This is a genomic window from Pseudomonas sp. DW-iso3, assembly GCF_058725305.1.
Genome location: NZ_JBZXDZ010000001.1, coordinates 501675 through 612513 on the forward strand (window position 1 = coordinate 501675; position 110839 = coordinate 612513).

A 110839-nucleotide genomic window follows, 5' to 3' on the forward strand; every position below is an offset into this window, starting at 1 on the left:
TCATCACAGATGCCTTGGGTCAGCTACCGCTCACCCCTTCCTGTAGGAGCGAGCTTGCTCGCGAAAAAACCAAGGGCATCGCGTTCATCCAGGATGTGCGCGTCATCGTTGCCTTTTTCGCGAGCAAGCTCGCTCCTACAGGAGGAGCAAGCTGTGGCTTTTTTAGTGCTGCAGGATTTTCTCAAGGAAGTGCTGCGCGCGTTCGGAGCGGGCGCTGATGTCGCCGAAAAACTCTTCTTTCGGGCAGTCTTCGATGATCTTGCCGGCGTCCATGAAGATCACGCGGTCGGCCACTTTGCGGGCGAAGCCCATTTCGTGGGTCACGCACATCATGGTCATGCCTTCTTGGGCCAGCTGCACCATTACGTCGAGTACTTCGTTGACCATTTCCGGATCGAGGGCCGAGGTCGGTTCGTCGAACAGCATGACGATCGGGTCCATGGCCAGGGCGCGGGCAATCGCCACACGTTGTTGCTGGCCGCCGGAAAGCTGACCCGGGTGCTTGTGGGCGTGTGCCGACAGGCCCACACGCTCAAGCAGTTGCAGGCCTTTCTTGGTCGCTTCTTCCTTGCTGCGACCAAGTACCTTGATTTGCGCGATGGTCAGGTTCTCGGTGATGGTCAGGTGCGGGAACAGCTCGAAGTGCTGGAACACCATGCCCACGCGCGAACGCAGCTGCGGCAGGTTGGTCTTCGGGTCGGCGATGGAGGTGCCGTCGACCACGATGTCGCCCTTCTGGAACGGTTCCAGCGCGTTGACGCACTTGATCAGGGTGGACTTACCCGAGCCCGACGGCCCGCACACCACGATCACTTCGCCTTTTTTGACATCGGTGCTGCAATCGGTCAGCACCTGGAAGTCGCCATACCACTTGTTGATATTCTTGATAGAGATCATACGGCAAACCTTTTTTGCAGACGCTTGACCAGCAGCGAGGCGGAAAAGCTGATGATGAAGTAGACGACACCGGCGAAGATCAAGAACTCATTGGAGCGGCCGATGATGTCGCCGTTGGAGCGGGCGGAGTTGAGGAAGTCCACCAGGCCCACGGTGTAGACCAGCGAGGTGTCCTGGAACAGGATGATCGACTGTTGCAGCAGCAACGGGGTCATCTTGCGGAACGCCTGGGGCAGGATGATCAGGCGCATGGTCTGGCCGTAGGTCATGCCCATGGCCTGTGCTGCTGCCATCTGGCCTTTGGGGATCGACTGCACGCCGGCCCGTACGATCTCGCAGAAGTACGCGGCTTCGAACATCATGAAGGCCACGACGCAGGAGGTGAACGCACCGATCGGGGTGTCTTCGCCGGTGATCCAGCGCAATACGAACGGCACCGCCAGGTAAAACCAGGTGATCACCAGCAGCAGCGGGATCGAGCGGAAGTAGTTCACATAAGCGCCGGCCACGCGGGACAGCAGTTTGCTGGACGACAGGCGCATCAGCGCCAGGACCGTACCCAGCGCAATGCCGCCGACTACCCCCATGACCATCAACTGCAAGGTCATGACCATGCCGTTCCACAGGCCTGGGATAGCGGGGATGATGCCGCTGAAATCGAAGTCCATTATTTACCCCCCACGGAGATCAGGCCGGGCACTGCGACTTTCTTCTCGACCAGGCGCATGAGCAGCATCAGGCTCATGTTCAGGGTGAAATAGATCAGCGTGGCCAGGGTGAAGGCTTCAAACAGGTTGGCCGAGAACTCGGCGGTCTGTTTGGTTTGCGCCAGCAGTTCCATCAGGCCGATCAAGGACGCCACGGAGGAGTTCTTGAAGACGTTGAGGAATTCCGAGGTGAGCGGTGGAATGATGATTCGGTAGGCCTGCGGCAGCAGCACGTTCCAATAGATCTGCGGCAGCTTGAAGCCCATGGCGCGCGCGGCGGATTCCTGGCCGCGTGGCAGCGCCTGGATACCGGTACGCACCTGCTCACACACACGGGCGGCGGTGAACAGGCCCAGGCACACGACAACGCTCAGGTAGGCCGAGGTGGTCGGGTTGAGGTCTTGTTTGTACCAGTCCTGCAGGTTCTGCGGCAGCATGTCGGGTACCAGGAAGTACCAGATGAACAGCTGCACCAGCAACGGCACGTTACGAAACAGTTCCACGTAGCAGGTCGCGATGCCCGATACGATGCGGTTTGGCACGGTGCGCATGACGCCCAGAATGGACCCCAGCAGCAAGGCGATAATCCATGCCACGACAGCGATGGCGATGGTCCAGCCCAAGCCGGCGATGTACCAGTCGAGATAAGTCTCGCTGCCCACGCCAGTGGACTTGAAGAACACGCCCCAGTCCCAGTTGTAATTCATTAGGGTCTCCCCTCGAAATCGATCGATGTACAAGCACCCGCTTGGGGAAGATCCTTTCCCGCCTGACGGTGAACGCCAGGCACACACGATCGGCTCGAAAACCGCCAGGTCGAGTGTTCCAATTAAAGCCAGCAGGTAGTAACAGACGCCTGAGGGAGGGTTGGCTCCCTCAGGAGATAAGCTTAGTCAGGTATCAGATTTTTACGTCAGGCGCTGGCTTGTCGCTTGGGTTGGCGATCAGCTCCTTCACCTTGTCGCTCATCGGGAAGTTCAGGTTCAGGCCTTTTGGTGGGATCGGGCTCTCGAACCACTTGCTGTAGATCTTGTTGATTTCGCCGGATTTGTACAGGGCAACGATGGCGTCATCGACCGCTTTCTTGAAGGCCGGGTCGTCTTTACGCACCATGCATGCGTAGGCTTCGAAGGACTGCGGAGTACCGGTGATGACCCAGTCGTCCGGCTTCTTGGCCTTGGCTTCTTCACCGGCCAGCAGGGCGTCGTCCATCATGAAGGCAACGGCGCGGCCGCTTTCCAGCATCTGGAAGGATTCGCCATGGTCTTTGGCGGAGATGACGTTCATGCCCATTTGCTTGTCGGCGTTCATCGCTTTGATGATGCGCTCGGACGTGGTGCCGGCGGTGGTCACGACGTTCTTGCCTTTCAGGTCGGCAAAGTCAGCGTAGGACGGCTTGCCATCCTTGTCTTTCTTGACCAGCAGACGGGTGCCGATTTCGAAGATGTTGACGGTGAAATCAACTTGCTGGGCGCGTTCGGCGTTGTTGGTGGTGGAGCCGCACTCGAGGTCCGCGGTGCCGTTCTGGATCAGCGGAATACGGGTTTGCGAAGTGACCAGGTTGTACTTGGCTTTCAAGTCGGGTTTGTTCAGGTCTTTTTTCAGTTGCTCGACGACGGCCAACTGAATGTCGTGGGAGTAGCCCACGGGTTTGCCCGAACCATCCGCGATGTAGGAAAACGGAATGGAGCTGTCGCGGTGAGCGAGAGTGATGGTGCCGGAGTCGTTGATCTTTTTCAGCGTGCCGGTGAGTTCGGCGGCGAAAACTGGAGTGCTGATCAGAGCAGCAGCGATAGCTGCGCCCAGAATATGGGGAACGATGCGCATCAATACTTCCTCGACATTTGTTTTTTTTATGAAGCCGGCTAAACGGCTCTCTTGTACAGCGAATGCCCGTGACGGCTCCTGAAGCGTTCCAGGCAATCGTCCAAGAGTGTAGAGCATGAGTCGTGCCAGGCCCGAGATAAAAGGTTAACTCTATGATTTATAGGGTGATTAAGTTTGTGTGACGATGTTTTTTCAGGACTGAGGTCCGGCAAACCGAATAGATGGCACTGTGACGTTCGGAAAACCGAATGCGAAAAAAAGCCCCTGAGCCTTTCAGCGCAGGGGCTTTTTATAGTAGCGATCCGTCAGGCGGCTTCGATCTTGCTGCGATTCTGCTCAACGGTCGACAAGTAGCGCTGCACGTTGGCCTGTTCTGCCGGCGTGGTGAACAGACCCAGCTTGGTGCGGCGCCACAGCACGTCCTGAGGCTGGGTCGCCCATTCCTCAGCGCACAGGTAATCAACCTCACGGGTATAGAGGCCACCGCCCAGGTGTTCGCCCAGGTCCGCCAACGACTGCACGCCTTCCAGCAAGCGCCAGGTGCGGCTGCCGTAGGTGGTGGACCAGCGGCGCGCGATCTCACTTGGCACCCAGTCGAATTTGCTGCGAATGGCCTCGGCCAGGGCCTCTGGCGTGGTCATGTCTTCGCCGCCAGGCAGGCTGGCCTTGGCGGTCCAGCTTGGGCGCATCTGAGTGAAATACGGTGCCAACTGCGCCATCGCCGATTCGGCAAGCTTGCGATACGTGGTCAACTTGCCGCCAAACACCGACAGGATCGGCGCTTCGCCTGTGCCGCCGGACAGTGCCAGGGTGTAGTCGCGGGTAATGGCCGACGGGTTGTCCGATTCGTCGTTGCACAGGGGGCGCACGCCGGAGTAAGTGTGGACAATGTCGTCGCGGCTCAGTTGTTTCTTGAAGTGCGCGTTGACCACCTTGAGCATATAGTCCGTTTCACCTTCGGTGATCGCCACTTTTGCTGGGTCACCGGTGTATTCGCGGTCGGTGGTGCCGATGATGGTCAAGTGGTTCAGGTACGGAATGGTGAAGACGATGCGTTGGTCTTCGTTCTGCAGGATGTGCGCGTGGGCGCCTTCGTACAGTTTCGGGACGATCAGGTGGCTGCCCTGGATCAGGCGGATGCCGTAAGGCGAATCCAGCTTCAGATCGTCCTTGATGAACTTGGCGACCCATGGGCCGGCGGCGTTCACCAGTGCGCGGGCACGGATTGAGAACAGGCTGCCATCGGCGCGTTCCATGTTCATTTCCCACATGCCGTTGCTGCGGTGTGCGCTGATGCAGCGGGTCTGGGTGTGGATGTGCGCCCCTTTTTCACGGGCGGCCATGGCGTTCAGCACGACGAGGCGGGCGTCATCGACCCAGCAGTCGGAGTATTCGAAGCCCTTGGTGATTTCGCTTTTCAGCGGGCTGTCGGGGCCGAACTTCAGGCTTTTGGAACCCTCAAGTTTTTCGCGCTTGCCGAGGTTGTCGTAGAGGAACAGGCCGGCGCGGATCATCCATGCCGGACGCAGGTGTGGGCGATGCGGCAACACGAAGCGCATCTGCTTGACGATGTGCGGGGCCTTGGCCAGCAGCACTTCACGTTCGGCCAGCGCTTCGCGCACCAGGCGGAATTCATAATGTTCGAGGTAGCGCAGGCCGCCGTGGATCAGCTTGCTGCTGGCGGATGAGGTGTGGCTGGCCAGGTCGTCCTTTTCGCAAAGGAATACCGACAAACCGCGACCGGCTGCGTCCGCTGCAATGCCGACGCCATTGATCCCGCCGCCGATAACGGCAACGTCATAGACTTCGGCAAGCGGTGGAGCAGGCAAGGTGGAAGGGTTCATCGGCTGGCCTCGCGATTTTTTCGTCTTGGAATTCGAACATTAATGTTCATTTGCGAAAATGGTAGCTGATAAACGCGCGCGCAGCCAGCCGACTTCGATTGAAAAAACTCATCGAAGGGCGGGAAAAGGAAAATTTGTGAACATGAGCCGGGGACAGGCTTGAGGAAATGGGGGGTGGATAGATAGCCTTCGCGAGCAAGCCCGCTCCCACATTGACCGAGTTCCAGCATGAGAATCCGGTCAAATGTGGGAGCGGGCTTGCTCGCGAAGGCGGCGGTACAGGCGCCAGAGATATCCAGTGTTTAAACCACTTCCAGCCGAACCTTGTGCTGATTCAATAACTGCACCAACGCCGGCACCGGCTGTTGATCGGTCACCAGGCAATCCACCAGGCTGATCGGGCCCAGTCGAATCATGGCATTGCGCCCGAATTTGCTGGAGTCTGCCGCCAGGATCACCTGACGCGCATTGGCGATGATCGCCTGGGAAACCCGCACTTCCTGGTAGTCGAAATCCAGCAGGCTGCCGTCTTCATCGATACCACTGATGCCCACCAGAGCAAAGTCGACCTTGAACTGGTTGATGAAGTCGACACTCGCCTGGCCCACCACGCCGCCGTCACGGCGCACGTTACCGCCGGTCAGCAGCACGTCGAAGTCGTCCTTGGCGCTGAGCATGGTGGCGACGTTGAGGTTGTTGGTGATGATTTTCAGGTGATTGTGGTTGAGCAACGCACGGGCGATGGATTCGGTGGTGGTACCGATATTGATGAACAGCGAGGCGTGATCGGGGATCTGCGCGGCAATCGCTTCGCCAATACGCTGTTTCTCGTCGCGCATCTGGTCAGCACGCATGGCGTACGCAGTGTTCTCGACACTGGAGTCATAGGCCGCGCCACCGTGGTAGCGGCGCAGCAGATTGGCATCCGCCAGCTGGTTGATATCGCGGCGGATGGTTTGCGGGGTGACAACGAACAGCTGCGCCATTTCCTCGATGCTGACGTAGCCGCGTTCGCGGACCAACTCGAGGATTTGTTGTTGGCGGGGAGGCAGATTCATGGGGCGTCCTTTGGGCTGCCATACAAAAGTGGCCCATGATGACGCAGGAATCCGCTCCCTGCCAGTTACAACCGGATGTTGGCTTATTCAGCCCCTTCGTGGGGCTCCCAGTCACGGGTGCGGCTGACTGCTTTTTGCCAGCCGGCATAGAGCTTCTCTTTGGCCGCTTCGTCCAACTGCGGTTCGAATTCGCGCTCGATAACGGCCTTGCCGCGCAACTCTTCCAGGCTGCCCCAGAAGCCGCACGCCAGGCCTGCCAGGTAGGCCGCGCCCAGTGCGGTGGTCTCGCGCATTTGCGGGCGCTCGACCTGGGTGCCGAGGATGTCGGCCTGGAATTGCATCAGGAAGTTGTTGGCCACTGCGCCGCCGTCCACGCGCAGGGCTTTGAGGCGTTCGCCCGAATCCTGTTGCATGGCGTCGAGTACATCGCGGGTCTGGTAGGCAATCGACTCCAGGGCTGCACGAATAATGTGGTCCACGCGTACGCCACGGGTCAGACCGAACAGTGCGCCACGGGCGTAGGGGTCCCAGTACGGGGCGCCCAGGCCGGTGAAGGCGGGCACCAGGTACACGCCGTTGCTGTCCTTGACCTTGCCCGCGAAATATTCGGTGTCGTGGGCGTCGTTGATGATTTTCAACTCATCACGCAGCCACTGCACGGTGGAACCACCATTGAACACGGCGCCTTCCAGAGCGTAGGCCACTTCGCCACGCGGGCCGCAAGCAATGGTAGTGAGCATGCCGTGCTTGGATTTAACCGCTTTGTCGCCGGTGTTCATCAACAGGAAGCAGCCGGTGCCGTAGGTGTTCTTGGCTTGGCCGGCTTCGACGCACATCTGGCCGAACAGCGCGGCCTGCTGGTCACCGGCGATACCGCCGATGGCAATGCCGCTTTTGGTGCGGCCGTAGATTTCGGAGGAAGACTTCACTTCCGGCAACATCTCGCGCGGGATGTCGAGGATTTCCAGCATCTTCGCATCCCACTCCAGGGTGTGGATGTTGAAGAGCATGGTGCGCGAGGCGTTGGTGTAGTCGGTGACGTGGGTCTTGCCGCCGGTAAATTTCCAGATCAGCCAGCTGTCGACGGTGCCGAACAGCAGTTCGCCGTTGCGCGCACGCTCGCGGCTGCCTTCGACGTTGTCGAGGATCCACTTGAGCTTGGTGCCGGAGAAGTAAGGGTCGGTAACCAGACCGGTGGTGTCGCTGATGTACTGCTCGTGGCCATCGCGCTTGAGCTGCTGGCAGATCTCGGTGCTGCGGCGGCACTGCCAGACGATCGCGTTGTAGATCGGGCGACCGGTGACCTTATCCCACACCACGGTGGTTTCACGCTGGTTGGTGATGCCGATGGCCGCGACCTGATCATGGTGCAGGCCGGCCTGGGCCAGGGCTTCGACCATCACGGCGCTCTGGGTGGCGAAGATTTCCATCGGGTCATGTTCGACCCAGCCTGCTTGTGGGTAATGCTGGGCGAATTCACGCTGGGCAGTGCAGACCACGTTGGCGTCACGATCAAAGATGATCGCCCGGGAACTGGTGGTGCCTTGGTCAAGGGCGATGATGTAGTTCTTATTCTGAATATCGGTCATGTCGAATGCCTTGGAAAATAAGAAAATCGGTAATCAGCCTGGGCCGCAAAAAGGGCAGGTGCGTCCAGGCTGGCGCTATCAGGAAATACGGGTCTTGCCGTTGACAGCCGTGTCAGGTGTTTCTTCATCTATAGCAGGTGCGGCGCTCGGCAGATGACGGGCAATCAGCCCGCGATAGGCTGCAGCACCGAGGCATGCGCCAACGATCGGCGCGAAAATCGGCACCAGGAAGTAAGGAATATCGCGGCCACCGGTAAAGGCCATTTCACCCCAGCCCGCGAAAAAGGTCATCAGCTTGGGCCCGAAATCCCGCGCGGGGTTCATCGCAAAGCCTGTCAACGGGCCCATGGCGCTGCCGATCACCGCGATCAGCAGGCCGATCAGCAGCGGGGCCAGCGGGCCGCGGGGCAGGCCGTTGTTGTCGTCGGTCAGGGCCATGATCACGCCCATCAGGATGGCAGTGATGACCATTTCCACCAGGAACGCCTGGGCGGTGCTCAGCAGTGCATGGGGGTAAGTAGAGAACACCGACGCCAACTCCAGGCTGGCCTGGGAGCCGCGGACCATGTGGTGGGTTTGTTCGTAATCGAAAAACAGGTTGCTGTAGAGCGTGTACACCAAGGCCGCCGAGCAGAAGGCGCCGGCAATCTGGGCAAGGATATAGAAGGGCAGTTTGCGCTTGTCGAAGTCAGCGAAAATACACAGGGCAATACTGACGGCGGGGTTAAGGTGGGCCCCGGAAATCCCGGCGCTCAGGTAGATCGCCATGCTGACGCCGACCCCCCAGATGATACTGATCTCCCACAAGCCAAAGCTGGCACCCGCGACCTTGAGCGCAGCGACACATCCTGTACCGAAGAAGATCAGAAGCGCAGTCCCCAGAAATTCGGCCATGCATTGGCTCGAAAGTGAAGGTTGTTGAAGAGCAGTTGTCATGGAAAACCTCAGTTGTTGTTCTTGTCTGGCGCACAACCTCAACGGATTGTTGCGCGATTTTCACCGTGGCAAGAATCCCCATCCCGGTCACGGCTTACTGCTTCGGTGCTGCAGGTGTATTCCTACAGTATTCGGAAACGAAAAAATATAGACAAGAATGACGGCTGTCAAAGGTCGAAAGTGAACTGCCAGTCACTTTCAAACTATTGGTCTGGTGAATGATCACGCTTGCCACAAGGTGCCTGCACCTTAAGAGTGGGCGGACTAGAGCGTTTTGCGTGGGCTTGGCCTAGAATTGGCCATCTGTTTGCCACGCCCGGAGACGTCATGACCCCCGCATTGGACCTGTTGAAAAAAGTTCGCGCCGAACATCGTATCCACAGTTATGAACACGACCCGAAGGCGGCTTCCTATGGGCTGGAGGCCGCGGAAAAGTTGGGGCTCGACCCGGCGCAGGTGTTCAAGACCTTGTTGGCGAGCAGCGAGAAGGGCGAATTGTTGGTGGCGGTGGTGCCGGTCGTCGGAAGTCTGGATCTGAAGGCCCTGGCTCACGCTGCGGGCGTCAAGAAAGTCGAAATGGCCGACCCGGCGGCAGCGCAGCGTTCAACCGGTTACCTGTTGGGCGGCATCAGTCCGTTGGGGCAGAAGAAGCGATTGCGCACGTTTATCGATGTGACGGCTGAGCCGTTTGCGACGATTTTTGTCAGTGCGGGGAGGCGAGGGTTGGAAGTGGAGTTGCCGGCGGCGGTGTTGGCTGAACATACCCAGGCCAAATTCGCGCCGATTGGCCGGGCCTGAATCTCGTTTGAAACGCATGAAATGAAAATGTGGGAGCGGGCTTGCTCGCGAATGCGGTGTATCAGTCAAAGATGTGCTGACTGAATTTCCGCATTCGCGAGCAAGCCCGCTCCCACATGGTTAAGCCGGTTTCGTCAGCTATTCAGTGGGCGGGGCTGTGGCGCCGCACGCCGGACTCGCTCTGAGGAATCTGCGCGGCGGTGCTGCCTGAGGCCTGGAACAGCACCAAGTGTTCGGCCGCCACACGGATCCCCACATCCGCGCCGACCTGATGATCGGCATGGCTGGGGAAAATCGACTCCAATAGCGCGCCGGTCGGCAGTTGCAGGCGGTACAAGGTCGACGCGCCAAGAAAGGTCTTGCCGATGATCCGCGCTTTCAACGCGCTGTCAGGCGCGTAGACGATATCGTCCGGGCGCAGCAGCACATCCACTGCGCCGCCGATAGGCCAGGTGTAGGCGCGGTTGCCGCGCAACTCGCCCAGTTCGGTGCTGACCGATTCCGGCGAACTCAATTGGCCACGGATGAAGTAACCCTGGCCGATAAAGCTGGCAACGTAAGGCGTCTGCGGTTCGTGATAGAGGTTGTAGGGCGTGTCCCACTGCTCAAGACGGCCCTCCTTGAAAACCCCGACCTGGTCGCTGACGGCAAAGGCCTCCTCCTGGTCGTGGGTCACCAGGATCGCACTGGTGCCGCGTGCCTTGAGGATGTCGCGCACCTCATGACTGAGCTTGCGGCGCAGTTCGCCGTCCAGGTTGGAAAACGGCTCATCCAGCAGCAACAGGGCCGGTTCCGGCGCCAGGGCGCGGGCGAGGGCGACGCGTTGTTGCTGGCCGCCGGAAAGCTCATGGGGGAAACGCTTGCCCAGGTTCTTCAGGTTGACCAGCTCCAGCAACTCGGCCACCACGCGGTCTTTCTGCGGGTGTTTGCGAATACCAAACGCGATGTTGTCGGCCACGCTCAGGTGAGGAAACAGCGCGTAATCCTGGAACACCATGCCGATACGGCGTTTTTCCGGTGCCAGGGTGAAACCGGCACTGGAAATCACTTCGCCCGCGAGGCTGATCTCGCCATCGTGTACCGGCTCAAACCCGGCAATCGCGCGTAATGTGGTGGTCTTGCCGCAACCCGAAGAGCCCAACAGGCAGCCAATGTCACCGGCATTGAGGTGCAGGTTGAGATTCTGCACCACCCGTTGATCTTGATAGCCGCATGCCAGATTGCGCAGGTTCAGCAGTAATGAATGGCTCATGCGTGGTGGTACGACGGCGGAACGAGGAATTCGAGCAGCGCTTTTTGCGCATGCAGGCGGTTTTCAGCCTGGTCCCAAGCGACCGAGCGTGGGTCGTCGAGCAGGTCGGTGCTGATCTCTTCGCCACGGTGGGCCGGCAGGCAGTGCATGAACAGCACGTCTGGCGCGGCCAGGTCGAGCAGGGCGCGGGTCACCTGGTACGGGGCGAACAGGGCCAGGCGCTTGGCGGTTTCGTCTTCCTGGCCCATGGAGGTCCAGACGTCGGTGCTCACCAGGTGCGCGCCGATCACGGCGTCACGCGGGTCGCGGACCAAGGTCACGCGGTCGCCGGCCTGTGCCAGGAAGCGCGCGTCAGGCTCGTAGCCTTCCGGGCAGGCAACGCGCAGTTGGAAATCGAACTGGATCGCCGCTTCTATATAGCTATTGCACATGTTGTTGCCGTCGCCGATCCAGGCCACGGTCTTGCCCTGGATCGAGCCTCGGTGCTCAAGGAAGGTCTGCATGTCAGCCAGCAATTGGCACGGGTGCAGATCGTCGGACAGGCCGTTGATCACCGGTACGCGGGAGTTGGCGGAAAATTCGGTCACAGTGCTATGGGCAAAGGTACGGATCATCACGGCGTCGAGCATGCTCGACATCACCTTTGCGCTGTCGGCGATCGGCTCGCCACGACCCAGTTGGGTGTCGCGCGAAGACAAGAAGATGGCTTGGCCACCCAGTTGGATCATGCCGGCTTCGAACGACACGCGGGTGCGGGTCGACGACTTCTCGAAGATCATGCCGAGCACGCGGTTTTTCAAAGGCTCGAACAGTACGCCGCGGTTACGCAGGTCTTTAAGCTCAATGCCTCGACGGATCACGCTGACCAGCTCTTCGGGCGTGCAATCCATCAGGGAGAGAAAGTGCCTTGCGCTCATCATTAACTACCTTTTTGCAACAGACCGCAGATACTCAAAGCCTTGTTTATTGTGACAACGGGCGAGACCTGCGGCGAAAGCCGCACGGGGCGACGAAATAGGGGAAGGCGCGATCTTATAATTAAATGTCGCGTCTTACCAATAGGGCTACGGTTTTTAAGGGTGTTCAAGAAGGGCGCCGGAGCGCTTTTGAAGACAATTTCCAGACAGCAGCGAGCCATTTGTACACTGGCGCCGAGACCTTTTGCAACGTGCAGGGGCGGGCGCAAGCCAGGCAGCGTCGGTTTCAGAGGGCGGTATGCCGGGTTTTGAAACATTTGCTCACGCTTGGCCATGGTCAGGCCTGATGCTGGTCGATTCACGGGACGAACGTTGGTGGCGCCCACGTCGGTCTCGACCCATAGTGGGATCAAAGCCCCTATAAAGAGACTGGCCATGACCAAGACTCTCCACCACCGTGCCTGCCATCTGTGTGAAGCCATTTGTGGCCTGACCCTGGAAACCACCCAAGCGGATGATGGCAGCCTGGCGATTACCTCGATCAAGGGTGACGCCCAGGACAGCTTCAGTCGTGGGCACATCTGCCCCAAGGCCGTCGCGTTGCAGGATATCCAGAACGATCCCGATCGGCTGCACCAACCCCTGTTGCGAGTCGGCAGCGAATGGCAGCCGATTGCGTGGGAAGACGCCTTTGTGCTTGTAGCCGAGCGGCTGTCAGGCATTCAGGCGCGGCACGGACAGAATGCGGTGGCGGTGTACCAGGGCAACCCCAGCGTGCACAACTATGGGCTGATGACCCACAGCAACTACTTCCTGGGCCAGTTGAAGACGCGCAATCGGTTTTCTGCGACGTCGGTGGATCAGTTGCCCCATCACCTCACCAGCTACCTCATGTACGGCCACGGCCTGTTGCTGCCGATCCCGGACATCGATCACACCGACTTCATGCTGATTTTGGGAGGCAATCCGCTCGCGTCAAACGGCAGCATTATGACCGTGCCCGATGTGGAGAAACGCTTGAAGGCGATCCAGGCACGGGGCGGCAAAGTGGTGGTGGTCGACCCACGGCGCAGTGAGACGGCGGCGATGGCCGACCAGCATCTGTTCGTGCGTCCTGGGGGGGATGCGGCCTTGTTGTTTGGGGTGCTTAACACCTTGTTTAGCGAGCACCTGACCCGCGACAGCCATCTAGCCATTGAAGGCCTTGAGGAGGTGCGTCTTGCCATCGCCGGGTTTACCGCCGAGGCCATGAGCCGCCAATGTGCGGTGCCTGCCGAACAGATCCGCCAGTTGGCACGGGACTTTGCTGCAGCGGACAAGGCTGTGTGCTACGGGCGCATGGGCGTGTCGACCCAGGTATTCGGCACGCTGTGTCATTGGCTGGTGCAATTGATCAATCTGGTGACGGGTAACCTTGACCGTGTCGGCGGCGCACTGTGCACCACGCCGGCGGTGGACCTGGTGGCATCGACCGGTGGCGGTCATTTCAATCGCTGGCAAAGCCGGGTTTCCGGGCGTCCGGAGTACGGTGGCGAGTTGCCTGTGTCGGCTTTGGCTGAGGAAATGCTTACCGAAGGTGATGGACAAATCCGTGCATTGGTGACGGTGGCGGGTAATCCGGTGGTGTCGACGCCAAATGGCCGGCAATTGGAGCAAGCCCTTGATGGTCTGGAGTTCATGGTCAGCATCGACCTCTATATCAACGAGACCACGCGCTACGCCGACCTGATCCTGCCCTCCACGTCGGCGCTGGAAAACGACCATTACGACACCACCTTCAATATGTTTGCGGTGCGTAATGTCACCCGTTTCAACCGGGCGATTTTGCCTAAACCGGTGGGCGCGCTGCATGACTGGGAGATCTTTGTCGGCCTTGCCCAGGCGTTTGCCGCGCAGACTGGCGCGACGCTCAAGCCAACGATGCCGCCTTCGCACATGATCGATTTCGGCCTGCGCACCGGGGTGTACGGTGATGCATCCAGCCACAAGTTGTCCGTGGCCATGCTGGCGGATCACCCGCACGGCGTGGACCTTGGGCCGCTGCAACCCAACCTTTCCGCGCGTTTGAAAACCGCTGACGGCAAGGTGCAAGCGGCACCCGCGGTGATTCTCGCCGACCTGGCGCGCTTTACCGCGCAACCGGTGCCTGTGGTCGACGAACTGCTGCTGATCGGCCGCCGGCATGTACGCAGTAATAATTCCTGGATGCATAACTATCACCGGCTGGTGAAGGGCAAGCCGCGCCATCAATTGCTGATGCATCCGGATGACCTGGCCAGTCGGCAGTTGAGCGATGGCCAGCGGGTACGTGTCAGTTCGCGCATCGGCATGATCGAAGTGGAAGTGGTGGCCAGCCTGGACATGATGCCCGGTGTGGTCAGCCTGCCCCACGGTTGGGGTCATGGGCGCCCAGGCGTGCAAATGACGATCGCCAGCGGGCAGCCGGGGGCGAGTGCCAACGATTTGACCGACGAACGGCAGTTGGACGAGCTGTCGGGCAATGCCGCCTTGAATGGCGTGCCCGTGCAGGTAGCAGCCGCCTGAGCACCACGCTGGAATTTTGCGTTACAATGCGCCACCGTGCCGACCTGTGAGTCGCAAAGTTCCAGCCGAGGTGTTCCATGGATATCATCGAAACGATCAAAGAGCAGATTGCCAACAACACCATTCTGCTTTACATGAAGGGCGCACCAAACGCTCCTCAGTGCGGTTTCTCCGCGAAGGCGTCCCAGGCCATCATGGCGTGTGGCGAAAAATTCGCTTACGTGGATATCCTGCAAAACCCGGAAATCCGCGCCAACCTGCCGAAGTACGCCAATTGGCCTACTTTCCCACAACTGTGGGTAGCCGGTGAGCTGGTCGGCGGTAGCGATATCATCACTGAAATGGCCGCTGATGGTTCGTTGCAGGCGTTGATCAAAGATGCAGCGGCAAACGCGGCAGCCAAGACCGACGCTTGATTCGCCGGCAATAAAAAGCCCCGCTTCTCGTGAGAGAGCGGGGCTTTTTTGTACCTGTGAGCGACGGGGTTATTCACCCATCTGCGATTGCAGGTAGTTTTCCAGGCTGACTTTGTCGATCAGGCCCAGTTGGGTTTCCAGCCAGTCGATGTGTTCTTCCTGGTCTTCCAGGATGTCTTCCAGCAGCTCACGGCTACCGAAGTCGCCCTTGGTCTCGCAGTGAGCGATGGCGGCCTTGAGGTCGCTGTGGCTCTTGCGCTCGAAACCCAGGTCACTGCCGAGCATTTCCTGGGTGTGCTCGCCAATGTTCAGCTTGCCCAGGTCCTGCACGTTCGGCAGGCCTTCCAGAAACAGGATGCGCTTGATCAGCGCGTCCGCGTCTTTCATGGCCTTGATGGATTCTTTGTATTCACGCTTGCCCAGCTTTTCCAGGCCCCAATCGTCATACATGCGCGCATGCAGAAAGTACTGATTGATCGCGACCAGTTCATTGGCAAGGATTTTGTTGAGTTGCTGGATGACTGAGATGTCGCCTTTCATGACTGGGGTCCTGCCCTGTAATAGCTGTGTATAGGGCGGAGTTTGAGCGGCGAAACCCCTAGTGTCAAACCTAAGTTATTGAATAATAAATGAAAATTAATCGGAATAAGAATGTTTGTGTTCCGCGTCTTGACGCTAACTAATTGAATTGCGGGCATAAAAAAACCGGACACTAAGTCCGGCTCTTTAAAACACGCCAAATCAGGCGTGTGTAAATTCTGCTGAATAGGGGATCGCGGCCTGGGCTGTCTGCAGCTGCGTCAGGGTTTCCCGTACCACTTGCTTGGCGAGGCAGGCACATTTGCCGCACTGGCTGGCAACGCCGGTGGTTTCACGCACTTCCTTGTAGCTGCAGCAACCTTCATAGATTGCTTCGCGGATTTGTCCGTCGGTGACGCCAGTACAGAGGCACACATACATAAGGGAGAACCGTCGCGGGTTTAAGGCTTAAGTGCGATGGATCTTAATGTTAACGAGAATGATTGTCAAAGTGGATTCGCAGGGTATTTGCTGGCATCGCGCCCTCACTGACGAACGGTTTTTTCAGTGTATGATGGTCGATCTTCACGAAGCGTGACTGCGTCACAGGGCTGTCGCTTATTCACGGCAGACTCGGGGCCGGTCCTTTTACTTCAATCGTCACCCCTACATCAGGAGATATCCAATGAGCGTACTCGTCGGCAAACAAGCCCCGGATTTCGACGTCCCAGCCGTCCTCGGCAATGGCGAAATCGTAGACAGCTTCAAACTGTCTGAAGCCATCAAAGGCAAATACGGCCTGGTGTTCTTCTACCCGCTGGACTTCACCTTCGTCTGCCCTTCGGAGCTGATCGCTCTGGACCACCGCATGGACGATTTCAAGGCGCGCAACGTTGAAGTGGTAGCGGTTTCCATCGACTCCCATTTCACCCACAACGCCTGGCGCAACACCGCCATCAATGATGGTGGCATCGGCAAAGTCAAATACACCATGGCTGCCGACATGAAGCACGACATCGCCAAGGCCTACGACGTTGAGTCCGAAGGCGGCGTGGCTTTCCGTGGCGCGTTCCTGATCGACGACAAGGGCGTTGTCCGCTCCCAGATCATCAACGACCTGCCACTGGGCCGTAACATGGAAGAGCTGATCCGCCTGGTTGACGCCCTGCAATTCCACGAAGAGCACGGCGAAGTCTGCCCAGCCAACTGGAAAAAAGGCGACAAAGGCATGAACGCTTCGCCAGAAGGCGTTGCCGCTTACCTGACCGAGAACGCGGGCAAGCTGTAAGCCTGGTTCGAGGTACAAAAAAACCGGCCTGAGAAGGCCGGTTTTTTTATGTGCGGGGTATGACTCGTGGTGAGCGGGGCAAGCTCGCTCACCACACGAGCTTTGCTCAGTCGTTGAAATCTTCCCAGCCGCCCATGTCTTTCCAGCGGTTGACGATGCCGCAGAACAGCTCGGCGGTCTTCTCGGTGTCGTAGCGAGCCGAGTGGGCCTCACGGCCGTCAAAGTCGATACCGGCTGCCTGACAGGCTTTCGCCAGCACGGTCTGGCCATACGCCAGGCCGGCGAGGGTGGCCGTGTCGAAGCTGGAGAAGGGGTGGAACGGGTTGCGCTTCATGTCCAGCCGCGCCACGGCGGCGTTCAGGAAGCCCAGATCGAAGCTGCTGTTGTGGCCGACCAGGATCGCGCGTTTGCAGCCATTGGCTTTCAACGCCTTGCGCACGCCACGGAAGATGTCGGTCAGTGCCGCTTCTTCACTCACTGCCATGCGCAGTGGGTGATCGAGCTTGATGCCCGTAAATTCCAAAGCGGCGGCTTCGATATTCGCGCCTTCGAACGGCTCGACGCGGAAGAAGTGGGTGTGTTCCGGGAACACGAAACCCTGTTCATCCATGCCGATGGTGGTCGCGGCGATTTCCAGCAGCGCGTCGGTAGCGCAGTTGAAACCACCGGTTTCTACGTCGATGACAACCGGCAGATAGCCACGAAACCGCTCGGCCATCGGGTGACGGGAACCGCCACCGCTGTGCTCGTGTTCGTCGTCGTAATGGTCTTCACTCACTTGCTTTCCTCCAGCAGGCGCCAGCGCAGTGTTTCACCGGCGCGCAGCGGGATGACAGTCAGCTCGCCAAACGGCAGGCTGGCAGGGGCGGTCCAGTCTTCACGGACCAGGGTGATGCGGTCGGTGTTCGCCGGCAGACCGTAGAAACGCGGGCCGTTGAGGCTGGCGAAGCCTTCAAGCTTGTCCAGGGCGTTACGTTGTTCGAACGCTTCGGCGTACAACTCGATCGCTGCATAGGCGGTGTAGCAGCCGGCACAACCACACGCCGCTTCTTTGGCGTGCACGGCGTGAGGGGCGGAGTCGGTGCCGAGGAAGAACTTCGGATTGCCGCTCGTCGCCGCATCCAGCAAGGCCACCTGGTGGGTGTTGCGCTTGAGGATCGGCAAGCAATAGAAGTGCGGCCGAATCCCGCCCACCAGCATGTGGTTGCGGTTGTACAGCAGGTGATGCGCGGTGATGGTCGCGCCGACGTTGGCCGAGGCCTCGCTGACGAACTGCACGGCATCGGCAGTGGTGATGTGCTCGAACACCACCTTGAGGGTCGGGAACAACTCGACCACGCGGCGCATATGCTCGTCGATGAAGATTTTCTCGCGGTCGAACACGTCCACGTCGCCACGGGTGACTTCACCGTGGATCAGCAGCGGCATGCCGACTTCGGCCATGGCTTCGATCGCCGGCAGGATCTTGTCGATACTGGTCACGCCGGAGTCGGAGTTGGTGGTCGCGCCGGCCGGGTACAGTTTGGCGGCGTGCACGAAACCGCTGGCCTTGGCCTCACGAATCTCTTCGGGCTGGGTGCGGTCGGTGAGGTAGAGCACCATCAACGGTTCGAAGCGGCTGCCGGCCGGTCGTGCAGCGAGGATACGCTGGCGATAGGCATCGGCTTGCTCGGCATTACGCACCGGAGGTACCAGGTTAGGCATGATGATGGCGCGGCCAAACGTGCGCGCTACATCGGCCACGGTGTGGGGTAACGCAGCACCATCGCGAAGATGAATATGCCAGTCGTCGGGACGCAGCAGGGTCAGGCGGTCGGACATTGGGGATTCCAGGCGGGTCAATCTGGTGGGAATGCTACCGGAAAAGACTCTATCAGGCACTCGCTATCAAGTTTTGCAGGATGCAACCGATAGCCTGGGGTATGCCTTATCGATGTATGACGCTTTGAAGTGTTGTAGAAACCAATGGAGCCTCCCGTGCGCCAGCAATATCTAGCCCTGCTCAGTGTGTTCGCCAGCCTCCCTGCAATGGCCCTCACGTTCCAGACGCGTCTGGAGAATATTGAGTGGAAGGTGGAAGGCGACCAGTTTGAGTGCCGACTGACCCAGCCGATCACCGATTTCGGTTCGGGTGAGTTCGTGCGCCGGGCTGGCGAGCAGGCGACGTTTCGTCTGAAAGCCTACAACGGCTCACTGGGTGCCGGTTCGGCCACGTTGCTGGCGGCCGCTGCGCCGTGGCAGCCGGGGCGGGGTGATATCAACCTCGGCGCCGTACGTGCCGGCAGTGGCGACGTATTGTTCAACAGTTCCCAGGCCCAGGCCGGGCGTCTTTTCAACGGCTTGCTGGAAGGGCGCAGCCCGACCGTGCGGCACTATGGGCGTGAAGGTGGCTATTCGGAAATCCGCCTGCTGCCGGTCAAGTTCAACAAGGCCTACAACGATTACCAACTGTGTACCGCCAAGCTGTTGCCGATGAATTATGACCAGGTGAAACAGACCGAAGTCGGCTTCCCCGGTGGCGGGATCGAGCTGGACGCGGCCGCCAAGAAGAAACTCGACGTGATCCTCGCGTTCATGAAAGCCGACCCGACCGTCAACCATATCGAGTTGAACGGCCATTCGGACAACAGTGGCAACCGCCTCACCAATCGCGACGTCTCGCGCCGTCGCGGCCTGGCGGTCATGGACTACTTCAAGGCCAATGGAATCCCGGAATCGCAGATCACTCTGCGGTTCCACGGCGAAAGCTACCCACTGGCGCCCAACACCAATGCGGCCAACCGGGCACGCAACCGGCGCGTGAATATCCAGCTTGAACGCGTGGCAGCCCCCGAGAAACCGGCGCCTCAGGCCACCGGTCCCAGTAACGCCGCGCACACGTCATAAGGTGCGACCATCGGTCGCCCGCTCGACATAATCTGTCGCTTTATCTTCATTTGCTGTCGCGCCCCTGTAAATCCACGGTTTTGGTCGGTAGAATCGACGCCTTTCCGTACAACCCCGTGGAGTGATGGCATGGCCGACGTAAACAAGGTCGTTCTCGCGTATTCCGGCGGCCTGGACACTTCGGTGATCCTCAAGTGGCTGCAGGATACTTATAACTGTGAAGTGGTGACCTTCACCGCTGACCTGGGTCAGGGTGAAGAGGTCGAACCTGCACGTGCCAAGGCGCAAGCCATGGGCGTGAAAGAGATCTACATTGACGACCTGCGCGAAGAGTTCGTCCGCGATTTCGTTTTCCCGATGTTTCGCGCCAACACCGTCTACGAAGGCGAGTACCTGCTGGGTACCTCCATCGCACGTCCGCTGATCGCCAAGCGCCTGATCGAAATCGCCAACGAAACCGGCGCCGACGCCATTTCCCATGGCGCTACCGGCAAGGGCAACGACCAGGTACGTTTCGAACTGGGTGCCTATGCACTCAAGCCAGGCGTGAAAGTGATTGCCCCTTGGCGTGAATGGGACCTGCTGTCCCGTGAAAAGCTGATGGATTACGCTGAAAAGCATGCAATCCCGATCGAACGTCACGGCAAGAAGAAGTCCCCGTACTCGATGGACGCCAACCTGCTGCACATCTCCTATGAAGGCGGCGTGCTGGAAGACACCTGGACCGAGCACGAAGAAGACATGTGGAAGTGGACCGTCTCCCCGGAGAACGCGCCCGACAAGCCGCAATACCTGGAACTGACCTACCGCAACGGCGACATCGTCGCGCTGGACGGCGTCGAGATGACCCCGGCCACCGTGCTGGCGACCCTGAACCGTATTGGTGGTGAACACGGTATCGGCCGTCTCGACATCGTCGAGAACCGTTACGTGGGCATGAAGTCCCGCGGCTGCTACGAAACCCCAGGCGGCACCATCATGCTGCGCGCCCACCGCGCCATCGAGTCCATCACCCTGGACCGCGAAGTGGCTCACCTCAAAGATGAGCTGATGCCCAAGTACGCCAGCCTGATCTACACCGGCTACTGGTGGAGCCCTGAGCGTCTGATGCTGCAGCAGATGATCGACGCCTCCCAGGTCCACGTGAACGGCGTCGTGCGCCTGAAGCTGTACAAGGGCAACGTGATCGTGACCGGTCGCAAGTCTGACGAGTCGCTGTTCGACGCCAACATCGCCACCTTCGAAGAAGACGGCGGTGCTTACAACCAGGCAGACGCAGCAGGCTTCATCAAGTTGAACGCATTGCGCATGCGCATTGCAGCCAACAAAGGTCGCTCGCTGTTCTAAGTCTCAGCGTGTTATGAAAAATGGCCCCTTGTTCAAGGGGCCATTTTTTTTGCCTGTGGTTTTGTATCGTCTTTTGATGTTTATGACGTTTAAACAGGTGTGGATATTTTTTCTCGAAATCTTTATCAACGGTGGGTTTGAATGAATTGTTGTTGAAAGTTTGTAGGGGGAATGAATTTTTTACATCTTTGTAGGAACTGGTCTTACAGATAATTCACTCATACAAGTGCGGCGAAGATGCAAAACACTGAATAGTCTGTAGGAATCAAGGATGTAAGAAAATATGTTGAATGGAACTAAAGCAGACGGATCGTTCTGGCCGTTTTTCCCCGCTGCAAGCGAGAGGCAAGGGGCATTTCCTGAGAGTCATGTGCGGCACGTTTACCCAACCCCCTATAAGCCAAGGATATTTCACTCAAAGTATGTAAGTCCCAGGAAAGGTCTGAAAGGCTCCATAAAACCGGATGCCTCCGAGATGGCGTTTTTTTGTAGGGCAATTCTTTTATCGCTGTGGGGTGGGTCTCTGCTTGCTGTTGCTTGGGGGGGAACGCTATGCCAACTAGGAAACGACTAGGCTATTGTGCTTGCTCTAAATAATTCGAACAGCGAAATTGGACTTTCTCATGAATAAAGTGCTGATCGTGGATGATCATCCCGTCATTCGTCTTGCTGTGCGTATGCTAATGGAGCGTCATGGTTATGAGGTCGTTGCCGAGACCGATAACGGTGTCGATGCGTTGCAACTTGCACGGGAGCATATGCCGGATATTGTGATACTGGATATCGGGATTCCAAAACTTGATGGGCTGGAAGTTATTTGTCGACTGTCTTCTACCAAGCAGCCTGCACCGTTCAAGGTGCTGGTGTTGACGTCCCAGGCACCTGGACATTTTTCCATGCGCTGCATGCAGGCGGGGGCTGCGGGCTACGTGTGCAAGCAACAGGACCTCACCGAGTTGCTGAGTGCCATCAAGGCGGTCTTGTCGGGCTACAGCTACTTCCCGAACCAGGCGCTCAACTCGGTACGCTCCACCATGGGCAATGCCAGCGAGGCCGATATGGTCGAGCGCCTCTCCGGGCGGGAAATGATGGTATTGCAGCAGTTGGCGCGGGGCAGGACCAACAAGGAGATTGCCGACGGCATGTTCCTCAGCAATAAGACCGTGAGCACCTACAAGACGCGTTTGCTGCTCAAGCTCAATGCGCGTTCGCTGGTGGACCTGATCGAACTGGCCCAGCGTAACGGCTTGGTATAGAGGAGGACATCGTACAGCGCATTGCCCGGGTAACCGGCAGAAAAAAGCCTCCGTGAAGGAGGCTTCCGGCTGTCGATCGCTCGATCAGAAATCGAAGTCGTAATCGGCCAGCTGTTTTTGCAAGCGTCGTTCTTCCAGCAGATTATCGATAGTACGGCGTTTGCTCAAATTGGTCTTGGCGACCTCTGCCTCAGGTGCCTCTGCTACATCGTCGTCCGACTCAACGAGGTCGTCTTCCACTTCCAGTTGCTCTTTGCCAGTGCTCATAAGGTTCACTCCGGGCTAAGACTGCCGTTGGCGCTCCTTATAACGATAATCCATGATCCGGTAAAAAAGATTTTTTCAATCGACTGATTGGGAAAACCAATGATCCGTCAATCGTCGGACGTCTTGTCCTTGTATTCGCACAGGTCTTCGATGCGACAGCTGCCGCAGCGTGGCTTGCGCGCCTGGCAAACATAGCGTCCGTGAAGGATCAGCCAGTGGTGGGAGTCCAGCAGATACGGCTTGGGCACGAACTTCATCAGCTGCTTTTCCACCTCCACCACGTTCTTGCCACGGGCGATGCCGGTGCGGTTGCTGACCCGGAAAATATGGGTGTCCACGGCCATGGTCAGTTGCCGGAACGCGGTGTTGAGTACCACATTGGCGGTTTTGCGGCCGACGCCAGGCAGGGCTTCCAAGGCTTCACGGGTTTGCGGTACTTCGCTGCCGTGCAGCTCCACCAACAAGCGGCAGGTTTCGATGACGTTCTTGGCTTTGCTGTTGTACAGGCCGATGGTCTTGATGTACTCCGACAGCCCGTCCACCCCCAAGGCATAGATCGCTTCGGGGGTATTCGCCACGGGATAGAGCTTTGCCGTGGCCTTGTTCACGCCGACGTCCGTGGATTGAGCCGACAGTATCACCGCAATCAGCAACTCGAACGGCGTGGTGTAGGCCAGTTCGGTTTTGGGTTCTGGATTGTCTTCGTGGAGCCTGCGGAAAATTTCCAGGCGTTTTGCGGCGTTCATGGGGTGGGGTTTTCCTGGCAGTCTATCGGCGGGATTGTAACAAGACACACAGCAGGTTATGCAGGTCAGGTGTTGCCGTGGGCATCCACTTGGCGCTGCGCCTCGTCTAAGTGGTGTTGCGCCTCGGCCAGTTGCTGCGGGCTGGCATTCAAGTCCTTGGCCTTCTTCAATTCCGCGCGGCGCATCGCCAGTTGGATTTTGGCGCGTTTCAGGTCGCCAGTACTCACCGCTGTACCCGCTGCCTTCGTTGTGGTGCCCAGCTCCAGCGCCGTCAGCGCGTGTTCTGCCGCTTCGAACTGTTGCTGCAAGACGATCAACTGTGACTGCTGTTCAAAGGTGGGAGGGTGACCGAAGGCCTTCAAGGATTTATGCAGTTGGGCGCGACTCATAGCGACCGCAATTTTGGCTTTTTTGATCGCAGCATCCTGTGCTGTAGCCGCCTGCACAGGTAAAACCGGCACTGAGCGTTTGGCCCGAGCCACGCGTTCAGCAAGCTTTTGCGCTTCTTCCCGTTGCAGCCGCGCATTACGTTGCTCATAACGCCGCCTTGCCCGGTCGCGTTTGAGGCTGCGCTCATGGCGTTGCTGATCTGTGATGGTCAGGTCTCCCACGATCAGTACGGTGGTTGTCGGGCGCATTTCAATGCAGTCAACGGGGCAGGGCGCGACGCACAGGTCGCAACCGGTGCACTCATCGACGATGACCGTGTGCATCAGCTTGGCGGCGCCGACAATGGCGTCCACCGGGCAGGCCTGAATGCACTTGGTGCAGCCGATGCACTCGGCTTCGCGGATATAGGCGATCTGTGCCGGGGCTTCTCCTCGACTGGTATCGAGTTCCAGCACCGGCACGCGCAGCAATTGCGCAAGACCTGCAAGCGTCTCCTGGCCGCCAGGCGGGCACTTGTTGATCGCTTCGCCTTGAGCAATACCCTCGGCGTAAGGCTTGCAGCCTGGGTGCCCGCATTTGCCGCATTGGGTCTGAGGCAGCAGCGCGTCGATACGTTGAATGAGGTTCATGCTGTGATCATGGGCATGCCGGTTAAGCAAACTGGGCTTAGTGCGTGGTTGAGCGTTCTTGTGGCGAGCGGGCTTGCCCCGCGATGGGCTGCAGAGCAGCCTATCATTGCCAGCGCGGTTTTACAGATAGAACCGGGTGCGTGGTGTAGGGCCGCTTCGCGACCCAGCGCGGGCAAGCCCGCTCACCACAACCACACCTACAGACCTTGCAGGATTACTTGATGCGCTGACCCGGCTTGGCGCCGCTGTCAGGGCTGAGCAGGTAGATCTCTTCCCCACCAGGGCCGGCCGCCATCACCATGCCTTCGGACACGCCGAATTTCATTTTTCGAGGCTTGAGGTTGGCGATCATCATGGTCAGGCGACCATCGAGCTTGGACGGGTCCGGATAAGCGCTCTTGATCCCGGAGAACACGTTGCGTTGCTCGCCACCGAGGTCCAGGGTCAGGCGCAGCAGCTTGTCGGCACCTTCCACGGCTTCAGCTTTCACGATCAGCGCGACACGCAAGTCCACCGCGGCGAAAGCGTCAAAGTCGATTTCCGCAGAGATCGGGTCTTTGGCCAACTCGCCATTGCCAACGGGTGCAGCCGAACCGGTATCGGTCTGGCTGGCGACCAGGTCTTCTTTCGAAGCGTCGGTCATGGCCTGGACTTTGACCGGGTCGATGCGGGTCATCAGTGGCTTGAACTCGTTCAACTGATGGTTGCTGAGCAAGGTGGCGTGATCGTTCCAGGTCAGTGGCGCCACATTGAGGAACGCCTCGGCGTCGGCAGCCAGCAGCGGCAGCACCGGCTTGAGGAAGATCACCAGTTGGCGGAACAGGTTGACACCCGTGGCGCAGATCGCCTGGACTTCCGCCTGCTTGCCTTCCTGCTTGTTCAGCGACCACGGCGCCTTGTCGGCGATCCAGGCGTTGGCGCGGTCGGCCAGGCCCATGATCTCGCGCATGGCGCGGGCAAAGTCGCGGGCTTCATAAGCATCGGCAATGCTGGGTGCGGCGGCCAGGAAAGCGTCGGTCAGTTCCGGCGCAGCGTTCTCGGCCACCAGCAGGCCTGCGTTGCCCTTGTGGATAAATCCGGCACAACGGCTGGCAATGTTGACGACCTTGCCGACCAGGTCCGAGTTGACCTTCTGCACGAAGTCTTCCAGGTTCAGGTCGAGGTCGTCGACGCCACGGCCCAGCTTGGAAGCGTAGTAATAGCGCAGGTATTCCGGCGACAAGTGGTCCAGGTAGGTGCGCGCCTTGATGAAGGTGCCACGAGACTTGGACATCTTCTGTCCGTTGACCGTCAGGTAGCCGTGCACCGCAATGCCCGTCGGTTTGCGGTAGCCCGAACCTTCAAGCATCGCCGGCCAGAACAGTGCGTGGAAGTTGACGATGTCCTTGCCGATGAAGTGGTACAGCTCGGCCGTGGAGTCCTTGTTCCAGAACGCGTCGAAGTCCAGCTCCGGCGTGCGGTCGCAGAGGTTCTTGAAACTGGCCATGTAGCCGATCGGCGCGTCCAGCCACACGTAGAAGTACTTGCCCGGCTCGCCCGGGATCTCGAAGCCGAAGTACGGCGCATCGCGGGAGATGTCCCACTGCTGCAGCCCGGCGTCCAGCCATTCGGCGATCTTGTTGGCGACGGCGTCCTGCAAGGTGCCGCTGCGGGTCCAGGTTTGCAGCATCTGCTGGAAATCCGGAAGCTTGAAGAAGAAGTGCTGGGAGTCCTTGAGCACCGGGGTGGCGCCAGAGATCGCCGACTTGGGGTTCTTCAGTTCGGTGGGCGCGTACGTCGCACCACATTTCTCGCAGTTGTCGCCGTACTGGTCTTCAGTGCCGCATTTCGGGCAGGTGCCCTTGATGAAGCGGTCGGCCAGGAACATTTTCTTTTCCGGGTCGAAATACTGGGTCACCGAACGCTGGTCGATATGCCCGGCTTCTTTCAAGCGCAGGTAGATCTGGCTCGACAGCTCGCGGTTTTCTTCGGAGTGGGTCGAATGGAAGTTGTCGAAATCCACCAGGAACTCGGCAAAGTCGGCGCTGTGTTCAGCCTGCACGTTGGCGATCAGTTGTTCCGGGGTGATCCCTTCCTTTTCGGCGCGCAACATGATGGCCGAACCGTGGGCGTCGTCCGCGCAGACATAAATGCATTGATTGCCGCGATGCTTCTGGAAGCGCACCCACATATCGGTCTGGATGTACTCAAGCATATGGCCAAGATGGATGGAACCATTGGCATAGGGCAGGGCGCTGGTGACGAGGATCTTGCGTGGCTCGGACATGGGGCTCGGCTACTTGATGAAACGGAGGTCGGCCACTATAAAGCGCCGGGAAATATATTTCACCCCGTGACGCTGTTTCAGAATCTTCCTGACCTGCGAAAGCATGCCGTTACGCCGCTGGAACGGTTAGGATAGCCGCCTGTTTCAGTCAGTCTTTTTCGGGAGTAGCCCATGAGCGCCGTCAATCGCGCAGCGGTGGAAGCCGTGCTTCGCCAATACACCGACCCCTATTTGAACCAGGACCCGGTCAGTGCCGGCTGTGTGCGTTCCATCGACGTCCAGGGCGACCAGGTGTCGGTCCAGCTGGAACTGGGCTACGCCGCCGGCCTGTTCAAGAGCGGCTGGGCGCAGATGTTGCAGATGGCCATCGAAGGCTTGGACGGCGTGCGTTCTGCCAAGGTCGATATCCAATGCGTAATCGCCGCGCACAAGGCCCAGGCGCAGATCCCGGGCCTGGCCAACGTCAAGAACGTGGTGGCTGTGGCCTCCGGCAAGGGCGGCGTGGGTAAATCCACCACGGCCGCCAACCTGGCCCTGGCCCTGGCCCGCGAAGGCGCACGCGTGGGCATTCTCGACGCGGATATCTACGGCCCGAGCCAAGGCGTGATGTTCGGCATCGCCGAGGGCACCCGACCGAAGGTCAAGGACCAGAAGTGGTTCGTGCCGATCGAGTCCCTGGGCGTGGAAGTGATGTCCATGGCCTTCCTCACCGATGACAACACGCCGATGGTCTGGCGCGGACCGATGGTCTCCGGCGCCTTGCTGCAATTGGTCACCCAGACCGCCTGGGGCGACCTTGATTACCTGGTGATCGACATGCCGCCAGGCACGGGTGATATCCAGCTGACCCTGGCACAGAAAGTCCCGGTCGCCGGTTCGGTGATCGTCACCACGCCCCAGGACCTGGCGTTGCTCGACGCAAGGAAAGGCGTGGAGATGTTCCGCAAGGTCAATATCCCGGTGCTGGGCGTGGTGGAGAACATGGCGGTGCACATCTGCTCCAACTGCGGCCACGCCGAGCACTTGTTCGGCGAAGGTGGTGGCGAGAAGCTGGCCACCCAGTACGGCGTGGAGTTGCTGGCTTCACTGCCATTGTCGAGGGGGATTCGTGAGCAGGCTGACGGCGGCAAGCCGACTGTTGCGGCGGAGCCTGATGGCCAGATCGCTATGGTGTATCAAGAGCTTGCCCGTCATGTGGGCGCACGTATTGTGCTGCAGGAAGCCGCAGCGCCAGCGATGCCGACGATCACGGTCAGCGACGACTGAGAATCTGGAAGGGAAAGAGCCTCGACAGCGTCGGGGCTTTTTCATGTCTGGACGGCGACAAAGGGAGAGATTTCTCATTTACGCAATTGGTCGTGTAAGCATTTGCTTACTTTTTCGTAAGCGTTTGGTTTTTTTACCCGCCAAGTACGTCCTATTTAGTCGAAAGATTTTTCTATCTTATTGAAAGATAACAATTAATTAACGGGTGTTGAGCGCGAAAGTCTGCCTGCCATAGGAATGGAACCCGTTGAACTTCCTTTGGAACTCTCTAACATCAGTCCTGTGTCCACGGATTGGCACAGCCATCAAGGACCGATGGTTGAAGGAACGTCGCAGGATGCGATTCATCAGGATGATGAAAAGGAATACAGGGACTAGGGAAAAAATGTGGGCGGGTCATACCGCCCCTTTTTTTTGCCTGCAGGAAAGTGAAACCCACCTTCCAGAAACGCAAAAAGGCCCGCAAGGGGCCTTTTGGGAGGCGACGCTATCAGCGTTCGAGGTCTGCAATCTTGCCTTTTTTGCCATCCCACTCCGCTGCATCCGGCATCGGGTCTTTGCGTTCAGTGATATTCGGCCAGATTTCCGCCAGCTCGACGTTCAACTGAATGAATTCCTGCATCTCTGCCGGGACTTCATCCTCGGAGAAAATAGCGACGGCCGGGCATTCAGGCTCACACAGGGCGCAGTCGATGCACTCATCCGGGTGGATAACCAGGAAATTCGGGCCTTCGTAGAAGCAGTCCACCGGACACACTTCGACGCAGTCGGTGTACTTGCACTTGATGCAGTTGTCGGTAACGACGAAGGTCATTTCTAATTTTCTCCTCAGGCGGCGGCAGCGAAACTCTTTGTGGCAGGGCTCGCGAGGTTCGGGAGCGATAGTCTGCAGGCCAGGCTAAAAGCCCGCAGCATCCCAAACCGCGCGAGAGTCTACCAGCTTGCAAGCCTTAGCGTTATATCCGAGTCTTCAGTGCATATAACATTTCGAGCGCTTTTCGCGGCGTCAAGTCATCCAGGTCAAGCTTTGCCAGCTCATCCAGCACCGGATGGGGCAGGCTGGCGAACATGTCGCTTTGATGCGGTGCGGCCGGTTTGCTGGAGGCTTTGGCGGGGCTGGCTACCGCCGTTTCATGGGGCAGGGCCGTGGTTTCCAGGCGGCTGAGGTGTTCGCGGGCACGGGTGATCACGTCATTCGGCACACCCGCCAGTTGGGCCACGGCCAGGCCGTAACTCTGGCTGGCCGGCCCCGGCAGCACGTGATGCAGGAACACGATACGCTCGTTGTGCTCGGTGGCGTTCAGATGCACGTTGGCCACTAGCGGTTCGCTCTCCGGCAAAACAGTCAGCTCGAAGTAGTGGGTGGCAAACAGGGTGTAGGCACGCAAGTGCGCCAGGCGCTCGGCCGCCGCCCAGGCCAGGGACAGGCCGTCGAAGGTGCTGGTGCCGCGGCCCACTTCGTCCATCAACACCAGGCTGCGTTCGGTGGCGTTGTGCAAGATGTTGGCGGTCTCGCTCATTTCCACCATAAACGTCGAACGGCCACCGGCCAGGTCGTCGCTGGAACCGATCCGGGTGAAAATGCGATCCACCAGGGACAGCTCGCAACTGGCCGCCGGCACAAAGCTGCCGATATGCGCCAGGAGCACGATCAAAGCGGTCTGGCGCATGTAGGTGGATTTACCGCCCATGTTCGGACCGGTGATCACCAGCATGCGGGTATCGTCGTCCAGCGACAGATCGTTGGCGACGAACGGCGTGGTCAGCACCTGCTCTACAACCGGGTGGCGACCTTGCACGATGCGCATGCACGGCTCGCTGACAAAACGCGGGCAGTTCAGGTCAAGGTTCAATGCACGTTCGGCCAAGTTGCTCAGTACATCCAGTTCGGCCAGGGCGCTGGCGGTGTCCTGCAGCGGCGCCAACTGGCTGATCAGGTCTTCAAGCAGGTTTTCATAGAGCATCTTCTCCCGAGCCAGGGCGCGGCTCTTCGCCGACAGCGCCTTGTCTTCGAATTCTTTCAGTTCGGGAGTGATAAACCGTTCGGCACCTTTCAGTGTCTGGCGACGTTGATAGTCGATCGGCGCCGACTCGGCCTGCTTGCTCGGTAATTCGATGAAATAACCGTGCACGCGGTTGTAGCCGACTTTCAGGTTGGCCAGGCCGGTACGGGCTTTCTCGCGGGCTTCCAGGTCAATCAGGAATTGCCCGGCGTTCTCGCTCAGGGCTTGGAGCTCGTCCAGCTCGCTGTCGTAACCGGTCTTCAATACGCCGCCGTCGCGGATGATTGCCGGCGGGTTGTCGATGATGGCTTTTCCCAGCAACGCCGCCAGTTCCGGGTAAGTACCGGCCGTGACTGCGAGCTGTTGCAGGTGCGGCGTATCCAGTTCGGTCATCGCCGCTTGCAACTGTGGCAAGGCTGCGAGGGCATCACGCAGGCGCGCCAAGTCGCGCGGGCGCGCATTACGCAGACCGATACGCGCCAGGATGCGCTCGATATCGCCGATTTCCTTCAGCTGTGGCTGCAGCTTTTCAAAGCGATAGCCGTCCAGCAGGCAAGTAATAGACGTCTGACGCGCCTGCAGCACGCTCAAGTCGCGCAGCGGACGGTTCAGCCAGCGGGTCAGCAAGCGGCTACCCATGGCCGTCTGGCAACGGTCGACCACCGATTGCAGGGTGTTGTCACGCCCGCCGGCCAGGTTGGTGTCCAGCTCCAGATTGCGACGGCTTGCGCCATCGAGCACCACGGTATCGTCCAGACGCTCATGACGCAGGCTGCGCAAATGCGGCAGGGCCGTGCGCTGGGTTTCCTTGGCATAGCCCAGCAAGCAACCTGCTGCACCGATGGCCAGGGTCAAGGTTTCACAACCGAAGCCTTTAAGGTCCTGCACCGAGAACTGCTGGCACAGGCTTTTCAGCGCCGAATCGCGTTCGAAGTCCCACGGCGCACGGCGCTTGGCCCCACGGCGTTTTTCAGCCGGCAGATCCTTCGGCCAATCATCCGGGATCAACAACTCCACGGGGTTGATACGCTCCAGCTCCGCCAGCAGGTTCTCCCAGCCTTTGATCTCCAGCACGCTGAAGTTGCCACTGGTGATGTCCAGCACCGACAGGCCGAACAGGCGCTCGTCGCCCAACACCGCTGCAATCAGGTTGTCGCGGCGCTCATCCAGCAGCGCCTCATCACTCACCGTCCCCGGCGTAATAATGCGCACCACCTGACGTTCCACCGGCCCCTTGCTGGTGGCCGGATCGCCGATCTGCTCACAGATCACCACGGACTCGCCCAATTTCACCAGTTTGACCAGATAGCCTTCCAACGAATGGTAGGGAATCCCACACATCGGAATCGACTGCCCTGCCGACTGCCCGCGCGCTGTCAGGGTGATATCCAGCAACTTGGCGGCCTTCTTCGCGTCTTCGTAGAAGATCTCGTAGAAGTCGCCCATGCGGTAGAACATCAGCTGATCAGGGTGCTGGTTCTTGAGGCGCCAGTACTGCTGCATCATTGGGGTGTGGGAGGACAGGTCTGAAGTGGTTTTACTCATTGGGTCGTAGGCAAATTCGTTGAAAGGAGTGGGGCAAATGTGGGGCATTCCGCCCTGCGATTTTGCGATGGGCGCAAGGTTAACACGCAAGGTCGGGGCTTCGCAGGTCGCGTACGGTTAGTAAAGTGCAGGACGAAAGTCAGGGGCGGAGAGCAGGCTGTAAGAGCCGTTATTTTGCCCTGCGGCCACTGGCGGGGAACAAGCCTCGGATAACGCCGAGAAAAGCGGCAAACAAATTGATTGAGGTTGCGGTAGTGATAGCAATCAACACGTTATCGGAAAAGGGGGCTTTGCCGGAGTAGTACGTTGACCAACCGTTCCACACAAGTAACACCGCCCAAAAGATCACGCCGCACGCAGCAAACCAGAAAGCACGCCCCGCATATTTCTTGCGCAGCAGCCGTTCAGCCTTCTGATCTTTCAGGTTTTGGTTTCTTTCGTCGTCAGCGCCTACTGCCTGCTCGCCTCCGGGTTGGGAGTCCTGGTCGGGCCCTGATGCGGGGGGCAGGGTCAGTTCCAGGGTGTCGAGTTCCTCATTCACGGTTGCGGCTCTTTGGGTGAATGAGCTGCGCCATTTCCTTCCAGTCAATGGCGGAACCATCCGCGCCCCTGAGTGCCCAGGCGGTACCTTCCTCGTGGGAGAGGTTGGACAGTTGGGTGCCCGACCACTTGCCGTATTTATTGATAATGCGGTCAATCAAACGATGGGCGTAGGTGTCGCTTTCAGGAATTCTCGGGGTTACGAAGACGATGTCTTCGACGTCGGGCTTAAGGTTGCTGAGCAGCGACGTCACCGGGCGGCTGCCGTAGGATTTCAGCTCATGATAGAGCGATGGAATGACCGGGCCGTATTGCCAGCGGGCAAAGTGGTCATCCATAAGGGGGAGCTCCCTTTCACGCAGATGCCAGGACTGGGTGTAAAACAGCAGCTTTTGAAGCTTCATTGGAGTCAAGCCTGCAAGCTTGCCTTCCTTGGCGCGTTCAATGAAGGCGTTAGCAACAGCTAGAGCTGAATAGGCCATGAGCACCTCCGGAATGGCTGGCTACGTTGTTACAGAGTTTCATATATAGGCTCGGGCTTGTCGACATGCAATGACGTCGGCTGACTGATGTCGTGTTGTTTCCCGGCCTGGTTTGAAAAGCTGTATCCAGTGTGGTGGATAGTAGTGAGTAGACCACTGTTTGCATAGCCAGTATTTTGTGTCAAATTCCAGCGCAATAGGGATGAATGCATAAATTATGCAAATTAGCATTTGCTAATGCTAAAAACCCCCGGCACTATCCACGTTATGCAAAAACGCAACGTTTCTATCGTCTTACGCGAACTGCTGGACCGCGACCGGATCTCCCCCACGGAGCTTCACCGGCGTACCGGCGTGCCTCAATCCACGCTGTCCCGGATCCTCAGCGGCAAGATCGTTGATCCGTCGGACAAGCATATTTCCCGCATCGCAGAGTACTTCCGCGTCAGCACTGACCAGCTGCGCGGGCGCGCGGCAGTTGGCGTTTCGCGGGAGGACGGTCGCGACCCGATGCATTCGGAACTCAAGGACATAAGCCTGTGGGATGACGACACGCCCGTTAATGACGACGAGGTGTCGATCCCCTTTCTGCGCGAGGTTGAATTGGCTGCTGGATCAGGAAGATTCGTCATCGAGGAAAGCGAGAAGGCCAGCTTGCGGTTCGGCAAGCGCAGCCTGCGTCATAACGGCGTGCAGTTCGACCAGGCCAAGTGTGTGACGGTGCGTGGCAACAGCATGTTGCCGGTGCTGCGTGATGGCGCGACGGTCGGGGTGAATGCGGGCAAGAGTGGCATTGGCGATATCGTTGATGGCGACTTGTATGCCATCAACCACAACGGCCAGTTACGGGTGAAACAGCTCTATCGCCTGCCTTCCGGGATTCGCCTGCGCAGTTTCAATCGCGATGAGCACCCGGATGAGGACTATAGCTTCCAGGATATCCAGGATGAGCAGATCAGCATCCTCGGCCATGTGTTTTGGTGGGGCATGTACGCGCGTTAACCTTCTTCTGTAAGACGAAGCCCGCCAACGAGCGGGCTTTTTTTCGTCTGTGAAAAACCACCAAACCCGCTGCCCATAAGGTCGAAAATGCATTCGTGCATTTGTGCGGTAAAAATAAATGCATTTGTGCATTGACTGTATATGCATAAATGCATATTCTTCGTCTCAAGCCAGCCAACAAGGTGGTGGAGGCGGCAAGGATGCTGCCAAGGAAGACAAGGAAGGCACGCAACACCGGCAAGGACGCCATCCGAGCGATGGCAAGGAAGCCAGCAACACCGGCAAGGATGCCGACGCTCTTTAGTTTCACCGCTTTACAAGAACAGGCAGCGATGAACCGGCCTTAACGGTTCAGAGGGTTGGCAACTGACCCGGGTGTGCAGCGTAAAGCACCAGAAGCAGTTATCCGGCAGACAAGGATCGTGGTCGGAAAAACATCTCAGGAAAGAACCGTACCGCGCCAGTAGCGCCGAACGTTCGAATATGGACCGCATTACTGAAAAGCCCGGGCGACCGGGCTTTTTGGAATGCCTACCTATAAATGGATTTACCCAAGAGCCGGCCCTGTGCCGGGAGTGCTCAGCCAGGAGGCGTGACATGACAAACGAGCAGCAAGCGTTAGCGGAAATGCCTATCTGGCTGGTGATCGTACTGGCCCTGATCGGTGGTGTATCCGGCGAAATGTGGCGCGCCGACAAGGAGGGAGCCCGCGGTTGGTCGCTGGTACGGCGCCTGGCCTTGCGGTCCGGAGCATGCATGGTCTGCGGCGTTTCAGCGTTGATGCTGTGCTACGCCGCCGGCATGTCGATCTGGACCGCCGGCGCCATTGGCTGCCTGACCGCTATGGCCGGCGCCGACGTGGCCATCGGCCTTTATGAACGCTGGGCCGCCAAGCGCATCGGGGTCGACGAGACCCCAACTTCTCGCCCGGATCAGCAGTAACCGCTGCAAGGATGTAAGCAGATGACACTTCTCGAAAAACCTTCCCAACTGCCCGTGGCGATTGGGGAGGCGCTGAAGAGCGCTTTCCCACAACTGCGCGTAGGCAATCACCATGACTTTCCTGGAACGGGCGATAAAACTGGCATTTTGATCAGCGTGGAGCGCAACGGCCCTGGCATTCGCTCGCTTGCAGGGCGCAAGGCGCACGCCTTGTCGGTTTCACTCAGGGTCATGGTTGCCGGTGGGTCGGCACCTTTTGATGCTTGCGATCTGGCCAGCCAACTGATGGACCTGGCCCTGGATAACCGCTGGGGCCTGCCGCCTGATCAGTGCGACCTGCCTACCGCAATTGTCGCTGCCCCTTCCGCGCGCTCCGGTGCGGAAACGGACTATGACACCTGGACGGTTTCCTTTACCCAAAACCTCTATCTCGGTCCGTTGCTGCTCGAGGATCCTACAGGCAAGCCGTTATTTGCCCGCACCTGGGAAGTCTCTGACATCAACGATCCGGATCAATATCGCCCACTGCAGGAGTAATCCATGTTTGATGCATTGCTACGCATGCAACTCGGGCCGATTGTCGAGCGCCTGGCAGAAATGGAAGCCCAGTTGGAAGACCTGTATCGACGTGCAGATAGCTTCTGCCGGATTGGCGTGTGCCAGGAGGTCGACGCCGCGACTAATACCTGCAAGGTCAGCCACGGTGATTTGCTCAGCCCAGCGATCCAGTTTTTCAACCCGAGTGCGGGGGCGCAAACCGAAACCCGCATCCCCTCTGTGGGCGAACAATGCCTGCTGCTCAATTACGGCGGCGGGGAAGGAGGCGCGCAGTCCGTCGCCTTGTTCGGCCTCAACAGTAGTCTCTTTCCACCCGTGTCCGACGTTGCCTCGCTGACGCGGCGTCGCCATCAGGACGGCACCCAAAGTGACTACGACGACGCCAGTCACATTTTCAACTGGGTCAACGGCCCGACTACGTTCAGTGGCTCTCGCGAGCAGGTCGACGTCAAGGTTGGCGCCGCCAGCCTGACCCTGAATGCCCAGAGCATCACCCTGCAACTCGGCGTCACCGGCGTGTTGCTGGATGCCGCCGGTGTGCATTTGAGCGGCCCGGTGGTGGATCACCAGGGCCGCGTGATCAGTCGCGCATAAGGAGTTGCCATGATCGGAATCGATAGGAACACCGGGGCAGTCGTCGACGACTGGCTGCAATTCGTACAGCGCGCCACCCGAGCGCTGACCACCCCCGTGGGCACTCGCCAGAAACGCCCGCTGTACGGCTCGCTGATCCCGCAACTGCTTGGCCAGAACCTGGGGGATGACCTGCTGATCCTCGCCCAAAGCCACGCCGCGCAGGCGTTCTACAACACCCAGAACGGCATCGCCGACTTTCAACCCCAGATCATCGTCGCCACCCGTCAGGGCGCCGGGTTGTTGCTGCGTTTTGCCGGTACCTGGAAAAACCGCCAACAAACCTTCGAGGTCGCGACATGAGCATGTTGATCCCTGGCCAGAACCAACTGGCGGAACCGGCCATCATCGCCGTGGATGAGTTCGAACCGTTGTTGGCCGAGTTCAAGGCCTTCGTCGTCGACTACGTCGCCACCCGTGCGCCGCAAAGCGCGGCCAAACTCAAGGTCAGCCTCGACAATGAAAGCGAACTGCTGACCCTGGCCCTGGAAGCGTTTTGCGTGCGCCTGCAAACCCACGAACGCAAGTACAACGCCCGCATCAAGCAGATGCTGGCGTGGTGGGCCACTGGCAGTAACCTGGATGCTCGACTGGCCGACATGGGCCTGGAACGCCAAGTGCTCGACCCCGGCGACCCGGCCGCTTTCCCGCCTGTGCCGCCGACGTTGGAAAGCGATGACGACGCTCGCCTGCGTTACTACCTGGCGCCCCATGCTCCGGCGGCGGGCTCGCGGATGCAGTATCGGCGCGAGGTGTTCACCCTCGGCGAGCGGCCGTCGGTAAAAGTGCAAAGCGCAACGCCGGGCGTGGTGACGGTCAGCTACACCTTTGATCCGGACGGTTATGCGGCCCAGGTCAAAGATGGCAATGGGTGTCGAACAGCGCCCGGCGAAGTCATGGTCACCGTGCTTTCTCGTGAGGGCGACGGTACGCCATCTGCCGATTTGCTTGACGGCGTTCGTCGCCATTTCGCACGGCCGGATGTGCGACCGGAGACTGACTTGGTCAGCGTGCAAAGTGCGCAAATCCTGCCGTACAAAATCCGTGTGGTCGCCAAGATCAACGCCGGCCCGGATTCGGGACTCACTCAAGTCGCTGCGCAGAAACTGCTGCAGGACTACGCAGAGTCTTGTCATCGGCTGGAAGGGCGGGTGGATCCGAGTTGGATTGACTATGCGATTCACAGTGCAGGGGCTGCGCAGCTGCAGATTCTTGAGCCTCTGGTGCCGGTTATTGGCAGCGCGTTCCAGGCGCCGTATTGCACGGGTGTCGAAGTGGAGGTGCGTACGCTATGAGTGAGCCTAAAGCGAGCTTGTTGCCGGCCAATAGCTCTCCGTTGGAAAAGGCGTTGGACCTGGGGTTTGGCAAGCTGCTCGACCGCGTAATGCCGCCGTTTCCGGCGTTGATGGATCCACTGCAAACGCCTGCCGAGTTTCTTCCTTACCTTGCCGCCGATCGAGGGGTGAGTGAGTGGGATGCGGATGCCAGCGCCACCGAAAAGCGCATCACTGTGGCCTTGTCCTGGCAGATCCAGCGCCAAGCCGGCACGCCGAAAGCGTTGAGTTATGCGGTGGAATCGCTGGGGTTCACGCCCAACATCAGCGCGTGGTATCAGCAGCGTCCGATGGAGAAGCCTTACACCTTCGACGTGCAGGCCATCATCGGGCGCAGTTGGTCCCGTGGCGATCACAATCGACTGATCCGTCGTATCAACGCAGCCAAGAGCGAGCGGGACCAGGCGACGATCACCATCGTGCATGAAACCGAAGGTCGAATTGCGCTCACTCAGGTCCTCCACGCCCTTTTGAGCGATGGCGAGTTGTGCCTGCACGGCGCGTTGCCGGAGTTGGCGTTGGTTGCCCGACTTAACAGTGCTGGGGCTGCCCAGCACTACACCATTAACGACTACGACCTCAGGGCGCAGCCATGACAGATGACATTACGCGCCTGGTGCGCTTCACCTCCAAAGGTTTGGATGAAGTGCTGCAGGCGAAGAACCAGGGCCTGAAAGGCGAAATCACCCACATCGGCGCCGGCACCGGTCGCTACAACCCGGACGGCACGGAAGTGGCGCTGCGTGATGAGCGCCAACGGGTCGCCATCGTGGATTACGAGGACCTGGGCGACCGACAACTCAGGATGGCCGCGCTGTTTGATGGCGAGGGTGAGTATGAAATTGGCGAGTTCGGGTTTTATCTCGCCAGCGGGACTTTGCTGGCGGTGTACTCCGTGGCAGGGAAGTTGCTGACGTATAAAGCGGCAGCGGCTCGGGTGCTGCAAAAGTTCACGCTGGATGTTTCGCCGTTGCCGGCGGACAGCGTGGCGATTGTGGTGGGGAGTGAAAATCTCAATTTGTTGCTGGCTGAAGAAATCGCAGTTATGGCGGCGGCTTCGGTGGCAAATATGTCTCGCCACATAGACTTGATGTTTAGAGTTATGCATCTGGAAGCACAGTAGTAGATGTCACACGTGTAATGAGAATACAGAATCGACAGGGAGTTGATGATGGGAATTGAAGCGACTATCACAAAAGTTGTAGATGCATGTAATAAGCTTACCGAAACAGTAACCAACCAAATTGGAAAAATAGATGCTCGCGTGGAGACGGCGTCGGCCCAGTTCACTGCGTGGCGTAACAGCGTACAAGCTAAGGATATCAACGGTCGTGCTTCCTACACACAGACGATCGATCTTACGGGACTATCTACCAACATTTTCTACCCCGTCTGGTGGCGGATGCCGGGTAACGAAAAAGGTATGTCGGAGATTGTTATTTCCAGGAACTACGCATTGGACGCAGGCCTCAATCCGTTCAATAACAATTTTGAAGCGCATGTTGCGGGTCTGAACCTGCAAATGGAGGGCTGTGGGATCCCGTGGAATGGGGACGCAAACTTTCTGACCATTAAACGAATCTCCCAAACGTATCGAGAGACCGTCCGGCGCGCACAATTCGGTATGTTGTCTTATGTCCGTCCGGTCACCGGCCTTAAACCCATCTGGCTTAACCAGACCCCCGGCACTTTGGTCTCGTCCCCACAGGAATCGGGTTGCTACTTGCGTGGCGGACTTACATATATCGTCACCAAGAGTTTTGAAGAACCTGTGAAGTTCAGCCGCTCCGATGCCGAGGTTGAGCTGAGTCAAGCCGTGACACCTGAATATGAAATCTCTTGGAAGGTGAAGCCGTTTGCGATGACCGCCCCCGAACTTGGAGAGACCTACCCGGAAAGCAGATTGGCTTACACATTGGATAACGATCTGCGCTATGCAGTGAAAGGAGTTTGATATGGTTGGGTCTATCAAAAAATTACTGTTGGCATCGGGTGAGACGCTCATCAATGTTCCTGCGGACCGTCTCATTTTGAAAGCGCTTGGGTTTGACGAAGTCCTTGTAGATCAACTCGTCAATGAAGCTGAAGATAGCGCCGAGCTGGAACGTGTTATCTCTGCGCGTCGCACGCTCTATATGACTGCAGCCGATCCTTTGTTTCTCGAGTGGCAATACGACGAAACCCCCGAAAAAGAAAAAGCCTGGCGTGACAAAGTTGCCGAAATCAAGGCGCTCTACCCACTGCCTGACCGTACCTGAAGCCTCGCCGCGAAAGCGGTTTTTTTTCGCCTCCCCAAAGCCCCTCCTCGCAGGGGCTTTGGTGTTTTACACACGGAGAATTCCACTCATGTCTGACCGCAAAACCTACACCGTCCTCATCCCATTCCCCATCGGTAACGGCCATTGGTCCACCGCCGGCGAGGAACTGCAACTGCTGGACGTCGAAGCATCCGCCCTGCGCACCGCCGGCCGTCTGGAACTGACCAGCGTCCTCAACTCCACCCCCAAGAAGGCTGACTAACCATGGCTGAGGTTCTTAACTTCGAGCACAACGGCATCACCGTGAATGCCACCGAATCCCCCGAGGCCATGGGTGGCCTCGGCGATAATGTCATCGGCCTGGTCGGCACTGCGCCGAAGGCGCACGCGTCGATCCCTAAAAACGCGCCGTTCCGCATCAACAGTTTCACCACCCAGGCGCTGCTGGACCCCACGGGTACTGAGTCGGGCACGTTGTTTCATGCCGTGTATCAGATCCTCAAGGTCGTGAAGGTGCCGGTCTACGTCGTGATCGTGGAGGAGGGCGCCACCCCAGCTGACACGATCAACAATGTGATCGGCGGCGATGAGCCGGTCACCGGTCGCAAGCTCGGCCTGGCCGCGCTGGCCAGCGTGCCGGAAGACCTGACCATCATCGGTGCCCCAGGCTTCACCGGCACTAAAGCTGTAGCCGGTGAGTTTGCCTCCTTCGGCAAGCGCATCAAAGCGCGTGTGGTGCTGGACGGCAAAGACGCAAGCGTCGCCGACCAAGTGACCTACAGCGGCGAGCTGGGCGGTGCCGACCTAGGTTTCGACCGTTGCCTGCTGGTGCACAACATGCCGTCGGTGTACTCCAAGGCGGCGAAGAAAAACGTGTTCCTTGCGCCGTCGTCCCTGGCGATCGCTGCGCTGGCCAAGGTCAAGCAGTGGGAAAGCCCAGGCAATCAGGTGACGTTCGCAGAGGATGTTTCCCGCGTCGTCGAGTACAACATCCTCGACACGTCCACCGAAGGCGACCTGCTCAATCGCTACGGCGTGAGCTATTACGCTCGCACGATCCTTGGCGGCTTCTCGCTGCTGGGTAACCGTTCCATCACCGGCAAGTTCATCAGCTACGTCGGCCTGGAGGACGCGATCAGCCGCAAGCTGGTCAAGGCCGGCCAGAAAACCATGGCCAAGAACCTCACCAAGTCCTTCATGGACCAGGAGGTCAAGCGCATCAACGATTGGCTGCAAACCCTGGTCGCCGACGAAACCATCCCCGGCGGCAGCGTGTACTTGCACCCGGAATTGAACAGTGTCGAGAAATACAAGAACGGCACCTGGTTCATCGTCATCGACTACGGGCGGTACGCGCCGAACGAACACATGATTTATCAACTCAATGCCCGCGATGAAATCATCGAGCAGTTCCTGGAGGACGTTCTCTAATGTTTACCAACCGAGTCAGACAGGCCATTGCGGCCACCCTTCAAGGCCTGCCGTTGTCCGCGACGGTGGAAGAATTTACCCCTCCGAAGATTGAGTTCGACATGGAGCCCATGTCCGGCGGGCGCTTCATTGCCGAGGAAATGGCCAAGAGCGGCAAGGTGCTGGGCGCCAAGTTGATCCTCCAAGGTGCGGGCCCGGAAATCATGCTGGCGTTGGGCGTGCGCCTGGGTGATGACATCCTGCTGAACGTTCGCGAGGCCGGTCAGGACCAGGATGGCAAGACCTACTTCACCTATCACACCGTGGGCGGCAAGCTCAAATCCCTCGAGGAAGCGAAGCTGAAAATGGGTGAGAAGGCCACCACCACCCTGGAACTCTCCTGCCGCACCTACAACCGTCTGGAAAACGGCATTCCGGTGATCGACATCGACGTACGCACCCAGAAATTCGTGCTCAACGGCGTCGACATCCTCGGCGATGCGCGCCGCGCCGTGCTGATGCCGTAATGCCTCCGGGGGCGGGTTCGCTCGCCCCCATACTTCACCAAGGAGCTACCCCATGGCCTGGATGCCACCGCTGCACCCCCTGCTCTCGCCGATCACCGCCGACACCGGCGCGACGATCGAGCAGGTGCAACTCAAGCCGCTGTACTACGCCGCGCAAAAAGAGGCGCTGGCCCGGGCCGGTGATGACGAGGACGACCAGTTCTTCGAACTGGCGAAACTCGCCACCGGCCTGTCGGAAAAAGAGCTCGACCAACTCAAGCGTCCGGACTACGTGACCATCGCCCAATACGTACATGAGATGTCGACACGTCCTGCATCGTTCTTCCTCGACGGGCAGGCGGAATCGACCCACGACCAGCCCATCCAACTGTTGCAGCCCCTCGACGCTGCTGGCCGTACCTTCACCGAGCTGTCCCTGGAAATGCCCGCCCTGCGCGCCACCAAGGTGATGAAAAAACTCGCCACCAACAAAGAGCGCGCCGAGTTCATCACCGCTCATTGCAGCGGCCTGATGATCCCCGATCTCGCCAACCTGACTGTGCCCGACTGGACCGAATTGCAGGAGCGCATCGACGATTTTTTAAATCAACCGGCGGCTTTCTTTCGCAACGCGACATCGACGTGATCCTCGATGTGGTGCCGCTGGTTTACTCGGTCAATGAGGCGGAGATCCTGGATTGGGATGCCGCAAAAGCATTGCGCCGCTACGACATCGCGATCACTCGCCTTGGCGTTAAACAGGAGTAAGCGGGATGCAAGAGACTAAATATGGGGTCCGGCTCGTCCAGGAGGATTTACGCTGGATGATCGGCGATGCGGACCTCGGCAGTGTGCTCACACCGTTTACCGCAGGTCTTGCCGCACCGGTGAGCCTGGAGGCTGCGCCGCAGCCGCAGCCGCCGCTCACTTCGGCGCTGATGACTGTCAGTACCGGCCTCAATGCCTTGACGCAAGAGCAAGTCCGGCTGCGCGAGACGCTGGAGACCCTCAACAGCACACTGTCCGCCCGCGAACAAACGCTGGCAACCAAGACAGCTGATGTCACTGCTGCACCTGGCGCAAGTGAGCCAAAAAAGCCCGAGCCTGCTACCCGTTCCTGGCGCGAGCAGGGGCTTGAGATGGGAACCGATGCCGTTAAGTTCGTCGGCAAGGAGGTGGTCAGCGGTTTGTGGGATAAGGCCAAAGACAGGCTTTCAGGCAAAGCGCTTGATGCCGTGGCGGACAGGTATCCCACGGCCGCGAAGTGGCTTAAAGAGGACAAGGACGGTAACAAAGGTAAGGAGTGCTGCTGCACGGGAGCCCTTCCTCCGGATATTCGCGGATCATTGGAGCCGGTGCAGTCACAGGTGCCTGAGGGTGTGGGCAAGACCGCCAGGGAGCAAGAAAAAGCGCGCCCTAAAGACACACGGAAAAAACCGCGTGGCCCGCGTAGCAAGACCCGTCAATCCAGCTCGCGCGAGGTCAAGACCAGCGTGGTCAGAAGGGCCATGGATCTCAAGTCGCCACGTGCTGTGCCTGCGGCCAAGGTGTCGCCTCCACTCAATGTCGTGGTCCAGCGGCAGCTTCCATTCGAGGGCACGCGTGCGAGTCAGGCCGCGACCGGTCTTCCCGGTCGGTCGTTTGCCTCCTCCGCAGCACTTCCGACATCCCGTCCCCTGATGCGCGGTGCGGGCAAAGGCCTGGCGGCCGGGTTGTCGGGCACCCTGGCGAAGTTGGAGTCATCCGCCGTCCGCCGTCTTGGCCCGTTGAGGTATGTCGACACGGCCATGGATGTGGCCCAAGGCGTACGCAATGGCGACGTCAAGGCCATCGGCGCCGGCCTCAGCACGGCCGGTGGCGCCTGGGCTGGAGCCTCTGCGGGTGCAGCCATCGGCACGCTGGTTTTCCCCGGTGTGGGGACTGCTGTCGGCGGAGCAATCGGAGGCTTGCTCGGCAGTGAGGCGGGCGCTTGGCTCGGTGACAAGCTGTTCGGGCCTAGGGACCGTCTGCCGGCGCCTGCAGATGTCGGCAAGCACCTGAGCAACGCCCAGGCTGACAACCGACAACTCACCTTCTCCCCGCACATCACGATCAACGCACCTGAACAGGCCAGCTATCAGCAACTGGCTGCGCTGGTGGTGCAACAGATTGAGGCTCAATTCACGCCGTTGCCGATGGACAGCTTGCTGGCGACGCGACGTGACTCGGCCCTGACTGATACAGGAGTAGCGTGATGCGACAACAGATGGCATTGGGCACCTTTATTTTTGGGCTGTCCCGTGGGTTTGCCTACGACACCCTGGACCGTGCAAGCAGTGGTGGTTGGGTCAGCCTGGAGATCGTGGCCGGTAAACCCAAGTCCAGCCAGGTCGGTCAGGCGCTCGAAACGCTCGCCTTTGGTGGCAAGGCTGCACGGGCACAGGGTATGGCGCGGCTGGATGAGTTGCGTGCGCTGCAAGCCCTTCGTGTGCCGTTGCCTTTGGTCGACGGCGTAGGCCTCAGCTGGGGGCTGTGGACCATCAAGTCGGTGGACGAAAAACAGTCCAGCGTCATCGATGACGGTACGGCGATGGTGATCAATTGGTCGGTGGTACTGGAGGAGTTCGTCAATGCGTAGGGTACGAAGTATTGCGGGTGATTCGGTGAACCTGCTGCTCTACCGCGAGCTAGGGCGCTGTGATGATGCGGCTGAGGAAGTGTTGTGGCGCTTGAATCCTGAATTGGCCGAACAGGGCGCGGTATTGCCTGCGGGCGTCAACGTGATTGTGCCTGAACTGGAGACACAACCGACCGCCAATCAGCCGGTTTCGGCCTGGGATTAAGGAGTCACCATGACACTTGGATTTACACCGGTGGTGGAAATTTACGGCGACAACGCCGCGCTGCTCAATGAGCGGCTACTGGAGTGGGAACACACTGATTTGGCGGGTTTCGTGTCCGATCAGTTGAAGTTGACTCTCGACATCGAAGGCCTTGAAGGGTTGCCTGGCTTGGGCGGGCATATCGGCCTGCGCGTTGGCTACCGGGAATCCGGCCTGGTGGATAAAGGGCGTTTCAAGATCACTCAGCGTACGCCGTCGCTGTTTCCGCTGCGCGTGGTGCTGGTGGCGACGGCAGCGCCTTTTGATGAACCCGAGTTCAAGAAGCGACGAACCGCCAGTCACGGGCCGATCAGCCTGGGGGCGCTGTTTCGCCAGTTGACCACTCGCCATGGCTTCTCACCGCGTGTGGCACATGACTTGGAAGGCGAACAGATCCAGCATATCGACCAGACCAATGAAAGCGACATGGCGTTTTTGACGCGGTTGGCCAAGCGGTTCGATGCGGTGGCCAAACCCGTCGACGAGCTGTATGTGCTGGGCCGCAAAGGGCAGATCAAGTCGCTGTCTGGCAAGGTTTTGCCGGATGTGCAGCTGTCGATCACCCGTGATAACCGTCCGGGAGATCGTGCGTTTGTTTCCGCCAGCTTTACTGAAACCAGCCGCGCGACCTACTCCGGCGCCCAAGCGCGCTGGTGGGATGCAGCCGCCGGTAAACAACACGTGGTGGAGGTGGGGGGCGCGCCGTTCAAGGTCATGACGCAGCGTTACCAGAGCGAGGCTGAAGCCAGAACTGCCGCTGAGGGCGAGATGCGTCGAGTGGGCCGTGAGGGCTTGCAGGTCAGTGTGATCTGCCCTGGAAACCCCTCATTTGGCGCCGAAGGGCTGTTGCTGTTGGACGAGTCCTGGCCTGGCTTTATGCGGGGTCGTTGGTCGATCGACAGTGTGACTGCCAGCGGCAAGCGCAAAGAGAGCTACCGATGTGCGATCAAGGCCAGTGGTTTGTCCCCGGCCGAGTGAGGAACCATGCTGATAACACTGCCCCAACTGCTTCAAATCCTGCCGGGAGCCCGCCTTGGAGCGGGCTCTTTTTTGCCCGCACTGAACATGGCAATGTCCAGGTTTGAGATCGGTCAACCCAAGCGCATTGCTGCGTTTCTCGCCCAGGTCGGTCATGAGTCCGGCGAATTGCGTTACGTGCGTGAACTGGGCAGTGATGAATATTTGAGCAAGTACGATACTGGCGCATTGGCCGCACGCCTGGGCAACACACCCGAAGCCGACGGCGACGGCCAGAAATACCGGGGCAGGGGGCTGATCCAGATTACCGGACGCCGCAATTACCTGTCTTGCAGCCAGGCACTGTTCGGCGATGATCGTTTGTTGCGGGAACCGACGTTGCTGGAGCAGCCGCAATGGGCGGCCGAGTCGGCGGCCTGGTTCTGGCAACGCAACGGCCTGAACGAACTGGCCGACAAGGATCAATTCACTGCGATCACGCGACGTATCAATGGCGGGCTCAATGGGCTGGAGGATCGCTTGCGGTTATGGGCGCGGGCGAAGGCGGTGTTGTGCGTTTCTTAGGCGCGTGCCGCTTGATCGGTGTATGCCTGCTGATGGCGGTTGTGTGGCAGGTACAGGCCTGGCGGTACGCGGCGCAGATCGCACATTTGTCGGCAGCGCAGACGCAGGCAGCCCTGTACCAGAAGCAGGTCGAGCAGGATAAGCGGCTGGCCCTTGAGCAACAGCTCAGTGCCGATGATCAACGACATGCCCGGGAGTTGAGCGATGCCCAACGTAACCAAGCTATTTTGCGCGACCGCCTGGCCACTGCTGATGTGCGGTTGTCAGTCCTTCTCGACGCTTCCAGTGGCTGTCCGGTGCCAGCCTCCACCGCCCCCGGCAGCGTGGTTCATGCAGCCCCGCGAGCCCGACTTGACCCGGCGCATGCTCAGCGAATTATCGGCATCACCGACGACGGTGACAGCGCCTTGATCGCCTTGCGCGCGTGCCAGGCTTACGTGCGTGCCGTCGCCCGTTAGCGTCTTGAGACAGTCCGTCACTTGCGCGTGCGAGCGGCTCCTGTAGGGTAGGCGAACCCCCGCCCACGTCTGGAGACGACCGTGAAGGAAATCACTCAACTGGCTGCTGAATTGGGGCGCCGCTTGCAGGTGCTCAATGCCCATGTCACCACTGCCGAGTCCTGCACTGGCGGTGGAATCGCGGAAGCCATCACGCGGATTCCGGGGAGTTCGGCCTGGTTCGAGGCGGGGTATGTCACCTATTCCAACCGTCAGAAGACCCGGCAGCTGAATGTGCCGGAAATGCTGTTTTCAAAAGTCGGCGCTGTCAGCCGGGAAGTGGTGGAAGCGATGGTCCGCGGCGCACAGGAAAAAAGCCTGGCGCGTTTTGCTGTCGCCGTCAGCGGTGTGGCGGGGCCGGATGGCGGTTCGCCGGACAAACCGGTGGGCACTGTATGGCTGGCTTTCGGCGTGGGCGAGGACGTCACGGCCGAAGTTGAACACTTCACCGGCAACCGCGACGAGGTCCGCCGACAAACGGTAAAGGCCGCGCTAGAGGGCTTGTTGCGACGAGCTGCAGCAGAAATAGAAAATCAGGGGTAGGCGATCTCCGATCTTTATGGAACAATACTGTCTACTTATACAGGTGTTGGCCGCCCCGGCCTTATTGATTACGTGAGGACTTTAATGGACGACAACAAGAAGAAAGCCTTGGCTGCGGCCCTGGGTCAGATCGAACGTCAATTCGGCAAGGGTGCCGTAATGCGTATGGGCGATCACGACCGTCAGGCGATCCCGGCTATTTCCACTGGCTCTCTGGGTCTGGACATCGCGCTCGGCATTGGCGGCCTGCCAAAAGGCCGTATCGTTGAAATCTACGGTCCTGAATCTTCCGGTAAAACCACCCTGACCCTGTCGGTCATTGCCCAGGCGCAGAAAATGGGCGCCACCTGTGCGTTCGTCGACGCCGAGCACGCCCTGGACCCTGAATACGCCGGCAAACTGGGCGTCAACGTTGACGACCTGCTGGTTTCCCAGCCAGACACCGGTGAGCAAGCCCTGGAAATCACCGACATGCTGGTGCGCTCCAACGCCATCGACGTGATCGTGGTCGACTCCGTGGCTGCCCTGGTGCCCAAGGCTGAAATCGAAGGCGAAATGGGTGATATGCACGTGGGCCTGCAAGCCCGTCTGATGTCCCAGGCGCTGCGTAAAATCACCGGTAACATCAAGAACGCCAACTGCCTGGTGATCTTCATCAACCAAATCCGTATGAAGATCGGCGTGATGTTCGGCAGCCCGGAAACCACCACCGGTGGTAACGCGCTGAAGTTCTACGCTTCGGTCCGTCTGGATATCCGCCGTACTGGCGCGGTGAAAGAAGGTGACGAGGTTGTGGGTAGTGAAACCCGCGTCAAAGTCGTGAAGAACAAAGTGGCTCCGCCTTTCCGTCAGGCCGAGTTCCAGATTCTCTACGGCAAGGGTATCTACCTGAACGGCGAGATGATCGACCTGGGCGTGTTGCACGGTTTCGTCGAGAAATCGGGTGCCTGGTATGCCTACAACGGCAGCAAGATCGGCCAAGGCAAGGCCAACTCGGCCAAGTTCCTGGCGGACAACCCGGACATCGCTGCCACACTTGAAAAGCAGATTCGCGACAAGCTGCTGACCGCCGCTCCAGACGTGAAAGCTGCCGCCAACCGCGAGCCGGTTGAAGAAGTGGAAGAAGCTGATACTGACATCTGAAGCACGCGATGACAGTTGTACTGGATACAATCGTCGCCGTTCGGCGCACTGCGATGGACCTGCTCGCTCGCCGCGAGCATGGTCGAGTCGAGCTGACGCGTAAACTGCGTCAGCGCGGCGCGGAGCCCGAAATGATTGAAACCGCCCTCGACCGCTTGACGGAAGAGGGACTGCTTTCCGAATCCAGATACCTCGAAAGCTTTGTCTCCTACCGAGCCCGCTCCGGCTACGGCCCGGCGCGGATTCGCGAGGAGCTGAGCCAGCGTGGCCTGCAACGCGCCGATATCGACCTTGCCCTGCGAGAGTGCGGGATCAGCTGGCAGGCGCAGTTGGAAGACACCTGGCGGCGCAAGTTCTCTGGCCATCTACCGATTGATGCCAAGGAACGGGCGAAGCAGGGGCGATTCCTGAGCTATCGGGGTTTTTCGATGGAGATGATCAGCCGATTATTGAGCGGCAGGGATTTGGACGACTGATCTCTTGAACAAGCAAAAGACCCACTATGAAAATAGTGGGTCTTTTTTTTTTACCTCAGAAAATCACGCCGGCTCCGGCGCCACCCGTTGCTGTGCCTTGCCCTGAGCCTGAGCCCAGTTCTCCGGCAGGTTGATGTAGTCCACCAGCTCCCGTAGCCGGCCCTGATCGCGCCCGTTGAAGTTGAACACCAGCCGCGTCAAATGGCTGAACCTCGGTTCATCATGTTCCTCGCCGGTATACGCCAGCTGTTGGAACTCTCCACTCAGCCGCAGGCTGGCAAACTCGCTCTGTAAATGGGCCAATGCTCGTTCACTGAGTGGGTGGTTCATGCGCACCACAAACTCGCGTTTCAGCCAGCGTGTGGAGTGGAAGTTGGCATAAAACTGGTTGATCTCGTCCACCGCCTCTTCGGCGCTGTACACCAGGCGTATCAGCTTGAGGTCAGTGGGAAGGATGTAGCGATTGGCTTCCAGCTGGCTGCGGATAAAGTCCAGGGCGCCTTGCCAGAACCCGCCACCGGGTGCGTCCAGCAGCACCACCGGGACCAGAGGGCTCTTGCCGGTTTGAATCAGGGTCAGCACTTCCAGTGCTTCATCCAGGGTGCCGAAGCCGCCTGGGCACAGCACCAGGGCATCGGCTTCCTTGACGAAGAACAGCTTGCGGGTAAAGAAGAAGTGGAAGGACAGCAGGTTCTCAGTGCCATCAATCGTTGGGTTGGCATGTTGTTCAAACGGCAGGGTAATGTTGAATCCCAGGCTGTGTTCCAGGCCCGCGCCTTCGTGGGCGGCGGCCATGATGCCGCCCCCACCGCCGGTGATCACCATCAGGTCCGAGCGCGCCAGTGCCGCGCCGACTTCCCGGGCCAGTGCATACAACGGGCTTTCCACCGGGGTGCGAGCCGAGCCGAATACCGTCACCTTGCGGCGACCCTTGAACTGTTCGAGTACGCGGAAGGCATTGTCCAGTTCGCGGATGGCTTGCAAGGTGATCTTGGCGTTCCAGCGATTGCGGTCGTCCTGGGCCATGCGCAGCACGGTGAGGATCATGTCGCGATACAAGGGGATGTTCGGGCTGTTGGGGGCGATCAGCTGGAGTTGTGCGTCGACCTGCTGCGTGAGGTCGGTACCGTGTTGTTCAAAATGTCGGAGCAGGCGGTCATTCGGTTCGTAAGGCATTCAACTTCTCCTTCTTGCAGGGCACCTTCGCCGGAGGCTACGACACTGCTTGTGTCGCTGTTTGCCGCAGGGAGGCAACCTTCTTTTGCCCTGAAAATGTTACAGAACAGCATGAAAAGCGCTGTGAATGAAAGGTCGGGATGACTTGATCATGGGCCGGAAAACCCTTGGCTGGCAACCACTTATTGGCCGCCCAGTAGGGAGTCTAGCTGCCTGGTAGGACTTGAAGCGGGGGGAGTGCGCGCCACCGGACGGTAGCGCGCGAAGGTCAAGCCGTTACTTTTTCTTTTTTGCCGCAGCCGGTGCCGGGCAATCCGCTTCCACGAACTTTACTGAAGCCACAGGACGGTTGGTCTTGTTCTCAGTGATTTCGTAACGCATCACCGCACCCTTGGCCATCAGCTCGCGGTAGCCCTTGTTCAGGCATACGCTCTGGCCGAGCTGGAAATACACAGCCTTGGGGTTGGCGCGCATCTGTTCGGCGCGATCAGGCAAGACGCTCAGGTGATCGATCAGTTGCATGCCTTCAACGGTGTAGGCCACTTCCAGGGTTTTTTCGTCGATTTCCCGGGGCAGGTCTTTGTTGCTCTCAGCCGCAACGCTTTGCAGCTTCCGGTTCATTTGGGCCTCCAGCAGCGAGGCCGCCTGGGCGCACACGGGCAATACCAGCGCGAGGGCGACGGATGGGGCGACAAGACGCAGCATGGAACGCAGCATGAAACTCTCCTGATTCGGTTACTGGTGCATAGACCAGCCACTGCGCTGTGCGTTCAGTGGCGCGCAATTATAGGTGAGCCCTGGCCACTACAGCCAGGCGTATCGCTGGTAAACTGCCGCCACTTCAGCCGTCCACGAGTTTTCTCCGTGTCGATTTACCCGTTCCACCGGCGCATCCAATGAGCCACGCCGTTTCCCGACTGCGCACCCAGCGCCTGGCCCGTGCCGTCCGTCCGTTCCTCAATCGTGGTTCGCGTGCCGAACGCTGCCCCGGCTGCCGGGTCATTCCTGAGTATTGCCTGTGTGCCTGGCGACCCAAAATCGCCGCAACCTCAGCGATGTGCCTGCTGATGCATGACGTGGAACCCATGAAACCCAGCAATACCGGTTGGCTGATCGCCGATGTGATCGACGACACCACGGCGTTCGCCTGGTCGCGCACCGAGGTCGATCCTGACCTGCTGACCTTGCTGGCTGACCCGCAGTGGCAGCCCTATATCGTATTCCCCGGCGAATTCGTCGCGCCGGAGCGTGTGGTCAGTGAAGTGAAGGTGGGACAGAGCAAGCGCCCGCTGTTCATCCTGCTGGACGGCACCTGGAGTGAGGCGCGCAAAATGTTCCGCAAAAGCCCCTACCTGGAGCATTTGCCGGTGCTCAGCCTGGCGCCGGAACAGCTGTCGCGCTACAAGTTGCGGCGTTCCAAGCGCGACGACCACTTCTGCACCGCCGAAGTCGCCGCTCTGTGTCTTGAATTGGCGGATGATCGGGTAGCCAGTGAAGTCCTGGACGCCTACCTGGATGTATTCAGCACCCATTACCTGGCCGCCAAGTTCCAGATGCCGCTGGATCCGGCGGACTCTGTTCATGCGCGCCTTGCTCCCTATATTCCGACGGTATAACCAGTCGACGTTTGCATGATGGCACCACGAACCCGCAACCCGCTAAAATCCCCACGGGCGTAGCGCTTGACCCTCCAGGCTACGCTGGGCATGCTGGGCGCCGATCAGGGCACCCCTGAAAACAGGATCATTTAATCAATGGCCACATACGAAATCCTGATAGCCGATGACCACCCGCTGTTTCGCAGTGCACTGCACCAGGCCGTGACCTTGGGCCTTGGTTCGGACGTACGCCTGGTCGAAGTGGCCAGCATTGCCGAGCTGGAAGCCCGCCTCACCGAAAAATCCGACTGGGACCTGGTGCTGCTCGACCTGAACATGCCCGGCGCCTACGGTTTCTCGGGATTGGTGCTGTTACGCGGTCAATATCCTCAGATCCCCGTGGTGATGGTCTCGGCCCAGGAAGAGGCCGACGTGGTGGTGCGTTCCAAGGAGTTTGGCGCCAGTGGTTTCATTCCCAAGTCCAGTGCGATGGAAGATATCCAGAAAGCCGTGCGCACCGTGCTCGATGGCGATGTGTCCTGGCCGCCGCAAGCGTTTGAAGAAATCAACGTGTCCGACGAAGCCAAGGCTGCCCGTGATGGTCTTGCCAGCCTGACACCGCAGCAGTTCCGCGTGCTGACCATGGTCTGCGAAGGCTTGTTGAACAAGCAGATTGCCTATGAGCTGAGCGTGTCGGAAGCGACGATCAAGGCCCATGTGACGGCGATTTTCCGCAAGTTGGGCGTGCGAACGCGTACCCAGGCGGCGCTGCTCTTGCAACAACTTGAGTCAATTTCGCAGCACTAAGCTGCTCCCGATTCACGCTTTTTTGACTTTGCGTGATCTAGTTTCCCCACTCCTTTGGTTCAGTTGCCTACGTCTATGTCGCCTTTCAAGGGTCAAACCGGTATCAAACGTATCTTCAATGCAGGGGGGTATTCCCTCGATGGCCTGCGCGCAGCATTCACTGGCGAGGCGGCGTTCCGCCAGTTGGTGTTGCTCAACGTCATCCTGATCCCGCTGAGTTTTTTCCTGAATGTCAGCCGGGTCGAGCGTGCCTTGCTCATCGCGGTGTGCCTGCTGGCGTTGATCGTCGAGTTGCTCAATTCGGCGGTGGAGGCGGCGATCGACCGCATCTCCCTGGATCGACACCCGCTGTCGAAAAACGCCAAGGACATGGGCAGCGCCGCCCAATTCGTCGCGCTGACCATGATCACCCTGGTCTGGGGCGTGATCCTGATCTAACCCTCAGGCAATGCTCGGCAGCACGATCTCGTCGCTGCGCTGCACCCCAGCGGTGAAGGCGCGGCACAGCTCCAGGAATTCTCGCATCGCCGAGGTCTGGTACTTCTGTTTGTGCCAAATGAAGTAGAACTGCCGGGCCAGGTCGAGATCCGGGGTTTCCACCGGCACCAGGCTGCCACGGCGAAACGCGTCACGCAGCGCCAGCCGTGAAATGCAGCCAATCCCCAGCCCTGACTCCACCGCGCGTTTGATCGCCTCGGTATGCTCCAGCTCCAGGCGGATATTCAGCGCGCTACGGTGATGGCGCATGGCTTGGTCAAAGGTCAGGCGTGTGCCTGAGCCTTGTTCCCGCAGGATCCACGCCTCATGGGTCAACTCGTCCATGCTCGCCACGCCACGCTTGGCCAGGTGATGCTGCGGCGCGCAAAACACCACCAGTTCATCTTCCACCCAGGTTTGCACCTCGATGTCCGGGTGGCTGCAGTCGCCTTCTATTAGACCCAGGTCAATTTCGTAGTGCGCTACCTGGTGCACGATATGGGCAGTGTTCTGCACATGCAGCTTCACCTGGCTCTCGGGATGTTGCTGCATGAAGCTGCCAATCAACAGGGTCGCCAGGTAATTGCCGATGGTGAGGGTGGCGCCGACCGCCAAGGAACCGAAGCCTGACTTGCCGTTGAGCAAGTCCTCGATCTCCTTGGCCTGGTCCAGCAGCGCCACCGCCTGGGGCAAAAGCTGATGACCGAGCGCGTTGAGGCTCAGGCGCTTACCCGCGCGGTCGAATAATTGGCAGCTGGATTGGCGCTCCAGCTCAGTGATCGAGGTGCTGGCGGCGGATTGAGATAAGGCCAGAAGGCCAGCAGCGCGCGAGACGCTTTCCTGCTGGGCGACGGCGACGAAGACTTGCAGTTGACGGAGAGTAAATCGCATATCGATATAACCGATAACCCTTATCTTAATAATCCAGTTAACAGATATTGTCGCCGCCATTAGAATGCTGTGCAATTGCGCAACTACATTTGGCGCAGACCCATTTCCAGGAGTCCCCCGTACATGAGCAACATGAACCACGAGCGTGTCCTCAGTGTTCATCACTGGAACGACACTCTGTTCAGCTTCAAGTGCACCCGCGATCCGGGCCTGCGCTTCGAGAACGGTCAGTTCGTGATGATCGGCCTTCAACAACCCAACGGCCGCCCGCTCATGCGCGCTTACTCCATTGCCAGCCCGAACTGGGAAGAGCATCTGGAGTTCTTCAGCATCAAGGTGCCGGATGGCCCGCTGACTTCCCAATTGCAGCACTTGAAGGAAGGCGACGAGATCATCATCAGCAAAAAACCGACAGGCACCCTGGTGCTTGACGATTTGAAGCCGGGCAAACACCTGTACCTGCTCAGCACGGGCACTGGCCTGGCTCCCTTCATGAGCGTGATCCAGGACCCGGAAACCTACGAGCGCTTTGAAAAAGTGATCCTGTGCCACGGCGTGCGTTACGTCAACGAAGTCGCGTATCGCGAATTCATCACAGAGCACCTGCCGCAAAACGAGTTCTTCGGCGAAGCCCTGCGCGACAAGTTGATCTATTACCCGACCGTGACCCGCGAGCCGTTCGAAAACGAAGGGCGCCTGACCGACCTGATGCGCAGCGGCAAGCTGTTCAGCGACATCGGGCTGCCGCCGATCAACCCCGAGGACGACCGCGCGATGCTGTGCGGCAGCCCAAGCATGCTGGACGAAACCAGCGAAGTGTTGAACAGCTTCGGCCTGAAAGTTTCGCCACGGATGCGTGAGCCGGGTGATTACTTGATCGAGCGGGCGTTCGTCGAGAAATAAACACTGATCCAAAAATGTGGGAGCCAGCTTGTGTGGGAGCAGGCTTGCCTGCGATGCAGACGCCTCGGTCTTTAGTTAAACCGAGGTGATGCAATCGCAGGCAAGCCTGCTCCCACAAAAAGCAGCTCCCACACTGGTTTTCGGGGTTTATCCCGCTGGAAGCACTTCCAGCACACAAATCACCCCAGCCTCGGGATAGTGCCAACGCACATCCACGTCCCAGAACTGTGCGCCATATTCCCGTTCTGGCCCTGGCGTCTGGTACGCCGGCCGTGGATCCTGTGCCAGGCACTGATCGATCAGTTCCACCAGTGGCTCGCCAAGGCGCTGGGCATGGCCTTGTGCCTGTTGCAGGGCAGTCTTCAGCCACTGCACGGGGATCAGCTGCGGCGCGCCGCTGGCGATGTCGTTGGTGGCCGTGTCGACGATGTCGGCATACGGCACATACGGCTTGATATCCAGCACCGGTGTGCCATCGAGCAGATCAATCCCGGAGATCCACAGCCGCCCCGGCTCCACCTTGTCCAGCTTCACCACTGACTGGCCGATGCCATTCGGGCGGTGCGTGGCGCGGGTGGCGAACACGCCCATGGACGTATTGCCACCCAGGCGAGGCGGGCGCACTTTCAGGCGGGGCTTGTCTTCCAGAGCTTGGTGGAACAGGAACAGCAACCACACATGGCTGACCTGCTCCAGGCCCTGTACTGCCTCGCCACCGTCGAACGGCGCCACCAGCTCCAGCACGCCACGGGCGGCCGGTGCCAGTTGCGGTTGGCGTGGGATGGCAAACTTCTCCTTGAAGCAGGAGCGCACGAAGCCGACGGGCGAGACGTTGTAACTCATGGCTTACGCGCGAACCCGCAGGGTCAGGCCCTTGAGGAAGTTGCGCAGCAACTGGTCGCCGCATGGGCGATAGTTGGTGTGGCCGAACTTGCGGAACAGCGCGCTCAGCTCAGGCTTGGACACCGGGAACTCGGCGGCTTTGAGGATGGCGTGCATGTCGTCTTCCTTCAGCTCGAAGGCCACGCGCAGCTTCTTGAGGATGATGTTATTGGTCACCGGGGTTTCGATCGGCTGTGGCGGACGGCTTTCGTCCTTGCCGCGCTTGAAGATCACCAGGCCATCGAGGAAGTGCGCCATGACTTCATCCGGGCAGAACACGAAGCCTTCTTCCTCATCTTTCTTGAGGTAGGTCAGCAGGTCGTCCTTGGTCACGTCCATGCCGCCGAGCTTGATGATCTCGACCATCTTGTTGTCGCTGATGTCGAGCATGTAGCGCACGCTGCGCAGTACGTCGTTGTGAATCATGGTGGGCAATCCTGGTATTCAACTGAGGGCGCCGCCCATCAGGCGGCGCCGGGAAAAAGGGCGGCTTAGAACTTCTCTTTGCCGGACAGGTAACGCCATTGGCCGACCGGCACCTTGCCGATGGACACGCCGCCGATGCGGATACGACGAATGGCGATGACTTTGAGGCCAACCGCTTCACAGAACAGCGCGATCACGCCTGGCTGCGGGTTTTTCATCGCGAAGCGCAGGCGGTTTTCGTTCTGCCAGCTGGCTTTGACCGCCGGCAGTTCCTTGCCTTTGTAGGTCAGGCCGTGGTTCAGGCGATTGAGGCCGTGGGCAACCATGTCGCCTTCGACTTCCACCACATACTCCTGCTCGATCTTGGCGGCATCGGCGGTCAACTTGCGCAGAATCTTCCAGTCCTGGGTAAACACCAGCAGGCCGCTGGCCTTGGCTTGCAGGTCGGCACTGGCGGTGAGGCGCAGGAAGTGGCCCTTGAGCGGGCGCTTGCCGAAGCGGTGTTCCTCCGAGAGCGTCTCGGCGCTGATCGACGCCATGGCCGTCTCGGCATCTACGCCGGCCGGGGCGTGCAGCAAGATGGTCACCGGCTCGGGCACGGTGGCCTTGGCGTCCGGGTCGAGTGCGACCTTCTGGGTGGTGACCTTGAACTGTGGTTCGTCGATCACTTCACCGTCCACCGAGACCCAGCCGCCTTCGATGAACAGCTCAGCCTCCCGACGGGAGCAACCGACCAGTTCGATAAGGCGTTTGGAGAGGCGTATGGGGTCAGTCATGACATGGGCCGTAGCAAAAGGGGGCAGCTATTGTACCTGCCTGGCGCCGGTTAATCCCGGCCCCATTTCAGTGCCGTCGCTTTTTGTGGGCGCTGGCTTGCCTGCGATGGCATCGCCTCGGTTCGTCAGCCACTGCGCAGGTGTTGCTGCTGGCGCAAACGCATATGCAGCAACGGATAGGGCTGGCCCAGGCCGTCATGCTCCGTGCGCCCGATCACCTCGAACCCCTGTTTGAGGTAGAAGCCCAAGGCCTGGGGATTCTGCTCGTTCACTTCCAGCTCGTCGGCATTCATATGCTCGATCGCATAGCGCAGCAATTGCCGGCCAAGGCCCTGGCCACGGTGCTGCGGGTCGATAAACAGCATCTCGACCTTGCCTGCGGCGACGCCGGCAAACCCGGTGATGCGTTGGTGCGAGTCTTTGGTGCAAATCAGCATCACCGTGTCCAGATAGTGAGTCAGCACGAGGTTCCTCAGTAGCTCGATGTAGCTGTCCGGCAGGAAATCATGGGTAGCCCGCACCGAGGACTCCCAGATTTCAGTCAGTTTTTGATAATCGCTGGATTTAGGTGTGTGGATAACCGAATGCCGACGCATGCTTGCTGCCCCTGCCCCTGCCGATGATTGGCGATGGGCAAACGATAGACCTAAAAAAGCCCCACATCTTGATCAGATGCAGGGCTTTTTACAGTGTTACCGATCAGTCGCGCTTTTCAGCCCACAGGTCGTATTCGTCGGCATCGGTCACGGTGCACCAGACCTTGTCGCCCGGCTTCAGGCCGCTGGCGTCGTCGATAAACACGTTACCGTCGATTTCCGGTGCATCGAAGAAGCAACGACCAACCGCGCCTTGTTCATCGACTTCGTCGATCAGGACTTCGATTTCCTTGCCGATGCGCAGTTGCAGGCGCGCCGAGCTGATGGCCTGCTGGTGCGCCATGAAACGCTCCCAACGGTCCTGCTTGACGTCGTCCGGCACCACGGCCAGGTCCAGCAGGTTGGCCGGGGCACCTTCAACCGGCGAATACTGGAAGCAGCCGACGCGGTCCAGTTGGGCCTCGGTCAGCCAGTCCAGCAGGTACTGGAAGTCTTCCTCGGTTTCGCCGGGGAAGCCGACGATGAACGTCGAGCGGATGATCAGTTCCGGGCAGATCTCGCGCCAGTTCTTGATGCGCGCCAGGGTCTTGTCTTCGAAAGCCGGGCGTTTCATGGCCTTGAGCACTTTCGGGCTGGCGTGCTGGAACGGGATGTCCAGGTATGGCAGGATCTTGCCGGCGGCCATCAGCGGGATCAGCTCGTCCACATGCGGGTACGGGTAGACATAGTGCAGGCGCACCCACACACCCAGGCTGCTGAGGGCTTCGCACAGTTCGGTCATGCGGGTTTTTACCGGCGCGCCGTTCCAGAAACCGGTGCGGTATTTCACGTCGACGCCGTAGGCGCTGGTGTCCTGGGAGATCACCAACAGCTCTTTGACGCCGGATTTGACCAGGCGCTGGGCCTCGTCCAGTACGTCGCCGACCGGGCGGCTGACCAGCTTGCCGCGCATCGATGGAATGATGCAGAAGCTGCAGCTGTGGTTGCAGCCTTCGGAAATCTTCAGGTATGCGTAATGGCGTGGTGTCAGCTTGATGCCCTGCGGCGGCACCAGGTCGATCAGCGGGTTGTGGTCCTGGCGCGGTGGCACCACGTCGTGCACCGCGTTGACTACCTGCTCGTACTGCTGCGGGCCGGTCACCGCCAGCACGCTCGGGTGCACGTTGCGGATATTGCCTTCTTCCACGCCCATGCAGCCGGTCACGATGACCTTGCCGTTTTCCTTGATCGCTTCGCCGATCACTTCCAGGGATTCCGCCTTGGCCGAATCGATAAAGCCGCAGGTGTTGACCACCACCACGTCGGCGTCCTGGTAAGTGGACACAACGTCATAGCCTTCCATACGCAGTTGCGTGAGGATGCGCTCGGAGTCGACCAGAGCCTTCGGGCAACCCAGGGAAACAAAGCCAACCTTGGGGTTGGCCTTTGCGATGGTGGTGGACATGTCTAACCTCGGTATTGAATGACGCCGCCAGTCGGGCACGACAGGGCTGCGGACGGGCGCTTGGTGCGCCTCTGATCAAAAAGTGCGCAATTCTAGCGACGGGCAACGCACTTGACCAGCTTTATGCAGGGAAATGCGACGAGTGCTGCGCTATGCTTCGCGGCGTTGCGCGTAGGTAAAGTCCTAAGGTCAACAAAACGTCTGTTACGAGAAGTAAAACAGCGCATGCTAGGGTCAGCTTAGACGCGTTGTAATAAAAGACCGCAGGTCAAAGGGCAGGAGTTGTTGATGGGTCACGCGAGTAATCAGGCAGCAGGTGCCGAGCATTCAAACGCCAAGCCGATTGGTATGCTGGTGGCAGCGGTTGGGGTGGTCTATGGCGATATCGGGACCAGCCCGCTCTACACCCTTAAAGAGGTGTTCAACGGCGGTTATGGGGTTCAGGTCAATCATGACGGCGTGCTGGGGATCCTGGCGCTGATCTTCTGGTCGCTGATCTGGGTGGTGTCGATCAAATACATGCTGTTCGTGCTGCGCGCCGATAACCAGGGCGAGGGCGGCATCATGGCGCTCACCGCACTGGCACGACGGGCGGCGGGGGAGCGCAAGAAGTTGCGCAGTTTCCTGGTGGTGTGTGGCCTGTGCGGCGCGGCGCTGTTCTACGGCGACAGCATGATCACCCCGGCGATTTCCGTCTTGTCCGCTGTTGAGGGCTTGGAGCTGGCCTTCGACGGCCTGGAAAAATGGGTAGTGCCGATCGCCCTGGTGGTTCTGGTCGCGCTGTTCCTGATCCAGAAACATGGCACCGACCATATCGGCAAGCTGTTCGGTCCGGTGATGGTGACCTGGTTCCTGGTGCTGGGTGGTTTGGGTGTGTATGGCATCACCCTGCACCCTGAAGTGCTCAGTGCCATGAACCCGATCTGGGCGGTGCGCTTCTTCGAGGCTCATCCTGGGATTGGCGTGGCCATCCTCGGCGCGGTGGTGCTGGCACTGACCGGCGCCGAAGCCCTCTACGCCGACATGGGGCACTTTGGCCGCAAACCCATCGCTCGCGCCTGGTTCATGCTGGTGTTGCCGGCGTTGGTGCTCAATTATTTCGGCCAGGGCGCCATGCTGCTCGGTGATCCGGAAGCCGCGCGCAACCCGTTCTACTTGCTGGCGCCTAGCTGGGCGCTGATCCCGCTGGTGGTGTTGTCCACCCTGGCCACGGTGATTGCGTCCCAGGCGGTGATTTCCGGTGCGTTCTCGTTGACGCGCCAGGCGATCCAGCTGGGCTACATCCCGCGCATGCATATCCAGCACACTTCCAGCGCCGAACAGGGCCAGATCTACATCGGCGCGGTGAACTGGTCGCTGATGGTCGGTGTGATCCTGCTGGTACTGGGCTTCGAATCGTCCAACGCATTGGCATCGGCCTACGGCGTGGCGGTGACCGGCACCATGCTGATGACCACCATCCTGGTGTCGGCAGTGATGCTGCTGCTGTGGAAGTGGCCTCCGATTCTGGCCGTGCCGGTCCTGGTCTGCTGCCTGTTGGTGGACGGCCTGTACTTCGCTGCCAACGTGCCGAAGATCATCCAGGGCGGCGCCTTTCCGGTGCTGGCGGGGATCGTGCTGTTTGTGCTGATGACAACCTGGAAACGCGGCAAGCAATTGCTGGTGGACCGCCTCGACGAGGGCGGCCTGCCGTTGCCGATCTTTATCGGCAGTATCCGCGTGCAGCCGCCCCATCGCGTGCAGGGCACCGCCGTGTTCCTCACCGCGCGCCCGGACGCCGTGCCCCACGCGCTGTTGCACAACCTGCTGCACAATCAGGTGCTGCATGAGCAAGTGGTGCTGCTGACGGTGGTCTACGAGGATATTCCCCGCGTGCCGGCCGCACGGCGGTTCGAGGTGGACGCCTACGGCGAAGGCTTTTTCCGCGTGATCCTGCACTTTGGTTTTACCGACGAGCCGGACGTGCCCGAAGCGCTGAAGTTGTGTCACCTCGATGACCTGGACTTCAGCCCGATGCGCACCACCTACTTCCTCAGCCGCGAAACGGTGATCGCCTCGCGGATCAAGGGCATGGCCCGCTGGCGTGAGGGGTTGTTCGCCTTCATGTTGAAGAACGCCAACGGCAACCTGCGCTTCTTCAAACTCCCGGTAAACCGGGTGATCGAACTGGGTACCCAGGTCGAAATGTAAGCTGTTGCTGCACGGGGGCCGGCAATCGGCTCCCGCTTTCCTTTCTGAACCCTGTGCAATCCAGCGTTGTCGACTAGGCTCTAAGCACCGTTTGAATAGTGCCCACAGAACCCAGAAGAGGTGCGCCATGAGTCAGCTGCTCGAACCCTACACGCTCCGTCAATTGACCCTGCTAAACCGCATCGCGGTCTCGCCGATGTGCCAATACTCGGCGCAAGATGGCCTGGCCAATGATTGGCACCTGGTGCACCTTGGCAGCCGTGCCGTCGGTGGTGCCGGGCTGATTTTCACCGAAGCCACCGCCGTAACTGCCGATGGCCGCATTACCGCCCAGGACCTTGGGTTGTGGAATGACGCACAGATCGAACCGCTGCAACGCATCACGCGTTTCATCGCTGCCCAAGGCGCGGTGGCCGGTATTCAACTGGCCCACGCCGGGCGCAAGGCCAGCACTCATCGGCCTTGGATCGGCAAGCATGGCAGCGTCAAAGTGGAAGAGGGCGGCTGGACACCGGTGGGGCCATCACCCATTGCCTTCGACCCCCAGCACACCCCGCCCAAGCAGCTGGACGAAGGCCAGATCCAGCAAGTGATCGCCGACTTCGTCGCCGCCGCCAAGCGCGCGTTGACCGCCGGCTTCGAAGTGGTGGAAATCCACGCGGCCCATGGTTATCTGCTGCATCAATTTCTCTCACCCATTAGCAACCAGCGCCAGGACCAGTACGGCGGCTCGTTCGAAAACCGCATCCGCCTGGTGCTGCAAGTGACCCAGGCTGTGCGTGATGTCTGGCCCCAGGAGCTGCCGCTGTTTGTGCGGGTCTCGGCGACCGACTGGGTGGAAGACGGCTGGAACCCCGATGAAACCGTGGAGCTGGCGCGTCGCCTGAAGGACTTGGGGGTGGACCTGATCGACGTCTCGTCTGGTGGCACCGCCGCCAACGCCGAAATCCCCACCGGCCCCGGCTACCAGACCCGCTTCGCCGAGCGCGTGCGCAAAGAGTCGGGCATGGCCACCGGCACCGTTGGCATGATCACCGAGCCAGCCCAGGCCGAGCACATCCTGCGCACCTGTCAGGCGGATATCATCTTCCTGGCCCGCGAGCTGTTGCGTGACCCGTACTGGCCGTTGCATGCCGATGATGACCTGGGCGGGCGCAAGGCCATCTGGCCGGCGCAATATCAGCGAGCGACGCACCGGGATCAGCCGATTCATGAGTCGGACCTGCGCGATTGACCTTCTGGGCTCTGCCATAACCCACCGCTGACCACGGTGGGTTTTTTCTAGGCCGTGCGCCGCCAGTTCGGCCAGGCCCACAGCGTCGCCGCGCGTAGCAGCCACTCCATCGGCCCATAAGGGTGGGTACGCAGCCAGCGTGCACTCAGCCACAGTTGCAGGGCAAAGATCCCAAGTGCCACGGGCAACATCAGCAGCGGGGCGAGCGTGTTGATCAGGCCTGCGCCATAGCCGCTGAACAGCAACCCCAGCAGTACCGATTGCAGCAGGTAGTTGCTCAGGGCCATCTTGCCCACCGGGGCCAGCCAGTGGCACAGCCAAGGCCCGGCGGCAGAGCTGAACAGTGCGAGCATCAGCAGGGCATAGGCGGCGCTCAATAACGGTGCCGTGAGTTGCCCCACGCCAAAGGCAAAGGTTTCCAGGCCGCCACCGGGGGCATAGGCGGCGCTCAAGGCATAGATCATTGCGCCCAACAGGCCTGCGGGCAGTGTGATGAGCAGCAAGCGGCTCAGGCGCGGCTGCCAGGCGTACGGGGATACCAACAGCTGGCGTCGTCCGGCGGCATAACCGAAGAAGAACATCGCCAGGGCGCTAGGCCCTTGCAACAACCATAACGCCTGCACGGTGCTCCACAGATGGCCACTGTGAAAACGCAGGGTATCCACTGCACTGCCAGTAAACGCCACGAGTTTGTCTGCGGCGTCGGGGCTTGAGACCCCGGTCAGGTTGCCTTCCAATGCTTGCAGCACACCCAGCAGCATCCACGCCGAACAGGCGGTCACCACCAGGCAAATGCCCCAACGGTACGCCTTGGCCGGAGACAGGTTGCGAGCCGCCAATAGCACCAGGCCGAGCAAGGCATAGGTGGAAAGAATCTCCCCGTAATACAGTGCAGCGCCGTGGGCCAGCCCCAGGGCCAGCAGGGCCAATTGCCGGCGCACCATTCGCGGTGCGAAAGCAGCATTGGCACGTTCGGCGGCGGCCATCTGTAAGGTAAAGCTGTAGCCGAACAGAAAGGAAAACAGCAGGTAGAACTTGGTTTCGAACAGCAGCGAAATGACAAACCGGACCACGTGGTCGACGGTGCCGGCATAGTCGGGGTTGCTGAGGGTTGATGCGTAATAAGGGTCGGCGAACGCGCAGATATTCACGGCCAGAATGCCAAACAGGGCAAAGCCGCGTAACGCATCGACGTGCACCAAGCGTGTCGGGGTCATCGTCAGCGCCCTTGCAACAGGTGCACCACCAGGCCGCGCAGCACTTGCGTCTGTTGGTCCGGGTGGAAGTCCGCATCGGCTGCGACGCGGGCGAACATGCCATCGATCAGGGTGGCCAGCCAACTGGCGGCTTCAGGCGCAGAGAGTGATGTGTGAAGTTGCCCGGCGCGGTCGGCGGCTTTGATCAGCGCTTCCAGGCCTTCGCGCAAATAGCGGTCGTTGGCCTTCATCAGGTGTGCCACCGCTTCATCGCGGTGGCCCAAAGCGGAAATCTCCAAGGCTAGGCCGGCGTAGTGGCGGTCGCAGGCCAAATGGCAGGTGTGGTCGACAAACGCCAGCAAAGTCGCCATCGGGTCTTCGGCGTCGGCCAGAGGTGCCATGCCCTGCCGAATCTGCTCACCTTCGCGCGCCACCAACGCCAGCAGCACTTCATGCTTGCTGGCAAAGTAATGGAACAGGTTACCGGCGCTCATTCCGGCGGCGGTGCAAATGTCGGCTGTGCGGGTAGCGACAAACCCGGCTTCGGCGAAACACCGGGATGCGGCATCAAGAAGCGCCATGCGCTTGGTTTCGCGTTGTTGCGGATCGACGGTGCGCATAGTGGGTTCATTAATTAATTGAGTGGTCACTAAATTAAATGGTGCGTAGGAAAATACTGCAAGCTTTTTGCTCAAAACCCATTATTTAAGTTTTTACTCTAAAAAATCCCACGCTTGGCAAGATCGTTTCTACGCTTAGAGTAAGTCTGATTTCTGGCCCAGGAAGTCAGTCGGTTTGTTCATTGAGGCATTGCGCTTCATGGGCGGCGGTTATGGGCAAAGGGAGTATTTGATGGATATCAGGAGAAGCAGTCCATGGCCAAGTCCTATGGTGTAGCGGGGGTGGTGGCGTCGTTTCTGGCCCGCAGTGTGTCTTTGCGGGGCCGAAGGCTGAGTTCGGATGAGGTGGAACTGCTGACGCAGTATCGCGCCCTGACCGAGAGCGATCAGGTGGCGATGCGCTATTTGATGGGGGCGATGAAGAGTGTGTCGCGGTTTTGAGCACCTGTAGGCGCTGGCTTGCCAGCGATGCAGGCACCGCGATGCGTCAGTCGCACCGCAGTGATGCCATCGCCGGCAAGCCAACGTCTACAAGGGACGATCAGGTGTACTTACGCTGGTCCGGTGCCGGCGGGAAGTACTGATACAACCAGGTTTCACTCAAGGTGCGGTCCTGGGTGCGGATAAACAAGCGCAGTTCCACCGGCTCCACGCTGTCGCTGGTCGGGTACCAGTCAAACAGAATGCGGTAGCCCTTGATGTTATCCAGCACCAGCACGCTGAAATCCTTGACCTGACCGTGGGAGCACGTCACCACCGGCTCGATCCCGGTGCCCGGTGGCAGGCGATCCAGGCCGCCGCCCTTGAAGTCCACCGCAAAACGGCGCGCCCACACCGGTGGGTAGTGTTCACCTGGTGCCCAACCTTCGGTAAAGCCTCCCATCCCCGAACGAGTAGCGTCGACTTGCGCCAACGGTGTACTTACGGGTGGCAGCGCGCTCCAGTACAGCTTGTAGCCGTAATTGAGCGAGTCGCCGGCCGCCACGGGTTTTTTCGGGGTCCAGAAGGCCACGATGTTGTCGAGGGTTTCGCCGGTTGTAGGAATTTCCAACAGGTCGATGGAGCCTTCGCCCCAGGCAGTGGTCGGTTCGACCCACAGGCTTGGGCGCTTGCTGTACCAGTCCACAGTGTCCTGGTAGCTGGCGAACTCATGGTCGGTCTGCACCAGGCCAAAGCCTTTCGGGTCTTTGTCGGCGAACGCGTTGAATTGCAACTTGGCCGGGTTGTTCAGCGGGCGGCAGATCCACTCGCCGTTGCCGCGCCACATCGCCAGGCGGTCCGAATCGTGGATCTGCGGGTGGATGGTGTCGCACATACGGCGTTCGTGAGTACCGCAGCTGAACATGCTGGTCATTGGTGCGATACCCAGTTGTTCAATGGTGGTACGCGCATTGATGTGCGCGTCGATCGCCATCACCACCTGGTTGGCCTGGCAGTCGATATCGAAGCGGTAGGCGCCGGTAGCGCTCGGCGAATCGAGCAGGGCATAGACCACGAAGCGTGTGGCGTTCTTGTCCGGGGTTTCAAACCAGAACTGCGTGAAGTCGGGAAACTCCTCGCGTTTTTTTGCGTAGGTGTCGATGGCCAGGCCACGGGCGGAAAGGCCGTACTGCCCGGTACTGTCCACCGCGCGGAAGTAGCTGGCGCCGAGAAACGACAGCACGTCATGACGGTCCAGCTCCGGCGCCTTGAACAGCTTGAAGCCGGAAAAGCCCAGGTCGCCAGTCAGTTGCTGGGTGTCGACGGTGGTCTTTTCATAGTTGAACAGCGACGGCCGGAAATGTACCTCTCGCGCTTCGCGGGTCTTGGGGTCAACACTGTGCATGCGCACCGGGGTCTTGAAGCCCATGCCGACGTGGAAGAACTGCACGTCCAATTGGCCGTTCAATTCCTTCCACAGCGAATGGTTACCGTCGTAGCCGATGGCGTTGAAATTCTGGGGCGTCATGGTCGCCAGTGTCGGCGGCAGTACCTGTTTGGTGTCCTTGTAAGCGGTCCCGGCGAGTTGTTTGGCCTGGGCCTTGAGCGATTCGAAGTCGAACGCCACGGCCTTGCCATCGGCAGCACGGTTCCCCGCCCAGGCTTGGGCGGCGAGCAGGCCGCTGGCCGACAAACCGGTGTAAGCCGCAATGGCCATGGACGCTTTGAGCAAATTCCTGCGGTGCATAGAGACAACCTGTCGTGAGCAAATCCCGCGCCGTTCCTGGCACGTGCTGGATCAGAAATTACGGTTCGGACATGCCTTCGACCAAACGCAACGGACATTAAACAGACGCTGGATAGCTTAAGCGGTTCGATGACGTAGGAAAATTGATTGATGGCGGGGTGATGGCGTTGCAAGTGAAACAAGGTGTTGCAGGGGGGGGCGAGCGAACACACTCCTCAGGAAAGAAGACGACCCCATGTAGGAGCGGGCTTGCCTGCGATGGCATCAGCTCGGTCAGACTGGAGGCCGAGTCGACCGCATCGCAGGCAAGCCCGCTCCCCCATTAGGTTCAGGCGTCAGGTCACGTTCAGGCCACTTCGCCCGCTGCCCTGTACGCCTCATCAATCGCCGCATGGGCATACGCACTCCACGCCGCATCCGAGTTAGCGATACTCACATGCCCCACCGGCTTTTTCGCCAGCTTCATCAACGCTTCGCTTTCATCGGCATCATCGAACAAGCTGTTGGAGAAGGTCGCATAACCGTGTGACCAGCGGTTGACAGTGATCGCCAGGATGTCGGTCTCATGGTTGAACCCACCCGGCCCGAGCATACGTTGCAACTGATCACGCAACTGCGCTTCCAACTGCTCGAACGTCTGCCCATACAGTTTGCCCCGCCCGGCACGGGCCTGGTCGCGGGCGTTCATGCCGCTGTTGGGGCTGGTGGGCACGTAGACCATGTGCAAGCCGATCGGCTGTGTCGGGTCGCGCGGGTGGTCGTAGCCTCCCATGCTCACCGGGTAGTCCAACTTGATGCGGCTGTAAGGCTGGGTCGCCGCGTAGATCTCATGCACGCCCAGTGTCTGGAACGACTGCCAATTACGGATCACCACCTTGGTGTACACCAGCGGGTATTTTACGTTCTGGCTCAGGGCATGGGCCTGCGGCGCCGGCAGATCCTTCAACAGGTACGGGATCATCATGTTGTAGCAGGCCAGGATGCAGCGTTTGCCGCGCACCTGTGCGAGTTGTCCGCCACGGCTGTAGCCGATATGCACGCCGTTGTCGACGTTACGCACGCTGACCGCCGTGCTGTTCAAGCGCAATCGCACGGCTGCCTTGGGCTGGTCGAGCTTGGCGTAGTCGAACGTCGCCAGCACGATATCGTCCATGGTATGCCCTGGCGCCACGCCCGGGATCAGGCTGCGCACCAGCAAGCGCGCCACCGAGGCATTTCCATCGGGGAAGTGGTAGATGTAGGGCTCTTCCATTTCCGCTGCCGCTTCTTCGCTGATGGGCGCCAGGTTCATCCCGGCAAAGCCTGGGAAACCCACGCTGTAGGCGTCAGCCGAAGCGACGGCATCAATGCTCAACGCCATGAAGTCATTGGTGCGGCTCTGGAAATACTTCACCGCGCCTTCCGATAATCCTACGTTCTTGAGCAGAAAGTCGCGGTAGCTGGTTGCTGCCAAGTAGTCGGCCTTTTCTTCGGCAGTCTTGCCCGGCAGGTAATCCTTGGGCGCCATGTGCAGCTCGATCAGGGCCTGGCGGTCTGCCGCTGGCAATGGGAAGTCATTGATGAAATCGCGGATGGCGCGGGCATTCAGCTGGCCTGGTGCAACATCGTCAGCCACCATCGGGGTCGGGTCGCCGGTCACCAGTTTGTCTTCGCCGAAGTTTTCCTTGTCGAAGAACACCCCGCGCGAGAGCCCCAGGCCTGGGTAGAACTGGCGATCGAAGGCGGTTTCAAAGCGCTTTATATTCACCCCGAGCGTTTTCAACAGCCCGTTCACTTCCTTGCTGTACAGGTGGTTGGGCGACTGGAAAGCCTCGCTCCCGCCGTAGCCGATGATCATGCGGCCACCGGCCTGGAATTCGTTGCGCTTGGCGTGGCCGCCGAAGTCGTCGTGGTTTTCCAGGATCAGGATCTTCGCCTTGGGGTGTTTTTCGCGGTAGAACCACGCCGCCGACAAACCACTCAAGCCACCACCGACCACCACCAGGTCGTAATCCTCGGTGATCGGCAGTTTGTCGGTGTCGAACACCTTCTTTTCCCAGCCCATCTGGTGCGCCACTTCGAACGAGCCGGCATGGCTGCCGCGCAGGCCGGTGAGGGCAGGTGGGTAGTAACGGCCATCGGGGGCGGCTTGCAGGATTTGCAGCGGGGTCATGCCAGCGGCAATCGTGATGGCGACGCCGTTGAGGAAGTCGCGGCGGGTGATATCCATGGGAGATCCTGAAAATTATTGTTATAGGTTCCCGGCATCCAGAACGGATGCCGGGTTAAATCGTCAGTGCTTGAACATCACATGGCGCACGCTGGTGTAGTCCTCCAAACCATACATGGACATGTCCTTGCCATACCCGGACAGTTTCTGACCGCCGTGGGGCATTTCGCTGACGAGCATGAAGTGGGTATTCACCCACGTGCAGCCGTACTGCAGGCGTGCGGCCAAGCGGTGGGCGCGTCCTACATCGGCGGTCCACACGGACGACGCCAGGCCGTAGTCCGAATCGTTGGCCCAACCGAGCACCTGCGCTTCATCAGTGAACCGGGTCACCGATACCACCGGCCCGAACACTTCGCGGCGCACGATCTCATCGTCCTGCTGCGCGTCGGCCAGCACGGTCGGTTCAAAGAAGAAGCCATTGCCTTCCACCGCCTTGCCGCCGGTGACCAGGCGAATGTGCGACTGCGCCACGGCGCGTTCGACGAAACCTGCGACACGGTCGCGATGCTGCGCGGTAATCAATGGGCCCAGCTCGGTGGCCGGGTCATCCTGCAAGCCGTACTTGATGCTGGCGACCGCCGCGCCGAGTTTCTCGACAAACTGCTCGTAGATCTCCGCTTGCGCGTAAATCCGACAGGCTGCGGTGCAATCCTGACCGGCGTTATAGAAGCCGAAGGTGCGGATGCCTTCCACGGCGGCGTCGATGTCTGCGTCGTTGAAGATGATCACTGGCGCCTTGCCACCCAGCTCCATGTGCATGCGCTTCACGCTGTCGGCGGTGCTGGAGATGATGTTTGCGCCGGTGGCGATGGAGCCGGTCAGCGACACCATGCGCACTTTCGGGTGGTTCACCAGCGGGCTGCCGACGGTTGGCCCGCGGCCGAACACCAGGTTGAGCACACCGGCCGGGAAGAGGTCAGCGGCCAGTTCGACCATGCGCAGGGCCGTCAGCGGGGTTTGTTCCGACGGCTTGAGCACCACGGTATTGCCGGCGGCGAGGGCCGGGGCGATTTTCCAGGCAACCATCATCAGTGGGTAGTTCCACGGTGCGATGGACGCAATCACACCCACCGGGTCGCGGCGGATCATTGAGGTGTGGCCGGGCAGGTATTCACCGCCTGCCGAACCGCTCATGCAACGGCTGGCGCCGGCAAAGAAACGGAATACATCGGCAATCGCCGGGATCTCATCATTCAAGGCGGCGCTGTAGGGCTTGCCGCAGTTGTCCGATTCCAGCTGGGCTAGCTCTTCGCCGTGGGCTTCGATCACGTCCGCCAGTTTCAGCAGCAACAGCGAGCGGTCTTTGGGTGCGGTTTGCGACCAGCTTTCGAACGCCGCATCGGCTGCGCGCACGGCGGCGTCGACCTGGGCTTCGCTGGCTTCGTTGATTTCCACCAGCACGCGGCCGAGCGCCGGGTTGAATACAGCCTGGGCCGGGCCTTCGCCTTCTACCAGTTGGCCGTTGATCAGCAGTTTGGTTTGCATGGTTCAGCTCTCCTAAAACGAGTGTTTACCCCTGAGCAAATGCGGTTCAAATGTGGGCGCTGGCTTGCCCGCGATAGCGGTGGATCAGCCAGCCGATTCATCAACTGACAGCCTGCGATCGCAGGCAAGCCAGCTCCCACACTGATCCGTGTTTCTTCAGTGGCAGGGTCTTGTCAGTTATTTACCGCCACTCCCCGCCACGCTTTCACCGCCGCGGGTCAGGTAATAGGCACCGAGAATCGGGAACATCGTCACCAGCATCACCAGCATGGCGACCACGTTGGTCACCGGCACATCCCGTGGGCGGCTGAGCTGGTTGAGCAGCCACAAGGGCAAGGTGCGTTCGTGGCCGGCGGTGAAGGTGGTGACGATGATTTCGTCGAACGACAGCGCAAAGGCGAGCATGCCGCCGGCCAGCAGTGCCGAGCCCAGGTTGGGCATGATGATGTAGCGGAAGGTCTGCCAGCCGTCGGCACCCAGGTCCATCGACGCTTCGATCAGGCTGTGGGAGGTGCGGCGCAAGCGTGCGATGACGTTGTTGTAGACGATCACTACGCAGAAGGTCGCGTGGCCGACGATGATGGTGAACATCCCCGGCTCGATGCCCAGCGTCTTGAAAGTCGCCAGCAATGCGATACCGGTGATGATCCCCGGCAGCGCAATCGGCAGGATCAACATCAGCGACACACCTTGCTTGCCGAAGAACTCGCGGCGATACAGCGCAGCCGAGGCCAGGGTGCCGAGCACCATGGCGATCAGGGTAGCGATGGCCGCAATCTGCAACGACAGCTTGATGGCTTCCAGCACGTCCGGCCGGGCGAACGCCACGCTGAACCACTTCAGGGTGAAGCCCTGGGGCGGAAAGCTGAACGCGGCTTCTTCGGTATTGAAGGCGTAGAGAAAGATGATCAGGATCGGGAAGTGCAGAAACACCAACCCGCCCCAGGCTGCAATCTTCAGACTCATACTTGATTTTTCAGAGTGCATCGAAGGCCCCCAGGCGTTTGACGATGGACAGGTAAACCGCGATCAGCACGATCGGTACCAGAGTGAACGCCGCCGCCATGGGCATGTTGCCGATGGCGCCTTGCTGGGCGTAGACCATGCCGCCGACGAAGTAGCCGGGCGGGCCCACCAATTGCGGCACGATGAAGTCGCCCAGCGTCAGCGAGAAGGTAAAGATGGAGCCGGCGGCAATCCCCGGAATCGACAGTGGCAGGATCACCTGCATGAAGGTCTGACGCGGCTTGGCGCCAAGATCCGCCGAGGCTTGCAGCAACGACGGCGGCAGTCGTTCCAGGGACGCCTGGATCGGCAGGATCATGAACGGCAGCCAGATGTAAACGAACACCATGAAGCGCCCCAGGTGCGAGGTGCTCAAGGTGCTGCCGCCCACGCCGGGAATGCCCAGCACGAACTGCAACACCGGCTCCAGGCCCAGGTGCTGCACGAACCACTGCGCTACGCCGCCCTTGGCCAGCAGCAAGGTCCAGGCATAGGCCTTGACGATGTAGCTGGCCCACATCGGCATCATCACCGCGATGTAGAAAAACGCCTTGGTCTTGCCCGTGGTGTAGCGCGCCATGTAGTAGGCAATCGGGAAAGCAACGATGGCGCTGGCGATCGACACCGCGATCGCCATGCTCAGGGTGCGCACGATGATGTCGAAGTTCGACGGCTGGAACAGCGCGGCGAAGTTGGCCAGGGTCAGGTCCGGCGTGACCGCCATGGTGAAGTCGTCAAACGTATAGAAGCCTTGCCACAGCAGGGTCAGCAGCGAACCCAGGTAGATCGCGCCGAACCAGATCAACGGCGGCACCAGCAGCATCGCCAGGTAGAGGTTGGGCTTGCGGTACAGCAGGTTGGAAAACCTGCGCATCGGCGGTTGGGAAAGGGCCAGGCTCATGTCACACCTCGCCTGCGATATCGGTCAGCGGCACCATGGCTTCACGGGCCCAGCGCGCGGTGAGGGTCTGGCCGACCTGGTGCCCGGCAGTGGTGTCCAGCCACTGGTTGTTGGCGCGGCTGATATTCAGGGCCTGGCCGTTCTCCAGCTTCAATTCATAGCGGGTGGCGCTGCCCTGGTACTGGATATCGTGGAGCAAACCGCTGATTTCTACTTCGCCGGCGCCCAGCGGGCCTTCGGCAAACCGCACATGTTCCGGGCGGATCGAGAAGGGTTGCGCGGTGCCGCCGAGGCGCTGGGCCAGCTCGCCACGAATCACGTTGGAGGTGCCGACGAACTCGGCGACGAACGACGTAGCCGGTTTCATATAGAGGTTGCGCGGCGTGTCGACCTGCTCGATGCGGCCTTTGTTGAACACCGCTACGCGGTCGGACATCGACAACGCTTCGGTCTGGTCGTGGGTCACGAAGATAAAGGTGATGCCCAGTTGGCGTTGCAGCTTCTTCAACTCACTTTGCATCTGCTCGCGCAGCTTGAGGTCGAGGGCACCCAGGGGTTCATCGAGCAGCAACACCCGTGGGCGGTTGACCAGAGCGCGGGCCAGGGCGACACGTTGGCGTTGGCCGCCGGAGAGCTGTACCGGCTTGCGGTCGCCATAGCCGCCGAGGGCGACCATTCCCAGAGCTTCTTCGGCACGGTTCATACGCTCGGTCTTGCCCACGCCCTTGACCTTGAGGCCGTAGGCCACGTTGTCGCGCACATTCATATGGGGGAACAGCGCGTAATCCTGGAATACAGTGTTGACGTCACGCTGATACGGCGGCAACCCCGCGGCTTCCTCGCCATGGATGCGGATCGAGCCCGCGCTCGGCTGCTCGAACCCGGCTATCAGGCGCAGGCAGGTGGTCTTGCCCGAGCCGGAAGGGCCGAGCATGGAAAAGAACTCGCCGTCCTGGATATCGATGGAAACCCGGTCAACGGCTTTCACTTCGCCGAACTGACGGGAAACGTGAGTGAATTGGACTGCAAGCGTCATGGTGCGGTGCTCCAAAAAGGCGCGGGTCGTCGCAGCGGCCCGGCCTGGACTTCTGAAAAAACGGGATAGCGGTGTACGCGGTCAAAATGTGGGAGCGGGCTTGCTCGCGAATGTGGTGTTTCAGCCAACACATCTGTAACTGACCCACCGCTTTCGCGAGCAAGCCCGCTCCCACCTTTTGTCCTGCGTTGTCAGGAAGGCTTAGCGGCCACCCATGATCGCGATGTAATCCTGGGTCCAGCGGCTGTACGGCACGAACTTGCCGCCTTCAGCCTGCGGGGTTTTCCAGAAGGCGATCTTTTCGAACTGGTCGAAACCGTTGGTCTTGCAACCCTCGGCGCCGAGCAACTCGCTTTCCTTGCACGCCGCGGGCACCGCCGGCAGCGAACCGAACCAGGCGGCAACGTCGCCCTGGACTTTTGGCTGCAGCGACCAGTCCATCCACTTGTAGGCGCAGTTCGGGTGCTTGGCCTCGGTGTGCAACATGGTGGTGTCGGCCCAGCCAGTGGCGCCTTCCTTAGGAATGGTCGAGGCAATCGGCTGCTTCTCGTTCTGCAGGCCGTTGACCTGATACGGCCAGGCGCTGGAGGCCACCACACCTTCGTTCTTGAAGTCACTCATTTGCACGGTGGTGTCGTGCCAGTAGCGGTGGATCAGCGGTTGCTGGGCGCGCAGCAGTTCGAGCACGGCCTTGTACTGGGTTTCGGTCAGTTCGTAGGGGTTCTGGATGCCCAGTTCCGGCTTGGTCGATTTGAGGTACAGCGCCGCATCGGCGATGTAGATCGGGCCGTCATACGCTTGCACGCGGCCTTTGTTCGGCTTGCCGTCCGGCAGGTTCTGCGCGTCGAAAATGACATTCCAACTGGTGGGCGCGGTCTTGAACACGTTGGTGTTGTACATCAACACGTTCGGGCCCCACTGGTACGGGGTGCCATAGGTTTGTTGGCCGACCACGTACCACGGCGCATCTTTCAGGCGTGGGTCGATGTTCTTCCAATTGGGAATCAGCGCGGTGTTGATCGGCTGCACGCGCTTGCCGACGATCAACCGCAGTGACGCATCGCCCGACGCGGTCACCAGGTCATACCCGCCCTTGGCCATCAGGCTGACCATTTCGTCAGAGGTGGCGGCGGTTTTCACATTGACCTTGCAGCCGGTTTCCTTCTCGAAACCGGTGACCCAGTCGTAGGCCTTGTCACTTTCGCCACGTTCGATATAGCCGGGCCAGGCGACGATATCCAGCTGGCCTTCACCGGCGCCCACCGCTTTGAGCGGTTCGGCGGCCTGGAGGCTGGCGCTGGCCAGCAGCGCGGTGGTCAGGGCACTGAGCAGTGCAGTCTTGTGCGCAGACATGGGGGTTCCCTCTTCTTTAATTATGGTCGGGGCAGTGTTTGAAGCCGGTAACGCAAACGCTTAATTGTTGTTTTAAAGATGCTGGCCGTGGCGCGCCATGATGTGGCGCACCACGCTGTAGTCCTGCAGCGAATCGCTGGACAGATCTTTCCCATACCCCGAGCGCTTCAAGCCGCCGTGGGGCATTTCGCTGACCAGCATGAAATGGCTGTTGATCCAGGTGCAGCCGTATTGCAGGCGCGCCGCCACCTGCATGGCCTTATCAAGGTTCTGGGTCCATACCGAGGACGCCAGGCCGTATTCGGAATCGTTGGCCCAGTCCACCGCCTGTTCCAGCTCATCGAAGCGCGTCACCGTGACCACCGGGCCGAACACTTCGCGCTGCACGATTTCGTCGTTCTGTTTACAGCCGGCGAGCAGGGTGGGCTGGTAATAGAAGCCCGCGCCGGAATGCACGGCGGCACCGGTGATGCGTTCGATATGCGGTTGGCCGAGGGCACGCTCGACAAAACTGGCGACCCGGTCGCGCTGGCGCGTGCTGATCAGCGGGCCGAGTTCATTGTCGGCATCACGTTTACCGGCAAAACGCAGGCTGCTGACCGCTGCGCCCAGCTCGGCTACCAGTTTGTCGTGGATACCGGCCTGGGCGTAGATGCGGCACGCGGCAGTGCAGTCCTGACCGGCGTTGTAATAGCCGTAGGCGCGTACCCCGTCGACCACGGCGTGCAGGTCGGCGTCGTTGCATACGATCACCGGGGCCTTGCCGCCCAGTTCCAGGTGCGTGCGTTTTAGGGTTTTTGAGGCGGCTTGCAGAATCTTCTGCCCGGTGACGATATCGCCGGTCAACGAAACCATGCGCACTTTGGGATGGCTGACCAAGTGACTGCCGACGCCTTCGCCGCCGCCACACAGAATGTTGATCACGCCGCGTGGCAACAGTTCTTTCAGGACCGGAGCCAGGGCCAGGATCGACAGCGGCGTGTGTTCCGATGGTTTGAACACCAACGTATTACCGGCGGCCAAGGCTGGGGCGATTTTCCACGCAGCCATCATCAGCGGGTAGTTCCACGGCGCAATGGATGCCACCACGCCAATCGGGTCGCGACGCACCATGCTGGTGTAGCCCGGCAGGTATTCACCGCTCAGTTGTCCGGTCTGGCAGCGCACGGCGCCGGCGAAGAAACGGAACACGTCGACGGTAGCGCTCAAGTCATCCTGGCGGGCCAGGTGCAACGGCTTGCCGCAGTTCAGGGACTCCAGGCGGGCCAGGTAGTCGGCTTGTTTTTCGATGGCGTCGGCAATGCCGAGCAGGATGTTCGAGCGTTGCTGCGGCGTGGTACGCGACCAACCGGCAAAGGCGCGGTGGGCGGCGAGGATCGCGGTTTCCACCTGCTCGGCGCTGGCTTCGGCGATTTGGGTAAGCACTTCACCGGTGGCCGGGTTGAGGATCGGCTCGGCAAAACCCTGGCCATGAACCAGTTCGCCGTCGATCAGCAACGCAGTGAGTAGCGGGGTGGGCGCGCCGGGCATTTTTCGCGATCTCTTTTCTTGTGTGGCCATGGGCGTTCTCTTACAAGGCGCCTGACCTTCTCTTATGGGATGAACAGAGACTAGAGGTCAGGCGCGAGGTCAACAAATACTAAATACTGAATGCAGCATTCGATTAAATAGATGGCTTGCGTGGGTGCGGCTGTTCGCGGGCGACGGTCAGGAACGGGTCCACCAGCGTCGGACGCGCGGTGCCACGGCGCCACGCCAGGCCGACATCAAGGGTCTGGCTGAGGTCGGCAATCGGCCGCGCTTCAATAATGTCGCCCTCAAGCGACCAGGGCCGGTAGGTCATGTCCGGCTGGATCGATACGCCCAGTCCGGCGGCCACCAGGCTGCGAACGGCCTCGGTAGAGGCGGTGCGCAAGGTCACGCGGGGTTGCAGGCCCGCACTCGTCCACATGCGCTGGGCGTTGTGGCCCATTTCGTCGACGTTCAGCTGAATCAGCGGCTCACGCGCCACATCGGCCAGGTTGATACTGTCGTGTTCCAGCAATGGATGTTGCGCCGGTAGCCACAAACGGTGGGGCGAATGGGTAAGGACTTCGGTCTGCAGGGCGTGGCGGTCTTCCAGGTTGGAGAGAATCAGCACGCCCACGTCGATTTCGCCGCTGACCAGCAAATGCTCGATATACGGGCGTTCATCCTCCATCACGCGGATTTCCACATTAGGATAGGCGCGCTGGAAACGGGTCAGCAGGTCCGCGAGGTAATAGCCCGCCACCAGGCTGGTCACGCCGATGGTCAACTGTCCGGCGACTTGATCGGTGCTCTGTTGCAGGCTGCGCTTGGCGTTGTCGACGGTGGCCAGAATGAGGTGTGCCTGGCGCAGGAATTGATGGCCCTGGTGGGTCAGGGTCATGCCCTTGGCGTGACGGTTGAACAGGTTGACGCCGATTTCCTGCTCCAGTTGCTGGATCGCCAGGGTCAGGGTGGACTGGGAAATAAACGCGGTCTGCGCGGCGGCAGAGATCGAGCCGGTCTCGGCCACTGCAATAAAGTGCCGGATTTGACGCAAGGTCATCATGCTGGAATTACCAGTGAGGTATTTTTATAGATGTGTTCGAGTGTATATCGATTTAAGCGAAGGGCGGCTGCGTTACATCTGGAAGCACTCTAGATCGGGGCTTTTTGGCACTTAGTTTTACGCTGGGAGCCTATTGGTCTTATGAACCCTAGTGTCTGGAGGCTACGAATGAATACCCGTGGATTGCTCGATCAGTTGCTCAAGTCCGGCCAGGATATGTTGCAAAACAAGGCTGGCGGCCAGCGTAAACAGGACGACAAAGGTGCGTTGGGCGGTTTGCTTGGCAGTGGTGGCCTGGGCAGCCTGCTCGGTGGTGCGGGCGGCGGCGCCCTGGCGGCCGGCGCGATGGGTCTGCTGCTGGGCAACAAGAAAGCCCGCAAGTTCGGCGGCAAGGCCCTGACCTACGGCGGCTTGGCGGCGTTGGGCGTTATCGCCTACAAAGCCTACGGCAACTGGCAGGCCAGCCAGGCCAATGCGCCCCAAGGCGAACCGCAGACCATCGACCGCTTGCCACCGGCGCAGGTCGAGCAACACAGCCAGGGCATCCTCAAGGCGCTGGTCGCCGCCGCCAAGGCCGACGGCCATGTGGATGAGCGCGAGCGCGAACTGATCGAGGGCGAATTCACCAAGCTGGATAACGACCGCGAGTTGCACAGCTGGCTGCATGCCGAACTGAACAAGCCCCTGGACCCCGCCGACGTGGCGCGGGCCGCCGGCACGCCGGAAATGGCGGCCGAGATGTACATCGCCAGCGTGATGCTAGTGGACGAGGAAAACTTCATGGAGAAGGCCTACCTCGACGAGCTGGCACGCCAACTGAAACTGGAGCCAGGCTTGAAGCTGGAGCTGGAAAAACAGGTACGCCAAGCCACCCTCTGAGGCTGCCGCCTGACCACCAACACCCCGGTTGCCAGCATGGCCCGGGGTGTTTTTGCATTCTGTGAGCGCTACATCAAAACCCGTTGATAAATGAGGGCTTGCGCTCAGCTATACTCCCCCCATTTGAATGGCCCTTCGAGGAATTACTGTGAAGAACTGGACCTTGCGCCAACGGATCTTGGCGAGCTTTGCGGTCATTATCGCGATCATGCTGCTGATGGTCGTGGTGTCCTACTCGCGGTTGCTGAAGATCGAAGCCAGCCAGGAAGCAGTCCGGGACGATGCGGTGCCGGGGGTCTACCTCAGTTCGATGATCCGCAGCGCCTGGGTCGATAGCTATTTGGAGACCATCGATATCATCGGCCTGCGCGACGAAAAAGACCTTACCAATTCGGATAAGTCGGACTACAAGTCCTTCGAGGCGCGTATTGCGCAGCAGATGGCCACCTATGAAAAAACCATTCATGGTCAGGCCGACCGAATGGAGTTCGATAACTTCAAGGCAGCGCATATCACCTACAACAAAGTGCTCGCGCAACTGCTGGAGCGTGTCGATGCCGGTGACCTGCCGGGTGCGCGTACGTTGCTGGAAGAGCAATTGACGCCGATCTGGGTCGAAGGGCGCATGAAGCTCAACGACATCATTACCGAAAACAAGAACGTCTCCGACCGCGCCACCGCGGCAATCGACGAGTCGGTGCTGTCGGCCAAGGTCAGCATGGCCGTGTCGCTGGTCATCGCCGTCCTCGCCGCCGGCCTGTGCGGCCTGCTGCTGATGCGCGCGATCATGGCGCCGATGCAGCGCATCGTCGACATCCTCGAAACCATGCGCGACGGCGACCTGAGCAAACGCTTGAGCCTGGAGCGCAAAGACGAGTTTGGCGCAGTGGAAACCGGCTTCAATGACATGATGACCGAGCTGACCGCCCTGGTCTCCCAGGCTCAGCGTTCGTCGGTGCAGGTCACCACCTCGGTGACCGAGATTGCTGCCACCTCCAAGCAGCAACAGGCCACCGCCACTGAAACCGCTGCGACCACCACCGAAATCGGCGCCACCTCCCGCGAGATCGCGGCCACGTCCAAGGACCTGGTACGCACCATGACCGAAGTGTCCACTGCCGCCGACCAGGCGTCGGTTGCCGCCGGTTCTGGCCAGCAAGGCCTGGCGCGCATGGAAGAAACCATGCACTCGGTCATGGGCGCCGCCGACCTGGTCAACGCCAAGCTGGCGATCCTCAATGAGAAGGCCGGCAACATCAACCAGGTGGTGGTGACTATCGTCAAGGTCGCCGACCAGACCAACCTGCTGTCGCTCAATGCCGCGATCGAGGCCGAGAAAGCCGGTGAATATGGGCGTGGTTTCGCCGTGGTGGCCACCGAAGTGCGTCGCTTGGCCGACCAGACGGCTGTCGCCACCTACGACATCGAACAAATGGTGCGCGAGATCCAGTCGGCGGTGTCCGCTGGCGTGATGGGCATGGACAAGTTCTCCGAGGAAGTGCGTCGCGGCATGTTCGAAGTGCAGCAAGTGGGCGAGCAGTTGTCGCAGATCATCCATCAGGTGCAGGCCCTGGCGCCGCGGGTGTTGATGGTCAATGAAGGCATGCAGGCCCAGGCTACGGGCGCCGAGCAGATCAACCACGCCCTGGTGCAACTGGGCGATGCCAGCAGCCAGACTGTCGAGTCCCTGCGTCAAGCCAGCTTTGCCATTGATGAGCTGAGCCAGGTCGCGGTCGGTCTGCGCAGCGGCGTGTCGCGTTTCAAAGTCTGATGAGCGACCTCGCGGCTAAAAGCGGCGCCGTCCCGGCAGCGAAGAAAGCGTTGTTTCTGGTGTTCCACATCGGCGACGAACGTTACGCCCTCAAGGCCACGGAAGTGGCCGAGGTGCTGCCGCGCCTGCCGCTCAAACCCATTGCCCATGCGCCAGTATGGGTGGCGGGCATCTTTGCCCACCGCGGCACGCTGGTACCGGTCATTGACCTCAGCGCCCTGACGTTCGGCAAGCCGGCCCAGGCCCGTACCAGTACGCGCCTGGTGCTGGTCAATTACCAGCCGCAGCCTTGGGTTGAACCCCGCAGGTTGGGACTGATCCTGGAGCAAGCCACCGACACCCTGCGTTGCGACCTGGGGGAGTTCAAGCCCTACGGCCTGGACAACCGCGAGGCGCCGTACCTGGGGCTGGTGCGTGAAGATGCCGTGGGCTTGATGCAATGGATTGGCGTCAACGAACTGCTCACCGATGACGTGCGCGCCTTGCTGTTTTCTGCCGAGCTGAGCCTATGAGCAGCGATCCGCGTTTCTTTGCCTTCCTCAAAGAGCGCATCGGCCTGGATGTTGCGTCGGTCGGCGAAGCCATCATCCAGCGTGCGGTGCGCCAACGCAGCCAGGCCGTTAATGCGCAAACGGCCGGTGAGTACTGGCAGCACCTGCAAAGCTCCGAGGATGAGCAACAGGCGCTGATCGAAGCGGTGATCGTTCCGGAAACCTGGTTTTTCCGTTATCCCGAATCGTTCGCGACCCTGGCCCGTCTGGCCAAGGCGCGACTCGCCGAGATCAAGCAGATGCGCGCCCTGCGCATCCTCAGCCTGCCATGCTCCACCGGTGAAGAACCGTATTCGATTGCCATGGCCTTGCTGGATGCTGGCCTGGCGCCGCACCAGTTCAAGGTGCTGGGCCTGGATGTCAGCCCGCTGTCGGTAGAGCGCGCGCGGCGCGGGGTGTATGGCAGAAATTCTTTCCGTGGTGGCGATATTGCCTTTCGCGACCGCCATTTCACCGAGTATGACGACGGTTACCACATTGCCGAGCGCGTGCGCGAGCAGGTGCGCCTGCAAGTGGGCAACCTGCTCGATCCTGGCCTGCTGGCGAATGAGGCGAGCTATGACTTCGTGTTCTGCCGCAACCTGCTGATCTACTTCGACCAACCGACCCAGAAGCAAGTGTTCGATGTGCTCAAGGGTCTGACGCACGTGGACGGCGTGCTGTTCATCGGCCCGGCCGAGGGCAGCCTGCTGGGGCGTCATGGCATGCGTTCGATTGGGGTGCCGCAGTCCTTTGCGTTCAGTCGGCATGCCGAGCCGGTCAAGCCGGAACCCGTGTTTGTGCCGATCGCCGCGCCCATCCCGCCACGCAGTGCGGCTCCGATTCCGACCAAGCCACGGCCGTTCAGCACGGCCAGGGCCCAGGTGGTGCCGATCAAGGCGCCGCACACCGACGCGGGTGACCTGCTCGGTCGCATCGCCACCCTGGCCAATGAAGGCAAGAGTGCCGAAGCCCGTGCCGCGTGCGAACAGTATTTGAGTAATCACCCGCCGGCCGCCCAGGTGTTCTACTGGCTCGGGTTGCTCAGCGACGTGGCCGGCAGCGCCCTGGAAGCCCAGGGCTATTATCGAAAAGCCTTGTACCTGGAACCCCAGCACCCGCAGGCCTTGATGCACTTGGCGGCATTGCTCGAATCCCAGGGCGACAGTGCGGGAGCGCGCCGTTTGCAGGCGCGGGCCGCCCGTAGCGAGCGAGCTGACAGTGAGTCCAAACGATGAGTAACACCGACGCGCTCGACACCGCGGGCCTGGACCTGACCCTGGCCGACACCCAAGCCATCGATGACTGCTGGAACCGCATCGGCATCCATGGCGACAAATCCTGCCCGCTGCTGGCGGACCATATCCATTGCCGCAACTGCTCGGTGTACTCGGCGGCGGCCACGCGTTTGCTGGATCGCTACGCCTTGCAGCAGGACGCGCATCGCCCGCATGCCGCTGTCGAGTTGGGTGAAGACGTGGTCACCCGTTCGTTGCTGATATTCCGTCTCGGCGAAGAATGGCTGGGCATCGCCACGCGTTGCCTGGTGGAAGTGGCGCCGCTGCAACCGATCCATTCCCTGCCGCACCAACGCTCGCGCGCCTTGCTTGGCGTGGCCAACGTGCGCGGCGCGCTGGTGGCGTGCCTGTCGTTGGTGGAACTGTTGGGCCTGGACGTGACCAGCAACGGCGCCAGCGGTGGGCGCATCATGCCGCGCATGTTGATCATTGCGGCAGAGGATGGCCCGGTGGTGGTGCCAGTGGATGAAGTCGACGGTATCCACGCCATCGATGAGCGCACCTTGAAGGCGGCTTCGGCCTCCGGCCCTCAGGCCAGCGCACGCTACACCCAAGGCGTGTTGCAGTGGAAAGGCCGCAGCCTGCGTTGGCTGGACGAGGCGCAATTGTTGTCCGCCGTGACCCGGAGCCTCACATGACCCCCGACCAGATGCGCGATGCCTCGCTGCTGGAACTGTTCAGCCTGGAAGCCGACGCGCAGACCCAGGTACTGAGCGCGGGCCTGCTGGCCCTGGAGCGCAACCCCACCCAGGCCGACCAGCTCGAAGCCTGCATGCGCGCCGCCCACTCGCTCAAGGGCGCGGCGCGTATCGTCGGGGTAGACGCCGGGGTCAGCGTCTCCCATGTCATGGAAGATTGCCTGGTCAGTGCCCAGGAAAGCCGCCTGTACCTGCAACCTGAACATATTGACGCGTTGTTGCAAGGCACCGACCTGCTGATGCGCATCGCCACGCCCGGCAATAATGTGGGGCCGGCCGATATCGAAGCCTATGTGGCGTTGATGGAGCGCCTGTTGGACCCGTCCCAGGCGCCGGTCAAGGCGCCGCCGCCGGAGCCTGTGCCTGTCGTTGAAGCACTGCCGCCGGAGCCTGAGCCCGCGCCGCCGGTGGTCGCCGAGCCGCCGCGTCACAACAAACGCATGACCGAAGGCGGCGAGCGCGTGCTGCGTGTGACGGCCGAGCGCTTGAACAGTCTGCTGGATCTGTCGAGCAAATCCCTGGTGGAAACCCAGCGGCTCAAACCGTACCTGGCTAGCCTGCAGCGCCTCAAACGCATTCAAAGCCAGAGCGTAAGGGCCCTGGACACGCTGGACGGGCAACTCAAGACTGAGAATTTGAACCTCGAAGCTCAAGAGGCCCTGGCCGATACGCGTCGCCTGCTCAGCGAAGCCCAGGCCTTGTTGGCGGAAAAGACCGCCGAACTGGATGAATTCGGCTGGCAGGCCGGGCAGCGCGCCCAGGTGTTGTATGACACCGCGCTGGCCTGCCGCATGCGTCCGTTTGCCGATGTGCTGGCCGGTCAGGTGCGCATGGTGCGTGACCTGGGCCGCAGCCTCGGCAAGCAGGTACGCCTGGAGATCGAGGGTGACAAGACCCAGGTCGACCGTGACGTGCTGGAAAAACTTGAAGCGCCGCTCACGCATTTATTGCGCAATGCCGTCGACCACGGCATCGAAATGCCCGAACAACGCCTGCTCGCAGGCAAGCCGGCTGAAGGCCTGATCCGCCTGCGCGCGTCCCATCAGGCCGGTCTGCTGGTGCTGGAATTGAGCGATGACGGTAATGGCGTCGACCTGGAACGCCTGCGCGGCACCATCGTCGACCGGCATCTGTCGCCGCTGGAAACGGCCCAGCGCCTGAGCGAAGAAGAGTTGCTGACGTTCCTGTTCTTGCCGGGGTTCAGCCTGCGCGACAAGGTCACCGAGGTGTCCGGGCGCGGCGTCGGCCTGGATGCGGTGCAGCATATGGTCCGCCAGCTGCGCGGTGCGGTGGTGTTGGAGCAGACGGCAGGGCAGGGCAGTCGTTTCCACCTGGAAGTACCCTTGACCCTGTCGGTGGTGCGCAGTCTGGTGGTGGAAGTCGGCGAAGAAGCCTACGCGTTCCCACTGGCTCACATCGAGCGCATGTGCGACCTGGCGCCGGACGACATCGTGCAACTGGAAGGTCGCCAGCATTTCTGGCACGAGGGCCGGCATGTTGGCCTGGTTGCCGCCAGCCAGTTGTTGCAGCGCCCGACGGGGCAGAACCCGTCGGACACTTTGAAAGTCGTGGTGATCCGCGAGCGCGATGCTGTGTATGGGATTGCCGTGGAGCGCTTTATCGGCGAGCGTACCCTGGTGGTCTTGCCGCTGGATGATCGCCTGGGCAAGGTCCAGGATATTTCCGCCGGCGCGTTGCTGGATGACGGCTCGGTGGTGTTGATCGTCGACGTTGAAGACATGCTGCGTTCGGTGGATAAGCTGCTGAACACCGGCCGATTGGAACGGATTGCCCGGCGCAGCCAACAAAGCACCGAGGCTCCGCGTAAACGGGTGTTGGTGGTGGATGACTCACTGACCGTGCGCGAGCTGCAACGCAAATTGTTACTTAATCGTGGTTATGAAGTGGCCGTGGCGGTCGATGGCATGGACGGCTGGAACGCCTTGCGCTCCGAAGACTTTGACCTGTTGATCACTGATATTGATATGCCTCGTATGGACGGTATTGAATTGGTCACACTCTTGCGCCGTGACAGTCGCCTGCAATCGTTGCCGGTGATGGTGGTGTCCTACAAGGATCGCGAAGAAGACCGACGCCGTGGACTGGACGCCGGCGCCGACTATTATTTAGCCAAAGCCAGTTTTCATGATGACGCCCTGTTGGACGCCGTGATGGAACTGATCGGAGGCGCGCGGGCATGAGGATTGCGATCGTCAATGACATGCCCCTGGCGGTGGAGGCCTTGCGCCGCGCCTTGAGCTTCGAGCCCGCGCATCAAGTTGTCTGGGTGGCCGCCAATGGCCTGGAAGCGGTGCAGCGCTGCGCTGAACTGACGCCGGACCTGATCCTGATGGACCTGATCATGCCGGTGATGGACGGCGTGGAAGCCACCCGCCAGATCATGGCCCAGACCCCGTGCGCCATCCTTATCGTCACCGTCGACCGCCAGGCCAACGTGAGCCGAGTGTTCGAAGCCATGGGCCACGGCGCCCTCGACGTAGTGGACACCCCGACCCTGGGCGTGGGCAACCCCAAGGATGCGGCGGCGCCGCTGTTGCGCAAGATCCTCAACATCGGCTGGCTGATCGGTCAGCGCGGCAGCCGCGTGCGTGCGGAAGCTTTGGCCCCGCGCATCACTGGCAAACGCCAGAGCCTGGTGGCCATCGGGTCCTCTGCGGGCGGCCCGGCCGCCCTGGAAATCCTGCTCAAGGGCTTGCCCCGTGACTTTCCCGCGGCCATCGTGCTGGTGCAGCATGTCGACCAGGTGTTCGCTGCCGGCATGGCCGAGTGGCTGAGCAGCGCCTCCGGCTTGCCGGTGCGCCTGGCCCGCGAAGGTGAGCCACCGCAAAGCGGCGTGGTGCTGCTGGCCGGCACCAACCACCACATTCGTTTATTGAAGAACGGCACGCTAGCCTATACCGCAGAGCCGGTGAACGAGATTTACCGGCCTTCGATCGACGTGTTTTTTGAAAGCGTGGCCAGCCACTGGAATGGCGATGCCGTCGGCGTACTGTTGACCGGCATGGGGCGCGACGGGGCCCAGGGCCTCAAGTTACTGCGTGAACAAGGTTATTTGACCATCGCCCAGGATCAGCAAAGCTCGGCGGTGTATGGCATGCCCAAAGCGGCGGCGGCGATTGATGCTGCTGTTGAAATTCGCCCACTGGATAGAATTGCGCCCCGACTGCTGGAGGTATTCGCCAAATGAACACGACCTCCCGCAGCACCGGCTTGCCGGCAGTAATTCAGGTGACTGCACATGAATGATTTACAGATCGACGACATCAAGACCGACGAAAATGCTGCCATGGTGTTGCTGGTCGACGACCAGGCCATGATCGGCGAAGCCGTGCGGCGTGGCCTGGCTCATGAAGAAAACATCGACTTTCACTTCTGCGCCGACCCGCACCAGGCGATTGCCCAGGCGATTCGCATCAAACCGACCGTTATCCTGCAGGATCTGGTGATGCCCGGCCTCGACGGCCTGACCCTGGTGCGTGAATACCGCAATCACCCGGCCACGCAGAACATCCCGATCATCGTGCTTTCCACCAAGGAGGACCCGCTGATCAAGAGCGCGGCGTTCTCGGCGGGTGCCAACGACTACCTGGTCAAGCTGCCGGACAATATCGAACTGGTGGCGCGGATCCGCTATCACTCGCGCTCGTACATGACCTTGTTGCAACGGGATGCAGCCTATCGCGCGCTGCGGGTCAGCCAGCAACAGTTGCTGGACACTAACCTGGTGCTGCAGCGGTTGATGAACTCCGATGGTCTTACCGGGCTGTCCAACCGGCGTCATTTCGATGAATACCTGGAACTGGAATGGCGCCGTGCCATGCGTGACCAGACTCAATTGTCGCTGCTGATGATCGACGTGGACTTCTTCAAGACCTACAACGACAGCTTTGGGCATGTCGAAGGTGACGAGGCCTTGCGCAAGGTTGCCGCCGCCATCCGCGAAGCCAGCAGCCGCCCCTCGGACCTGCCGGCGCGCTACGGCGGTGAAGAGTTTGCTCTGGTGCTGCCGAATACCTCGCCGGGCGGTGCTCGGTTGGTAGCCGAAAAGCTGCGCATGGCGGTTGCCGCGCTGAAAATCCCGCATAACGCACCGACCGAGGGCTCAAGTCTGACCATCAGCATTGGGCTCTCGACCCTGACGCCGGTGCAGGGCACGGACTGTCGTCAATTGATCATGGCGGCGGATAAGGGGTTGTATACGGCCAAGCATAATGGGCGCAATCAGGTGGGGATCGAGTGACCTGAAGGCACTGGACATCTAAATGTGGGAGCGGGCTTGCTCGCGAATGCGCTGGGTCGGTTGATATATCCGTGACTGACCCGCCGCATTCGCAAGCAAGCCGGCTCCCACATTTGATCCGTATCGTTCTACGGATCGTGTACAAACCCCACGCCTTTTCGCCAAGCGGACTGCCGTTCCCCCCCATTTGCCGTTATACTCGCCGGCTTTCAAAAGTTCGCCAACGAGTGCTGCCCGCCATGGAAATCAACCCGATCCTTAACACCATCAAGGACCTGTCCGAGCGCTCCGAAACTATTCGGGGGTATCTTTGACTACGATCAAAAGCATGAGCGTCTGACCGAAGTCAATCGCGAGCTTGAAGATCCTGCTGTCTGGAACAAACCTGAATACGCCCAGGAACTGGGTCGCGAGCGCGCTGCGCTGGCGCAGATCGTCGACACCCTCGACGAACTGAACACCGGCCTGGCCGATTGCCGTGACCTGCTGGACATGGCCGTCGAAGAAAACGACGAAGGCGCAGTGGGCGATGTCGTCGCCGAGCTGGCCCGTCTCGAGGAAAACCTCGCCAAACTCGAATTCCGCCGCATGTTCAGCCACGAGATGGACCCGAACAACGCCTACCTCGACATCCAGGCCGGTTCCGGCGGCACCGAGGCCCAGGACTGGGCCAACATCCTGTTGCGCATGTACCTGCGCTGGGCGGACAAACGCGGTTTCGAAGCGACCATCATGGAACTGTCCGCCGGTGAAGTCGCCGGTATCAAGGGCGCGACCGTGCACATCAAGGGTGAATACGCCTTTGGCTGGTTGCGCACCGAGATTGGCGTGCACCGCCTGGTGCGCAAGAGTCCGTTCGACTCCGGCAACCGTCGTCACACTTCGTTCTCTGCGGTGTTCGTCTCCCCAGAGATCGACGACAAGGTCGAGATCGAAATCAACCCGGCCGACCTGCGCATCGACACCTACCGTTCCTCCGGTGCCGGTGGTCAGCACGTAAACACCACCGACTCGGCCGTACGTATTACCCACGTACCGACCAACACCGTGGTCAGCTGCCAGAACGAACGTTCCCAGCATGCCAACAAGGACACCGCCATGAAAATGCTGCGGGCCAAGTTGTACGAGCAGGAAATGCAGAAACGCAATGCCGCGTCCCAAGCGCTCGAAGACACTAAGTCGGATATCGGCTGGGGTCACCAGATCCGCTCTTATGTGCTCGATGCGTCGCGGATCAAGGATCTGCGCACTAACATCGAACGCAGTGACTGTGACAAGGTGCTCGACGGTGATATCGACGAATACCTGGAAGCCAGCCTGAAATCCGGCCTGTAACACCCTATGTGGGAGCGGGCTTGCCCGCGATCCCCAGGCCGCAGGCCTGGGGGCAACGAACCTGTGATGGAAAATTTAAAGACATGAGCGACCAACAACTCGACCAGGCCCTGCAACAGGAAGAAAACTCCCTGATCGCCCTGCGCAAGGAAAAGCTTGCTGCCGAGCGCGCCAAGGGCAATGCCTTCCCCAACGACTTCCGTCGCGAAAACTACTGCGATGCCTTGCAGAAACAGTACGCGGACAAGACCAAGGAAGAGCTGGCAGAGGCTGCGATCCCGGTCAAGGTGGCAGGTCGCATCATGCTCAACCGTGGCTCGTTCATGGTGATCCAGGACATGACCGGTCGCATCCAGGTCTACGTCAACCGCAAGACCTTGCCTGAAGAAACCCTGGCCTCGGTGAAAACCTGGGACATGGGCGACATCATCGCCGCCGAAGGCACCCTGGCCCGTTCCGGCAAGGGCGACCTGTACGTCGAGATGACCCACGTGCGCCTGCTGACCAAGTCGCTGCGCCCGCTGCCGGACAAGCATCACGGCCTGACCGACACCGAGCAGCGCTACCGCCAGCGCTACGTTGACCTGATCGTCAACGAAGAAGTGCGCCACACGTTCCGTGTGCGTTCGCAGGTGATCGCGCACATCCGTACCTTCCTGATGCAGCGCGACTTCCTGGAAGTGGAAACCCCGATGCTGCAAACCATCCCAGGTGGTGCCGCAGCCAAGCCGTTCGAAACTCACCACAACGCACTGGACATGGAAATGTTCCTGCGTATCGCGCCGGAGCTGTACCTCAAGCGCCTCGTTGTTGGCGGCTTCGAAAAAGTGTTCGAGATCAACCGCAACTTCCGTAACGAAGGCGTTTCGACGCGTCACAACCCAGAATTCACCATGTTGGAGTTCTACCAGGCCTACGCCGACTACGAAGACAACATGGACCTGACCGAAGAACTGTTCCGCGAGCTGGCGCAACTGGTCCTGGGCAGCACCGACGTACCGTATGGCGACAAGGTGTTCCATTTTGGCGAGCCGTTCGTGCGCCTGTCGGTATTCGACTCGATCCTCAAGTACAACCCTGAGCTGACCGCCGACGACCTGAACGACATCGACAAGGCCCGTGCGATCGCCAAGAAAGCCGGTGCCAAGGTGCTGGGCTTCGAGGGCCTGGGCAAACTGCAGGTGATGATTTTCGAAGAGCTGGTGGAGCACAAGCTGGAGCAGCCGCACTTCATTACCCAGTACCCGTTCGAAGTGTCGCCGCTGGCCCGTCGCAACGACGACAACCCGAACGTCACCGATCGTTTCGAACTGTTCATCGGTGGTCGCGAGATCGCCAACGCCTACTCCGAGCTTAACGACGCGGAAGACCAGGCCGAGCGTTTCATGGCCCAGGTGGCCGACAAGGACGCCGGCGACGACGAAGCCATGCACTACGACGCTGACTTCGTCCGCGCCCTGGAATACGGCATGCCGCCAACGGCCGGTGAAGGTATCGGCATCGACCGTCTGGTGATGCTGTTGACCAACTCGCCGTCGATCCGCGACGTGATCTTGTTCCCGCACATGCGGCCGCAAGCGTAACCGAAGCGAAATCCGAAGCCGCCTTTTATAAGGCGGCTTTTTTATGTGGCGTCAATAAGCGTCAAGCAAACAGCGCCAGGTTTTGATCTATTCAAGGATGTGAGTCGTGAACCGCGTAACCGCTCAAGAAGGCGCCGCCGGCATTGCCGCTGCCGTGGCTGAAAGCGTCCAGTACCAAGGCCGCAAGGCCAGCCGTCGGGGTAGCGAGCAACGCAGGCAAGACATTCTCGATGCAGCCATGCGCATCGTAGTGCGCGATGGCGTGCGCGCCGTGCGCCATCGCGCGGTGGCGGCGGAGGCGGGGGTGCCCTTGTCGGCCACCACCTACTATTTCAAGGACATCGACGATCTGCTCACCGACACCTTCGCCCAATACGTCGAGCGCAGTGCAGCGTTCATGGGCAAACTGTGGGTGCGTAACGAAGGCCTTTTGCGCGAGATGGTCGCCTATGGCGATGGCAGCCCGCAGTCACGCTCGCAACTGGCCGATGACATTGCGCGGCTGACCGCCGATTACGTCTTGCGGCAACTGACCAACCGTCGTGAACACCTGATGGCCGAGCAGGCGTTCCGCCAGGAAGCCTTGCTCAACCCGCGCCTGGCCGAGTTGGTGCGTTCCCACCAGCAGATTCTGTTGCAAGGCACCGGGCAGTTTTTCCAGGTGTTGGGCTCCCGCGAGCCACAACAGGATGCCAAAGTGTTGACGGCGATAATCAGTCGGATGGAATATCAGGGCCTGCTGGGCGGCGCAGAGCCTCTGACCGGTGAAGAAATGCTTGAGATCCTCAAGCGTTACATGCATTTGGTCTTGGCCTCGGTGTAGTCATTTACGGAACGTGCTTTATGTGGGAGCGGGCTTGCTCGCGAATGCGCGGTGTCAGTCGATACACATTTGGCTGAGCCACCGCTTTCGCGAGCAAGCCCGCTCCCACACAAAACGGTTCCACCCATACCCCCGTGGAGTACTCGATGAAAGCCTGGCGAATCGCGGTAATTGCCTTGTCATTCCTGCTGCTCAGCGGCTGCCTGGTGACCTTCAAGGACCCGATGCCGGCCCGTGAAGCCGCACCCGCGGGCTTGCTGGGGAAATGGTCGAGCAAAAACGCCTGGGGCGAGCCGCTCAACCTGCGAATCACGCGCGTCGGTGAACACCGTTATAAAGCCGTGAGCTACCCTACAGCCAAGCCGAACCAGCGTGATGAGTACTTGTTTACTGTGTCCCGGCATGGCAACCGCTGGTACTTGTCGGCGCCGCTGCCGGCCAAGCTCGGCGGGCATTTCATCCTTGCGGGCTTCGAAATCAACGAAAAGCATGAATTGGTGGTCTACAACCTCGACCTGGAGCAGATCCATCAAGCCATAGGCCAAAAGGCGTTACAGGGCAGCACGGTGGAAACCGTCGAAGGGCCCGGGGTGCTGGTCGACGGCCCGCTGGACCAGGTGTTTGCCTACCTGGATGACCCGGCCAACGCCGATGTATTCGTGGAAGCCGTGCGCTACCAGCGTGCGGGCAAATAACGTTTAAAGAGGAAGCACCGGGTGGACGATTACCAGCAGACGATACGCACCTTGTCTGATCGCATTGTGCTGGCGCAAACACCGATTCGCGTCCTCGACGCCGTGAAGTGGGACGAGAACATTCGCCAGGGGTTCCTCAAGGCCAAGGGCAAGGAAATGCCGGCGGTCAGCCGCGACTACTACCTCAACCGGCCGCTGTCGTTCGATTCCAGCGCGGTGAAGCTGGAGTTCCAGAACATCGAGCGCGACATCACCCGTCGTCTCGGCCAGTTCAGTCCGGTGGGGCAGATCATGCGCCGCATGTGCAAGGAATACCGCATGGTGGTGCGCATGCTCGAAGCACGCGGCACCGAGGATTTCGGCCTGATTTCACAAGAGCTTTATGGCGCTGCTTCCGATGCGTTCCACGCGGGTGACCCGACCCTGGCCGATCTGGGCCTGATGCTTTCGGACTATCTGAACAACATCGATGGCCGTGGGGACTTGAAGGATGAGGCCAAGACCCTCACCGCCAAGGACGCCGTGGCCCTGCTGCAAACCCGCCTGAACAAGGTGTTCGGCGAGGCCGAAGAGACTATTCGCGTGTTTGAGTCCGACGGTATCGTCGCCGACGCGGCGGCGGGTGCGGACTACATCAAGATCCGCGCCGATGCGATGTTCAACGACCGCGACGTACGCGCCCTGGAAGTGCATGAAGGCCTGGTGCACGTGGGCACCACGTTGAATGGCCAGAACCAGCCGATCTGCACGTTCCTGTCCAAAGGCCCGCCGTCGTCTACCGTGACCCAGGAAGGCCTGGCGATCCTGATGGAAATCATCACCTTCGCCTCCTACCCGAGCCGTCTGCGCAAGCTGACCAACCGCACCCGCGCTATCCACATGGTGGAAGAGGGGGCCGACTTCCTGCAGGTGTTCGAGTTCTTCCGCGAGCAAGGCTTTGAGATGGCCGAAAGTTACGGCAACGCCAGTCGGGTTTTCCGAGGTTCAGTGCCGACTGGTCTGCCGTTTACCAAGGACCTGTCCTACCTCAAGGGCTTCATCATGGTCTACAACTACATCCAGCTCGCCGTGCGCAAAGGCAAGCTGGAACAAGTGCCGCTGCTGTTCTGCGGCAAGACCACCCTGGAAGACATGCGTACCCTGCGCCAACTGGTGGACGAAGGCCTGGTGGTGCCGCCCAAGTACCTGCCAGAGCAGTTCCGCGACATGAACGCACTGGCGGCGTGGATGTGCTTCTCCAACTTCCTCAACCATTTGAGCCTGGATCGGATCGAGGCGGATTACTCGAATATCCTTTGACGAAACCGGATCGACCGGTGGGAGCGGGCTTGTTCGCGAAAGCGGAACATCAGATATACATAAGTTGACTGACACACGGCTTTCGCGAGCAAGCCCGCTCCCACCTTTGAATCGCTGAAAGATTTAAAATTTCGAATAATAGCGAGGCTTCAACGGATGAGAATCCTCGGCATTTTGTGCCTGCTACTCACATTGAACGGCTGCAGCTCATTGCTGTTCTATCCCGAACCCGGCCTGCCGTTCACGCCGGAAAAAGCACACCTGCAGTACCGTGATGTCACCTTGACCAGCGCCGACGGCGTGAAGCTCCACGCCTGGTGGTTGCCGGCCAAGCCCGGTGTGCCGCTCAAGGGCACGGTGCTGCATTTGCATGGTAACGGCGGCAACCTAGCCTGGCATCTGGGCGGCAGTTGGTGGCTGCCAGAGCAGGGTTACCAAGTGCTGCTACTGGACTATCGAGGCTACGGCTTGTCGGAAGGCAAACCCTCGCTGCCAGCGATCTACCAGGATGTGGATGCGGCCTTCAGCTGGATCGACAAGGCGCCTGAAACCCAGGGCCAGCCGCTGATCGTCCTCGGTCAAAGCCTGGGCGGGGCGCTGGCGGTGCACTACCTGGCCGCTCACCCGGAGCGCCAATCCCAGCTCAAAGCCCTGGTGCTGGACGGCGTGCCTGCCAGTTATCGTGACGTAGGACAATTCGCCCTGAGCACCTCCTGGTTAACATGGCCATTGCAGGTGCCCCTGTCCTGGCTGGTGCCGGATGCTGACAGTGCAATCCATGCCATGCCCCGGCTCACTGGCGTGCCCAAGCTGCTGTTTCATAGCCTGGATGACCCGATCGTGCCGGTGGCAAATGGCATCCGCCTGTACCAGGCCGCACCGCCGCCACGGGTGTTGCAGTTGACCCGGGGCGGGCATGTGCAGACTTTTGCCGACAAGACCTGGCAAACCGTGATGCTGCGCTACCTGGATGACCCGCAACACTTCAACGGCCTGCGCCGCCTGGGCGAAATTCCGAACTACCCCATTCCTAAAGTTGATTCATCAGAGAGCCCGCAATGAGCGAAGAACGCAACATGATCCCGCTGATCCTCACCGGCATTGGCACCATCATCGGCACCGTCGGTTGCCTGTGGTTCTACGGTTACCTGCACTTCGCCAAGCCGGAAGACGCCCTGCTGCTCAGCGATTTCACCATGCTCAAAACGGTGCCAGGCGAGGACTACAAGATCTCCTTGACCCCGGCCGCGCAAGTGGCGCAGTGCGTGGATGGCGTGCTGGTGATGTTCGACACCGAGCAGAAAGGCCTCAGCGGTGTGCTGGTGAACAACAAGAAGCAGGCCGTGCGTTGCATGGGGCAGGAAACCCCGCAATTACAGGAGTGAACGCTGTTTTTCCCGCTGTGGGAAAGCTCCGTTTTGAGTACCGATTAATGATTTAACGCATGCCAGGCGCTCGGCCGACCGGAACCGGCCGGGTGCGCTCACCACAGATCATGGACTGATTGGCTTTGCTGATCGGTCCATTTTTTCATTAGTCTGGAGTGAGCCTATATGGCGGGTATAAACGGAGTATCGGGTGTAGGAAACATGGGCAATGGTGGGAATGTCGGCGGGGGGGCCTCATCAGGCCAAGGCCTCGATCAGCAGATCCAGGACGTCCAAAGTAAAATCAAAGATGTGCAGTCACAAGGTGCTAAAGGTGGTCAGGGTAGCCAGGGCGGAGGTGAGCTCGACGAACTGATGAAACTACTGGAAAAGCTGCTTAAGCAAAAAAATGATCAAGGCGCACAGGGCGCGCAAGGTGATCAAGGCGCCCAAGATGGTCAAGGTAGCGGCCAGGGACAGGGTCAGATCCAAATGCCGGAGACCCAGGGCACCGGTAAGGTCGGTGGTTGAACGGCACCTCTCAAAAACCGCCCTTTCGGGGCGGTTTTTTCGTGCTGATCAGCTATTCAGCCTGTAGCGACGTGGGGCGTAATGCAGGCTGCCGTATGTCATGCAACTGAAATGGAAATGTCTGGAACCGCTTTGACTTAAATGCCACATAAAATGCTGAAACCTACATAGATTGGGTCGAGGATGAAAATACACATTCCTGTATTGGAAAACATGTTGGCCATGGCAAGGCAGCATGTAGCGCTGGAACAGGAAGCCGCTCGCAAGTACAAGCGCGATCAACGGGTGGATGAGCAGGCGGGCGCGAAGATTGAAATGCCAGCCGAGGACACGAATCGCACTATTCAGTTTGATGAGCCGAAAAAAAACCCACCGTGAGGTGGGTTTTTTTAACCAATGCCAATCAATCAGTTAGCAACGGAAGACCGTGGCTTGACCGGCTGGTTGTCGTTGGAGATAGTCACTTCAACGCGACGGTTCATGGCACGGCCCGACACGCTGCCGTTGTCGGCAACCGGGTATTCCTTGCCGTAGCCCTGGGTCACGATGCGCGAGATATCCACGCCTTGTTGAGCCAGTGCGCGTTGTACCGAAGCCGCACGACGCTCGGACAGGCTCTGGTTGTACGAATCGGAACCGGTGCTGTCGGTGTAGCCCTCGACGATCACTTTGCGATCCGGGTTGTCGCGCAGGAACTGAGCCAGTTTGGTGATGTTCACCAGGCCGCTGGATTTCAGGTCAGACTTGTTGGTGGCGAACAGCACGTCACCGAAGGTCACCAGCGTACCGCGATCGGTCTGCTTGGCGTTCAGGCTGTCCTGCAGTTGCTTGATCTGCGCATCGCGGGCATCCAGCAAGGCGCGGGCACGCTCGTCGCCAGCGTTTTTCAGCTTGGCTTCGGATTCACGCAGCACGATGGTGTCTTTGGCCACTTCAACGCGCTGGTTGGTCAGGTACGCCAGTTGGTCGACTTTCTTCTCGTCTTCCTTGTCGCGGTAGGCCTTGTCAGCCTTGTCCAGCCATTCGCTGGCGTCCTTGGTTTCCAGGGCCGCGAGCTTAGTGGCTTGCGGGTTGGTCTGCAGGGACGAGAAGTTGGTCCGTGCATTTTCCAGGTTCGCGTTTGGCGGGGTGGAGCAGGCCGCCAGTGCAACGCTCATCGCCAGCAGGGCAGGGATCATCAATTGTTTACGCATAGTCGTGTCGTCCTTTCAATTCGATATCAGGTGCGATTTGGTCACAGGAAGCGTCTTACTTCTGCTGGATAGCAGCCGGACGCATGCCTTCCTTACGCAACTCATCAACAGCCTTCTGGGAATCCTTCACAGCCTGTTCAGCCTTGGCGGCTTGAGCCTTGCGTTCCGCGACGCGAGCGTCCCACTCGGCTTGTTCAGCCAACTGGCGAGCTTTGTCGTAGTTCTTGTCGTGCATGGCAATTTCGGCTTCTTTGAGCTTGTCCTGGGCCGACTTCATTTCCACAGCCGCGTACTCAGTGCCGCCAGCGCTGACGGCGCTGTTCACGGCGGACTGGGTGACCGCGTACTGCTCGGTCGGAGGGTTGCCGGCGCAGCCCGCCAGGACGAAGCTGGTGCCGATTGCCAGCGCGGCCAATTTAAGCCCGCGCAGGTGGTTAAACGAGGATTTGGCAGTGCTGGTCTTCATCGTCTTCAACTCCATTGGATAACTCCTGAAAAACATTAAAATCCATGTCACTGGTCTGCGGCGGCGGGGCTGGCACTGGTGCACAAATTGCCCTTTAAAACGACCGTTCCAAGTGATGGCTTACTGGCTGTGACCGGAGGCTTTTTTCAAAAGTTCAGAGAAGATGGCGATTTGCCTAAAAAAATATCTGACTGATTGGTCAGCATAAAAAATTGGAACTTCTGCGTTGCGCAGTGGTACGCCGGGCCCGTCAGGAGCCCGGAATACAGGGGTTTGGTAGGGGTGTCAGTGTTTCTGTTCGTCAGTGCTCGCCGACAAATCATGCAGATAGCGGCGAGACAGCGTCAGAAAGCGTGGGGTAGGGCCGACGTCCTCGTACAGCGGATCGCCTTCTTCATCGGTGGCAATCACCTGCTGGCCCTTGATGTAAGGGAAGCTGGCTTCCAGCTCTTCAAGGGCGGCACCGATCAACTCACCGAGCAATTCTTCAGGGTGGCGTTTGGGGTACATCTCGGTAATGGCCGCCAGCCGCGCGGCGGACTCCATATCCAGATGGATGGCGTATTCGGTCTTGGTCAGGCGACCCTTGGCGTTCTCTTCCCAGTGCTGGGCCAGTTCTCGAATTTTCATGGCAACCTCAATGAAGCCCGCGTTTAGCAGGCGGTGATGAGTGTCCAGTCGCCTGCGTGGATAAACGCGACGACTTAACCTTGAGACTAGCCGCAACTCACAAGGTTTAAAGTCTTGTCATAAATTGATGCTGGCGGCACTCTGGCAAACCTGCGCGTCCCGGATTTCTGGCTGGAGATTGGCTGATGAGTGATATCGATGCACGCTTGCGTGAGGATGTTCACCTGCTGGGTGAGCTGTTGGGCAACACCATTCGAGAGCAGTACGGCGATGATTTCCTCGACAAGATCGAGCAGATCCGCAAAGGCGCCAAGGCGGACCGTCGGGGGGCCGGGGATGAGCTGAGCACCCGCCTCAACCAGTTGCAGGAAAATGAACTGTTGCCGGTAGCACGGGCGTTCAACCAGTTTCTCAACCTGGCCAACATCGCCGAGCAGTACCAACTGATCCACCGGCGTGATGAGTCCCAGCCGGCACCGTTCGAGTCCCGCGTATTGCCCGAGTTGCTGGCGCGCCTGCAAAGCGAAGGCCACAGCAACGAATCCCTGGCCCGCCAGTTGGGGCGCCTGGAGATCGAACTGGTGCTCACCGCCCACCCTACCGAAGTGGCGCGTCGCACCCTGATCCAGAAATACGATGCCATCGCCGCCCAACTGGCGGCGCAGGATCATCGCGACCTCACCACCGCAGAGCGCGAGCAGATCCGCCAGCGCCTGCAACGCTTGATCGCCGAGGCCTGGCACACCGAAGAAATCCGCCGCACCCGGCCCACGCCGGTGGACGAAGCCAAGTGGGGCTTTGCGGTGATCGAGCATTCGCTGTGGCACGCGATTCCCAATTATCTGCGCAAGGCCGATCAGGCGCTGCATGCCGCCACCGGTTTGCGCTTGCCCCTGGAAGCCGCGCCGATCCGCTTTGCCTCGTGGATGGGCGGCGACCGTGACGGCAACCCGAATGTCACGGCGCCGGTCACCCGTGAAGTCTTACTGTTGGCGCGTTGGATGGCTGCCGACCTCTACCTGCGCGATATCGACCACTTGGCCTCCGAGCTGTCGATGCAGCAAGCCAGCCCGGCGTTGCAGGCCAAGGTCGGTGATAGCGTCGAACCTTATCGTGCCTTGCTCAAGCAACTGCGCGAGCGCCTGCGGGCGACGCGCCAATGGGCGCATACCGCGTTAAGCAGCAGTACCCCGGCGCCGGCCGACGTATTGCAGAACAATCGCGACCTGCTGGAGCCGCTGGAGCTGTGCTATCACTCGCTACACGCGTGCGGCATGGGGGTGATTGCCGATGGCCCGTTACTCGACTGCCTGCGTCGGGCGGTGACGTTCGGGCTGTTCCTGGTGCGTCTGGATGTGCGTCAGGATTCCAGTCGCCATTCGGCCGCCATGACGGAAATCACCGATTACCTCGGCCTGGGTCGGTACGAGGACTGGGACGAAGAGGCACGTATCAGTTTCCTGATGAAGGAACTGGCTAACCGTAGACCCCTGCTGCCGGGCTATTTCAAGCCGTCGGCGGACACTGCCGAGGTGCTCAACACCTGTAAGGAAATCGCCGCCGCACCGGCTGCATCGTTGGGCTCTTATGTCATCTCCATGGCCGGCGCTGCCTCGGACGTGCTTGCAGTGCAACTGTTGCTTAAAGAGTCGGGCGTGCAACGGCCGATGCGTGTGGTGCCACTGTTCGAAACCCTGGCCGACCTGGATAACGCCGGCCCGGTGATCGAGCAACTGTTGCTGTTGCCGGGCTATCGCGCGCGTTTGCAAGGGCCGCAGGAAGTGATGATCGGCTACTCGGACTCGGCCAAGGACGCCGGCACTACCGCGGCAGCCTGGGCACAGTACCGCGCGCAGGAACGGCTGGTGGATATCTGCCGCGAGCAGCAGGTGGAGCTGCTGTTGTTCCACGGTCGGGGCGGCACCGTTGGCCGTGGCGGCGGCCCGGCCCACGCTGCGATCCTGTCGCAGCCACCGGGTTCGGTGGCGGGGCGGTTCCGCACCACCGAACAGGGCGAGATGATCCGCTTCAAGTTCGGCCTGCCGGATATCGCCGAGCAGAACCTCAATCTCTATCTGGCTGCGGTATTGGAAGCGACCCTGCTGCCACCACCGCCGCCAGAGCCGGCCTGGCGCCATTTGATGGATGAATTGGCGGCAGACGGTGTCAGCGCTTACCGCGCCGTGGTGCGGGAAAATCCGCAGTTCGTCGAGTATTTCCGCCAATCCACGCCGGAACAGGAGCTGGGTCGCTTGCCTCTGGGCAGTCGCCCGGCCAAACGCCGTGCGGGTGGAATTGAAAGCTTGCGTGCGATTCCCTGGATCTTCGGCTGGACCCAGACCCGCCTGATGCTGCCGGCCTGGCTCGGGTGGGAGGCGGCGCTGAGCAAGGCACTGGAACGCGGAGAAGGCGAGCTGCTGGGGCAGATGCGCGAGCAGTGGCCGTTCTTCCGTACCCGCATCGACATGTTGGAAATGGTGCTGGCCAAAGCCGATGCCGATATCGCCCGCCTGTATGACGAGCGCCTGGTGCAGCCGGACCTGCTGCCATTGGGTGCACATCTGCGCGACCTATTGTCGCAGGCGTGCAGCGTGGTGCTTGGCCTGACCGGCCAGTCGCAACTGTTGGCCCATAGCCCGGACACCCTGGAGTTCATCCGATTGCGCAACACCTACCTTGACCCCTTGCACTTGCTGCAGGCCGAGTTGCTGGCGCGCTCACGCCAGCAGGAAGCGGCACAGGACAGCCCTCTGGAACAGGCGCTGCTGGTCTCCGTGGCCGGTATCGCCGCTGGTTTGCGTAACACTGGCTAGGGTTTTTTGCGTGTTCTCAATAGCTTGCAGATAAACCACGGCGGCCGCCCTGAAACGGGCGGCCGGCGTTTATGGGGCCGGGTTGCACCCAGGCACACCCTACCTATGACGTAAGCGCTGCGCGGGTTCCTGCGACTTTTGGCGGCTTGTGTGGTTAAGGCCTGCTGTGTATCTTGATCAGCCTTTGGCCGTTTGGGCGGCCCGAATTCTATTTTTACGAGCCACACTTCTACGAGATTTGCCCCCACGCGGCGAATCCGAGCGTCATCTCTATATAAAAAATTGAGGAGCACATCGATGCGCGTCATTCTGCTGGGAGCTCCCGGGGCCGGTAAAGGTACTCAGGCAAAGTTCATCACTGAAAAATTCGGCATTCCACAAATCTCCACCGGCGACATGCTGCGTGCGGCCGTCAAGGCTGGTACCGAGCTGGGCCTGATCGCCAAGAGCGTGATGGACAGCGGTGGCCTGGTTTCCGATGACTTGATCATCAACCTGGTCAAGGAACGCATCAGCCAGGAAGACTGCAAGAACGGTTTCCTGTTCGACGGCTTCCCCCGCACCATTCCCCAGGCTGAAGCCCTGGTGAAGGCCGGCGTTGAGCTGGATGCCGTGGTTGAAATCGCGGTGGAAGATGAAGAGATCGTCCAGCGTATTGCCGGTCGTCGCGTTCACGAAGCCTCTGGCCGCGTGTATCACACCGTCTACAACCCGCCAAAAGTGGAAGGCAAGGACGATGTGACCGGCGAAGACCTGGTGCAGCGCAAGGACGACACCGAAGAAACCGTGCGTCATCGCCTGTCGGTCTACCATTCCCAGACCAAGCCGCTGGTGGATTTCTACCAGAAGCTGTCCGCCGCCCAGGGCAAGCCGAAGTACAGCCACATTCCTGGCGTCGGCTCGGTTGAAGCGATCACCGCCAAAGTGCTGCAAGCACTCAGCTGATCCCTCTGCCGGCTACACGGATAACGGCCCGCTTGCGGGCCGTTGTTGTTTATACTGGCGCACTTTTTTTCGACTTGGACACCTACACCGATGAGCACCCTGCTGGCCCTGGACACCGCGACTGAAGCTTGCTCCGTTGCCTTGCTGCACGATGGCAAGGTAACGAGCCACTACGAGGTGATCCCGCGCCTGCATGCGCAGAAGCTGTTGCCAATGATCAAGCAACTGCTGGAAGACGCCGGCACTACGCTGGCAGCGGTAGATGCCATCGCCTTCGGCCGTGGCCCGGGTGCGTTTACCGGTGTGCGTATCGCTATCGGCGTGGTGCAGGGCCTGGCGTTTGCCCTGGAGCGCCCGGTGCTGCCGGTGTCCAACCTTGCCATGCTGGCGCAGCGCGCCTTGCGTGAACACGGCGCCCAGCAGGTGGCAGCGGCCATCGATGCGCGTATGGATGAAGTCTATTGGGGCTGCTACCGCGAAACAGCGGGTGAAATGCGCCTGGTCGGTGTGGAAGCCGTGCAGGCACCGGAGTCATCGGTATTGCCTGTCGATGCCAGCGGCGACTGGTTCGGTGCTGGCACCGGCTGGGGTTATGGCGAGCGCATCGCTGTGCCGTTGGTGGGCCAGGATGCGGCGATGTTGCCCCACGCTGAAGACTTGTTGACCCTCGCGCGCTTCGCGTTCGAACGCGGCGAGGCGATTCCTGCAGACCAGGCTGCACCTGTGTACCTGCGCGATAAAGTGGCGCAGACCAAGGCCGAACGCGGGATTACTTGACGCCAAAAATGATGGCAGTTTGGGGCTAACTTCACCAATCGTCAGAATTTGCCCCCGATTTAAAACCTTTTTCAAATTATGTGTTCTAGTTATCACCAGAGCATTTGCGCACCATGGATGATGCTGCCAAAATGCCATTACTGATAGCGAGTTCGCGCCCATGCGTATTGATGGCTTTTCCTCACAGTCCTACCCGATCAAGCGCAAGCCGCGTAAGGCAAACGTCACGGTAGACGAGTCCGTCGAGGATTCGCCGGACTTCATCGAGGTCCAGTCCGACGCGCAGGCCAACGCTCAAGCACGCATCAGTGGTCTTCCCGCCCGTCAGCAAGACATGGTCTTCCCGCGCTCCATGAGCAAAAGCGTCGCCACCGCCCTGGCCAGCTACCTGACCACCGCCGGTTTTGTCGAATGGGATATGGAAGTGCTGGGCCTCGACATCCACATCTGATGCGTCTGCCTTACTACCTCGGTTGCCCGTCCTGGAGTGAAAACGCCTGGCGCGAGTACCTGTACCCCGCCGATGCTCGTTCCAGCGACTACCTTGCGCTTTACGCCCAGGTCTTCAACGCCGTTGAAGGCAACACCACGTTCTATGCCCGCCCATCGACCGCCACGGTGCAACGCTGGGCTGAGATCATGCCCGACGATTTCCGTTTCACGGCCAAGTTTCCCGGTGATATCAGCCACAGCGGCAACCTGATTGAACAGCTACCGGCTGCGGAAAGCTTTGTGGGCTTGATGAGCCCATTGGGTGAGCGCGTATCGCCGCTGTGGTTGCAGCTGCCCGCGACGTTCACACCGCAGCGTCTGGGGGAGTTGGCAGGTTTCATTGATGGTTTGGAGCGGCCCCTGGCGGTGGAAGTACGCCATCAGGCGTTCTTCGCCAAAGGCGATGCGGAGCGCATGCTTAACCGCTTGTTACGGGATCGGGGCGTGGAGCGTATCTGCCTGGACCCGCGCGCGTTGTTCAGTTGCACCTCTACAACGGCTGCCGTACTGCACGCCCAGTCGAAAAAACCCAAGGTGCCCCCCCGGCCGGCGGCACTGACGCAGTTTCCTCAGGTGCGTTTTATCGGTCATCCCGAACTGGAAGCCAACGATTCGTTTCTGGTGCCTTGGGTGGAAAAAGTCGCAGGTTGGATCGAAGAAGGCCGCACCCCCTACGTATTCCTGCACACCTCGGATAACCGCCTCGCCGCCCAACTGGCCCTGCGTTTTCATGACCAGTTGATGGCGCGTCTGCCCGGTCTGCCAGCCTTACCTGTGCTGGATCGTGCCCCCGCCGTGGAGCAACTGGGGTTACTCTAGGGCTCCTTTCCCCGCCAGGAGCCAGACATGGATGCCCAAACCCTTCGCGCCGAAACCTTCAAGGCCCTGCATGAGCGTGACCGTGCGTTCGTGATGCCCAACCCGTGGGATGCAGGCTCTGCCGTGATGCTGGCCAGCCTGGGGTTCGAAGCCCTCGCCACCACCAGTGCGGGCTACGCGTTCAGCCTGGCGCGCCCGGATGCGGAAGGGGCGTTGTCCCTGGAAGACACCCTGATCAATGCCAGCATGATTGCCAAGGCCACGGTGTTGCCGGTATCGGCGGATCTGGAGAACGGCTTCAGCGACACCCCGAAAGGCTGCGCCCAGACCATCCTGCGTGCCGCTGCCACCGGTATCGTCGGCGGTTCCATCGAAGACGCGACGGGCATTGCCGCTGACCCGATCTATCCTTTCGACCTGTCCGTGGAGCGCGTCGAAGCTGCGGTGGCCGCCGCGCGCAGCTTGCCATTTCCCTTTACCCTGACCGCCCGCGCGGAAAATCTCCTGCATGGTCGCCTGGATCTACCCGACACCATCCGCCGCCTGCAAGCCTACGCCGAAGCCGGTGCCGACGTGCTGTATGCGCCGGCCCTGCGCAGTGCCGAGGAAGTGCTGGCGGTGGTCAAGGCGGTGGCGCCCAAACCGGTGAACGTATTGATGTCCGGCGGCTTGAACCTCAGCGTCGCGCAGCTCAGCGCGATGGGTGTGCGGCGCATCAGCGTCGGCTCGGCCCTGGCGTTGGCTGCCTATGGTGAGTTCTATCGCGCAGCCCAGGAAGTGTACGAGCTGGGCACGTTCACCTTCACCGAGCGCAAGATGCCGTTCAGCCAGGCCAATCAGTTCTTCAAGGGCTAAGGGGTGAGTGTTTTCAAAGTGACAGGCGTGTTGCTGATCCTGGCCGGCGCCTGTGCCGTTGGCGTTTGGCGTGGCTGGGTGCCGCTGCCGGCCGATTGGAACCCGTGGGCACCGTTGGATGTGCGCGCTAGCCCGAATCTGTTGACGCGCTACAAGCTGGGGCGTCTGCAGGATCACCCGGCGTTGTGCGACCAGGTGCTGGTAACCTCGGGCCTGCGCGTCAGCCATCAAGCCGATACGCCCGCCGATGCCGCGTGTCCGCTGCGCAATACCTTGCGCGTTCAGGGGGCGGCAGTTGGACTCAGCAGCAGTTTTCTCGCCAGTTGCCCGCTGGCGGTGGCATTCGCGCTGTTCGAGCGCCACAGCCTGCAACCGGCGGCCCAGGCCGTGTTCGGCCAGGCGGTGGCGCGGGTCGATCATCTAGGCAGCTTTGCCTGCCGCAATATGTATAACCGCGCCGAAGGGCGACTCAGCGAGCATGCGTCGGCCAATGCCCTGGACATTGCCGGTTTCCGCCTGGCGGACGGTCGCACTGTCAGCGTGCTCAGGGATTGGCCGGGGGAGGGGGAGAAGGCGCGGTTCTTGCGAGAGGTCCGCGATAGCGCCTGCGATGATTTCAACGTGGTACTGAGCCCGGACTACAACGCCGCGCACCGCAACCATTTTCATCTGGATATGGGGCGTTGGTGGGTGTGTCGCTGAGTGTCAGGCGGCCAGACGCAGGTTTTGGGTGACCAGCGGGCGAGCCCAGTAGTAGTCGAAGTCCAGCGCCTTTTGTTGCGCAACCAGTTCTTCGGTCGGGTACGGCGTGGCAGCGGGCGGCAGCAGGTCGAGTTCGAACTCGGCGATAGGCAGGTGCAGTGGGCGTGGCTCCGGCGCCGGGCCAGGCTCCGGCAATGGTTGGCCGGCGGTCAGCACGATCGGGCGCACCCAACCGCTTTCGAAGTTCTGCTGGCGCTGCTGGGCGACGATTTCTTCTTCAGGGAACGGCGGGGCGGCGGGTGGCAGCAAGTCGGTCTCGAGCTCGGCGATTGGCAGGAACAGCGGTTCCGGTGGGGCGATCTCGGTGTCTCTCACATCGCATTCGCGCTGGGTGAGGATCTGCGCCAACAGATCGGCGCCTTCGCTGGGCTCTACCGCTGGATCCGCCGGTACCGGCGCCTGCACAGCCAGCGCGTCCGGCGTATCGCCGAGCTGCTCGGCCAATGCACGGGCGAAGAAGTCCTGCCACACATGACTCACCCCGGCCAGCGCTTGAGTATTGCGCAGGCCGTAGTGGTTATGGGTCGGCAGTACACCGATGGTTAGGGGAAGAATGTCTGACATTTTTCTCGGTCGACGCTCAGCTCTGGCAAAATACCTGACTGTTGTTTTTATCGGCCGCTGTTTGCCGATCCTTAATATTTTTGAGCGTAGTGATTGATGAGCGAACAACCAGCGGCCAGCCGCATCCAGGTCGAGGCCTTGGGCGAAGGTTTCCAGGGCCGTGCCGAACAGTGGGCGTCACTGCTGGGTTTGCCGATGCACGTGGCGGATGCGGACTTTTCCTTGCAAGTGGGGGAACACGGCCTACAGCTGCAACAGCTCGGGCCCGACGCGCCTGGACCGGTGCGGGTGGACTTTGTCGAAGGCGGGGCAGCGCACCGGCGCCTGTACGGTGGTGGCAGCGGGCAGATGATCGCCAAGGCCGTGGGCATCGCCCAAGGCGTGCGCCCCAGGGTGCTGGACGCCACAGCCGGCCTGGGCAAGGACGCTTTTGTGCTGGCCAGCTTGGGCTGCGAGATGAGCCTGATCGAGCGCCAACCGTTGATCGGCGCCTTGCTCGAAGATGGTTTGGCACGTGGCGCGGATGATTTTGAGGTGGCACCGATTGTGGCGCGCATGAAGTTGCTCAAGGGCAACTCCATCGACGTGATGCTCAACTGGGAAGGCGAGCCGCCCCAGGTGATCTACCTCGACCCGATGTTCCCGCACCGTGAGAAAACCGCCCTGGTGAAGAAGGAAATGCGCCTGTTCCGACCGCTGGTGGGCGATGATCCGGACGCGCCGGCGCTGTTGGCTGCGGCCCTGGCCCTGGCCAGCCACCGCGTGGTGGTGAAGCGCCCGCGCAAGGCACCGTGCATTGACGGGCCCAAGCCGAGCCATGCGCTGGATGGCAAGTCCAGCCGGTATGACATCTACCCCAAGAAAGCCCTCAAACCCTGAAGCTGCTTTAGGTTTGAGGCCCTCATCGCCGCATAGATGTCTACACACTTGTCGGTGTGGCGCTGGGCCCGTGGCGAGGGAGCTTGCTCCCATGACGGCCTGATAGTCGCCCGAGCCCTATCAGGTGTAAATCGGTCGAAAATGTGGGGGCTGGCTTGCCTGCGATGAGGCCCTTAAGGTCAATGAAGATTCAGGGCCGATAAGCCCGCATAAACAACCCCACCACGTCCTGCACATGGGCTTCGGCAGCTTCTTCGCTCAGTTGCCCGCCGCAGCCATACAGCAAGCAAAAGTTCGCCGTGCCCTTGAGCAGGCAGAAGAAGTGCTCGGCTGCCGTGAACGGTTTGTCGATGCTCAGGGCGCCGCTCTGGTCGATTTTGCCAAGCAGGCGCTCCATGCCTTGCAACATGCGCATCGGGCCCGCCTCGAAGAAGATCTGCGAGAGTTTCACGTCCTGATTGCCAGTAGTCATCATCAGGCGATGCAGGTTGACCGACTCCTCGCTGTTGATCAGGCGGTGGAACCCCCGCGCGATATTCAGCAACACAGTCTCCACGGGCATGCCCGCAGGCAACTCGAAGTACATCACCGGCAGTTGTTCTTCGCACTTGGCCACCACCGCGGCGGTGAACAAGGTCTCTTTATCGTTGAAGTGGCTGTACACGGTCAGTTTCGACACGCCGGCCTCAAGGGCCACGGCATCCATGCTGGTACTGGCGTAGCCATTGCTCAAAAACAGGATTTTCGCTGCTTCGAGGATTGCCTGGCGTTTTGCCATGTCCTTGGGACGCCCGGGGCTATTGGTGTTCACAGGATTGTCGGACATTTTCACCTTTAATACTGGACTGGTGAGTTTGGTATTAATAACATACCCGCCAGTATAATTATTCTTAGCTCCATTTGCGAAAGGTCCTACAGCATGCGCAGTACTTTCCTGCCCTTTGCGTTGCCTGTCAGTCTGGTCTTCCTGTTGGCCGGATGCGGCCATGAAGAAGCGGCCCAGACCACCATCCGTCCGGCCATGGTGGTGCAGCCACAACCTTCTTCACAGTCGATGGACAGCTACCCCGGTGAAGTGCGCGCCCGTTATGAACCGGACCTGGCCTTTCGCATCGGTGGCAAAGTCAGCAAGCGGTTAGTGGAAGAGGGCGAGCGGGTCAAGGCCAACCAGGCGCTGGCCGAACTCGACCCGCAAGATGTGCGCCTGCAACTGGAAGCCACCCGTGCCCAAGTCGCCGCCGCCGAGGCCAACCTGAGCCTGGTGCGCGCCGAGCGTGACCGCTACAAGACCCTGATGGACCGTCAGATGGTCAGCCGCTCCCAGTACGACAATTCCGAAAATCTCTACCGAGCCGGTGTTGCTCGTCTCAAGCAGATCAAGGCCGAGTTCGACGTGGCCAGCAACCAGGCCGGCTATGCGGTGCTGCGTGCGCCACAGGATGGGGTGGTGGCCAAGCGTGCGGTAGAAGTTGGCCAAGTGGTGTCCGCCGGCCAGACCGTGTTTACCTTGGCGACCGATGGCGAGCGCGAAGTGCTGATCAGCCTGCCGGAGCAGGGTTTTGGCCGTTTCAAGATCGGCCAGCCGGTGTCGGTCGAGCTGTGGAGCCAGCCTGACCAGCGCTTCACCGGCCGCATTCGTGAACTGTCACCGGCCGCCGATCCAAAGTCGCGTACGTTTGCTGCCCGCGTGGCATTCACCGGCGGCAAAGTCCCGGCGGAACTGGGCCAGAGCGCACGTGTATTCATACAGGTCGACGGCGATATTCCTCTCTCGGTCCCACTGTCGGCTCTCAGTGCGGAGAACGGTGCGTCCTACGTCTGGCGTGTGCAGCCCGACAATACCCTTAAGCGCACACCGGTACGCATCGGTGCTTTCGGTGAAAAAACCGTACCGGTACTGGAAGGGTTAAGCCCTACGGATTGGGTCATTGCTGCGGGTGTGCATGTGCTCCACGAGGGCCAGCAGGTGCGCCCGGTGGATCGCTCCAACCGTGTGGTGAATCTGGCGGCCAAGGAGTAGTCCCCGATGGGTTTCAATCTTTCCGAATGGGCGTTGCGTAATCGCCAGATCGTTCTGTTCCTGATGATCCTGCTGGCAGTGGTTGGCACCTTGTCCTACTCCAAGCTGGGACAAAGCGAAGACCCGCCGTTCACCTTCAAGGCCATGGTGATCAAGACCAATTGGCCTGGCGCCACGGCCCAGGAAGTGTCGCGGCAAGTCACCGAGCGCATCGAGAAAAAACTCATGGAAACCGGTGAGTACGAGCGCATCGTCTCGTTCTCGCGCCCCGGCGAATCCCAGGTCACCTTTATCGCCCGTGACTCCATGCATTCAGCGCAGATTCCTGAGCTGTGGTACCAGGTGCGCAAGAAGATCAGCGATATCCGCCAGACCTTGCCGCCGGATATCCAGGGGCCGTTTTTCAATGATGAGTTCGGCACCACCTTCGGCAATATCTATGCCCTGACCGGCGACGGCTTTGACTACGCCGTACTCAAGGACTACGCCGACCGTATCCAGATTCAGCTGCAGCGCGTGGCGGATGTGGGCAAGGTCGAGCTGCTAGGCCTACAGGACGAAAAAATCTGGATCGAACTGTCCAACCTCAAGCTGGCGACCCTCGGTTTACCGCTGGCGGCAGTCCAGCAGGCGTTGCAGGAGCAGAATGCTGTTTCCACGGCCGGTTTCTTTGAAACCCCGAGCGAACGTGTGCAACTGCGCGTGTCGGGTAACTTCAAGACGGTGGAAGAAATCCGCAACTTCCCGATTCGCGTGGGCGACCGTACCTTCCGCATCGGCGACGTAGCCGACATCCACCGCGGCTTCAACGACCCACCGGCACCGCGCATGCGCTACATGGGGGCAGACGCGATCGGTCTGGCCGTGGCCATGCGTGATGGCGGCGACATTCTGGTGTTGGGTAAAGCCCTGGAAGGTGAATTCGCACGCCTGCAGAAGAACCTTCCGGCCGGCATGGAGCTGCGCAAGGTGTCAGACCAACCGGCAGCGGTGAAAACCAGCGTCGGCGAATTCGTGCAAGTGCTGGCCGAAGCACTGGCCATCGTGTTGCTGGTGAGCTTCTTCTCCCTCGGTGTGCGTACCGGCATGGTAGTGGCCCTGGCGATTCCGCTGGTGCTGGCGATGACGTTTGCCACCATGTACTACCTCGGCATCGGCTTGCACAAGATTTCCCTCGGCGCTCTGGTGCTGGCGTTGGGTTTGTTGGTGGACGACGCGATCATCGCCGTGGAAATGATGGCGATCAAAATGGAGCAAGGTTACGACCGGCTCAAGGCCGCGAGTTTCGCCTGGACCAGCACCGCGTTCCCGATGCTCACCGGTACGCTGATCACCGCAGCGGGCTTCCTGCCGATTGCCACCGCGCAATCGAGCACTGGCGAATACACCCGTTCGATCTTTCAGGTAGTGACCATTGCGTTGCTCGCCTCCTGGGTGGCTGCGGTGGTGTTCGTGCCCTACCTGGGGGAAAAGCTCCTGCCGGACCTGGCGAAGATTCATGCGGCCAAGCACGGCACCGATGGGCCGGATCCCTACGGCACACCCTTCTATCAGCGCGTAAGACGCATGGTGGAGTGGTGCGTGCGCCGGCGCAAAACCGTGATCGTCCTCACCCTGCTGCTGTTTATCGGCTCGGTGGCGCTGTTCCGTTTTGTGCCGCAGCAGTTCTTCCCGGCATCTGGCCGTCTGGAGCTGATGGTGGATCTGAAGCTGGCGGAAGGCGCCTCCCTGAGCAACACCGCCGACCAGGTCAAGCGCCTGGAAGCCTTGCTCAAGGAACACGCGGGCATCGACAACTACGTGGCCTACGTCGGCACCGGTTCGCCGCGTTTCTACTTGCCGCTGGACCAACAACTGCCGGCCGCCAGCTTTGCCCAGTTTGTCGTGCTGGCCAAAACCATCGAGGAGCGCGAAAGCCTGCGCACCTGGCTGATCCAAACCCTGAACGAACAGTTCCCTGCCCTGCGCTCACGGGTCACACGCCTGGAGAACGGCCCGCCTGTGGGCTATCCGGTGCAGTTCCGCGTGACTGGCGAACATATCGAGGAAGTCCGCGCCCTGGCTCGGAAAGTCGCGGTGAAGGTTCGCGAAAATCCCCACGTGGCCAACGTGCACCTCGACTGGGAAGAGCCGAGCAAGATCGTCTACCTCAATATCGATCAGGACCGCGCCCGCGCCCTCGGCGTGAGCACGGCCAACCTGTCGAAATTCCTGCAGAGCTCGTTGACCGGTTCCAGCGTCAGCCAGTACCGCGAGGACAACGAGTTGATCGAAATCCTCCTGCGCGGCACCGTGCATGAACGCACCGAACTGTCGCTGCTGCCCAGCCTGGCGGTGCCGACCGACAATGGCAAAAGCGTAGCACTGTCGCAGATCGCCACCCTCGAATACGGTTTTGAAGAAGGCATCATCTGGCACCGCAACCGTCTGCCCACAGTGACCATCCGCGCGGACATCTATGGCAAGGAGCAGCCGGCGACGCTGGTCCAGCAGATCCTGCCGACCCTTGAAGGCGTGCGTGCTGAACTGCCGGATGGTTACCTGCTGGATGTCGGCGGTACGGTGGAAGATTCCGCCCGTGGCCAGAACTCGGTCAAAGCCGGCGTGCCATTGTTTATCGTGGTGGTGCTGACCCTGTTGATGCTGCAACTGCGCAGTTTCTCACGCACTGCGATGGTGTTCCTGACAGCGCCGCTAGGCCTGATTGGCGTGACGCTGTTCCTGCTGGTATTCCGCCAGCCGTTCGGCTTCGTGGCCATGCTGGGCACCATCGCGCTGTCCGGGATGATCATGCGCAACTCGGTGATTCTGGTCGACCAGATCGAACAGGACATCAAGGCGGGCCTGGCGCCCTGGCAGGCGATTATCGAAGCCACGGTCCGACGCTTCCGCCCGATTGTGCTGACAGCCCTCGCAGCAGTGCTGGCCATGATCCCACTGTCACGCAGTGTGTTCTTCGGGCCAATGGCCGTGGCCATCATGGGCGGTCTGATTGTGGCGACGGCGCTGACGCTGTTGTTTTTGCCGGCCTTGTACGCAGCATGGTTCCGGGTCAAACCACAGGCTGGGTAAAGAGTTGTCGTAGGGTTTTTCACAAAGGGGATGCGGAGGCGGGAACGCTTCCAAGGTGTGGGGCCACTCATTGATTACCTGATTGTCAGGTCTTTCGCCAATCAGGGTTCACGCCTGTTGGTGGACGCTTCAATTCAATGATTCAAGGAGTGCTTATGGGAATGCTTAATATCAATATCAGCGCGTCTAAGTCGAGCTGGGGTTGTAATCCTTGCGGGCCTAGCAAGCCTGAACCTGCCAAGCCTACCAACCCTTGCAAGGATCCTTGCAAGGACGCTTGCAAGCCCAACAAGAGTATGACCATAGGCTTCGGTGTGATGCCCCTAGGCATGATCGCATTCGGTGGTTTTGGTTTAGGAAAGTTCTTCTGATCGTAGAAGAACTGCTTGGAACCGGGCAGGTGAGCCCCCCACACCTGCCTGGATTCATTCCCGGTTTTACAGTGCGCCGAAGACTTTCTTCGCCAGGCTGGTCGCGGCGGCCGCAGGGTTCTCGCGAATGGTTTCTTCCTGCTTTGCAATCATCTTGAACAACCCATCCAGCGCCTGTTCGGTCACGTAGTTTTCGACGTTGGCGCTCTTGGCGTCCACTGCGCCAAAGGCAGCGGCTTTGCCGGCCAGGGCATTGTATTGCTGGGCGACGCCGACCTTGTCGGTCGCGGCCTTGACGATCGGCAAGAACTTGGCGCGGATCTGTTCGCGGCTGCTTTTGTTCAGGTACTGGGTGGCCGAGTCCTGGCCACCACTGAGGATGCCCTTGGCGTCAGTCACGCTCATGTTCTTCACGGCGTTGACCAGGATCGGCTGGGCCTGGGTCACGGCGGTTTCGGCGGCCTTGTTCATGCTGGTTTCCAACTGGGTCACCTGGTCACCCATGCCGAACATTTTCAGTTTGTCGGCGACTTTGCCCAGCTTGCCAGGCAGACCGATCTTCACTTCCGGGTTGTTGCTGAAACCACCCGGTACGCCCAGTTGCTTCACGGCGATCTGCGCGCCTTGGGTCAGGGCGTCCTTGAGGCCGCCACTGGCGTCGCCCTGGGACAGGCTGCTCAAGTCCAGGGCCATGGCGTTGGCACCGAGCAGCAGGCCGGCACACAGGGCAGTGAAACGAAGGGAGTTACGGAGCATGGGCGCTTCCTTTTTAATCTGGCTTAAGTTCTGGAGACTATCAGTGGGCGACAGCATCAACCCGCAGGCGCAGGGGTTGCGCGTCTTGGCCATTGAGCTGCACAGCGTGCCGTTCGGTGGTGATAAACAGTAGCTTGCCATCCACTTCGATGCGAGCGCTCACCGAATAAGTGTGGCCAGGTTTGACTTGCGCCGGGTCATAGCTCAGGTGAAACGGCAGCGGCACCTGGCCTTTGACCGGGCCTTTCTGCTCAGCCAGGGTCACGGCCGGCGCATCCATCAGCGACACGTCCTGCAGGCTGACGCTCAAGGTCGCGGTGGGCGGCAGGGCGATGCGTTGCAGATAGAACACTTCGCCGTCGAGGCTGGCTTTGGGGGCGGGGCTCATGGATTGGCAGGCTCCGAGCAGGGCAGTCAGGCCCAGGAGGATGATTTTTTTCATGGTGTTGCTCCTTTTCAACGGCGCCGGAATCCATCCGGCGCCT

The 110839-nt window shown here is 60.1% G+C and carries 114 protein-coding genes; 66 read left to right on the forward strand and 48 right to left on the reverse strand.

Annotation, left to right across the window (positions count from 1 at the left end; translation table 11 throughout):
* Window positions 1-162 precede the first annotated feature (162 nt).
* From AC4PS7_RS02285 to AC4PS7_RS02320, 8 genes are all read right to left on the reverse strand, one after another.
* Window positions 163-897 (reverse strand): amino acid ABC transporter ATP-binding protein, encoded by a 735-nt coding sequence (locus AC4PS7_RS02285; protein WP_010212765.1) that lies wholly within the window; start codon window positions 895-897, stop codon window positions 163-165.
* The gene (locus tag AC4PS7_RS02290) at window positions 894-1565 is read right to left on the reverse strand and encodes an amino acid ABC transporter permease (RefSeq protein WP_010212763.1); all 672 of its coding nucleotides are present in this window, start codon (window positions 1563-1565) and stop codon (window positions 894-896) included. The genes AC4PS7_RS02285 and AC4PS7_RS02290 overlap by 4 nt, the downstream gene beginning before the upstream one ends.
* On the reverse strand, window positions 1565-2311 hold the full coding sequence (locus AC4PS7_RS02295; RefSeq protein WP_010212762.1) for an amino acid ABC transporter permease: 747 nt from the start codon (window positions 2309-2311) through the stop codon (window positions 1565-1567). The genes AC4PS7_RS02290 and AC4PS7_RS02295 overlap by 1 nt, the downstream gene beginning before the upstream one ends.
* Window positions 2312-2504: 193 nt before the next feature.
* Window positions 2505-3431, reverse strand: coding sequence for a glutamate/aspartate ABC transporter substrate-binding protein (locus tag AC4PS7_RS02300; RefSeq protein ID WP_010212760.1), 927 nt, complete (start codon window positions 3429-3431; stop codon window positions 2505-2507).
* Window positions 3432-3736: 305 nt separating this feature from the next.
* Window positions 3737-5275 carry a glycerol-3-phosphate dehydrogenase gene (gene glpD, locus AC4PS7_RS02305; RefSeq protein ID WP_010212758.1) on the reverse strand — a complete coding sequence of 513 codons (1539 nt, stop codon included), beginning with the start codon at window positions 5273-5275 and terminating at the stop codon, window positions 3737-3739.
* Window positions 5276-5577: 302 nt separating this feature from the next.
* Window positions 5578-6333, reverse strand: coding sequence for a DeoR/GlpR family transcriptional regulator (locus AC4PS7_RS02310; RefSeq protein WP_010212755.1), 756 nt, complete (start codon window positions 6331-6333; stop codon window positions 5578-5580).
* Between the two features lie 83 nt (window positions 6334-6416).
* Window positions 6417-7922 carry a glycerol kinase GlpK gene (gene glpK, locus AC4PS7_RS02315; protein WP_010212752.1) on the reverse strand — a complete coding sequence of 502 codons (1506 nt, stop codon included), beginning with the start codon at window positions 7920-7922 and terminating at the stop codon, window positions 6417-6419.
* 78 nt (window positions 7923-8000) lie between these two features.
* Window positions 8001-8858, reverse strand: coding sequence for an MIP/aquaporin family protein (locus tag AC4PS7_RS02320; RefSeq protein WP_010212751.1), 858 nt, complete (start codon window positions 8856-8858; stop codon window positions 8001-8003).
* Between the two features lie 327 nt (window positions 8859-9185).
* Between AC4PS7_RS02320 and ybaK the strand changes: the two genes are divergently transcribed.
* On the forward strand, window positions 9186-9656 hold the full coding sequence (gene ybaK / locus AC4PS7_RS02325; protein ID WP_010212749.1) for a Cys-tRNA(Pro) deacylase: 471 nt from the start codon (window positions 9186-9188) through the stop codon (window positions 9654-9656).
* A gap of 142 nt (window positions 9657-9798) precedes the next feature.
* Here the strand turns inward: ybaK and AC4PS7_RS02330 are convergent, their stop codons facing one another.
* Window positions 9799-10908 carry an ABC transporter ATP-binding protein gene (locus AC4PS7_RS02330; RefSeq protein ID WP_010212748.1) on the reverse strand — a complete coding sequence of 370 codons (1110 nt, stop codon included), beginning with the start codon at window positions 10906-10908 and terminating at the stop codon, window positions 9799-9801.
* The gene (argF, locus tag AC4PS7_RS02335; protein WP_010212747.1) at window positions 10905-11825 is read right to left on the reverse strand and encodes an ornithine carbamoyltransferase; all 921 of its coding nucleotides are present in this window, start codon (window positions 11823-11825) and stop codon (window positions 10905-10907) included. The genes AC4PS7_RS02330 and argF overlap by 4 nt, the downstream gene beginning before the upstream one ends.
* A 435-nt stretch (window positions 11826-12260) precedes the next feature.
* On the opposite strand from argF, the gene AC4PS7_RS02340 reads away from it, so the two are divergent.
* Together AC4PS7_RS02340 and grxD are read left to right on the forward strand one after the other, a co-directional pair.
* Window positions 12261-14369 (forward strand): molybdopterin oxidoreductase family protein, encoded by a 2109-nt coding sequence (locus AC4PS7_RS02340; protein WP_492179050.1) that lies wholly within the window; start codon window positions 12261-12263, stop codon window positions 14367-14369.
* A gap of 77 nt (window positions 14370-14446) precedes the next feature.
* Complete coding sequence (gene grxD, locus AC4PS7_RS02345; RefSeq protein WP_010212745.1) at window positions 14447-14785, forward strand: Grx4 family monothiol glutaredoxin; 339 nt, start codon at window positions 14447-14449, stop codon at window positions 14783-14785.
* Window positions 14786-14854: 69 nt separating this feature from the next.
* On the opposite strand, the gene bfr is transcribed toward grxD, so the two are convergent.
* Window positions 14855-15325: a bacterioferritin gene (gene bfr, locus AC4PS7_RS02350; protein WP_010212744.1), complete on the reverse strand. Its 471-nt coding sequence runs from the start codon at window positions 15323-15325 to the stop codon at window positions 14855-14857.
* A 201-nt stretch (window positions 15326-15526) separates the two neighbouring features.
* Entirely contained in the window at window positions 15527-15745 is a 219-nt protein-coding gene (locus AC4PS7_RS02355) for a bacterioferritin-associated ferredoxin (RefSeq protein ID WP_003208706.1), read from the reverse strand.
* A 244-nt stretch (window positions 15746-15989) separates the two neighbouring features.
* On the opposite strand from AC4PS7_RS02355, the gene AC4PS7_RS02360 reads away from it, so the two are divergent.
* Window positions 15990-16592: a peroxiredoxin gene (locus AC4PS7_RS02360; RefSeq protein WP_003172097.1), complete on the forward strand. Its 603-nt coding sequence runs from the start codon at window positions 15990-15992 to the stop codon at window positions 16590-16592.
* Between the two features lie 106 nt (window positions 16593-16698).
* Here the strand turns inward: AC4PS7_RS02360 and rnt are convergent, their stop codons facing one another.
* Window positions 16699-17370, reverse strand: coding sequence for a ribonuclease T (gene rnt / locus AC4PS7_RS02365; protein ID WP_010212742.1), 672 nt, complete (start codon window positions 17368-17370; stop codon window positions 16699-16701).
* Window positions 17367-18413: a dihydroorotase gene (gene pyrC, locus AC4PS7_RS02370; protein WP_010212741.1), complete on the reverse strand. Its 1047-nt coding sequence runs from the start codon at window positions 18411-18413 to the stop codon at window positions 17367-17369. The genes rnt and pyrC overlap by 4 nt, the downstream gene beginning before the upstream one ends.
* A 156-nt stretch (window positions 18414-18569) precedes the next feature.
* Between pyrC and AC4PS7_RS02375 the strand changes: the two genes are divergently transcribed.
* The 3 genes from AC4PS7_RS02375 to AC4PS7_RS02385 all read left to right on the forward strand — a co-directional run bounded on the left by AC4PS7_RS02375 (window position 18570) and on the right by AC4PS7_RS02385 (window position 22081).
* Complete coding sequence (locus AC4PS7_RS02375; RefSeq protein ID WP_010212739.1) at window positions 18570-19478, forward strand: flagellar protein MotY; 909 nt, start codon at window positions 18570-18572, stop codon at window positions 19476-19478.
* A 129-nt stretch (window positions 19479-19607) separates the two neighbouring features.
* Window positions 19608-20825, forward strand: coding sequence for an argininosuccinate synthase (locus tag AC4PS7_RS02380; RefSeq protein ID WP_010212738.1), 1218 nt, complete (start codon window positions 19608-19610; stop codon window positions 20823-20825).
* 623 nt (window positions 20826-21448) lie between these two features.
* A complete protein-coding gene (locus AC4PS7_RS02385; RefSeq protein ID WP_010212736.1) occupies window positions 21449-22081 on the forward strand; it encodes a response regulator transcription factor in 633 nt (210 codons plus the stop codon).
* Between the two features lie 84 nt (window positions 22082-22165).
* On the opposite strand, the gene AC4PS7_RS02390 is transcribed toward AC4PS7_RS02385, so the two are convergent.
* From AC4PS7_RS02390 to metG, 4 genes are all read right to left on the reverse strand, one after another.
* Window positions 22166-22348 (reverse strand): PA3496 family putative envelope integrity protein, encoded by a 183-nt coding sequence (locus AC4PS7_RS02390; RefSeq protein WP_010212735.1) that lies wholly within the window; start codon window positions 22346-22348, stop codon window positions 22166-22168.
* Window positions 22349-22455: 107 nt separating this feature from the next.
* Complete coding sequence (gene nth / locus AC4PS7_RS02395; RefSeq protein ID WP_010212734.1) at window positions 22456-23094, reverse strand: endonuclease III; 639 nt, start codon at window positions 23092-23094, stop codon at window positions 22456-22458.
* 65 nt (window positions 23095-23159) lie between these two features.
* Window positions 23160-24113, reverse strand: coding sequence for an electron transport complex subunit RsxB (gene rsxB / locus AC4PS7_RS02400; protein WP_045791262.1), 954 nt, complete (start codon window positions 24111-24113; stop codon window positions 23160-23162).
* A gap of 214 nt (window positions 24114-24327) precedes the next feature.
* Entirely contained in the window at window positions 24328-26379 is a 2052-nt protein-coding gene (gene metG / locus AC4PS7_RS02405) for a methionine--tRNA ligase (protein WP_021492527.1), read from the reverse strand.
* 171 nt (window positions 26380-26550) lie between these two features.
* Between metG and apbC the strand changes: the two genes are divergently transcribed.
* A complete protein-coding gene (gene apbC / locus AC4PS7_RS02410) occupies window positions 26551-27645 on the forward strand; it encodes an iron-sulfur cluster carrier protein ApbC (RefSeq protein ID WP_010212730.1) in 1095 nt (364 codons plus the stop codon).
* A gap of 490 nt (window positions 27646-28135) precedes the next feature.
* On the opposite strand, the gene fdxA is transcribed toward apbC, so the two are convergent.
* The 4 genes from fdxA to AC4PS7_RS02430 form a co-directional block, all read right to left on the reverse strand.
* Window positions 28136-28459 carry a ferredoxin FdxA gene (gene fdxA, locus AC4PS7_RS02415; RefSeq protein WP_003208688.1) on the reverse strand — a complete coding sequence of 108 codons (324 nt, stop codon included), beginning with the start codon at window positions 28457-28459 and terminating at the stop codon, window positions 28136-28138.
* Between the two features lie 142 nt (window positions 28460-28601).
* Window positions 28602-31193: a DNA mismatch repair protein MutS gene (mutS, locus tag AC4PS7_RS02420; RefSeq protein ID WP_042571726.1), complete on the reverse strand. Its 2592-nt coding sequence runs from the start codon at window positions 31191-31193 to the stop codon at window positions 28602-28604.
* A 169-nt stretch (window positions 31194-31362) separates the two neighbouring features.
* Complete coding sequence (locus tag AC4PS7_RS02425; RefSeq protein WP_010212726.1) at window positions 31363-31734, reverse strand: hypothetical protein; 372 nt, start codon at window positions 31732-31734, stop codon at window positions 31363-31365.
* Complete coding sequence (locus tag AC4PS7_RS02430) at window positions 31727-32215, reverse strand: Panacea domain-containing protein (RefSeq protein ID WP_010212724.1); 489 nt, start codon at window positions 32213-32215, stop codon at window positions 31727-31729. Before AC4PS7_RS02430 ends, AC4PS7_RS02425 begins: the two co-directional genes overlap by 8 nt.
* 267 nt (window positions 32216-32482) lie before the next feature.
* On the opposite strand from AC4PS7_RS02430, the gene AC4PS7_RS02435 reads away from it, so the two are divergent.
* The 24 genes from AC4PS7_RS02435 (at window position 32483) to recX (ending at window position 47920) form a co-directional block, all read left to right on the forward strand.
* Entirely contained in the window at window positions 32483-33217 is a 735-nt protein-coding gene (locus AC4PS7_RS02435) for a LexA family transcriptional regulator (protein WP_010212723.1), read from the forward strand.
* A 597-nt stretch (window positions 33218-33814) separates the two neighbouring features.
* A complete protein-coding gene (locus AC4PS7_RS02440; protein WP_021492472.1) occupies window positions 33815-34159 on the forward strand; it encodes a phage holin family protein in 345 nt (114 codons plus the stop codon).
* A 21-nt stretch (window positions 34160-34180) separates the two neighbouring features.
* Window positions 34181-34696 carry a hypothetical protein gene (locus AC4PS7_RS02445; RefSeq protein ID WP_010212719.1) on the forward strand — a complete coding sequence of 172 codons (516 nt, stop codon included), beginning with the start codon at window positions 34181-34183 and terminating at the stop codon, window positions 34694-34696.
* Window positions 34697-34699: 3 nt separating this feature from the next.
* On the forward strand, window positions 34700-35311 hold the full coding sequence (locus tag AC4PS7_RS02450) for a phage baseplate assembly protein V (protein ID WP_010212718.1): 612 nt from the start codon (window positions 34700-34702) through the stop codon (window positions 35309-35311).
* A gap of 9 nt (window positions 35312-35320) precedes the next feature.
* The gene (locus AC4PS7_RS02455; RefSeq protein WP_154847036.1) at window positions 35321-35653 is read left to right on the forward strand and encodes a phage baseplate protein; all 333 of its coding nucleotides are present in this window, start codon (window positions 35321-35323) and stop codon (window positions 35651-35653) included.
* Complete coding sequence (locus AC4PS7_RS02460) at window positions 35650-36645, forward strand: baseplate J/gp47 family protein (protein WP_021492469.1); 996 nt, start codon at window positions 35650-35652, stop codon at window positions 36643-36645. The genes AC4PS7_RS02455 and AC4PS7_RS02460 overlap by 4 nt, the downstream gene beginning before the upstream one ends.
* Window positions 36642-37280, forward strand: coding sequence for a phage tail protein I (locus AC4PS7_RS02465; protein WP_021492468.1), 639 nt, complete (start codon window positions 36642-36644; stop codon window positions 37278-37280). Before AC4PS7_RS02460 ends, AC4PS7_RS02465 begins: the two co-directional genes overlap by 4 nt.
* Window positions 37277-37807 carry a hypothetical protein gene (locus tag AC4PS7_RS02470; RefSeq protein WP_492179051.1) on the forward strand — a complete coding sequence of 177 codons (531 nt, stop codon included), beginning with the start codon at window positions 37277-37279 and terminating at the stop codon, window positions 37805-37807. Before AC4PS7_RS02465 ends, AC4PS7_RS02470 begins: the two co-directional genes overlap by 4 nt.
* Before the next feature lie 48 nt (window positions 37808-37855).
* The gene (locus tag AC4PS7_RS02475; protein WP_010212713.1) at window positions 37856-38638 is read left to right on the forward strand and encodes a hypothetical protein; all 783 of its coding nucleotides are present in this window, start codon (window positions 37856-37858) and stop codon (window positions 38636-38638) included.
* Between the two features lies 1 nt (window position 38639).
* Window positions 38640-38942, forward strand: a complete 303-nt coding sequence (locus tag AC4PS7_RS02480; RefSeq protein WP_010212711.1) for a hypothetical protein — start codon at window positions 38640-38642, stop codon at window positions 38940-38942.
* Window positions 38943-39030: 88 nt separating this feature from the next.
* Window positions 39031-39204 (forward strand): hypothetical protein, encoded by a 174-nt coding sequence (locus AC4PS7_RS02485; RefSeq protein WP_021492464.1) that lies wholly within the window; start codon window positions 39031-39033, stop codon window positions 39202-39204.
* 2 nt (window positions 39205-39206) lie between these two features.
* On the forward strand, window positions 39207-40373 hold the full coding sequence (locus AC4PS7_RS02490; protein ID WP_492179052.1) for a phage tail sheath protein: 1167 nt from the start codon (window positions 39207-39209) through the stop codon (window positions 40371-40373).
* Window positions 40373-40879, forward strand: coding sequence for a phage major tail tube protein (locus AC4PS7_RS02495; RefSeq protein WP_010212707.1), 507 nt, complete (start codon window positions 40373-40375; stop codon window positions 40877-40879). Before AC4PS7_RS02490 ends, AC4PS7_RS02495 begins: the two co-directional genes overlap by 1 nt.
* A 52-nt stretch (window positions 40880-40931) precedes the next feature.
* Window positions 40932-41504 carry a phage tail assembly protein gene (locus AC4PS7_RS02500; RefSeq protein WP_010212706.1) on the forward strand — a complete coding sequence of 191 codons (573 nt, stop codon included), beginning with the start codon at window positions 40932-40934 and terminating at the stop codon, window positions 41502-41504.
* A complete protein-coding gene (locus tag AC4PS7_RS02505) occupies window positions 41501-41626 on the forward strand; it encodes a hypothetical protein (protein ID WP_010212704.1) in 126 nt (41 codons plus the stop codon). The genes AC4PS7_RS02500 and AC4PS7_RS02505 overlap by 4 nt, the downstream gene beginning before the upstream one ends.
* Window positions 41627-41631: 5 nt before the next feature.
* Window positions 41632-43092, forward strand: a complete 1461-nt coding sequence (locus tag AC4PS7_RS02510) for a glycine zipper domain-containing protein (RefSeq protein WP_069672353.1) — start codon at window positions 41632-41634, stop codon at window positions 43090-43092.
* Window positions 43092-43475: a phage tail protein gene (locus AC4PS7_RS02515; RefSeq protein ID WP_010212701.1), complete on the forward strand. Its 384-nt coding sequence runs from the start codon at window positions 43092-43094 to the stop codon at window positions 43473-43475. Before AC4PS7_RS02510 ends, AC4PS7_RS02515 begins: the two co-directional genes overlap by 1 nt.
* A complete protein-coding gene (locus AC4PS7_RS02520; RefSeq protein ID WP_010212700.1) occupies window positions 43468-43680 on the forward strand; it encodes a tail protein X in 213 nt (70 codons plus the stop codon). The genes AC4PS7_RS02515 and AC4PS7_RS02520 overlap by 8 nt, the downstream gene beginning before the upstream one ends.
* A 9-nt stretch (window positions 43681-43689) precedes the next feature.
* Complete coding sequence (locus AC4PS7_RS02525) at window positions 43690-44697, forward strand: contractile injection system protein, VgrG/Pvc8 family (protein ID WP_010212698.1); 1008 nt, start codon at window positions 43690-43692, stop codon at window positions 44695-44697.
* Window positions 44698-44703: 6 nt separating this feature from the next.
* Window positions 44704-45261, forward strand: coding sequence for a glycoside hydrolase family 19 protein (locus AC4PS7_RS02530; RefSeq protein WP_010212696.1), 558 nt, complete (start codon window positions 44704-44706; stop codon window positions 45259-45261).
* Entirely contained in the window at window positions 45225-45719 is a 495-nt protein-coding gene (locus AC4PS7_RS02535) for a lysis system i-spanin subunit Rz (protein WP_010212694.1), read from the forward strand. The genes AC4PS7_RS02530 and AC4PS7_RS02535 overlap by 37 nt, the downstream gene beginning before the upstream one ends.
* Before the next feature lie 81 nt (window positions 45720-45800).
* Window positions 45801-46301, forward strand: a complete 501-nt coding sequence (locus AC4PS7_RS02540; protein WP_010212691.1) for a CinA family protein — start codon at window positions 45801-45803, stop codon at window positions 46299-46301.
* A gap of 84 nt (window positions 46302-46385) precedes the next feature.
* Entirely contained in the window at window positions 46386-47444 is a 1059-nt protein-coding gene (gene recA, locus AC4PS7_RS02545) for a recombinase RecA (RefSeq protein WP_003189042.1), read from the forward strand.
* 8 nt (window positions 47445-47452) lie between these two features.
* Entirely contained in the window at window positions 47453-47920 is a 468-nt protein-coding gene (gene recX / locus AC4PS7_RS02550; protein WP_010212690.1) for a recombination regulator RecX, read from the forward strand.
* Window positions 47921-47983: 63 nt separating this feature from the next.
* Here recX and AC4PS7_RS02555 read toward each other — a convergent pair whose 3' ends face one another.
* Together AC4PS7_RS02555 and AC4PS7_RS02560 are read right to left on the reverse strand one after the other, a co-directional pair.
* Window positions 47984-49096, reverse strand: a complete 1113-nt coding sequence (locus tag AC4PS7_RS02555; protein ID WP_010212688.1) for an LOG family protein — start codon at window positions 49094-49096, stop codon at window positions 47984-47986.
* A 276-nt stretch (window positions 49097-49372) separates the two neighbouring features.
* A complete protein-coding gene (locus tag AC4PS7_RS02560) occupies window positions 49373-49813 on the reverse strand; it encodes a PA3611 family quorum-sensing-regulated virulence factor (protein WP_010212685.1) in 441 nt (146 codons plus the stop codon).
* A gap of 179 nt (window positions 49814-49992) precedes the next feature.
* On the opposite strand from AC4PS7_RS02560, the gene AC4PS7_RS02565 reads away from it, so the two are divergent.
* The 3 genes from AC4PS7_RS02565 (at window position 49993) to AC4PS7_RS02575 (ending at window position 51939) form a co-directional block, all read left to right on the forward strand.
* Window positions 49993-50712 (forward strand): tRNA-uridine aminocarboxypropyltransferase, encoded by a 720-nt coding sequence (locus AC4PS7_RS02565; protein WP_042571731.1) that lies wholly within the window; start codon window positions 49993-49995, stop codon window positions 50710-50712.
* A 138-nt stretch (window positions 50713-50850) separates the two neighbouring features.
* Entirely contained in the window at window positions 50851-51501 is a 651-nt protein-coding gene (gene erdR, locus AC4PS7_RS02570; RefSeq protein WP_010212680.1) for a response regulator transcription factor ErdR, read from the forward strand.
* Between the two features lie 75 nt (window positions 51502-51576).
* Window positions 51577-51939 (forward strand): diacylglycerol kinase, encoded by a 363-nt coding sequence (locus AC4PS7_RS02575; protein ID WP_010212679.1) that lies wholly within the window; start codon window positions 51577-51579, stop codon window positions 51937-51939.
* Between the two features lie 3 nt (window positions 51940-51942).
* Here the strand turns inward: AC4PS7_RS02575 and AC4PS7_RS02580 are convergent, their stop codons facing one another.
* Window positions 51943-52869, reverse strand: coding sequence for a LysR family transcriptional regulator (locus AC4PS7_RS02580; RefSeq protein ID WP_010212678.1), 927 nt, complete (start codon window positions 52867-52869; stop codon window positions 51943-51945).
* A 123-nt stretch (window positions 52870-52992) separates the two neighbouring features.
* On the opposite strand from AC4PS7_RS02580, the gene fpr reads away from it, so the two are divergent.
* Window positions 52993-53772: a ferredoxin-NADP reductase gene (gene fpr / locus AC4PS7_RS02585; RefSeq protein WP_003189055.1), complete on the forward strand. Its 780-nt coding sequence runs from the start codon at window positions 52993-52995 to the stop codon at window positions 53770-53772.
* A 147-nt stretch (window positions 53773-53919) separates the two neighbouring features.
* On the opposite strand, the gene tsaA is transcribed toward fpr, so the two are convergent.
* From tsaA to rimO, 5 genes are all read right to left on the reverse strand, one after another.
* Entirely contained in the window at window positions 53920-54615 is a 696-nt protein-coding gene (gene tsaA, locus AC4PS7_RS02590; protein ID WP_010212676.1) for a tRNA (N6-threonylcarbamoyladenosine(37)-N6)-methyltransferase TrmO, read from the reverse strand.
* Between the two features lie 3 nt (window positions 54616-54618).
* Window positions 54619-55080, reverse strand: coding sequence for a YehS family protein (locus AC4PS7_RS02595; RefSeq protein ID WP_010212675.1), 462 nt, complete (start codon window positions 55078-55080; stop codon window positions 54619-54621).
* Between the two features lie 65 nt (window positions 55081-55145).
* Complete coding sequence (locus AC4PS7_RS02600) at window positions 55146-55856, reverse strand: rRNA pseudouridine synthase (protein ID WP_010212674.1); 711 nt, start codon at window positions 55854-55856, stop codon at window positions 55146-55148.
* A 125-nt stretch (window positions 55857-55981) separates the two neighbouring features.
* On the reverse strand, window positions 55982-56452 hold the full coding sequence (locus tag AC4PS7_RS02605; protein ID WP_021492456.1) for a GNAT family N-acetyltransferase: 471 nt from the start codon (window positions 56450-56452) through the stop codon (window positions 55982-55984).
* A 103-nt stretch (window positions 56453-56555) separates the two neighbouring features.
* Entirely contained in the window at window positions 56556-57896 is a 1341-nt protein-coding gene (gene rimO, locus AC4PS7_RS02610; protein ID WP_005785474.1) for a 30S ribosomal protein S12 methylthiotransferase RimO, read from the reverse strand.
* A gap of 288 nt (window positions 57897-58184) precedes the next feature.
* Between rimO and AC4PS7_RS02615 the strand changes: the two genes are divergently transcribed.
* Together AC4PS7_RS02615 and AC4PS7_RS02620 are read left to right on the forward strand one after the other, a co-directional pair.
* On the forward strand, window positions 58185-60086 hold the full coding sequence (locus AC4PS7_RS02615) for a potassium transporter Kup (protein WP_010212670.1): 1902 nt from the start codon (window positions 58185-58187) through the stop codon (window positions 60084-60086).
* Window positions 60087-60213: 127 nt separating this feature from the next.
* Window positions 60214-61320: an NADH:flavin oxidoreductase/NADH oxidase gene (locus AC4PS7_RS02620; protein ID WP_010212669.1), complete on the forward strand. Its 1107-nt coding sequence runs from the start codon at window positions 60214-60216 to the stop codon at window positions 61318-61320.
* A gap of 47 nt (window positions 61321-61367) precedes the next feature.
* Here AC4PS7_RS02620 and AC4PS7_RS02625 read toward each other — a convergent pair whose 3' ends face one another.
* Window positions 61368-62537: a DUF418 domain-containing protein gene (locus tag AC4PS7_RS02625; protein WP_010212668.1), complete on the reverse strand. Its 1170-nt coding sequence runs from the start codon at window positions 62535-62537 to the stop codon at window positions 61368-61370.
* A gap of 2 nt (window positions 62538-62539) precedes the next feature.
* Window positions 62540-63136 carry a TetR/AcrR family transcriptional regulator gene (locus AC4PS7_RS02630; protein ID WP_021492454.1) on the reverse strand — a complete coding sequence of 199 codons (597 nt, stop codon included), beginning with the start codon at window positions 63134-63136 and terminating at the stop codon, window positions 62540-62542.
* A 255-nt stretch (window positions 63137-63391) separates the two neighbouring features.
* Between AC4PS7_RS02630 and AC4PS7_RS02635 the strand changes: the two genes are divergently transcribed.
* Complete coding sequence (locus tag AC4PS7_RS02635) at window positions 63392-63577, forward strand: hypothetical protein (protein ID WP_010212665.1); 186 nt, start codon at window positions 63392-63394, stop codon at window positions 63575-63577.
* Between the two features lie 100 nt (window positions 63578-63677).
* On the opposite strand, the gene AC4PS7_RS02640 is transcribed toward AC4PS7_RS02635, so the two are convergent.
* From AC4PS7_RS02640 to AC4PS7_RS02680, 9 genes are all read right to left on the reverse strand, one after another.
* Window positions 63678-65303, reverse strand: coding sequence for a glucan biosynthesis protein D (locus AC4PS7_RS02640; RefSeq protein WP_010212664.1), 1626 nt, complete (start codon window positions 65301-65303; stop codon window positions 63678-63680).
* A 346-nt stretch (window positions 65304-65649) separates the two neighbouring features.
* Window positions 65650-67512, reverse strand: coding sequence for a flavin monoamine oxidase family protein (locus tag AC4PS7_RS02645; RefSeq protein ID WP_010212662.1), 1863 nt, complete (start codon window positions 67510-67512; stop codon window positions 65650-65652).
* A 63-nt stretch (window positions 67513-67575) separates the two neighbouring features.
* Window positions 67576-69000 carry a gamma-aminobutyraldehyde dehydrogenase gene (locus AC4PS7_RS02650; protein ID WP_021492452.1) on the reverse strand — a complete coding sequence of 475 codons (1425 nt, stop codon included), beginning with the start codon at window positions 68998-69000 and terminating at the stop codon, window positions 67576-67578.
* A gap of 177 nt (window positions 69001-69177) precedes the next feature.
* On the reverse strand, window positions 69178-69987 hold the full coding sequence (locus AC4PS7_RS02655; protein WP_021492451.1) for an ABC transporter permease: 810 nt from the start codon (window positions 69985-69987) through the stop codon (window positions 69178-69180).
* Window positions 69977-70906, reverse strand: a complete 930-nt coding sequence (locus tag AC4PS7_RS02660; RefSeq protein ID WP_010212656.1) for an ABC transporter permease — start codon at window positions 70904-70906, stop codon at window positions 69977-69979. The genes AC4PS7_RS02655 and AC4PS7_RS02660 overlap by 11 nt, the downstream gene beginning before the upstream one ends.
* 1 nt (window position 70907) lies before the next feature.
* Complete coding sequence (locus tag AC4PS7_RS02665; protein ID WP_021492450.1) at window positions 70908-71942, reverse strand: ABC transporter ATP-binding protein; 1035 nt, start codon at window positions 71940-71942, stop codon at window positions 70908-70910.
* Window positions 71943-72143: 201 nt separating this feature from the next.
* Window positions 72144-73295, reverse strand: coding sequence for a putative ABC transporter substrate-binding protein YdcS (ydcS, locus tag AC4PS7_RS02670; RefSeq protein WP_047541333.1), 1152 nt, complete (start codon window positions 73293-73295; stop codon window positions 72144-72146).
* 72 nt (window positions 73296-73367) lie between these two features.
* Entirely contained in the window at window positions 73368-74825 is a 1458-nt protein-coding gene (locus AC4PS7_RS02675) for a gamma-aminobutyraldehyde dehydrogenase (RefSeq protein ID WP_010212652.1), read from the reverse strand.
* Between the two features lie 133 nt (window positions 74826-74958).
* Window positions 74959-75870 carry a LysR family transcriptional regulator gene (locus AC4PS7_RS02680; protein ID WP_010212651.1) on the reverse strand — a complete coding sequence of 304 codons (912 nt, stop codon included), beginning with the start codon at window positions 75868-75870 and terminating at the stop codon, window positions 74959-74961.
* Window positions 75871-76038: 168 nt separating this feature from the next.
* Between AC4PS7_RS02680 and AC4PS7_RS02685 the strand changes: the two genes are divergently transcribed.
* From AC4PS7_RS02685 to AC4PS7_RS02765, 17 genes are all read left to right on the forward strand, one after another.
* A complete protein-coding gene (locus AC4PS7_RS02685) occupies window positions 76039-76749 on the forward strand; it encodes a tellurite resistance TerB family protein (RefSeq protein ID WP_047541335.1) in 711 nt (236 codons plus the stop codon).
* 148 nt (window positions 76750-76897) lie between these two features.
* Window positions 76898-78520 (forward strand): methyl-accepting chemotaxis protein, encoded by a 1623-nt coding sequence (locus tag AC4PS7_RS02690; protein ID WP_010212648.1) that lies wholly within the window; start codon window positions 76898-76900, stop codon window positions 78518-78520.
* A complete protein-coding gene (locus AC4PS7_RS02695) occupies window positions 78520-79032 on the forward strand; it encodes a chemotaxis protein CheW (protein ID WP_154847028.1) in 513 nt (170 codons plus the stop codon). The genes AC4PS7_RS02690 and AC4PS7_RS02695 overlap by 1 nt, the downstream gene beginning before the upstream one ends.
* Window positions 79029-80288, forward strand: a complete 1260-nt coding sequence (locus tag AC4PS7_RS02700; protein ID WP_010212645.1) for a CheR family methyltransferase — start codon at window positions 79029-79031, stop codon at window positions 80286-80288. Before AC4PS7_RS02695 ends, AC4PS7_RS02700 begins: the two co-directional genes overlap by 4 nt.
* Window positions 80285-80986 (forward strand): chemotaxis protein CheW, encoded by a 702-nt coding sequence (locus tag AC4PS7_RS02705; protein WP_183701259.1) that lies wholly within the window; start codon window positions 80285-80287, stop codon window positions 80984-80986. The genes AC4PS7_RS02700 and AC4PS7_RS02705 overlap by 4 nt, the downstream gene beginning before the upstream one ends.
* Window positions 80983-83247 (forward strand): hybrid sensor histidine kinase/response regulator, encoded by a 2265-nt coding sequence (locus tag AC4PS7_RS02710; RefSeq protein ID WP_010212643.1) that lies wholly within the window; start codon window positions 80983-80985, stop codon window positions 83245-83247. The genes AC4PS7_RS02705 and AC4PS7_RS02710 overlap by 4 nt, the downstream gene beginning before the upstream one ends.
* Entirely contained in the window at window positions 83244-84254 is a 1011-nt protein-coding gene (locus AC4PS7_RS02715; RefSeq protein WP_010212641.1) for a chemotaxis response regulator protein-glutamate methylesterase, read from the forward strand. Before AC4PS7_RS02710 ends, AC4PS7_RS02715 begins: the two co-directional genes overlap by 4 nt.
* A 51-nt stretch (window positions 84255-84305) precedes the next feature.
* Window positions 84306-85307 (forward strand): response regulator, encoded by a 1002-nt coding sequence (locus AC4PS7_RS02720; RefSeq protein ID WP_010212639.1) that lies wholly within the window; start codon window positions 84306-84308, stop codon window positions 85305-85307.
* A gap of 239 nt (window positions 85308-85546) precedes the next feature.
* Window positions 85547-86642 (forward strand): peptide chain release factor 2 gene (gene prfB, locus AC4PS7_RS02725; RefSeq protein ID WP_100215725.1). Its coding sequence is split into 2 segments (ribosomal slippage): window positions 85547-85618 and window positions 85620-86642, totalling 1095 coding nucleotides; the frame shifts between segments, so codons are not numbered across the junction.
* An 83-nt stretch (window positions 86643-86725) separates the two neighbouring features.
* Window positions 86726-88225 (forward strand): lysine--tRNA ligase, encoded by a 1500-nt coding sequence (lysS, locus tag AC4PS7_RS02730; protein ID WP_010212634.1) that lies wholly within the window; start codon window positions 86726-86728, stop codon window positions 88223-88225.
* A gap of 106 nt (window positions 88226-88331) precedes the next feature.
* Entirely contained in the window at window positions 88332-89048 is a 717-nt protein-coding gene (locus AC4PS7_RS02735; protein ID WP_016979842.1) for a TetR/AcrR family transcriptional regulator, read from the forward strand.
* A gap of 146 nt (window positions 89049-89194) precedes the next feature.
* Window positions 89195-89743 carry a hypothetical protein gene (locus tag AC4PS7_RS02740; protein WP_021492448.1) on the forward strand — a complete coding sequence of 183 codons (549 nt, stop codon included), beginning with the start codon at window positions 89195-89197 and terminating at the stop codon, window positions 89741-89743.
* Window positions 89744-89764: 21 nt separating this feature from the next.
* Window positions 89765-91042: a flavohemoglobin expression-modulating QEGLA motif protein gene (locus AC4PS7_RS02745; RefSeq protein ID WP_010212629.1), complete on the forward strand. Its 1278-nt coding sequence runs from the start codon at window positions 89765-89767 to the stop codon at window positions 91040-91042.
* Window positions 91043-91198: 156 nt separating this feature from the next.
* A complete protein-coding gene (locus AC4PS7_RS02750) occupies window positions 91199-92104 on the forward strand; it encodes an alpha/beta hydrolase (RefSeq protein ID WP_010212627.1) in 906 nt (301 codons plus the stop codon).
* On the forward strand, window positions 92101-92427 hold the full coding sequence (locus AC4PS7_RS02755; RefSeq protein WP_010212625.1) for a PA3694 family proteiin: 327 nt from the start codon (window positions 92101-92103) through the stop codon (window positions 92425-92427). The genes AC4PS7_RS02750 and AC4PS7_RS02755 overlap by 4 nt, the downstream gene beginning before the upstream one ends.
* 168 nt (window positions 92428-92595) lie before the next feature.
* Window positions 92596-92940 carry a hypothetical protein gene (locus AC4PS7_RS02760; RefSeq protein ID WP_050513957.1) on the forward strand — a complete coding sequence of 115 codons (345 nt, stop codon included), beginning with the start codon at window positions 92596-92598 and terminating at the stop codon, window positions 92938-92940.
* Between the two features lie 183 nt (window positions 92941-93123).
* Window positions 93124-93318, forward strand: coding sequence for a hypothetical protein (locus tag AC4PS7_RS02765; RefSeq protein WP_021492447.1), 195 nt, complete (start codon window positions 93124-93126; stop codon window positions 93316-93318).
* Between the two features lie 29 nt (window positions 93319-93347).
* Here AC4PS7_RS02765 and lptF read toward each other — a convergent pair whose 3' ends face one another.
* From lptF to AC4PS7_RS02780, 3 genes are all read right to left on the reverse strand, one after another.
* Window positions 93348-94133, reverse strand: a complete 786-nt coding sequence (gene lptF, locus AC4PS7_RS02770) for a lipotoxin F family OmpA-related lipoprotein LptF (protein WP_010212622.1) — start codon at window positions 94131-94133, stop codon at window positions 93348-93350.
* A 55-nt stretch (window positions 94134-94188) separates the two neighbouring features.
* Window positions 94189-94614 (reverse strand): DUF4398 domain-containing protein, encoded by a 426-nt coding sequence (locus tag AC4PS7_RS02775; RefSeq protein WP_010212621.1) that lies wholly within the window; start codon window positions 94612-94614, stop codon window positions 94189-94191.
* A gap of 270 nt (window positions 94615-94884) precedes the next feature.
* The gene (locus tag AC4PS7_RS02780) at window positions 94885-95229 is read right to left on the reverse strand and encodes a hypothetical protein (protein WP_010212620.1); all 345 of its coding nucleotides are present in this window, start codon (window positions 95227-95229) and stop codon (window positions 94885-94887) included.
* A 185-nt stretch (window positions 95230-95414) separates the two neighbouring features.
* On the opposite strand from AC4PS7_RS02780, the gene ppc reads away from it, so the two are divergent.
* From ppc to AC4PS7_RS02815, 7 genes are all read left to right on the forward strand, one after another.
* Window positions 95415-98042 (forward strand): phosphoenolpyruvate carboxylase, encoded by a 2628-nt coding sequence (ppc, locus tag AC4PS7_RS02785; RefSeq protein ID WP_042571737.1) that lies wholly within the window; start codon window positions 95415-95417, stop codon window positions 98040-98042.
* 297 nt (window positions 98043-98339) lie between these two features.
* Window positions 98340-98987, forward strand: coding sequence for an adenylate kinase (gene adk / locus AC4PS7_RS02790; protein ID WP_010212617.1), 648 nt, complete (start codon window positions 98340-98342; stop codon window positions 98985-98987).
* A gap of 90 nt (window positions 98988-99077) precedes the next feature.
* Window positions 99078-99764: a tRNA (adenosine(37)-N6)-threonylcarbamoyltransferase complex dimerization subunit type 1 TsaB gene (tsaB, locus tag AC4PS7_RS02795; RefSeq protein WP_183701265.1), complete on the forward strand. Its 687-nt coding sequence runs from the start codon at window positions 99078-99080 to the stop codon at window positions 99762-99764.
* Between the two features lie 160 nt (window positions 99765-99924).
* Window positions 99925-100215, forward strand: a complete 291-nt coding sequence (locus tag AC4PS7_RS02800) for a hypothetical protein (RefSeq protein ID WP_016979856.1) — start codon at window positions 99925-99927, stop codon at window positions 100213-100215.
* Entirely contained in the window at window positions 100215-101075 is an 861-nt protein-coding gene (locus AC4PS7_RS02805) for a DUF72 domain-containing protein (protein WP_021492443.1), read from the forward strand. Before AC4PS7_RS02800 ends, AC4PS7_RS02805 begins: the two co-directional genes overlap by 1 nt.
* Window positions 101076-101102: 27 nt before the next feature.
* Complete coding sequence (locus tag AC4PS7_RS02810; RefSeq protein ID WP_465822496.1) at window positions 101103-101930, forward strand: isocitrate lyase/PEP mutase family protein; 828 nt, start codon at window positions 101103-101105, stop codon at window positions 101928-101930.
* A 3-nt stretch (window positions 101931-101933) separates the two neighbouring features.
* Entirely contained in the window at window positions 101934-102632 is a 699-nt protein-coding gene (locus tag AC4PS7_RS02815) for an extensin-like domain-containing protein (protein WP_031290998.1), read from the forward strand.
* 3 nt (window positions 102633-102635) lie between these two features.
* On the opposite strand, the gene AC4PS7_RS02820 is transcribed toward AC4PS7_RS02815, so the two are convergent.
* Entirely contained in the window at window positions 102636-103256 is a 621-nt protein-coding gene (locus AC4PS7_RS02820) for a hypothetical protein (protein ID WP_010212611.1), read from the reverse strand.
* Window positions 103257-103352: 96 nt separating this feature from the next.
* Here AC4PS7_RS02820 and AC4PS7_RS02825 point away from each other — a divergent pair, with 96 nt between their 5' ends.
* Entirely contained in the window at window positions 103353-104135 is a 783-nt protein-coding gene (locus AC4PS7_RS02825; protein ID WP_021492440.1) for a class I SAM-dependent methyltransferase, read from the forward strand.
* A 190-nt stretch (window positions 104136-104325) separates the two neighbouring features.
* Here AC4PS7_RS02825 and AC4PS7_RS02830 read toward each other — a convergent pair whose 3' ends face one another.
* A complete protein-coding gene (locus AC4PS7_RS02830; RefSeq protein WP_010212608.1) occupies window positions 104326-104961 on the reverse strand; it encodes a TetR/AcrR family transcriptional regulator in 636 nt (211 codons plus the stop codon).
* A 93-nt stretch (window positions 104962-105054) separates the two neighbouring features.
* On the opposite strand from AC4PS7_RS02830, the gene AC4PS7_RS02835 reads away from it, so the two are divergent.
* Window positions 105055-106155: an efflux RND transporter periplasmic adaptor subunit gene (locus tag AC4PS7_RS02835; protein ID WP_021492439.1), complete on the forward strand. Its 1101-nt coding sequence runs from the start codon at window positions 105055-105057 to the stop codon at window positions 106153-106155.
* A gap of 6 nt (window positions 106156-106161) precedes the next feature.
* Window positions 106162-109227 (forward strand): efflux RND transporter permease subunit, encoded by a 3066-nt coding sequence (locus AC4PS7_RS02840; RefSeq protein ID WP_021492438.1) that lies wholly within the window; start codon window positions 106162-106164, stop codon window positions 109225-109227.
* A 437-nt stretch (window positions 109228-109664) separates the two neighbouring features.
* Here the strand turns inward: AC4PS7_RS02840 and AC4PS7_RS02845 are convergent, their stop codons facing one another.
* The gene (locus AC4PS7_RS02845; RefSeq protein WP_010212601.1) at window positions 109665-110354 is read right to left on the reverse strand and encodes a DUF4197 domain-containing protein; all 690 of its coding nucleotides are present in this window, start codon (window positions 110352-110354) and stop codon (window positions 109665-109667) included.
* Between the two features lie 40 nt (window positions 110355-110394).
* The gene (locus AC4PS7_RS02850) at window positions 110395-110796 is read right to left on the reverse strand and encodes a YbaY family lipoprotein (RefSeq protein ID WP_176332289.1); all 402 of its coding nucleotides are present in this window, start codon (window positions 110794-110796) and stop codon (window positions 110395-110397) included.
* Window positions 110797-110839 lie beyond the last annotated feature (43 nt).

What these genes read in the sequence shown, in the direction of transcription:
- AC4PS7_RS02480 (WP_010212711.1), top strand. Translation starts at nt 38,640, where the DNA reads ATGGTTGGGTCTATCAAAAAATTACTGTTGGCATCGGGTGAGACGCTC.
- recX (WP_010212690.1), top strand. Translation starts at nt 47,453, where the DNA reads ATGACAGTTGTACTGGATACAATCGTCGCCGTTCGGCGCACTGCGATG.
- AC4PS7_RS02455 (WP_154847036.1), top strand. Translation starts at nt 35,321, where the DNA reads ATGATCGGAATCGATAGGAACACCGGGGCAGTCGTCGACGACTGGCTG.
- AC4PS7_RS02340 (WP_492179050.1), top strand. Translation starts at nt 12,261, where the DNA reads ATGACCAAGACTCTCCACCACCGTGCCTGCCATCTGTGTGAAGCCATT.
- AC4PS7_RS02515 (WP_010212701.1), top strand. Translation starts at nt 43,092, where the DNA reads ATGCGACAACAGATGGCATTGGGCACCTTTATTTTTGGGCTGTCCCGT.
- AC4PS7_RS02495 (WP_010212707.1), top strand. Translation starts at nt 40,373, where the DNA reads ATGTTTACCAACCGAGTCAGACAGGCCATTGCGGCCACCCTTCAAGGC.
- AC4PS7_RS02460 (WP_021492469.1), top strand. Translation starts at nt 35,650, where the DNA reads ATGAGCATGTTGATCCCTGGCCAGAACCAACTGGCGGAACCGGCCATC.
- AC4PS7_RS02630 (WP_021492454.1), bottom strand. Translation starts at nt 63,136, where the DNA reads ATGCGCACCGTCGATCCGCAACAACGCGAAACCAAGCGCATGGCGCTT.
- AC4PS7_RS02695 (WP_154847028.1), top strand. Translation starts at nt 78,520, where the DNA reads ATGAGCGACCTCGCGGCTAAAAGCGGCGCCGTCCCGGCAGCGAAGAAA.
- AC4PS7_RS02665 (WP_021492450.1), bottom strand. Translation starts at nt 71,942, where the DNA reads ATGACGCTTGCAGTCCAATTCACTCACGTTTCCCGTCAGTTCGGCGAA.
- AC4PS7_RS02615 (WP_010212670.1), top strand. Translation starts at nt 58,185, where the DNA reads ATGGGTCACGCGAGTAATCAGGCAGCAGGTGCCGAGCATTCAAACGCC.
- AC4PS7_RS02845 (WP_010212601.1), bottom strand. Translation starts at nt 110,354, where the DNA reads ATGCTCCGTAACTCCCTTCGTTTCACTGCCCTGTGTGCCGGCCTGCTG.
- AC4PS7_RS02285 (WP_010212765.1), bottom strand. Translation starts at nt 897, where the DNA reads ATGATCTCTATCAAGAATATCAACAAGTGGTATGGCGACTTCCAGGTG.
- pyrC (WP_010212741.1), bottom strand. Translation starts at nt 18,413, where the DNA reads ATGTCCGACCGCCTGACCCTGCTGCGTCCCGACGACTGGCATATTCAT.
- apbC (WP_010212730.1), top strand. Translation starts at nt 26,551, where the DNA reads ATGAGCGCCGTCAATCGCGCAGCGGTGGAAGCCGTGCTTCGCCAATAC.
- AC4PS7_RS02825 (WP_021492440.1), top strand. Translation starts at nt 103,353, where the DNA reads ATGAGCGAACAACCAGCGGCCAGCCGCATCCAGGTCGAGGCCTTGGGC.
- AC4PS7_RS02675 (WP_010212652.1), bottom strand. Translation starts at nt 74,825, where the DNA reads ATGCCCGGCGCGCCCACCCCGCTACTCACTGCGTTGCTGATCGACGGC.
- AC4PS7_RS02640 (WP_010212664.1), bottom strand. Translation starts at nt 65,303, where the DNA reads ATGCACCGCAGGAATTTGCTCAAAGCGTCCATGGCCATTGCGGCTTAC.
- AC4PS7_RS02645 (WP_010212662.1), bottom strand. Translation starts at nt 67,512, where the DNA reads ATGGATATCACCCGCCGCGACTTCCTCAACGGCGTCGCCATCACGATT.
- ppc (WP_042571737.1), top strand. Translation starts at nt 95,415, where the DNA reads ATGAGTGATATCGATGCACGCTTGCGTGAGGATGTTCACCTGCTGGGT.
- fdxA (WP_003208688.1), bottom strand. Translation starts at nt 28,459, where the DNA reads ATGACCTTCGTCGTTACCGACAACTGCATCAAGTGCAAGTACACCGAC.
- AC4PS7_RS02710 (WP_010212643.1), top strand. Translation starts at nt 80,983, where the DNA reads ATGACCCCCGACCAGATGCGCGATGCCTCGCTGCTGGAACTGTTCAGC.
- AC4PS7_RS02330 (WP_010212748.1), bottom strand. Translation starts at nt 10,908, where the DNA reads ATGAGCCATTCATTACTGCTGAACCTGCGCAATCTGGCATGCGGCTAT.
- AC4PS7_RS02840 (WP_021492438.1), top strand. Translation starts at nt 106,162, where the DNA reads ATGGGTTTCAATCTTTCCGAATGGGCGTTGCGTAATCGCCAGATCGTT.
- AC4PS7_RS02290 (WP_010212763.1), bottom strand. Translation starts at nt 1,565, where the DNA reads ATGGACTTCGATTTCAGCGGCATCATCCCCGCTATCCCAGGCCTGTGG.
- metG (WP_021492527.1), bottom strand. Translation starts at nt 26,379, where the DNA reads ATGTCCGAGCCACGCAAGATCCTCGTCACCAGCGCCCTGCCCTATGCC.
- AC4PS7_RS02750 (WP_010212627.1), top strand. Translation starts at nt 91,199, where the DNA reads ATGAGAATCCTCGGCATTTTGTGCCTGCTACTCACATTGAACGGCTGC.
- AC4PS7_RS02430 (WP_010212724.1), bottom strand. Translation starts at nt 32,215, where the DNA reads ATGGCCTATTCAGCTCTAGCTGTTGCTAACGCCTTCATTGAACGCGCC.
- AC4PS7_RS02465 (WP_021492468.1), top strand. Translation starts at nt 36,642, where the DNA reads ATGAGTGAGCCTAAAGCGAGCTTGTTGCCGGCCAATAGCTCTCCGTTG.
- grxD (WP_010212745.1), top strand. Translation starts at nt 14,447, where the DNA reads ATGGATATCATCGAAACGATCAAAGAGCAGATTGCCAACAACACCATT.
- AC4PS7_RS02475 (WP_010212713.1), top strand. Translation starts at nt 37,856, where the DNA reads ATGGGAATTGAAGCGACTATCACAAAAGTTGTAGATGCATGTAATAAG.
- AC4PS7_RS02295 (WP_010212762.1), bottom strand. Translation starts at nt 2,311, where the DNA reads ATGAATTACAACTGGGACTGGGGCGTGTTCTTCAAGTCCACTGGCGTG.
- AC4PS7_RS02355 (WP_003208706.1), bottom strand. Translation starts at nt 15,745, where the DNA reads ATGTATGTGTGCCTCTGTACTGGCGTCACCGACGGACAAATCCGCGAA.
- AC4PS7_RS02680 (WP_010212651.1), bottom strand. Translation starts at nt 75,870, where the DNA reads ATGATGACCTTGCGTCAAATCCGGCACTTTATTGCAGTGGCCGAGACC.
- AC4PS7_RS02510 (WP_069672353.1), top strand. Translation starts at nt 41,632, where the DNA reads ATGCAAGAGACTAAATATGGGGTCCGGCTCGTCCAGGAGGATTTACGC.
- AC4PS7_RS02775 (WP_010212621.1), bottom strand. Translation starts at nt 94,614, where the DNA reads ATGGAGTTGAAGACGATGAAGACCAGCACTGCCAAATCCTCGTTTAAC.
- AC4PS7_RS02760 (WP_050513957.1), top strand. Translation starts at nt 92,596, where the DNA reads ATGGCGGGTATAAACGGAGTATCGGGTGTAGGAAACATGGGCAATGGT.
- AC4PS7_RS02660 (WP_010212656.1), bottom strand. Translation starts at nt 70,906, where the DNA reads ATGAGCCTGGCCCTTTCCCAACCGCCGATGCGCAGGTTTTCCAACCTG.
- lysS (WP_010212634.1), top strand. Translation starts at nt 86,726, where the DNA reads ATGAGCGACCAACAACTCGACCAGGCCCTGCAACAGGAAGAAAACTCC.
- AC4PS7_RS02835 (WP_021492439.1), top strand. Translation starts at nt 105,055, where the DNA reads ATGCGCAGTACTTTCCTGCCCTTTGCGTTGCCTGTCAGTCTGGTCTTC.
- AC4PS7_RS02535 (WP_010212694.1), top strand. Translation starts at nt 45,225, where the DNA reads ATGGGCGCGGGCGAAGGCGGTGTTGTGCGTTTCTTAGGCGCGTGCCGC.
- recA (WP_003189042.1), top strand. Translation starts at nt 46,386, where the DNA reads ATGGACGACAACAAGAAGAAAGCCTTGGCTGCGGCCCTGGGTCAGATC.
- AC4PS7_RS02605 (WP_021492456.1), bottom strand. Translation starts at nt 56,452, where the DNA reads ATGCGTCGGCATTCGGTTATCCACACACCTAAATCCAGCGATTATCAA.
- AC4PS7_RS02310 (WP_010212755.1), bottom strand. Translation starts at nt 6,333, where the DNA reads ATGAATCTGCCTCCCCGCCAACAACAAATCCTCGAGTTGGTCCGCGAA.
- AC4PS7_RS02580 (WP_010212678.1), bottom strand. Translation starts at nt 52,869, where the DNA reads ATGCGATTTACTCTCCGTCAACTGCAAGTCTTCGTCGCCGTCGCCCAG.
- AC4PS7_RS02360 (WP_003172097.1), top strand. Translation starts at nt 15,990, where the DNA reads ATGAGCGTACTCGTCGGCAAACAAGCCCCGGATTTCGACGTCCCAGCC.
- bfr (WP_010212744.1), bottom strand. Translation starts at nt 15,325, where the DNA reads ATGAAAGGCGACATCTCAGTCATCCAGCAACTCAACAAAATCCTTGCC.
- fpr (WP_003189055.1), top strand. Translation starts at nt 52,993, where the DNA reads ATGAGCAACATGAACCACGAGCGTGTCCTCAGTGTTCATCACTGGAAC.
- glpK (WP_010212752.1), bottom strand. Translation starts at nt 7,922, where the DNA reads ATGACCGATATTCAGAATAAGAACTACATCATCGCCCTTGACCAAGGC.
- AC4PS7_RS02435 (WP_010212723.1), top strand. Translation starts at nt 32,483, where the DNA reads ATGCAAAAACGCAACGTTTCTATCGTCTTACGCGAACTGCTGGACCGC.
- AC4PS7_RS02625 (WP_010212668.1), bottom strand. Translation starts at nt 62,537, where the DNA reads ATGACCCCGACACGCTTGGTGCACGTCGATGCGTTACGCGGCTTTGCC.
- AC4PS7_RS02595 (WP_010212675.1), bottom strand. Translation starts at nt 55,080, where the DNA reads ATGATTCACAACGACGTACTGCGCAGCGTGCGCTACATGCTCGACATC.
- argF (WP_010212747.1), bottom strand. Translation starts at nt 11,825, where the DNA reads ATGAGCGCAAGGCACTTTCTCTCCCTGATGGATTGCACGCCCGAAGAG.
- erdR (WP_010212680.1), top strand. Translation starts at nt 50,851, where the DNA reads ATGGCCACATACGAAATCCTGATAGCCGATGACCACCCGCTGTTTCGC.
- adk (WP_010212617.1), top strand. Translation starts at nt 98,340, where the DNA reads ATGCGCGTCATTCTGCTGGGAGCTCCCGGGGCCGGTAAAGGTACTCAG.
- AC4PS7_RS02520 (WP_010212700.1), top strand. Translation starts at nt 43,468, where the DNA reads ATGCGTAGGGTACGAAGTATTGCGGGTGATTCGGTGAACCTGCTGCTC.
- AC4PS7_RS02650 (WP_021492452.1), bottom strand. Translation starts at nt 69,000, where the DNA reads ATGCAAACCAAACTGCTGATCAACGGCCAACTGGTAGAAGGCGAAGGC.
- AC4PS7_RS02450 (WP_010212718.1), top strand. Translation starts at nt 34,700, where the DNA reads ATGTTTGATGCATTGCTACGCATGCAACTCGGGCCGATTGTCGAGCGC.
- lptF (WP_010212622.1), bottom strand. Translation starts at nt 94,133, where the DNA reads ATGCGTAAACAATTGATGATCCCTGCCCTGCTGGCGATGAGCGTTGCA.
- AC4PS7_RS02830 (WP_010212608.1), bottom strand. Translation starts at nt 104,961, where the DNA reads ATGTCCGACAATCCTGTGAACACCAATAGCCCCGGGCGTCCCAAGGAC.
- AC4PS7_RS02300 (WP_010212760.1), bottom strand. Translation starts at nt 3,431, where the DNA reads ATGCGCATCGTTCCCCATATTCTGGGCGCAGCTATCGCTGCTGCTCTG.
- AC4PS7_RS02555 (WP_010212688.1), bottom strand. Translation starts at nt 49,096, where the DNA reads ATGCCTTACGAACCGAATGACCGCCTGCTCCGACATTTTGAACAACAC.
- AC4PS7_RS02470 (WP_492179051.1), top strand. Translation starts at nt 37,277, where the DNA reads ATGACAGATGACATTACGCGCCTGGTGCGCTTCACCTCCAAAGGTTTG.
- tsaB (WP_183701265.1), top strand. Translation starts at nt 99,078, where the DNA reads ATGAGCACCCTGCTGGCCCTGGACACCGCGACTGAAGCTTGCTCCGTT.
- AC4PS7_RS02380 (WP_010212738.1), top strand. Translation starts at nt 19,608, where the DNA reads ATGGCCGACGTAAACAAGGTCGTTCTCGCGTATTCCGGCGGCCTGGAC.
- rimO (WP_005785474.1), bottom strand. Translation starts at nt 57,896, where the DNA reads ATGTCCACCACCATCGCAAAGGCCAACCCCAAGGTTGGCTTTGTTTCC.
- AC4PS7_RS02500 (WP_010212706.1), top strand. Translation starts at nt 40,932, where the DNA reads ATGGCCTGGATGCCACCGCTGCACCCCCTGCTCTCGCCGATCACCGCC.
- AC4PS7_RS02530 (WP_010212696.1), top strand. Translation starts at nt 44,704, where the DNA reads ATGCTGATAACACTGCCCCAACTGCTTCAAATCCTGCCGGGAGCCCGC.
- nth (WP_010212734.1), bottom strand. Translation starts at nt 23,094, where the DNA reads ATGAACGCCGCAAAACGCCTGGAAATTTTCCGCAGGCTCCACGAAGAC.
- mutS (WP_042571726.1), bottom strand. Translation starts at nt 31,193, where the DNA reads ATGAGTAAAACCACTTCAGACCTGTCCTCCCACACCCCAATGATGCAG.
- AC4PS7_RS02780 (WP_010212620.1), bottom strand. Translation starts at nt 95,229, where the DNA reads ATGAAAATTCGAGAACTGGCCCAGCACTGGGAAGAGAACGCCAAGGGT.
- AC4PS7_RS02440 (WP_021492472.1), top strand. Translation starts at nt 33,815, where the DNA reads ATGACAAACGAGCAGCAAGCGTTAGCGGAAATGCCTATCTGGCTGGTG.
- AC4PS7_RS02385 (WP_010212736.1), top strand. Translation starts at nt 21,449, where the DNA reads ATGAATAAAGTGCTGATCGTGGATGATCATCCCGTCATTCGTCTTGCT.
- AC4PS7_RS02685 (WP_047541335.1), top strand. Translation starts at nt 76,039, where the DNA reads ATGAATACCCGTGGATTGCTCGATCAGTTGCTCAAGTCCGGCCAGGAT.
- AC4PS7_RS02445 (WP_010212719.1), top strand. Translation starts at nt 34,181, where the DNA reads ATGACACTTCTCGAAAAACCTTCCCAACTGCCCGTGGCGATTGGGGAG.
- AC4PS7_RS02565 (WP_042571731.1), top strand. Translation starts at nt 49,993, where the DNA reads ATGAGCCACGCCGTTTCCCGACTGCGCACCCAGCGCCTGGCCCGTGCC.
- AC4PS7_RS02720 (WP_010212639.1), top strand. Translation starts at nt 84,306, where the DNA reads ATGAATGATTTACAGATCGACGACATCAAGACCGACGAAAATGCTGCC.
- AC4PS7_RS02560 (WP_010212685.1), bottom strand. Translation starts at nt 49,813, where the DNA reads ATGCTGCGTTCCATGCTGCGTCTTGTCGCCCCATCCGTCGCCCTCGCG.
- AC4PS7_RS02820 (WP_010212611.1), bottom strand. Translation starts at nt 103,256, where the DNA reads ATGTCAGACATTCTTCCCCTAACCATCGGTGTACTGCCGACCCATAAC.
- AC4PS7_RS02600 (WP_010212674.1), bottom strand. Translation starts at nt 55,856, where the DNA reads ATGACTGACCCCATACGCCTCTCCAAACGCCTTATCGAACTGGTCGGT.
- AC4PS7_RS02525 (WP_010212698.1), top strand. Translation starts at nt 43,690, where the DNA reads ATGACACTTGGATTTACACCGGTGGTGGAAATTTACGGCGACAACGCC.
- AC4PS7_RS02740 (WP_021492448.1), top strand. Translation starts at nt 89,195, where the DNA reads ATGAAAGCCTGGCGAATCGCGGTAATTGCCTTGTCATTCCTGCTGCTC.
- AC4PS7_RS02715 (WP_010212641.1), top strand. Translation starts at nt 83,244, where the DNA reads ATGAGGATTGCGATCGTCAATGACATGCCCCTGGCGGTGGAGGCCTTG.
- AC4PS7_RS02755 (WP_010212625.1), top strand. Translation starts at nt 92,101, where the DNA reads ATGAGCGAAGAACGCAACATGATCCCGCTGATCCTCACCGGCATTGGC.
- glpD (WP_010212758.1), bottom strand. Translation starts at nt 5,275, where the DNA reads ATGAACCCTTCCACCTTGCCTGCTCCACCGCTTGCCGAAGTCTATGAC.
- rsxB (WP_045791262.1), bottom strand. Translation starts at nt 24,113, where the DNA reads ATGAACCTCATTCAACGTATCGACGCGCTGCTGCCTCAGACCCAATGC.
- AC4PS7_RS02800 (WP_016979856.1), top strand. Translation starts at nt 99,925, where the DNA reads ATGCGTATTGATGGCTTTTCCTCACAGTCCTACCCGATCAAGCGCAAG.
- AC4PS7_RS02765 (WP_021492447.1), top strand. Translation starts at nt 93,124, where the DNA reads ATGAAAATACACATTCCTGTATTGGAAAACATGTTGGCCATGGCAAGG.
- AC4PS7_RS02805 (WP_021492443.1), top strand. Translation starts at nt 100,215, where the DNA reads ATGCGTCTGCCTTACTACCTCGGTTGCCCGTCCTGGAGTGAAAACGCC.
- AC4PS7_RS02850 (WP_176332289.1), bottom strand. Translation starts at nt 110,796, where the DNA reads ATGAAAAAAATCATCCTCCTGGGCCTGACTGCCCTGCTCGGAGCCTGC.
- ybaK (WP_010212749.1), top strand. Translation starts at nt 9,186, where the DNA reads ATGACCCCCGCATTGGACCTGTTGAAAAAAGTTCGCGCCGAACATCGT.
- AC4PS7_RS02485 (WP_021492464.1), top strand. Translation starts at nt 39,031, where the DNA reads ATGTCTGACCGCAAAACCTACACCGTCCTCATCCCATTCCCCATCGGT.
- AC4PS7_RS02705 (WP_183701259.1), top strand. Translation starts at nt 80,285, where the DNA reads ATGAGTAACACCGACGCGCTCGACACCGCGGGCCTGGACCTGACCCTG.
- AC4PS7_RS02490 (WP_492179052.1), top strand. Translation starts at nt 39,207, where the DNA reads ATGGCTGAGGTTCTTAACTTCGAGCACAACGGCATCACCGTGAATGCC.
- AC4PS7_RS02390 (WP_010212735.1), bottom strand. Translation starts at nt 22,348, where the DNA reads ATGAGCACTGGCAAAGAGCAACTGGAAGTGGAAGACGACCTCGTTGAG.
- AC4PS7_RS02320 (WP_010212751.1), bottom strand. Translation starts at nt 8,858, where the DNA reads ATGACAACTGCTCTTCAACAACCTTCACTTTCGAGCCAATGCATGGCC.
- AC4PS7_RS02635 (WP_010212665.1), top strand. Translation starts at nt 63,392, where the DNA reads ATGGCCAAGTCCTATGGTGTAGCGGGGGTGGTGGCGTCGTTTCTGGCC.
- AC4PS7_RS02620 (WP_010212669.1), top strand. Translation starts at nt 60,214, where the DNA reads ATGAGTCAGCTGCTCGAACCCTACACGCTCCGTCAATTGACCCTGCTA.
- AC4PS7_RS02810 (WP_465822496.1), top strand. Translation starts at nt 101,103, where the DNA reads ATGGATGCCCAAACCCTTCGCGCCGAAACCTTCAAGGCCCTGCATGAG.
- tsaA (WP_010212676.1), bottom strand. Translation starts at nt 54,615, where the DNA reads ATGAGTTACAACGTCTCGCCCGTCGGCTTCGTGCGCTCCTGCTTCAAG.
- AC4PS7_RS02655 (WP_021492451.1), bottom strand. Translation starts at nt 69,987, where the DNA reads ATGCACTCTGAAAAATCAAGTATGAGTCTGAAGATTGCAGCCTGGGGC.
- AC4PS7_RS02575 (WP_010212679.1), top strand. Translation starts at nt 51,577, where the DNA reads ATGTCGCCTTTCAAGGGTCAAACCGGTATCAAACGTATCTTCAATGCA.
- AC4PS7_RS02700 (WP_010212645.1), top strand. Translation starts at nt 79,029, where the DNA reads ATGAGCAGCGATCCGCGTTTCTTTGCCTTCCTCAAAGAGCGCATCGGC.
- ydcS (WP_047541333.1), bottom strand. Translation starts at nt 73,295, where the DNA reads ATGTCTGCGCACAAGACTGCACTGCTCAGTGCCCTGACCACCGCGCTG.